A 115,343-nucleotide genomic window follows, 5' to 3' on the forward strand; every position below is an offset into this window, starting at 1 on the left:
AACTTTCGCGGTATCGGCCGCAGCCAGGGCGAATTCGATCACGGTTCAGGCGAATTGTCGGATGCTGCCGGGGCGCTCGACTGGGTACAGTCGCTCCATCCGGACTCGAAGACGTGCTGGGTTGCTGGCTATTCCTTCGGGGCGTGGATCGGTATGCAATTGCTCATGCGCCGCCCGGAGATCGAAGGCTTTATCTCCGTGGCACCACAGCCGAATACTTATGATTTTTCCTTCCTCGCCCCTTGCCCATCGTCCGGACTGATCCTTCACGGCGACCAGGACAAAGTTGCACCGCCCAAGGATGTGCAAGGTCTGGTCGACAAGCTGAAGACGCAGAAAGGCATCACCATCACGCAGAAGACGATGGTCGGCGCCAATCATTTCTTCTCCGGCATGACCGATGAGGTTATCGCAGAATGTTCGGACTATCTCGATCGCCGCTTGAATGGTGAACTGGTCGAGGCCAAACCGAAAAGATTGCGTTAAGGTCGGAGGATCAACACTGTGCGTGGTTCGACAAGCTCAGTGTTGATGCCAAACTGCTATTTGCTGGGCCTCACCATCACACCGCCGGACACCGCGAAACTGCACCCCGTTGTCGTTGGCCAAGTCAGCGGCAATCCGTCCAGCGATCTTACGGCGAGATAGGCCCAGGCTTCGGCCTCCATCGAATCTCCGTTGAGCGCCAGATCCTCCGCGACGACAATTCTTGCCCCTGAACTTGCAGCACCCTCGTTGAGATCGGCCATGATCGTCGCATTCTTGCGGCCGCCACCACAGATGATCCACAGCGACGGTTGTTCGGGAGAATATGCGCTCGCCTTGAGAATTGCCGCCGCGGTGATCTTCGCCAGCGTGCGTGCACCGTCTGCGAGTTCCACATCGCCCAGATCGCCGAGTTTGAAATCGTTGCGGTCCAGAGACTTGGGCGGAGCAAGGTCAAAAAACGGTTTCGTCAGATACCGTTCAACCGCTTCGCCTATGATATGGCCCTCACTCGCGATCGCTCCGCCCGCGTCGTAGGCAATGCCCGCCTTGTCGGAGACCCACTGATCGATCAGCGTATTACCGGGTCCGGTATCGAAGGCGATTGGATCGGACGCCCCGCAAACGATCGTGACGTTGGATATGCCGCCGATATTGACGAAAACGACTGGCTTTCCCCTGCTTGATTCGGGTCCTATCCGCGCAGCCAGCGCCTGGTGATAGGCAGGCACGAGCGGTGCACCCTGGCCGCCATGCACCATGTCATTGGCGCGCATGTCGTATACAACAGGAATACCCGTCATCTGCGCGAGCATTCTACCATCGCCGAGTTGGACCGTCAGAGCTTCCAAAGGTCTGTGGAGCACAGTTTGGCCGTGAAAGCCGATCACATCGATATCGGCCTTGTCGAGCTTGCCGCGCGACAGAAACTGCGCGACCGCATCGCAGTGCCGCCTTGTAAGCTCTCGTTCGATGGCGCTGAGTTCGCCCGGCCTCTCGCTTCTCGACTTGATCGATTTCGCATCGCCAAGTCCGGCTTCGATCTGGCGGCGGAAGGCGGTTTCGTAAGGCATGAAATCGGAGGGACCGCGCCGCACTTCGCTTCTGCCATCGGTCTCGATGAGCGCGATGTCGATACCATCCATGGAGGTCCCGCTCATCAGGCCGATTGCGCGCCGTATCGCTGCCAAGACAGTGCCTTTCTTGTGATTCGATAGAGAATGATGTTAAACGGCTGCGTCCTCCAAGGCACATCTTTTGTGCCCAGTTGATTCAATCAGGAAAACCCGAAATGTCTGCCTTCAAATCCGAATTTCTGCACACGCTTTCGACGCGCGGCTTCATCCATCAGACCTCCGACGATGCGGGTCTGGATGCGCTCTTCGCCAAGGAAACCGTGTCGGCATATATCGGCTTTGACCCGACGGCCTCCAGCCTCCACGCCGGCAGTCTCTTGCAGATCATGATGCTGCATTGGATGCAGAAGACCGGGCATCGCGCAGTAGCACTGATGGGCGGTGGAACAGGAATGGTCGGCGATCCATCTTTCAAGGATGAGGCGCGCAAGCTGATGACGCCCGAGATCATCCAGAGCAATATCGACAGCATCAAGAAGGTGTTTGCCAACTATCTTTCCTTTGGTGAAGGTCCAAAAGATGCGTTGATGGTCAACAATGCGGAGTGGCTGCTGCCACTCAACTATCTCGAATTCCTGCGCGATGTCGGCCAGCATTTTTCCGTCAATCGCATGTTGTCCTTCGATTCGGTAAAGCAGCGCCTTGATCGCGAGCAGTCGCTTTCCTTCCTTGAATTCAACTACATGATTCTGCAGGCCTATGATTTTGTGGAGCTGAACAAGCGCTACGGTCTGCGCCTGCAGATGGGCGGCTCCGATCAGTGGGGGAATATCGTCAATGGCATCGACCTCGGTCATCGCCTTGGCACGCCCCAGCTTTACGCGCTCACCTCGCCGCTGCTGACCACCTCGTCCGGCGCCAAGATGGGCAAGTCGATGAACGGCGCCGTATGGCTCAACGCAGACCTGCTCAGCCCCTACGATTTCTGGCAGTACTGGCGCAACACCGAAGATGCCGATGTCGAGCGGTTCTTGAAGCTCTACACTACCTTGCCGCTGGATGAGATCAGCCGCCTGGCCTCGCTGGGCGGAGCTGAAATCAACGAGACCAAGAAGATTCTTGCCACCGAGATCACAGCGCTTCTTCACGGCCGCCAGGCAGCCGACGAAGCTGCGGAAACGGCCCGCAAGACTTTCGAGGAAGGCGCTTTGGCAACCAATCTGCCGACCGTGGAAATTCCAGGCAGCGGCCTCGAAGCTGGAATTGGCATCTTGACCCTTCTCGTCAAGGCCGGCCTTGCCGGATCGAACGGTGAAGCGCGGCGCCATATACAAGGTGGTGCCGTGCGCGTGAATGACGTCAGTGTTTCGGATGAAAAGGCGCAAGTTGGAACGTCGGATGTAACCGCCGAAGGCGTCATCAAGCTTTCGCTCGGCAAGAAGAAGCATATTCTGGTCAGGCCGGTTTGAGAATAGCTGGCACTACCGCTGTGCGTGGGTTCGACGGGCTCACCATGAGGAGATCAGTGAACCGCAAGAATGGTCAGCAACGTTGGAGATAATGTCTCGCTGCAATCATCAACGTCCCTCATGGTGAGCCCCGTCGAACCGCGCACAGCGGTGTTGCTACCAGGCAAAGCCTCAAGCGTGTGCAAGGCTGGACCTACTGAAACTCGAAGATCGAGCGGAAAATACCTGGCGCGATGACCGAGATCGGATTGACGATGATCTGTGGTTGCTTCAACGGCCCGATCAGCTTGTAGGTGATACCGATCAATCCGCGATCCCGCCCGTTACCGAGGAACAGGCCGAGAATAGGCAGGTCGCCGAAGAGACGGTTGATGCCATAGGCCGGCATGAAAGTGCCGGTAAGCGCCATATTGCCCTGGGGATCGCTGAGCGTGCCCTGAAAGGTCGTGCCGATTGTCGGGCCGCGAATCACGCCATTGGCAAGGTTGATGTAGTTTTCACCCTTTTCGATCTGTGAAAAACCACGGTCGAAGACTACCCGCGACACGTCGATATTCTTCTTCACCGCCTCATTGAGGCTGGTACCGTTTGGCGAGGACGATACGAGTTTCGCCAGTCGCGGCTCATTGACAAGCGTGAAATCGCGCGCGTCGATCTGGCCGCGCAATGGTCCATCGCCCTTTGAATCGAGCGCCACGTTGATGCTGCCCCCGGACATCTTGTCATAGAAGCCGAAGAAGCGCAGCACGGCACCGGCATCTCGCGACTGGAGGCTGATTGAACGCGCCCCACTCTCGCTGCTGTCCGCGGCGATCACGTTCTGGCCACTCTTGGCTACGGCATTGAATGCAAGTCCTGAGACATTCGAGCCAACTCCTTCGTAAGAAAGCGAAACATTTCGAAAGTTCTCGGAGTGAAAGCCTGTTACCTCATCGATATCCGCATTGACCAGCACGCGGTTTTTGCTACCTGCGCCATTGTCGCCGGCGTTCTTTTTCTTGTCCGTTATCTGATTGAGCAAAGGTCTTGCATCGAAGGATTGGCCTTTGACCGCGACTCGGTAGCCATATTTGGTACGATCGACCTTTACCGCAATGGCGTCGGAACGATTGAGCCTGACGTTCTTGAAATCGGCGGAGGTCATGTCACCATCCACCACGTTCACGTCTCCTTGCAGACGGAACGTGTCGCCGGAAACATCGAGGTCACGAATGCTCGCATTGTCGCCATCTTGCTGCAGCGTGAACTTGGCCGTCGCCTTTACGCCTGCGCCCTTGGTCCAGCCCAGCTGCGCCAGCTTGATTTCTGCTTTTGTCAGGTCTGCGGAGGCTATGCGAGAGCCATCCTCGGCCTTTTCGATATCGACCGATATTGGTCCGGAGAGCAGCGGATCGAGGGCGGGAAACAGGGCGTTGCGCGTCTTGTCGTCGAGTTGCAGCGTCACATCCTGTTCGCGTTTGGCCGGGTTGTCGCCCAATGGTTCGAATAATGTGACATCGGCGGGAATGCCGTTGAGTTCCGCACTGGCCTTCACGCGCGCTGCATCCTGGTTGACTGACAGTTCGCCATCCGCGTCGGTAATTGTCTGCCCGTCGATCTTCTTGGCGATCGCAACATTCGAGAACTGCATGTCAGCCGACCAAGTCAGGCTGTCTTTGGGTGCGCGGCGTGTCACCGGAAACGCAACAATCACGTGCGACTTCACATTCCCTTGTATATCTTCCGGGGCGAAGGGAAGGTTCTTCAGACCGTTGATCGGCTTGAATCCGATGAATTCGGCAACGGCCGGCGCTTCGCCCGCAACGTTCAGGTCCAGCGTGGACACGACTGGCCGCTGTGGTCCCCAGGGAATGACAACGGTGCCATCGATAATGCGCACCTCGCGATTGCCTGGCGTAACTGACAAGCCGTCCTCAAGGGTGATTTGAGTGAAGGCGCCGCGAACACTCACCTTGCCTTCGGCATCCCGTACCGGCGGCAGATCGCCGACAATATCGAAGCGCGACTTGCTGACATTGAAATCAACCTGGACTTCATCAGCAGTCAAGGGCGGTGGCTTGCCCGGCCCATCGAACCGGCCGGCGGGGAATGCAACCTTGATTGTACTGTCCTTCGAATCTCCATCATGCATCTTGTCTATGAGCCAGCGTCGTGCTCCCGTGGCGACCCATATCGGCCATAGCTGCTTGACATCGGCGACTGGCATTTGCGGTATTTGCAAGGCGAGGTTCATTGCAGGCGAACCGCCGCCAAAAGTAACGCTCGCTTCCCCGGTCAGCCCGCTCTCGCCACTCGCGCGCACGGCAATGTCGGAAACGTCGAGCTGCTTTTGCGTCAGGTCGTAGCGGCCTGCGACGCGGGCGCTGATAGGCAGGGCCGGCTCCGGAGAATCAGCTGGGGCGGAGTTTGCCTTGTTTGTCAGAAGCTCGAACCGGTACCCTGGATTTACGTTCGATGCAGGATCCGCCGATACCGGATCTGGTCCTATTGCCCCCTCGACGATCCCTCTGAACCCGCCGAAGTGAATATCGGATGGCTTGATTTCAAGCTTCCGCGTGCCCGAAACATGTTCGAAATTTATCTTTGTTTCCACGGCCATGTCTTCGACGTTGCCGATTGTAACCGGTCCTTCGCCGATGTTCAGCGCTCCCCATATTCGTCCGGGCAGCGTTGCCGTCGCAGCAATACCGTCCAGCTTGATCTCAGCCTGATTGTTAAAGCTGAGATAGGCCCCATCCGGCTTGATACCGTCAATGTCGGGGATTGGAGCTGTGCCAAACCGGCCTTCCAGGGGAATCTTGCTGATTGCCAGCGAGAAAGCCTCGATCTTGGCCCCGATTGCGGAGCGTTTCGCGCGGGCAGATATCTCGACTTGTTTGCCTTGCCATTCTACGACGCCATTGATGGCAACCGGACCTCCGGTTTCCGAAAGGTCAAGATTGACGATGCGCAAGCGCTCTGGCGAACCCGCTATGGTGAAATTGAAAATCGTATTCGCGATGGAAATGTCGCGCGTTTCGCGCTGGTCAAGCAGCGATACCGCGCTTTCCAGGCCGGCAAAAATTGCTGTCGATGCAGCATCGAGGTTGACGAGCCCCCTTTCATCCTTCGGAACAAGCGCCATGAAATCGAACGGGACAACCGAAGTGACCTTGATTTGCGCCCCGTCCAGTTCCAGCCGCTCGACCCGCACCTTGCCCTGCAACAGGGGCAAAGTTGCAAGCCCGATGCGGACCGAGCGCACGTTATTGATCTCGATGCCACGCTTGGTATCGGCGATATTTACGTCTCTCGCTTCGAGCGCGATATGGCGGCGCTTGTCGAGAGATATTTGCGCTGACTGGATTGTAGCGTGGGCGTCCGGGCCAAGAACAGTCTTGAGAGCCGTTTGAGCCCGCTGCGTCAGAGCTTCGCCTCCAATGCCCACACGCAGGATGACGAAAGCTATACCGGCCAGAACAGCGATCAAGATAAGGAACGAACACGTGGCGCCGGCCGCAAAATGGAGATGAGAACGCCGCTTTCGGGGCGTCGTCACGGGTACCTCGCCTTGCTCGCAAGCGGAAGGGTATTGGTGCAGTTGTGTGAAGTCTCGCTTGGTAAAGCGGACTCTTTTCGGTTTCTCTGTCAAATTCCAAAGCCAATTGAGGAATCAATTGGGAAACCGTAGACGATTCCCGCACCTCGCTATAATTGCGTAAGTAACGCTCGCGTTCAATCAAGAAAGAAAGGCAATCCTATGGCGAAATTGGACATCGGCAGCACCCCGCACGACTTCACTCTGCCCAGTGATGGCGGCGGCACGATTACCCTGTCGGAGCTGCGCGGGCAGCCGGTCGTGCTCTATTTTTACCCCAAGGACGACACAAGCGGCTGCACTCAGGAAGCGATCGAATTTTCAGGTCTCAAGCCGCAATTCGACAAGCTCGGTGTGAAGGTCATCGGCATGTCGCCGGATCCGGTCAAGAAACACGACAAGTTCAAGAACAAGCATGGGCTCAAAGTCGATCTTGTTGCAGACGAAGACAAGGCGATTACCGAAGCCTACGGTCTTTGGGTTGAAAAGAGCATGTATGGCCGCAAATATATGGGCGTCGAGCGGACGACCTATCTCATCGATAAGGCGGGGAAGATCGCCAGAATCTGGAACAAGGTGAAAGTTCCGGGTCATGCGGCTGAAGTGTTGGAAGCAACCGCGGCACTTGGCGGATGATTTGTCCGCTTCACTACCGATTTGATTCAAATGCAGCGCATTTGTCAGAGTTTATTAACCCTAACAGAGTGTAATGTCTCATGGATTGAAGCTGCAAACCAACGAGCATGGCGGCGATGAAGAAGCCAAAAAATACCAGCATCTTCGGCAGCACGAACGAGCCGCACACGATAATCATCGCGAGTGGCGAAACGATCCGGCATTTCACCATGAAGCCATGGATGGCATATCTTGGCGGCACCCTCGCTCTTGGGCTCGCCGCCAGCTACCTGATTGCAACTTCTTATCTTATCTTCCGCGACGACCTCATAACGGGCAGTGTCGCCCGCCAGGCCCGCTTGCAACAGGCCTATGAAGACCGGATAGCCGCGCTGCGTATCCAGCTCGATCGCGTGACGAGCAGGCAATTGCTCGACCAGAAGCTGATGGACGGAAAGGTCAGCGAGCTCATCCAGCGGCAAAAGGCGCTCAGCGAGCGGACAGAGAAACTCGCGCCTGTGCTCGAGAATGCTGGGGAGGCAGGCACCCTCACTACAGGCACAAACGCCGTGGTGAACTCCGACGACGCAGAAGGCTTTTATGGTATCGACCCGATCATCACGGGTCCCGCCACGACGACGCGCAAGCCGGCGCCGCGCGATGACAAGGGTACAAGAAGTACCGACAAAGCAGAACTTCTGCTGAAATCCATAGATCGATCGCTGACCCGGATCGAATCACTACAGACCCGACAGATGATGGCGCTCTCCAACACCGCTTACGAGAACGCCGACAGGATCATCGATGCTTTGGCCGGGACTGGCGTGAAACCGGCTCCCGGAGATGCAGCAACGGGAACTGGTGGACCGTTGCTTTTGACCAGCGCCAGTCCGGTGTCAGGTTTCGACAGCCAATACACCGATCTCGATGAGGCGCTACATCGGCTCGAAATTGCCAGGAACCTGGCGAAATCCGTACCAATCGCCAATCCCGTTCCCGGTATGCCAGTCTCAAGTCCATTTGGCTCGCGCGCAGACCCGCTTCTCGGCATGATCGCGTTTCATTCCGGCATGGATTTCCGCGCCATTTCAGGCAGTTTGGTTCAGGCCACGGCGAGCGGGATCGTGACAGCAGCCGACTATAATGGCGGCTATGGCAACATGGTGGAGATCGATCACGGCAACGGGCTTGCTACACGCTACGGCCACTTGAGCCAGATCCTCGTCAGAGTCGGCCAGCGTATCAATCTTGGTGATGCGCTCGGCAAGGTCGGCAGCACCGGTCGCTCCACGGGCCCTCATCTGCACTACGAAGTGCGCAGAAACGGCGCTGCGGTCAATCCGGTGAGCTTTTTGGCCATCGGCCGTCAGTTGGCGGCGCAACTTTAATACTAGACATAAGATATCATATATTTAACCAGCCAGCCGTGAAAGGATGGCTGGCGTAGTCTGGCGGTTATCAACTTGACAGGGTGCGACGAGGCGAGAAGCCTGATGACTTCAAGGCGATGCCAACAATTGGTCAGGGTGTCGAGGAAATCAGGATCTGGGACCCAAATGGAACCTACAGATTACTCTATATCTCCAGATTCTCAGACGCAGTCTATGTCCTGCATGCGTTTCAGAAAAAACGCAAGCCACACCAGAGCAAGAGATGAACCTCGCAAGGGTGCGCTACAAACAGCTTAAGAGGCAAGTATATGGTGGAGATTGAAACGTTTGACAGTGTTTGGGATGCGATAGCCGATACGCCAGCAGAGGCTGCCAACCTGAGAGCCAGAGCAGAGCTGATGAGGCAGATATCCCAAATTATTGACGAGAATGGTTGGAAACAGACTGAGTCAGCTGTCCGCTGTGATGTGAGCCAGCCGCGCATAAACGATCTGTTGCGCGGGCGCGTTTCGCGATTCTCACTCGACGCATTGGTTAATATCGCGACGGCACTCGGCCGTCGCGTACATATCGAGTTGAAAGCCGCCTGATTCAGGCGATATCTTCGACTTCCACGTCTGTCCCATGCACGCGGTGGGCCAAGGCGGCCTCCATGAACATGTCGACTTCGCCGTCAAGCACGTCTTGCGGGCTTGTACTTTCGACGCCAGTCCGCAAATCCTTCACCAGCTGGTAGGGCTGCAGCACGTAGGAGCGGATCTGGTGGCCCCAGCCAATATCGGTCTTGGACGCCGAGATTGCATCGGCAGCCTGTTCGCGCTTTTCCAGTTCTGCCTCATAGAGACGGGCGCGGAGCATGGACCAGGCTGTTGCCCGGTTCTTGTGCTGCGAACGTTCCGCCTGGCATTGCACGACAATGCCGGTGGCAATGTGGGTGATGCGAACGGCCGAGTCGGTCGTGTTGACATGCTGTCCGCCGGCGCCGGATGCACGATACGTATCGATGCGCACATCGGCCTCGGTGACCGCGATATCGATGTTGTCATCGACGACCGGGTAAACCCAAACGCTCGAAAAGGATGTGTGCCGCCGCGCATTCGAATCGTACGGCGAGATGCGCACCAGCCGGTGCACACCTGACTCGGTCTTCAGAAGTCCATAGGCGTTGTGACCTTTGACCAGGATTGTCGCGGACTTGATACCTGCCTCTTCACCATAATGGACTTCGAGCAGTTCAACCTTCATGCCCTTGCGCTCGGCCCACCGCGTATACATGCGCAAGAGCATATTCGCCCAATCCTGGCTTTCCGTCCCGCCTGCACCCGAATGCACTTCGAGATATGTGTCATTGGCATCGGCTTCGCCCGACAGCAACGTATCGATCTGGCGGCGGTCGACTTCCTGCTTGATGGTGCGGATATTCTCCTCCGCCTCTGCAACGATCGACTTGTCACCCTCCTCTTCGCCCATGGCGATAAGTTCGATATTGTCCTCGAGAGACTGGGACAGACTTCGGATGGAATTGATGCCGTCTTCAAGATGCTGGCGCTCGCGCATCAGCTTCTGCGCTTCCTGGGCGTCATTCCAAAGCGAAGGATCCTCGGCAAGCTGGTTCAGATAGCCCAGACGTTTGATTGATGTATCCCAGTCAAAGATGCCTCCTCAGCAGGCTTATGGCCTGCTTGATTTCATCGACAAGGGTCTCGATCTCGGCGCGCATCGGCAATCCGTTCCTTCTTCGTGCTCGAATTTCGGCGGACCATATTGTCTGGCCCGTCCGATGTAAAGTGTTTCACAAACCGTCTTGGCATGAAGCCGGAGGCCACGCAGGGAGTATTAGGATTCAGGTCAGGAAGAGGCGAAACGGTGGGTTTCGAGCAACGGAGCGCAGTGTACATTTCGTACATGAGCACCGGAGCGCAGATAAACGCCGTTTGCAGACCGTTCTGGCATGAAGCAGAGCGCCACCCAGGGAATGTTGGGATTCAGGTCAGGACGAGGCGAAAACGACGGATTTCGAGCAACGGAGCGCAGTGTACATTTCGTACATGAGCACCGGAGCGCAGAAAAACGCCGTTTGCAGGCCGTTCTGGCATGAATAGCAATACTCCCTAGAAGAGACCGCCGCCGCCGCCCTGTATCACGCGATTAACGTTCGGAGATTGCACGCCGACGGGCGAGCCTTCCGAGAACGTGTCCATGCCGATGACGGAATAGCTGTCGGCTGGTCCCGTACCCGGCTTGAAGGCTTCCATGATGACGTTCGCTCCGCCGGGTGCTGCGCGCATACCCGTCTTGCGATCGATCGGCAGGACGCTCATGCCATCGGGTACGCGGAAATCGACCGAGCGCTGTCCCTGCAGGGCAGCTTCGGCGAAGTCCTTGAACACAGGCGCTGCAAGGCCGCTGCCAGTGAAGCCATGGCCCATCGGCGAAGGGTCATCGTAGCCGAGATAGACACCGAAGACGAGGTCCGGCGTAAATCCGATGAACCACGCGTCCTTCTCGTCATTGGTCGTTCCGGTCTTGCCCGCAATCGGGCGGTTGAGGCTCTTCAGGATCGTCGCGGTGCCCCGTTGAACCACCCCCTCCATCATGGACGTGATCTGGTAGGCCGTCATCGGATCGAGAACCTGGTCGCGATCATCGATCAATTCGGGCTCAGGCTGGTTCTTCCACTCGTCCGCAGAGCAATTGTCGCATTTGCGCTCGTCGTGCTTGAAGATCGTCTTGCCGTAGCGGTCCTGGATCCTGTCGATCATGGAGGGCGTTATTTTGCGCCCGCCATTGGCGATGATCGAATAGCCGGTGACCATCCGCAGAACCGTCGTTTCACCGGAGCCAAGCGACATCGCAAGCACCGGCAGCATCTTGTCGTAAATGCCGAACCGCTCGGCATATTCGGCGACCAGCTTCATGCCCATGTCCTGGGCAAGCCGCACGGTCATCAAATTGCGCGATTGTTCAATGCCGTAGCGCAATGTCGACGGCCCCGCGAATTTCCCGCCATAGTTCTTCGGTGCCCATATTCCGAGGCTCCCGCCCTGGTCGATAGAGATCGGCCCATCGAGAACCACGGATGCGGGCGTATAGCCATTGTCGAGTGCAGCTGAATAAACGAACGGCTTGAAGGATGAGCCCGGCTGCCGCATCGCCTGCGTCGCCCGGTTGAACTCGGATTCGGCGAAGGAGAAACCGCCGACCATTGCGAGTACGCGCCCCGTATGCGGGTCCATTGCTACCGCGCCGCCTTCGATCTTCGGAACCTGATGCAGGTCGAATTGCGTATCGCTGCCTTCCTTCTTTTGCACGAAGACCACGTCGCCGACGTTGAAGACATTCTCCAGCGACTTGACGGTGGTGCGCTTGTCCCCATTAAGCATCCGGAACGCCCATTTTACATCGTCAGCCGCTATGGTGCCCTGCTTGCGTTCGGGAACGAGCTTGTCGGATGCATCACGCTGAGGCTGCAGGCCGATCGTAGCCTGCTCCGGTGTCACCTCCAGGATGACGGCCAGCTGCCAATCGGGCACATCGGAGAACGCCTTGATTTCGGAAAGCGGAATTCCCCAGTCGCCGTTCGTTGAAATCGTCTTGTAGGCCCCGCGATAGCCGCGCGCTTCGTCATATTTGAACAGCCCGTGCTGCAACGCTGCGCGCGCCTGTACCTGCATCTTGGGATCGAGCGTCGTGCGGACGGACAAGCCGCCTTCGTAAAGCGCATTCTCGCCGTATCGGGCGATGATCTGACGCCTGACTTCCTCGGTGAAATATTCCGATGCGAACAGATAATTGCCCGTATGGCGCGGCGTGACACCGAGCGGCTCGGTCTTGGCGGCCTTTGCTTCCTCGGCGGTGACGTAGCCATTCTCTGCCATGCGGTCGATGACCCAGTTGCGGCGCTCGACTGCGCGATCCGGCTGGCGGAAGGGGTGATAATTCGAGGGGCCCTTGGGGAGAGCCGCGAGGTAAGCTGCTTCAGCTACCGTCAGTTCATTGACTGATTTGTTGTAGTAGGTAAGCGCAGCCCCAGCGATGCCATAGGAGTTCAGGCCAAAGAAAATTTCGTTCAAATAGAGCTCGAGAATACGATCCTTTGAGTAGGCCTGCTCGATTCGGAAGGAAAGAATTGCTTCCTTGACCTTGCGTCCGATGGTCTGGTCATTGCTCAGGAGAAAATTCTTCGCGACCTGTTGAGTGATCGTCGACGCGCCCACCGGACGGCGCGATCCCCAGTTCTGGATATTGGTGATGACAGCGCGGGTAAGACCAGCAATATCCACACCGGGGTGCTGGTAGAAATTCTTGTCTTCGGCCGAAATAAAGGCCGCCTTCACACGATCCGGAACAGCCTGGATTGGCAGATAGAGCCGGCGCTGGCGTGCAAACTCGGCCATCAATGATCCGTCGGATGAATGAACGCGGGTCATGACCGGAGGTTCATACTTCGCCAGCACCTCGTAGTCAGGCAGGTCCTTTGACATGTTGACAACGTAAAGTGCGACGGCTCCTGCCCCCAGAAGCGCCATGACAGTGCCGATTCCGAAAAAATATCCGATCAAGCGTATCATCTGTATCCGGAACCCATTTCATCTGTTGGCATGTGCGTTACCAATCGCATGCCCTGACATGCAGATCGCATCGTGGAGATACCACCCCCGAAGGTACTCCCGGTCCGGCAATCGGAATAGACTAATGCCGGTAGTTCGGGACGCAATTGAGCGACAAATGTGACAAAGGCAAGGACAACCAGCGCCTATCCGCAATATAAATACGAATTGTGGGGTTTCGGCAACGCACGGATAGGTGATTTTTCATGCACTATTTCGGACTGCTGCCGCTTGCGGTCCAGCTGCCTCGCTGTGATCCTGGAGTGGTGTCTGGTCGGCGCAGCCTAAGTCGTCGTGATCCCGATCTTGTTCTGGATTTGCTCGATTGTTTCCTTGACGAAGAACGTCAGGCCGGCAGTCGTCGTCACGATGTGAGTACCCGTTCCATACGGGTTGAAAGAGACGACGTGAGCGAAGTTGAGCGTGATGTGATCGCCGTTGACATCGGTCAGATTGATCCACATGGCCGTATCTCCCTTCTTGGCAACGAATACTTCTCAGGGAAGCAGGATTCTCCCGCCGAGGCAACGACTTACCAGAGATTTCTCCCATCCAGCGTTTCCACCGGCAGCGAACCTGTGTCGAAATTGTCGAAAAGACGAATGTTCACGCTTATTCGCGGCCGATCCGAATCGGGCTGGTAGTTCGTCCAGGTGGGAACCTCGGAAAATGTCCCGCACCCGCACACATTGCAGTGATGGTGCTTGTTCAGGCTATTGCGCGCATAAACCGCGTCAGCCCCGGGAGTGACTGCTAGCTTTATCTGATCCGGCCTGTAGTAGGCCCAGAGTGCGCCGCGCTTGGTGCAAAACGTGCATGTACATGCCGTTATCTGTGCTGGTGCTTCGAAGATTTCCATCTTGACTGCGCCGCAATGGCAGCTCGCCTGAATTGTCATATGCTCCTCCCAGAAGCCTGTTTTCACCCGGGAATTCTAAACAGCCTGCCCTGCGACCCAACCGGACGACCACGCCCATTGAAAATTATAGCCGCCGAGCCACCCGGTCACATCAACGACCTCGCCAATGAAATATAGGCCCCTTGTCGTTTTCGACTCCATTGTTTTCTGGTCGAGGCCGTCAGTGTCCACACCGCCCAATGTGACTTCGGCCGTGCGGTATCCTTCGGAACCCGCGGGTTTGATCTGCCACTCGTTGACGGATTTCTCCACCACGAGGAGTTGCTTGTCGGAAATATCCGCCAGGTGAGTCTCAATCCCGCTATTTTCGGCGATGAGTTGCGCCAGGCGCTTTGGCAGCAATTCGCCAAGTGCCGTCTGCAGCGCTTGGCGGCCATTGCGGGCGCGGGCGGCGCGTAATACGTCGAAAACCTTCACGTCGGGGAGCATGGCAACAGAAATCACATCGCCTTCCCGCCAGTACGACGAAATTTGCAGGATCGAGGGGCCGCTCAAGCCGCGGTGCGTGAACAGCATCGCTTCGCGAAATTTCGTCTTTTCGTGGCTGACCACTGCATCGACGGCGATACCCGACAATGGCTTGAGCGGCGCAAGCGTATTCTCGTCGAATGTCAGCGGCACCAGTGCTGGCCGTATCTCAGTGAGGGCAAGCCCGAACTTCCTGGCGATATCGTAGCCGAAGCCGCTCGCGCCCATTTTCGGAATGGACTTCCCGCCACTGGCTACGACCAGTGATGAACACCGTACGCGCTCACCCGAAAGCTCAAGTTCGAAGCCCTCGCCTTCTTTAGCGAGTGAATCGACCGTCGTGCCAAGTCGAAGCTCGACGCCTGCCCTGTTCATTTCCTTGAGCAGCATATCGATAATCTGCTTTGCGGAGCCGTCACAGAAGAGCTGCCCGAGGGTCTTTTCGTGCCAGGCGATGCCATGGCGATCGACGAGACCGATGAAATCGCGCTGGGTGTAACGTCGCAGCGCCGAGATACAGAAATGCGGATTCCTGCTGATGAAATTCTGCGGGGAAGCGTTGAGATTGGTGAAATTGCAGCGGCCGCCGCCGGATATCCGGATTTTTTCGCCAGGTGCAGCGGCATGGTCGGCAAGCAATACGGAACGCCCCCGATTGCCGGCCTCGACGGCACACATCATCCCTGCGGCGCCAGCGCCAATGATGACGACGTCGACTTGTCTCATGGCGCCGGCAAAAGCTCGCCCGTTCGCCCGGTCAGCCGGTACGCGACGAGACCGATCCATTCTCTAAGCGCTATCGACACATTTTGCAGCGAGTCCTGCGGATTGTCATGCGTCACGCCCACGCCTTCCTCTCCCGAGGTGCGATAATCCGACGGCCAGGGAACGACCGCGAAGCCCACCGTTCGGAAAATACCCATGGATCGGGGCATATGGAACGCCGAGGTAATCAATAACCACGTTTGTCCCGGCTGGGGCTTGACCATTTCCTTCGTGAGAACCGCGTTCTCGTAGGTGTTGCGCGATTGGCTCTCCATGATGAGCCGATCGGGGGCAACACCCAGCGCGGCCAGCAGACGCGGTGCCGTCGTTCCATCCCCCTCGCCCTTCAGAAGCAGATTGCCGGATCCACCAGTCACGACAACCTTTGCTCCGGGATAGCGGGCTGCGAGAATGGCCGCTTCGACAAACCGGTCGCCGCTGGAATTCACCTCGTAACCGCCGCGCACGAGATTGACGCCACCTTCAAAACCGCCGCCAAGCACGATGATCCCGTCAATCCTGTCCGGCAGCGAAGCTGGACGCGGAAACCGGTCCTCGAGCGGATGCATCATCAGCGCGCCGAGCGACGTCCAGGCGCCAATCGCGAGGATCAGGAAAGCGCATGCTGCTGCAGTCAGCGCAATGCGGCGACGGGCGATCAGTAGCGCAACAACCGCCAATCCAATCAGCAGGATCGAGAGATTCAACGGCTCTGCGAAGAACCAGAGGATTTTTGACAGCGTGAAGAACATTCTATTGCAGCTCCGCCAGCATCTTCACCTTGTCGATCTCGCGTTCGAGACTGGTGGACCACTCCAGCCCCTGTTCGATAACACGAAACCCCTCCCGCTCGTATAGCCGGATAGCTCCCACGTTGCGGGCATGCGTGCTGATGCGAGCCCTGAGGTAGCCGGCATCCGCGATATGCCTCTTCAAGGTCCGTAAAATTGCCGAGCCAATTCCTTGCCCTTGAACCGCCGGGTCGACCCATAGGTCGGAGATGTAGTCGTTGTTCTCGTCGCGCGCGCCCCATCCCAAGACATGTCCATCAACCGCTGCCACCAGGACATTGGCATGGGAAGCCTCTGCAAATGCCTGGAATGCTCTTTCCACATGAGAGCGCATGCCCGGCAACTCGGGCTCGAAGGAAAAAATGTTGGACGCCCAGGCGCGCGAGCCGACAGCAGCTATGGCTGCAATGTCGGCTTCTGTTGCGGGTTTAATGCGAAACGAGGACATGTCGGACTGTCATGCCTGAAAAAAGCTGGGTGCTTCGGGTTACCACCATTTGGCAGCGTTGAACTTGCCTGCCGCCTGTTCGATCACGTAAGCGGTCTGGAACAAGGTTTCCTCGTCGAACGGGCGACCGATCAGTTGCAGGCCGAGCGGCAAACCGCGCGCATCAAGACCAGCCGGTACTGCGATCCCTGGAAGACCTGCCATGTTCACGGTCACCGTGAAAATGTCATTCAGGTACATCTTGACCGGATCGGCCGCCATATCCTGATCGGCAATGCCAAACGCGGCAGAAGGCGTGGCCGGCGTGAGGATAGCATCGACTCCGGCGTGGAAAACGTCTTCGAAGTCCTTCTTTATGAGAGTACGCACCTTCTGTGCCTGAAGGTAGTAGGCGTCGTAGTACCCTGCCGAAAGCACATATGTGCCAATCATGATGCGACGCTTGACCTCTTCGCCAAAGCCTGTGGCTCGGGTCTTCTCGTACATTTCGACGATGTCCTTGCCTGGCACGCGCAAGCCATAGCGAACGCCATCATAGCGGGCGAGGTTAGACGATGCTTCCGCAGGCGCGACGATATAGTAGGCCGGCAGTGCGTATTTGGTGTGCGGCAAGGAGATATCGACGATGGAGGCACCTGCATCCTTCAGCCATTCGATGCCCTGCTGCCACAGCCTTTCGATTTCCTCCGGCATGCCGTCGACGCGGTATTCCTTCGGAATTCCGATCTTGAGTCCAGCGAGCGGCTTGCCAATGGCCGCCTCGTAGTCAGGGACGGCGACATCGACTGAGGTCGTGTCCTTCACGTCGACCGAAGCCATGGACTTCAGGAGGATCGCCGCATCCCGCACGTCGCGGGCTATGGGCCCGGCCTGATCGAGCGAAGACGCAAATGCGACAATGCCCCAGCGTGAGCAGCGGCCATAGGTCGGCTTGATGCCGACAGTGCCGGTGAAAGCCGCTGGCTGGCGGATCGAGCCGCCCGTATCCGTCGCTGTCGCACCCGCGCACAGCCGCGCGGCTACCGCAGCAGCCGAGCCGCCGGAAGAGCCGCCGGGTACGAGATCGGCGTTGGAGCCTCTGGCGCGCCAGGGGTTTTTGACGGCCCCATAGTAGGAAGTCTCATTGGACGAACCCATGGCAAACTCGTCCATGTTGAGCTTGCCCAGCATGACGGCGCCGTCCGCCCACAGATTGGCGGTAACGGTGGATTCATAGTTCGGCTTGAAGCCGTCAAGGATATGCGACGCAGCCTGCGTATGGATGCCTTCGGTACCGAAAAGGTCCTTGATGCCGAGCGGAATACCCTCCAGGGCCCCGGCATTGCCGGAAGCAAGGCGGGCGTCGGACGCCTTCGCCATGGCCAGCGCCTTTTCCGGCGTTGTAACGATATAAGCGTTCAGCGCTTCATTGGCGTTCTCGATCGCCTCTATGTAAGCGCCAGTCAGCTCGGCAGCGCTGATAGTCTTCGCTTTCAGCTGGTCGCGCGCCTCGGCAATAGTGAGAGCGGTCAGATCGGTCATATTCTTCTCTGGTCCTTATTGGGCTGGCGTCAGAGCCAGCCACTTTTCATAAAATGCACTATGTTCGGAGTCGGGGTAATCGAGCAGAACGCCACAGCGGGTAAAGCCGGAACGCTCGTAGAGCCGGTACGCGTCCGCGAAATCTCGTCCGGCACCTGTTTCAAGTACAAGCCGCGTGACACCCTTTTGCCTGGCGAGTTCCGTGATCGCCTCGAGTAAGGCCGACCCGACACGCTGTCCGCGGACTGCTGGTCGCGTGAACATGCGCTTCACTTCACCGACACCGCCGCCATGATCCTTCAGCGCGCCGCATCCGACCGCGACACCATTCTCGTCGCGCGCCACGAATACTGTCGTATCGGCACCGGCCATTTGCTCCACGGTCATCTTGAACTGGAACTCGATGGGCGACAGCGGCAAGAGGTGATCATTGAGTTCACTGACCAACAGCCTGACGTCATCCTGCAGCGGCGTTTCTACGGTAACGGAAATAGCCATCGTGATGCCTACTCGACGACTTTCGGAACGACGAAGAAGTTTTCCTCGTGGATCGGTGCATTGGCGACGATGTCGGCAGCCTTGCCTCCATCATTGACGATGTCGGAGCGCTTCTTCATCGCCATGGGCGTGACGGATGTCATGGGCTCGACGCCATCGACATTCACCTCGTTCAACTGTTCGACAAAGCCTAGAATGGCATTCAACTTACCGGTCATACGTGTGGCATCGTCTTCGCTGACGGCAATGCGGGCAAGATGCGCTACACGTTTGACGGTGGAGATATCGACGGACATTGGGGTTCCTGAAATTCAGATATTGGATCATGGAGCTATAGTGTCCGTTGCGGCCAAGCGCAACGGACAAGACGTCCTCGAATATACTACTGTGCTGGCGAAGTACCGGGACTATCTTCCTCGTCATCGGGTACGAGCACATTGTTATCCTGCGTCGGATCGCCCTCGAGTGTGCCGTCGCTTCCCGGCTCGACCATGGGGTCGGGGCCCTTCACGGGATTCCCGTTCACGCTCACCGAGCCGTCGGCTTTCTGATCGACGATCCATTGAATGTGTCCGTTGGGCAATTGTGTGCCAAAATCCTTGGCGAGCTTGGCGAAAACGATATAGTTCTTGATCTCGGGTTCCTGCTCGGACGCCTTGGTCAGACGGTTGACAAGTGCATCGAAATTGCTCATCTCCCATGTGGTTTGACTTGCAGGCTTCATCGCGGCGAACGAGACTTCGCCCTCGACCGATATCTCGCTGTCGGCCATCTTCACGAAGCTCTTGTCAATGACCACCTTTGGCGGACTGGCAAGGAAGGCGGCTGCGGTCTTCGCCTCGAATTCATCGGAGAACGGCTTTTCGCGCTTCAAGTCCATGTCCGCCACAGCGGCCCTGACAAGCGTGTCGAGATCGATGCCTTCCATACCGAAGCCGATTTCCATATCGGCGGGCAGAAACTGCACGCTCCATTCGGGTATCGGAAGTTCGGGATATTTCAGTCCACGAGTCCGCAACGTATAATGGTAGCCGCCACTCTTGCTGACGCCGTCAAGGTCCATCTCCTGAGATACGTTCCCGGCCGTAAATGGTCCAAGCGGAGTTTCGACCTTGAGATCGGAGAACTGATATGCGCCAGAAAGCTTGTCCCAGAAAGGCAGCGCAGCAAGGAGCTTCGTCTTGAGATCAGCCTGTTGCTGGTCGTTCAGCGTCGTCTCCTGCGCATGCGCAATCAAGAATTTCCATAAATCCAGAAACTCCAGGTTGCGGAAACCCTTGCCCTCGGCATTGACGTCGATCTGACGGCTACTCAGAACGATTTTCATCGGGCTTTGCGGCGCAGCGGCTGCGTCATCGGCAGCAGGCGGCGACTTGAGCGTCATGGTTTCTAGGAAATCCACCGCCGACTGGTTGCTGCTGAAATCGACGCCGCCTGATGCAGCAGCCGCTCCCTGCATTGCACCCTTGGCCGAGCCGGCGCTTACCTCGACGTCCTGGGTAGGACCGGTCGATTGCATTTTCATGGACCCGTAAGAAAACGAAGCCTCGGAGAAAGTCCCGATCTTCGGGTCGAAAGTTCCATTCATCTTGCCGTTGTCGACCGACCACTCGATTGCCTCTGGTCCCGTCGGTGCCGTTACCTCGACCGAGCCGCCGGGCACGGCTGTCGCCGAGATGGTCCAGGACCCATCGGCAAGCGGCCTTGCCAGCAGGCTGTATTGACCGAAGTCACCCTTGAAATAGTCCTGCTTGGGAAGAGATTCGAACAGTTTTGCCGTGCTGAAGGTGATGCGGTAACTGTCGCCATCAGGAACGACTGCGAATATATTCTTCTCGATCGCTTTCTTGCCGACATATTCGGACAATGTGGCAGCAAGTGCATTCGCACCATTCGCATCGACTGCCTGTGCAAACACAGGCGTCGTTGTCATCAACAGGCAGGATATCAGAAACAGGCCGCGCACATTGCTCTCCAGACTCGACGTTTGAAGAAGCTGCTTAACATCTCCCGTCAAACGGTAAAATGCTCATTCGTCCTGGCAACGATAACTTCGCTCGTTCCCCCTTCCATCCCGGCGACAAACTTGTCTGCCGTCTGGTCGATGATTGGAAACGATGCATAGTGACAGGGTATGACCTTGCTGAACTTGAAGTAGCGGCGGCTGGCCAGCGCAGCAACTGCCCCGCCCATGGTAAAGCGATCGCCAATCGGCACGATGCCGATTTCCGGCTGATGCAATTCGTTTATCAGCGCCATGTCGGAGAAAATGTCCGTATCGCCCATATGATAGAGTGTCGGCTCGTCGTCGAAATGCAGGACGACACCGTTGGCTGATCCGAGCGAATGGGAAACTCCGTCTTCCGTGAGTTGCGCGGATGAGTGCAGAGCATTGACATACGTCACGGTGAAACCGTCATACGCAACCGTCCCGCCAGTATTTGTCGGGTCGACACGCGCAACGCCGCGAGAACCGAGCCATGCTGCCAGATCCGCATTTGCGGTAACCAGTGCGCCCGTGTCCTTTGAAAGCTCGACCGTGTCACCGACATGATCTCCGTGCCCGTGCGTCAGGATGATGTGATGGACGCCTTTGGCGGCCTCCTTGACATCAACGCCCTTCGCACCCGGATTTCCAGTCAGGAACGGGTCTATGAGGATCGTGCTTTTTGCTGTTTCAATCCGAAAGGCCGATTGGCCGAGCCAGGTGATTTTCATGTGTCTATCCTTCCACTGTAAAGTGAGTGCTCGCAACATGGGTCCGATGAGGTTATGTGACAAGCTAGAGCAACAGCAGGAAGCGATCAAATTGACGGTACTGAAGATTGAAGAACTCGAGGACCATGTCGCCGATGGCAAGACCGTGGCTGGACTCGACCTCGGTACGAAGACGATCGGCATCGCCGTTTCGGATCGGGGATTTTCTTTCGCAAATCCGCGCCCGGTGCTCAGGCGCAGCAAGTTCACCCGCGACGCGCAGGACCTGTTGAAGGCTTTGGGCGCTGACAATGTCGGCGCGATTGTCATTGGGCTGCCGGTAAACATGGATGGTAGCGAGGGCCCGCGCGTGCAGGCGACCCGCGCCTTCGTCCGCAACATGGAAAAGCTGACCGAGCTTCCCTTCGTATATTGGGACGAGCGGTTGTCGACCGTGGCAGCGGAGCGCGCCTTGATCGGAATGGACGTATCGAGGCAGAAGCGCGCAGAACGGATCGACTCGGCAGCGGCGGCCTTCATCCTGCAGGGTGCGTTGGACCGGCTACAGAGCCTGCGTCAAGAAGCGGATGTGGACGGGAATTCCTCGATATAGGCAGCAGCTCGTGCTGCACGCCAGGCTTGCACCCAGGCGATAATCTGGCGACGGCGGCGGAACGCGATCAGACACAATACAAGCCCAGTATCGACAATGCAGGCACGTGCAACCAGTGGTGGAATGGTCTCCGGCGCGACGCCCAGTATGTTCCCGTAAATGCTGAAAACCTGATCGTGCATCTCGCGGCTGAAGAAAAACATGCCCATGCTCAGGTCATGGAGCGAGAGAAAATACCACCCCCACAGAAAGCCCAGAGGCCCAGCCCAGAAAATCAGGAAGCTGCGCATTCAGTTTCTCCTCGTGAGGGCTGGTCTAATCATTTTGCCTTAACCCTGCGTTTTTGCAGTGCATTTTCAGGTTGTAGTGATATCGTTTAAGAAGTTCACCGCAACGTAAACCTTTTGTTAAGGTTAATTTACAAAAATTTAATTCAAATTGAAGGCATTAGCGAGCCCCCTTTTTCGTCGCGGGCGCGATTTCTCGGTGAGCCAGACGGTTTTTTTTGACAAAACATGGCGGCACACGCAGTGCGTGCACTACGGGTCGGTCCAACCGGGTTGTGGTGAGTTGATCAGTTCAAAGTCGGATATAGCGAGCTGATAATGTTCTTGGCGTTATGGCGCGCGTCGAGCATGCCGTAGGTTGTGCGCCACTGACCTCCCAGACGCGTTTCGACGAATGCATCGGCAATGTCCTCCGATTGCAGATGACGCAGTTCCGCACCGGCGGCGGCCAAGGCGAGTTGCTCGGTCAATATACGCGCCGCGCCCTCGTCATTCTCGGCAACCCGCATTGCGGCGCGAAGGACTTCGACTGTTCCCTGCCCGCCGCGTCCAAGTTGCGCACCGATCCAGTTGAGAACCTCGTCGAAAAGCTGGGGTCCGCGCTTCAGGACGCGCAGTACATCGAGCGCCATGACATTGCCCGAACCCTCCCAGATCGCGTTGACGGGAGCCTCGCGATAGTAGCGCGCAAGATTGCCTTCCTCGATATAGCCATTGCCGCCGAGGCACTCCATCGTCTCGTAGAGCATCGCAGGTGCAATTTTTGCCACCCAATATTTGACGACCGGCGTCATCACGCGGGCGAAGGCTGCTTCGCCGCGGTCCTTGGCGGCATTGTCGAACGCCCGCGCCAGGCGAAGCGTTAGCGCCGTCGCCCCGGCGACGTCCAGAGCCATATCGGCCAGCACCCGCAGCATCAGCGGCTTGTCGATCAGCGGCCCCTCGAAAACAATGCGATGCCGCGCATGATGGACAGCCTCGGCCAGTCCTGCCCGCATCAAACCCGCTGAGGCGATGGCGCAGTCGAGACGCGTCAGCGTCACCATGTCGATGATCGTCTTGACCCCCTCGCCTGGGTTACCGAGCATCTGGCCGAGCGCATTGTCGAACTCGACCTCCGACGAGGCGTTCGAACGATTGCCGAGCTTGTCTTTCAGGCGCTGAAACCGGAAACCGTTGGACGAGCCATCGGGCAGGATGCGCGGCACAAGAAAACAGGAAAGGCCTTCACGAGCCTGCGCCAGGACCAGAAAAGCATCTGACATCGGCGCGGACATGAACCATTTGTGGCCGGTGAGCCGGTGGAAGCCGCTTCCGGCCGGCTCGGCCTTCGTCGTATTGGTGTGGACGTCGGTGCCGCCCTGCTTCTCGGTCATCCCCATGCCGAGCGTCAGGCCAGTCTTCTTGGCGGGCGATTTGTTGCTGGAATCATACTTGCGCGGCAGGATCAGCGGCGACCACTCACGATAGAGATTCGGGGCGGCCATCAGCGCGGCCAGGGATGCGCTGGTCATGGTCAGCGGGCACAGATGCCCGCATTCAAGCTGCGACGTCAGATAAAACCGCGCGGCACGAGACTGGTGCCGCAGCCCTGCCTCCGGTTTGGCGTCTTCCCATATCGATGAATGGAGGCCCTGGCTGACAGACCTTCGCATGAGCGCATGATAGGCCGGGTGATAGTCGACGACATCGATCCGGTGTCCTTGCCGGTCGTGAGTCCGCAGTTTTGGCACTTCGGTGTTTGCCAGCCTGGCCAGATCCTGCGCGTCGCCCGAAAGGACAAACTTGCCGTTCTGCTCCAATTCCGTACGCACGGCCTGCGGGAACCTCTTGGTTATCTGCAGCAATAGCGGATCGCCAAGATAGGCGTTGAGGCCGGTCATGGAAGGCGTCTGGTTGAGAACGTCGTGAGTTTTCAAAAAACTGTCCTGGTCATGTTTCGAAGTCGCTGGAACGCGCGCATTCCCTTATGGTAGCGAAGGTTCTGACAAGCGGTTAATGCACCTAATATATGAACTCTCGCGCTTGGGCCGTAAACTGATTAATCAAATGAAATGCCTGTCCCGCCTTTGCAGACCGGCGCCGCAGGCGATGAAATCCCGGTAGCATGGGATTGGTAGGCGAAGAGCCACTCACCCTCGCAAGATTCGACGGGGTGCCGAGTAGCTCTTAAGCCATACCGGCGTCAACAAAGGCTCGTGTCTCTTCCAGCACCTCATCCGATAGTGCCGGATCGTCGATTGCCCGTGCGAGGATCACTGCCCCCACCATCGCCGCCCAGCTTCCGATCGCCATGCGTCGCCTGTCTGCCGCATCCAACTGCGGCAGCGCCTTGCCGATACGGTCGATCTGCGAGCGAAGGCCTTCCGCCATGGCCGAACGTGCGGCGGGGGTCTGATGGCGGATGGCGGCGGCAAAGCCTGCCGTTGGGCAACCACCGGCGGCGTTGTCGCGATGGCCAGGCGAAAGGTACGAATTCACATAGGCGCGCAAATCTCCCCCTCCGCCTTCATCGGCAGCGAGGACGTGGGCAAGGCTCTGCGTGATCAAATCGTCCTTCGAACTGAAGTGGCCGTAGAACCCGCCGTGGGTGAGCCCTGCGGCCTTCATCACCTCCGCTACGCTGACCGCGTCAAAGCCCTTGTCGCGAAACAGCCGACTGGCGACTTCCAGAATCCGGCGGCGATTCTCCGCCATCTGCTCTCGACTGACTTTCATTTCAAGATTCTCCGCTCGCACCATTGACATTTACATGATGGCGATCATATTTAGATGCAATCATGATAACCATCATGAATATAGGTTTCATTAGAGAAAAGAGCAATGCCATGACCACCATTCCGTCAGTTCTAATCACCGGCGCTTCCACTGGCATCGGTGCTACCTATGCCGAGCGCTTTGCAAGCCGTGGGCACGATCTCGTGCTTGTCGCTCGCGACGTTGTACGAATGGAGGCTTTGGCTTCCCGTCTGCGTCAGGAAAATGGCGTCGCGGTCGACATTATCCAAGCTGATCTTACGCAGCCGTCCGACCTTGCGACCGTAGAGACGAGGCTGCGCGACGATGCCCGCATCGGGATTCTAGTCAACAATGCCGGGACTGCCATCGGAGGAAGCTTCATCGAGCAGAGCACCGATGTCGTCGCACGGCTCGTGGCGCTCAACACGACGGCACTTCTGCGGCTTGCCAGTGCCATCGCCCCGCGCCTTGCCAAGACCGGCGAAGGAGCGATTGTCAATATCGGCTCCGTGGTCGGCCTCGCGCCGGAGTTCGGCATGTCGGTCTATGGCGCAACCAAGGCGTTCGTGCTGTTTCTGTCGCAGGGGCTCAGCCTCGAGCTCGCGCCCAAGGGTGTCTACGTTCAGGCTGTGCTTCCCGCCACCACTCGGACCGAGATCTGGGAGCACGTCGGCGCCGACGTCAATACGCTCTCCAATGTGATGGAGGTGGACGATCTGGTTGATGCGGCGCTGGTTGGCTTCGACCGCCGCGAACCGGTGACCATTCCACCGCTTCCCGATGCTGGGCAATGGGATGCGCTTGAGGCGGCGCGGAAGGCCATGCTTCCGAACTATGGCAACCAGCATCCCGCCGAGCGATATCGCACGGCCGCCTGAACATCAACGAAGCGGTTTCGGTGATGGACTTGCCCCGGCCGGGACGAGTCCACGCTGTCCACGACGAACACAAGCTGTTTGAGCCCTTTCCCCTGCGGACAACGCCAATTGTAGTAAATATTGACTACCTTGCACGCCGGAACGGACTTGGCGGAGGAGTCGTTTGCCGCTGATGGAAGAAGGACCGTTCAAGGAGGTGCGTATCATGACGGGTCAGCCCGGACGGATGCGCGTGGTAACGTCCGCACTCCAGGCGGCGGAAATGATCCTCACCGACTGGCCGGCTGATGACAGTGAAGTCCTGTCGGCTACCAAACATGCCCTGCTGGCCTGCCTCGAAGGCGACCTCTCGCCCGGCGCAGCACGCTTTGCCTTCATCCAGGCAGCCAAGGAAGCAGGAAATTACGTGGATGAGCCGGAGCGCGGCCCGCCAATAGGCAAGCCGTTCCGGTGGCACAGGAGCAAATCGCGGCGTGGCGCATAGGTTCCCGCCTGCCCCTCCACCACCGACGGGAGAAATGCGCCCTCTGATTCTCCCTGCCCCCCAACAGCGGCAGGCGTTGAAATTCTTCTGCTGAAATCGCCCCGTACCGGCAGATGCGACGAGCAGTGGGCGACTAGCAATCTATGCGTCACTTGCAAGGCCATTCTGTCAATATGTTAGCCGACACACAACTTCCGATAGATTTTTGAGATGTCTACTCAACTACTTACGATGCATACTTCATGTTCTATCGTCGCATAACAAACTGTTTACGTCGCACTCGTTGTTCTTTCGTCAAATCCCCGGGAATAGGTTTGCGAGGCAATAGTATTCGAAAAGAACGAGGTTCGTGTATGTCTGTTGATCCAAAGCGCGCCCTGCAGCTTATGCAGCAGGCCTGGAAGATGATGTCCTTGGGAGAAATGAGTAATCAGCCAAGATCAGAGTTTGACAAATATAAGGAACGCTATCCCCATATTCTGCCAGCCGGCATAGGACTTGAGCAAAATAAGTTCGTTCTATCCGCCGACATGGTGGGCTGGAAGCAGATCGGTGGCAAGGACTTCTTCTTGTATTCTCCCCAGTCCGAAAGGGATCTGAAGGCCGACAAACTAGCCAAGCTTGCGGCGCTCGGCGTTACCGCTGCGGCGCTCGCTCAGTCCGGCAAATACTATGACGACGACGGCGCATTGATAACGGACAGGAACCTCGATCACGTCATCGATAGCCATGGCAATTTTCGCGGCTTCAATCCCCAATACGATACGGCGGGCAATGTCACCGGATATAGACTTTCTCCCGAAGGCGGCTCCCAGCTGCAGGTTCTGGCGAAATACGATAATGGCAGGATCGTCGATCTGAGCGTCGTTACGCTGGGGACAAACTCTACCGTTGATATTGCCGAGGCGGACACAACTTTACAGCTCAAGGGCGGCACTGCCTTCACCTATGTGCTGAACGCGTTGCGCGCAGTTGCACAGAAAAACGATATTCCGGCTGCGAAGATTATCTTTACAGGCTACAGCCTGGGGGGAAACGTCACCTCAAGCCTGCATGAAGGCCGAAAAGATGCGGCCGGCGGCTTCTTCAACGACTCGCAATATATTGCATTTGACTCTCCCTCACCCTCTTCGCAAGGCAATGATGGAAATTACTTTTACTTCGGCGCGGAAAATGATCTTGCTTATAAACTTTTTCCCGCTTTGACAGACGCAGTTCGAAAAATTCCCCATGGCACTTTGAAAAAATTTTTCGACGGCTATCTTTTTCCTGCATTGATTGCCAATTTGAAGACATTCACCCCAAAACAACTCGACAAACTTTACCCGGGCCGTGGTAACAAAACCGTAGAAGAACTTGTCAGGGATGGCGGGATAACCGGTACAGAAAACGCCCTCAATGCGGTGCTGGGCCATAATTTTTTACCTGTTTCCATACCAGCTGTATTGGACGACCTTTATGCTATTACCGTCTTTGCGGTATTAAAACTTTTTGGAGCTTCAAACAGCACGCTGTTGACATACCTTGCGCCACCAATCCTGAATATTTTGCCGCCTGTAAAGGATACGATTACAAAAACAGAAGTGCTCAAACTTGTGCACGACTTGGTGCCAATTACCGACAGCATCGCCCTGAACAGCTCGGTCACCAAACCCGATTCTTCATTCTCGTATAACAATTTGGTCTTGTTCGACGATCCATACAATCAATACGGAAGTCTCCGCCTCGACACACATGGAAATATGGTACTTAGCAATGCCCTTGACCGCTTGGTGCAATCCACATTTGTCGATGAATTTTCTCCTGATAGCGCCATTGTTCTTTCAGGTCTCGCCGAAACACCTCCTGACAATGCCGGATCGGTCAAGCAACCGATCTGGGTAGACGACAAAGAAGCCGATTCCAGCGATCATTTCAGACTACCGGCATTTATTCTTGGCAGACAGGGCAATGCCGACGATTACCTCTCAGATGGTTCGGGGGATGACGGCATTGAGGGCTATGGCGGCAATGATGCGGTCAAACTCAGCACCGGTAACGACACTGTCTTCGGCGGAGCCGGCAACGACCGGGTGGAGGTGAAGGGAAGCGTCAAGGATTATAAGATTTTGACGGATGATCAGGGAACACTTTATTTGCAAAGCTCAACGTACGGTCTGAAGGAACTGCACGATGTAGAGAAACTTCATTTTGACGGATACTCAGCGACTGATTTTGACGTGAATTCCGCATCCCGGACGATCAGCGGGACAACAACCAAACAAACTCTCCAGACATATCCCAACGGCAATAATCTCGTCGGAGACGCGCTCGACAACACTATCTCGGGCGGAAAAGGCGACGATCTCATTATCGGCGGGGGCGGAAATGACGTGTTAACAGGCGGCAGCGACAACGATACGATCTATGGGGGCATGGGAAACGACATGCTCAACGGCGGGACAGGCAATGACCTTTTATCCGGCGGCTACGGCCGAGACACGTTTATATTCGATCGTGTCGATTGGGGCCGGGACATTATCGAGGATTTCGGCTCCAATCAATTTGACGCAGATAGCCTGGAATTCTCGAAGAACGTTTTCGCCTCGATTGCCGACGTTCTGGGCCACGCACACGCAAGCGGACAGGCGACCGTCATTGACAACGGTCGCTCGACGCTGACACTGACAGGAGTAAGTTTGGCCGACTTCACGAAGTCAGCCAGCAGCCACGTCCTGATTGTCTGACAGTATCTGCCGTGGAAAATAGTCCTGGCGCAATTTTCCACGGCAACGCCTTGCGCGACACTTGCAGCCTTGCCTTATCGAGCCTATAGGGGGCACTTGATATGACATCAAAAGAGCCACCTCTTCTGTTTCCCCATCGCCACCTGCTTGGCATCAAGGGCCTTTCGCCTCAAGATATCGTCCAGTTGCTCGACCTTGCCGAAAGCGAGATTGCGGTTTCGCGCCAGTCCGAAAAGAAAAAGGCAACCTTGCGCGGACGCACGCAGATCAATCTGTTTTTCGAATCGTCCACGCGCACGCAATCGTCGTTCGAGCTTGCCGGCAAGCGCCTCGGCGCCGACGTGATGAACATGGCTGTCAGCAATTCCTCGGTCAAAAAAGGTGAAACGCTGATCGATACGGCGATGACCTTGAACGCGATGCGCCCGGATATCCTGATCATCCGCCATGGCTCGGCCGGTGCCGCTGCGCTTCTGGCACAAAAGGTCGGCTGTTCGGTGGTCAATGCCGGCGATGGCGCGCATGAGCATCCGACGCAGGCGCTGCTCGATGCCCTGACCATCCGCCGGGCCAAGGGCAGGATCGCGCGACTGACCGTGGCGATCTGCGGCGACGTGCTCCATTCGCGTGTCGCGCGGTCCAATATCATCCTCCTCAATGCCCTTGGTGCACGGGTTCGCGTGGTTGCTCCCTCCACCCTGCTTCCCTCAGGCATCGCGCACATGGGCGCCGAAGTGTTCCACAATATGGAAGACGGCCTGCAGGACGCCGACGTCGTCATGATGCTGCGCCTGCAGCGAGAGCGCATGACAGGCTCTTTCGTACCCTCGGTGCGCGAATATTTCCGCTATCACGGACTTGATCGCGAAAAGCTTCGGTATGCCAGGCCAGATGCGCTGGTCATGCACCCCGGGCCGATGAATCGCGGCGTCGAAATCGCTTCGGATGTCGCCGATGGTTCCCAGAGCGTCATTCAGGAGCAGGTCGAGATGGGCGTTGCCGTTCGCATGGCTGTCATGGAAGCACTGCTCGATCCCCGCCGAAACGCCGAAGGAGTGGCCGGATGAACGCCACCGTCCTTGAGAACGCGCGTATTGTCGATCCATCGCGCAGCCTCGATGAGGTCGGCACCATCATCGTCGAGAATGACAGGATTGTCGCGAGCGGCGCCGGCGCCCGCAATCAGGGGGTGCCGGAGGGTGCCTCACTCATCGATTGCAAAGGCAAGGCCGTGCTTCCCGGTCTCGTCGATGCGCGCGTCTTCATCGGCGAACCCGGTGCCGAACATCGCGAAACCATCGCCTCGGCGAGCCATGCGGCAGCGGCCGGCGGCGTCACCTCGATCATCATGATGCCGGACACTGATCCGGTCATCGACAATGTGGCCCTGGTCGAGTTCGTCATGCGCACGGCACGCGACACGGCCGTCATCAATGTCTACCCGGCGGCGGCAGTCACCAAAGGCCTGCACGGCGAGGAAATGACCGAAATCGGCCTGCTTCGCGAAGCTGGAGCCGTGGCGATCACCGAAGGTCGCAATTCGATCGCCAATAGCCAGCTCATGCGCCGCGCCCTCACCTACGCGCGTGATTTCGGCGTGGTCCTCGCTCACGAGGCTCGGGATCCTTATCTCGGGTCGAACGGCGTGATGAACGAGGGCCTCTTTGCAAGCTGGCTCGGACTTTCCGGCACGCCCCGGGAAGCCGAAGTCATCCCGCTCGAGCGCGACATGCGCCTCGCTGCCCTGACGCAGGGCGCCTATCACGCCGCCCAGATTTCAACTGCCATGTCGGCAGAGGTCATTTCGCGTGCCAAGGGCAACGGTCTGAACGTGACATCCGGCGTGTCGATCAATCATCTTTCGCTCAACGAAAACGATATCGGCGAATTTCGCACCTTCTTCCGGCTGCAGCCACCGTTGCGGCTTGAGGAAGATCGCCTGGCGATGGTTGAAGCGCTACGCGACGGAACCATCGATATCATCGTTTCCGCACATGATCCGCAGGACGTCGACACGAAGCGCCTGCCGTTCGCCGATGCGGCGGCGGGTGCAATCGGCCTTGAAACAATGCTCGGTGCCGCGCTCAGGCTCTATCACAATGGCGATGTTCCGCTCGTGCGCATCGTTGAAGCCATGTCGAGCGCGCCAGCCCGGATTTTTGGCCTGGATGCCGGTTCTCTGCGCCCTGGCTCGAAGGCGGATATGACCATAGTCGATCTTGACGAACCGTGGGTAGTGAAGGAAGAAGACTTGCGGTCGCGCTCCAAGAACTCCTGTTTCGAGGGCGCACGTTTTCAAGGCCGCGTCGTTCAGACATTCGTTTCGGGAAAATCGGTCTTCGAAATCTAAGAGCCAAGGGGACGATGCATGTCGGATTTCTTCAACGGTCAAGCCGGATTTCCGCTGCTGCTCTTTGCGCTTGTCTTCGGCTACCTGCTCGGGTCCATACCGTTCGGTTTGATCCTGACCCGCATGGCCGGACTGGGTGACGTACGCAGCATAGGGTCCGGAAATATCGGGGCCACCAATGTTCTGCGCACCGGCAACAAGAAACTGGCCGCCGCAACCTTGATTCTCGACATGCTCAAAGGAACCGCGGCTGTGCTGATCGCGGAGATCGCCAGCCCCGAAGCTGCGATCGCCGCCGGTCTTGGAGCATTCCTCGGCCATGTCTTTCCGGTATGGCTCAAATTCAGGGGCGGTAAAGGCGTCGCGACCTATCTCGGCGTGCTGCTTGGTTTGTTCTGGCAGGGTGCGCTCATCTTCGCCGCTGCATGGCTGATCGTGGCCTACACCACCCGCTATTCGTCTCTCGCCGCGCTCGTAGCCGCCGTCATCGTCCCGATCTCTCTTTATATACTGGGGCTGCACCAGATCGCGGCACTCTTCCTTGTTCTGACAATTATCGTCTTCATCAAGCACAAGACCAATATCCAGCGCCTCCTCTCAGGCACCGAAGGCAAGATCGGCGCCAAAGGATGAAGGAAGAAAAGAAGGGCATACGCCTTTCTGACAGCCAGCGGCTGAGTTGGCTCCGCTTGATCCGCAGCGAGAATGTCGGACCGGCGACGTTTCGCGACCTCATTATCCATTGCGGTTCAGCCACCGATGCCCTCGAAATGCTCCCGGAACTCGTCAGGCGCGGCGGAAGGGGACGCCCAATCCGGATTGCCAGTCTAAAGGATGCCGAGCGGGAAATGCAGATGGCGGCCCGTATGGGCGCTGTTTTCGTCGGCATCGGCGAACCGGACTATCCTCGCTATCTTCGCCAGTCCGACAATCCTCCTCCATTGGTCGCCATCAAGGGCAATCCTGAAGTGTTCAGGTTGCCTCCAGTTGCAATCGTCGGTGCTCGCAACGCATCTCTCGTTGGAATCAAATTCGCTCGGATGATCGCACGGGAACTGGGCGAAGCGGGCTATGCCATCATCTCCGGCTTGGCGCGAGGAATAGATACAGCGGCCCATGAGGCGAGCCTCGATCACGGAACAGTGGCAGTAATGGCGGGCGGACTGGACCTGCCCTATCCCCCGGAAAACCTCAATCTCTACAAAGCGATCATGGAGCGCAACGGGGCTGCGATCAGTGAAATGCCGTTTGGATGGGAGCCGCGTGCGAGGGACTTCCCCAGGCGAAACCGCATCATTGCAGCGCTGTCGCTGGGTCTCGTCGTCGTCGAGGCGGCAGAACGCTCCGGTTCGCTGATCAGCGCGCGACTTGCTGGAGAACTCGGCAGGCTTGTCTTCGCCGTCCCCGGCTCGCCTCTCGATCCCCGGGCAAAGGGCACCAATGGTTTACTGAAAAACGGAGCGATCGTGACGACCGGTACAGATGACATATTGAGTGCCCTTACACCTCTGATCGATCGTCCCCTCATCGACGACACAGCGTTTCTCGCCCCGGATATGGACTTCCCGACGATCAATCCGCCCGACGAAACCGAGCGAGACCGGTTCGTCAACCTGCTTGGGCCTGTTCCCGTCGATATCGATGACCTGATCCGCACAAGCGAACTGCACCCCTCCGTCGTGATGCTGATTCTGCTGGAGCTTGATCTTGCCGGACGTTTGCAGCGCCACTCAGGCGGATATGTTTCGCTTGTTTACCCGTGAAGCGTTTCCCAGTTCCTTCTGCAACTGATCGCTGCTCTCGATATATGCAATCTCAATAAGGTAGGCCAGCATCTCCAGACGGCTGGTCTTTGCCATTGCTCTTAATTCCCCGAGCATCTGTTGAATAAATCTGGCGTTTTCAATTTGATTAATATGGCTCTCGCCCATAATTTTATCCTCAAATATAAATTTATATTGAAAATATGCGCTATACTTTGGCTCGTAATCTCTTAATTATACCTATATAAGCTGCTGTTTTTTATACTTTATATATGCGGGTCGCCAAGTGGCTCACGGCGAATCCACCAAACGCTTGGACCTTGCGTCAAAATACCATTAATTGCATAAGCTAGGCGAGCAACCGCAGGTTGTAATTGACGATTTTTGATGTACAGACCTTGACGTAATGCCGAACCCTGTTCATCTCACAGGCCTATTCAGAACTAAAATCAGTGCTTTTGTAATCTGGCAAGGGCAGGAAAGCTCAACTCTCTAATGAATGTTGTCGTCGTCGAATCGCCTGCCAAGGCTAAAACAATCAATAAATATCTCGGCTCGGGTTACACGGTCCTGGCTTCGTTCGGCCATGTGCGCGATCTGCCCGCCAAAGATGGTTCTGTGCGGCCTGACGATGATTTTTCCATGTCGTGGGAAGTCGACTCGGCCTCCGCCAAGCGATTGAGCGATATTGTCAAAGCGTTGAAAGACAGCGACGGCCTTATTCTCGCAACCGATCCGGATCGTGAGGGCGAGGCAATCTCGTGGCATGTTCTCGAAGTATTGCAGCAAAAGAAAGCCATAGGAAAAAAGACCGTCAAGCGTGTCGTCTTCAATGCGATCACGAAAAACGCTGTTCTGGAGGCGATGGCCAGCCCCCGCGACATCGATATGCCGCTGGTGGACGCCTATCTGGCACGCCGGGCGCTGGACTATCTTTTTGGCTTCACGCTCTCCCCCGTGCTCTGGCGCAAGCTCCCGGGTGCCCGCTCCGCTGGCCGCGTCCAATCCGTGGCCTTGCGGCTCGTCGCGGATCGTGAGGCGGAAATCGAGCGCTTCGTGCGCGAAGAATACTGGAATATTGCAGCGCTGTTGAAAACTCCGCGCAATGACGGGTTCGAAGCACGGCTTGTGTCGGTTGACGGCAAGAAACTTGGCAAGCTCGACATCAAGAATGCTGAACAGGCCGGCGAAATCCGCGGTATGCTGGAAGGCGCTTCCTTCAAGGCCGCCTCTGTCGAGGCTAAGCCGATCAAAAGGAGCCCTGGCCCGCCCTTCACGACATCCAGTTTGCAGCAGGCCGCTTCCGGCCAGCTCGGATATTCCGCGTCACGCACCATGCAAATCGCGCAGAAGCTCTATGAAGGTATGGACCTCGGTACCGAAACGGCGGGCCTGATCACCTATATGAGAACCGACGGTGTGCAGATGGCGCCGGAAGCGGTACAGGCAGCGCGCCAGACGATCGGCAAGGTTTTCGGCGACAGGTACGTGCCGGAGAAGCCTCGCTTCTACGCGACCAAGGCCAAGAATGCCCAGGAAGCGCACGAAGCGATTCGTCCAACGGATTTCAACAGACATCCCAAGGACATGAAGAAGTTTCTTGATGCTGATCAGGCGCGGCTGTACGAGCTCATCTGGAAGCGTGCCATTGCCAGCCAGATGCAATCTGCGGACATAGAACGCACGACTGTTGAAATCGAAGCGCAGAATGGGCCGCGTTTCGGGCAACTGCGCGCGACGGGTTCAGTGATCCGGTTTGATGGGTTCCTTGGTGCCTACACCGATCACCGCGAGGAAGAAGATGTCGATGAGGACGGCGGACGTCTGCCGGAAATTCGCGCTGGCGAGGTACTTGCACGCGAAAAGATAAATGCGACGCAGCATTCGACCGAGCCGCCGCCACGCTATTCCGAGGCAACGCTCATCAAGAAGATGGAAGAGCTCGGCATCGGCCGCCCTTCCACCTATGCATCGACGCTCGCAACCCTTCGTGATCGCGAATATCTGACCATCGACAAACGCAAGCTCATTCCCGAAGCCAAGGGCAGGCTCGTCATCGCCTTCCTCGAAAGCTTCTTCAAGCGCTACGTAGAGTATGATTTCACTGCTGCACTTGAAGAGAAGCTTGATGAGATATCCGATGGAAAGTTGAAGTGGAAGGATGTTCTGCGGGCCTTCTGGACAGATTTCTTCGGCTCTGTCGATGGAATCAAGGAACTGCGTGTCACGAATGTGCTGGATGCGTTGAATGACCAGCTTGGGCCGCTCGTATTCCCTCCGCGCGAAGATGGCAGCGATCCCCGCATCTGCCAGCTTTGCGGCACGGGCAATCTCTCGCTCAAACTCGGCAAGTATGGCGCCTTCGTCGGCTGCTCGAACTATCCGGAATGCAAGTTCACGCGTCAGCTTGGCGGCAGTGAAGCCGCGAACGAAAACGGCAATGGCGGCGACGAGCCTAAACTGCTCGGCAAGGACCCTTATACGGACGAGGACATCACTGCGCGCAATGGCCGGTTTGGCCCCTATGTCCAGCGCGGCGATGGCAAGGAGGCCAAACGCGCCAGCCTGCCAAAGGGCTGGACGCTCGATTCCCTCGATCACGAAAAAGCGCTGGCTCTGCTTTCGCTGCCGCGCGACGTGGGCCAGCATCCCGAAACGGGCAAGATGATTTCCGCGGGTATTGGCCGCTATGGCCCTTACCTCACCCATGATGGCAGCTACGCCAATCTCGAAAGTGCCGATGAAGTGTTCACGATCGGCCTTAATCGCGCTGTGACCGTCATCGCCGAGAAGCAGGCGAAAGGACCAGGACGCGGTCGCGGGACACCCGCCGCGCTGAAGGACCTTGGCGAACATCCCGATGGCGGTGTGATCACGGTTCGCGATGGCAAGTATGGTCCTTACGTGAACTGGGGCAAGGTGAATGCGACCCTGCCCAAGGGCAAGGATCCTGCGGGCGTGACCGTTGAGGAAGCTCTTGCTATGATCGCTGAAAAGGCGGGCTCCAAGGGCACAAAAAAAGCGTCTCCTAAAAAGGCGGCAGCTGCCAAAAAACCTGCGGCGAAGAAAACGGCAGCAAAGAAGCCCGCTGCGAAGAAGACTGCGACCAAGATAGCAAGTTAGGACGAACCATTGGCACGCCGTATCTCTCCCCCCAACGGAAAAAAGCGGACTGCCAATTCCGAATCTTCCGGCCGCGAACCCCGCATGCCGAGCCGCGACGAAATTCTCCAGTTTATCAAGGAGAACCCGGACCTTGCGGGCAAGCGTGACATCGCCAAGGCGTTCAACCTCAAGGGTGACGCACGCATTGCCCTGAAGGACATGTTGCGTGATCTTGCGGGCGACGGCCTCGTCGAAAAGCGTGCCAAGCGGCTTGCTGTTCCCGGCAGTCTGCCAAGCGTGGCCGTGCTCGACATCACCGGGCGTGAAGGCGATGGCGGGTTGATCGCTAAACCGGCCGAATGGGATGCAAACCGTCACGACCGGCCGCCAGTGGTTTTTATTCGGGCTTCGCGCAGTCAGAAGGGCCCGACACCCGGTGTGGGCGACCGCGTCCTCGCGCGCATTTTTCAGGCTGCTGATCCGGCAGGTCCCACCTATACGGCCCGTGTCATCAAGAAAATCGAACATCGCAAGGACGCAGTGCTTGGCGTGTTGCGCCAGCTCGACAATGGCGAGTGGCGGCTTGAGCCGGTTGAACGGCGTCAGGTTGAGCTTGCGATTGATCCTGCCCAGCTGAACAATGCCAAAGCCAACGATCTCGTCGAGGTGGAGGTTTCCAAAATCAGCCGCTACGGGCTCGCACTCGGGCGTATCACGCAGGTCGTCGGCTCAGTTGCGAGCGAAAAAGCCCTGTCGATGATCGCTATCCACGAGCATGAGATTCCGCATGTCTTTCCCGATAGCGTCATTACAGAAGCCGAGAAGGCCAAGCCTGCGACCATGGCGCATCGCGAGGATTGGCGACAGGTTCCGCTGGTCACCATCGATCCTGCCGATGCAAAAGACCATGATGACGCGGTCTATGCGGAACCTGACCCCGACGAAAAAAATCCCGGCGGGTTCATTGCCACCGTTGCGATCGCCGATGTCGCGGCTTATGTCACGCCCGGTTCCCAGCTTGATCGCGAGGCTCTGAAGCGCGGCAATTCCGTTTATTTTCCCGATCGCGTCGTTCCGATGCTGCCGGAGCGGATTTCCAACGACCTCTGCTCGCTGAAGGAGCTGGTGGATCGCCCTGCCTTGGCTGTCCGGATGATCTTCAACGCTGAAGGCCGCAAGATTTCCCACACGTTCCACCGGATCATGATGCGCTCGCATGCGCGGCTTGCCTATCCGCAGGCGCAGGCAGCGATAGATGGCGCCACGGATGAGAAGACGGCGCCTATTCTCGACACAATCCTCAAGCCGCTCTGGGATGCTTATGCCGTACTCAAGCGCGGCCGGGACGCGCGCGAGCCGCTTGAGCTTGACCTTCCGGAGAAGAAGATACTGCTTACGCCCGAAGGCAAGGTCGACAAGGTCGTGATCCCGCCGCGGCTCGATGCGCACAAGCTTATCGAAGAATTCATGATACAGGCCAATGTCGCGGCGGCGGAAACTCTCGAGCGCAAGAAGCAGCCGCTGATCTTCCGCATCCATGACGCGCCGTCGCTGGCAAAGCAGGAAACCCTGCGCGAGTTCCTGCGGACAATGGATATCTCGCTGGCGCGCGGGGCCGAACTGCGGCCGAACCAGTTCAATCATATCCTGAAGCGCGTCGAAGGCAGCGAGCAGCAGGATCTGGTCAACCAGGTCGTGCTGCGTTCGCAGTCACAGGCGGAGTACAATCCGGCAAATATCGGCCATTTCGGCCTCAATCTTCATCGCTATGCTCATTTTACCTCGCCCATCCGCCGCTATGCCGATCTCATCGTCCACCGCGCGCTGATTTCGGCGCTTGGCCTTGGACCGGACGGCATTACGCCGGACGAAGAGGCCGCACTGCCCGAGATCGCCGCCCTCATCTCCACCTCGGAGCGCCGGGCCATGGCCGCCGAGCGCGACACCGTCGATCGGCTGATCGCGCACTATCTGGCGGATAAGGTCGGCGCCAGTTTCGAAGGCCGCGTTCAGGGCGTGACCAAGGCCGGCCTCTTCGTCTCGCTTGCGACATATGGCGCCGACGGCTTTATCCCCATTTCAACTTTGGGCGATGATTACTATCTTTACGACGAAACCAACCACGCCCTGTCCGGCGAACGGAGCGGCAAGGGATTCCGCCTCGGGGATGTCGTCGAGGTTCGTCTGGTCGAGGCCCTGCCGGTGGCGGGTGCATTGAGGTTCGAAATGCTGACCGAGCCGCATCCCGTTCCGAGCGGCGTGCGCTCGCACCACAAGGCAAAGCGCTTCGTGCGCGGCAATCAGAAACGCCCCTCCAGTGTATCGCGGGGAGGACGCAGAGGCAGATGATGGCAGAACAGGTCTTTGGCGCCGATAAGACGCCGGCAAGAGAGCGCCGCCCGATTGGACCGGCGATGTGGCGCGGCTTGCTCGGCCGCTGCCCGCACTGCGGCGAGGGCAAGCTGTTTCGTGCCTTCGTCAAACCGGTCGATCGATGCGCTGTTTGCGGTGAAGACTACACACACCAGCGCGCCGATGATTTTCCCGCCTATATCACCATTACGATCGTCGGCCATATTGTCCTCGGCGCGTTTCTCGCCGTCGAAACCCTGTTCATACTTTCCAACTGGGTGCATCTGGCGATCTGGGTGCCGATGACGATCATCATGTCGATAGCCTTGCTGCAGCCCATCAAGGGCGCGATCATCGGGCTGCAATGGGCCAATTACATGCATGGCTTCGGCGGCGAGTCCGACGACCAGGAGCCACCGGAACAGTGAATGGCCAAAGCGCAATCATACCGGCGGCTTCGCGCCCTGCTCTGATCCCTGTCCGGCCCCGCGATGCCGCTTCTCTCCTGCTGGTCGATCGCTCCGGCCGCGAACCGCGCATTCTCATGGGCAAGCGCCACATGCGCCATGTGTTCATGCCCGGCAAATTCGTTTTCCCGGGCGGGCGAACCGAAGCGGCGGACGGCCGCGTCCCCGCCTCTGCTGAACTCTCGCCGCAGGATCAGGCAAATCTCCTGACGGACATGGGCAGCCGTTCAAGCCTCCAACGTTGTCGAGCGCTTGCCCTGTCTGCAATCCGCGAGACCTATGAAGAGGCCGGGCTTTTCCTCGGGCGCCGTCATCTGGAGACGGTTTCATTATCGCACCCGGACTGGTCGGCCTTCGTCGAGCGCAAAATTCTTCCCGATCTTTCCGTCCTGCGCTATTTTGCCAGGGCCACAACGCCCCCCGGCGGTAGCAGGCGTTTCGATACGCGGTTCTTCCTCGCCTTTCGTGATGCAGTCGCCGATGCGCTCCCGGAAGCGACAGGCGGCCCCTCGCAAGAGCTTGAGGAACTATGCTGGCTGCCATTCCCAGAGGCTGCACGGCTCGACATACCCGAAATCACGCGGACGATAATAAGGGACGCCGAGGCAGTTCTTGCTGAAAATCCTGCTCTGGAACCGGGCAATTCCGTCGTTCGATACCGCAAGAAATATGGGCGATTCGTCCGAGAGGTTTTTTGATCGATGGATGCAGTGTCGAACTCTGACCAGATAGTGGTTCGGTCTTCCTGGCGCGCGCTGGTCGCGGCCATAGCGACTATCAGTGCGGTTGGCGTTGCGATCGGGCTCGGCATTCCGCTTTTGAGCGTCATTCTGGAAAGTCGCGGTCATTCGGCGACGATGATCGGCCTGAACGCCGCCGTGGCGGGAATCGCCTCCATCGTTGCTGCACCTTTCGCCGCTCCCATCGCGGCTCGCTTCGGTGTTGTGCCAACCTTGCTCTGCATGCTCCTGATTGGTGCCCTTTCCTTCGTCGGCTTTCATTTTTTTACCCACTTCTGGATGTGGGTCGTGCTCCGCATCTTCCTGCACTTCGCTTTGACCATGCTGTTCATTCTCTCCGAATACTGGATCAACACAGCGGCGCCGCCGGAAAAGCGCGGCCTCGTTCTGGGTGTCTACGCGACCGTATTGTCCCTGGGCTTTGCGCTCGGTCCGTGGCTGTTCTCGGTCATTGGCAGTGTCGGTATCAGACCGTTTGCCGTAGGCTTCGGTATCATCATCTTTGCCATGTTGCCTGTCCTTCTCGCCTGGAAGGAAAGCCCGGACTTCCATGAGGAGGAGCATGTCCCCTTCGCTCCCTTCATCTGGGCGGTTCCCACCGCCACAGCGGCGGTCTTCGTCTTCGGTGCAGTCGAAACCGGGGGTTTCGCGCTATTTCCAGTCTTCGGCGCGCGTATCGGATATAGCGAGGCCAATGCGGCACTGCTGCTCACCACCATCGGCCTCGGCAATGTGCTGTTGCAGATCCCGATCGGTCTGCTGAGCGACCACGTCGATGACCGGCGCAAGATCTTGCTCGCTTGCACGTTGATCGGGCTCGCCGGCATGTGCGTGCTGCCCTTCATCTATACGAACTGGTACCTCGTGGCCGGGCTTCTCTTTCTTTGGGGCGGCGTCGTTGCCGGTCTCTACACGGTGGGTCTTGCCCATTTGGGTTCGCAACTTACGGGGCGGGAGCTTGCCTCTGCCAACGCAGCTTTCGTCTTTTGCTATGCGGTCGGCATGCTTGTCGGTCCGCAGGCGGTCGGTATCGGAATGGATCTGATGGGCCCCGCTGGATTTGCAGTCGCACTGGCGGTGTTCTTCGGAGCCTACGCGCTTCTCGTAGGGTCGCGATTGATCAGTCGCCGCGGCTGATGCCGGTACAACTACAGCTTGCTTGGAATTATTCGCAACGGTGTTATATTGACCCCGGAGTGAGAGGCGAGCTTTCGCCCGCCTCTCTCTTCCTTATCTTTGAAAATGAACCCGGATTGCTATCGACCAGCTCGTCCGGGTTCTTTTCATGGTAAGGCTGACGCTAAACGGCAAATACCGCATAGTTTCATCTCCAAGGGTGAAGGCAAGGCTCTTGCCGCAGTCGGGGGAGCCTGTCTCCCCCGATACACCGGCTGGCACGGTGATGCTGCTTCTGCCTTCAATCTCGATGGTCAACTCATCGCGTGTTTCGACAGCCTCGGCAACGAACGCAGGGTTGAATCGAATCGCTGTGAAAGAGTTGAGAGGTTGTCTCCAGGCGGAATGGTCGATTATATTGGCATCGCAATCCGCTCAGGCTTGACATTTAACGCCGTTCGGTTAAGTGTCCGGCCGAATTTCCGCTTATGGCCACGTTGCTGGACTTGAATAGCGGTCCTCAATAATCAGAACAGGTAAACTGAAAATGGCTAAGGCTGCAAACATCAAGATCAAGCTTCTGTCGACCGCTGATACGGGTTTCTTCTACGTTACGAGCAAGAACAGCCGTACCAAGACGGAAAAGATGTCTTTCCGCAAGTACGACCCGGTTGCACGCAAGCACGTTGAATTCAAGGAAACCAAGATCAAGTAATCTTGACCTTCCGGAAACGAAAAAGCCGCCTTCGGGCGGCATTTTTGTTTGTGGTGTTATATGTCTCGGGAAAATCGCTGCTGCGGGCCAGCGGGCGCGGTATCTGAGAACCGGGGCGCCGCGCACGTTGGTTACGTGAGCACCGGAGCGTAGAAAATCGCGCTTGGTGCCGCCGCAGCAGGGTTTCTCCGTCAGGCCGCTGCGGCGGATACGACCCGGTTGCGCCCCGCCGCCTTCGCTCCATAGAGCGCGTCGTCGGCCCGCTTCAGAAGGCTCTGCACGCTGTCACCCTTGGCCGATACGCTGGCAATACCGATACTGATCGTGACGGGGACACTCGTTCCGCTTTGATTGACGATGAACGGTGTCGAAGCGACTTCTCTCCGGATGCGCTCGGCAACCACCGCCGCAAGCACCGGGTCGGTTTCCGGCATCACCACAAAAAACTCTTCCCCTCCGTAGCGACTGGCGAGGTCGCTACCGCGCACATTGCGGCGTAAGCGCCTTGCGAACTCACGCAGCACTTCATCGCCGCCATCGTGGCCATGCGTATCGTTGATAAGCTTGAATCGGTCGATATCGGTCATGAGTATGGATAAGGGGCGCCGGCGTTCCACGGCGCGCTTGAAAAGCGTCGCAAGATGCGTCTCGAGATAAAGACGGTTGTGAAGCCCCGTCAGGCTGTCGGTGACCGCCATCTCATATGTCTTGACCACGCTCGCGCGCAAGCCGTCGTGATATGCCTTGCGGCGAAGCTGGGTGCGCAGCCGCGCCAGCAATTCGTTCGGGTTCAGCGGTCTGACGACATAGTCGTTCACGCCAAGTTCCAGCGCACGGCGGATCAATGGTTCTTCACCCTGGTCTGCCACGAGGATGATCGGCAGCGAGCGGGTATTGTCGAGTGATCTCAGCTGGGCGCAGACGCGCAACGGATCGAAATCCTTAAATCGCGACGAAATGACCAAACAATCATGGTTGCCCTGTATCGCATCGAAAAATCCCGCCTGCGGGTCTGTCTGGACATCCACAGTCCCTTCGTCGGCCAATACGCGCTGAATCCGCTCGACGCTTTCCGGCCGTTCGTCGATGAGCAGGACACGGGCATTCTTCGCAAGCCCCTCGCCGCCAACTGGGAAACGCAGAATGGATTCAAGCCCGACATCTCGGGTCGTCGCCACGCGTAGCCGCAGCTCGTCGGTCAGGTTTTTCAACCGGACAAGGCTCTTCACGCGTGCAAGGAGTTGCAGGTCGTTCACGGGTTTAGTCAAGAAATCGTCAGCACCGAAGTTCAGGCCGGTGATCCGGTCCGTGTCCTGATCCAGCGCCGTGACCAGAATCACCGGTATGTGAGCCGTCGACGGTCTTGATTTCAGTCTGCGGCATACTTCAAACCCATCCATCCCCGGCATCATGACGTCAAGCAGGATCAAATCGACATTGCTGTTTTCACAAATGTCGAGAGCCTCATATCCGTCCGATGCAGTTACGACCTCATAATATTCGGCGCTAAGCCTGGCCTCGAGCAACTTCACATTCGCAGGAACGTCGTCAACAACTAGTATGCGGGCCGTCATTTTTCACTCCACTGACGGTCAAGCGTCGCCAAGATATGATTTGATGGTCTCGATGAACTTCGGCACAGAGATGGGTTTCGAAATATAGGCTTCGCAACCGCCCTGCCGGATTCGTTCCTCGTCGCCCTTCATGGCGAAGGCCGTGACGGCGATGATTGGTATGACGTGCAGATCGTCGTCCGCTTTGAGCCACTTCGTCACTTCCAGGCCCGACACCTCGGGCAACTGGATATCCATGAGAATCAGATCAGGCCGGTGTTCGCGCGCCAGATCGAGCGCTTCCAGACCATTGCGGGTCCGGATGGTTTCATAGCCGCTGGCTTCAATAAGATCGCGGAAGAGCTTCATGTTCAGCTCGTTGTCTTCGACGATCATGACTTTCTTAACCATTGGCAATTTCCTGTTGGTCATGAGAGAAAGACGCGCTGTCAGTTTGGTTCCGGCAACGAAGACAGACAGACCACACCCCTCATGGATGCATTAGATAACCCGTTATGATTGATGAAAAGGTAACTCTTCAGCTCGATTCAGGAATGCCGCTGATCATGTTTAACCAAGGCTTTATTCAACATCTTCTTTTGATCATATTCAACCGCCCATAGTTGTTTTTTGATCAAAAATGATTCTACGCTACAAACTCATTGAAGTAATTGACCGCCAAGTGTCGCCTGCAGCATCCATCGGATAAATCCCCAAGATGAAAAACAAGATGACCATCGATGACGCGCAGGCCCTGGCCATCAATTCTCTCGTCTTTCTGGCAGGAGATGATGAACTGCTTTCCCGTTTTCTTGCATTGACCGGGATTACCGCCGATCAGATACGCAGTGCTGCAAGTGAGCCGGGCTTTCTGGCCGGTGTTCTGCAGTTCTATCTGGCGCACGAACCCACGTTGATGCGCTATTGTGAAGCCACGGGAACGGATCCTGCCCTGTTCCAGGAAGCGCTTCGGCTACTGCCGGGTGGCCAAGATATCTAACGCGAGTTCGCAATGAGCGGTTCATAGACCAGCGACGCTTGTTGCGGCTGTCCCGTCCCTTCGCTAAGCTTGTCTTGTTCCTTTTCTGTTCCGGACATCATGGCGTATCTCAACGATCCACGATTTGGTTTCTGCCGCGACTGTCTGGCAACTCAGACGTCCGAAATCAAGCGATGCCAAGTCTGTGGCAGTCCCCGATTGCTGCGCCACCCGGAGCTCTACGGCCTCAGCATCGCCCATGTTGACTGCGACGCTTTTTATGCCTCGGTCGAGAAACGCGACAATCCCGAATTGCGCAATAAACCCGTCATCATTGGCGGCGGCAAACGTGGTGTTGTTTCAACAGCTTGCTATGTTGCGCGCATCCATGGTGTCAAGTCGGCAATGCCAATGTTCAAGGCGTTGGAGGCTTGTCCGCACGCCGTCGTCATCTCCCCCGATATGGAAAAATACGTCCGGGTGGGCCGCGAGATTCGTCAAATGATGCGCGACTTGACCCCGCTGGTGGAACCTCTTTCCATCGACGAAGCATTTCTTGATCTGTCGGGAACCGAGCGGCTGCATCATGATCCGCCTGCGCGGGTGATGGCGCAATTCGCGAATCGGGTCGAAAGGGAGATTGGCCTCTCTGTCTCGGTGGGAATTTCCTATTGCAAGTTCCTCGCGAAGATCGCCTCCGATTTCGAAAAGCCACGCGGCTTTTCGATTATCGGCAAAGAAGAAGCTGTCGCTTTCCTCTCGGATAAGCCTGTCACCATGATCTGGGGCGTGGGCAAAGCGTTCAACGCAACCTTGGAGCGTGATGGCATAAGAACCATCGGTCAGCTCCAGACGATGGAGCTCGGTGCCTTGATGGCCTCCTATGGATCGATGGGGCAAAGGCTCTATCGTTTGTCCCGAGGGCTCGATACGCGCCGGGTGGAGCCTGAGGGCGAGACCAAAAGCGTCTCGGCCGAAACGACTTTCAACGACGATATCGCATCACTCGATGAACTCGCACCGATATTGCGATCCCTGTCTGAGAAGGTCTCTCGCCGTTTGAAAGCGGCCGATATCGCCGGCCGGACCATCGTCCTGAAGCTGAAGTCACGTGACTTCAAACTAAGAACCAGAAATCGCCAGTTGGCGGACCCGACGCAACTGGCCGACCGGATTTTCCGAACAGGACTTTCTCTGCTCGAAAAGGAAATCGACGGCACGCGCTTTCGCCTGCTCGGGATCGGCGTCAGCGATCTCAGCGACGATAACCGCGCCGACCCTCTCGACCTCGTCGATGTTCAAGCAACTAAACGCGCAGTTGCAGAAACAGCCATCGACAAGCTCCGCGGGAAATTTGGCAACAATGCCGTCGAGACCGGATACACGTTCAGGAGGGTCAAACCCCGCAGCGAAATCTCGCGCGATGATACCGATCCTGGCGAGAACAGGTGAGTTTGGCACAGGAATTTCCAGTTGTGGCGCGAGAATCGACCATTTCGGCGTGGAAATTTCGACTTGAAATTGCAAATAGGTAGCAACCGGTTGAAATCTGCCTTTTAACCCATCTCAACTTCTACAATTCCGGGTATCGCCTTCATCGCGCTGGCGACCTGGGGGCCAACGCGGTAGCGGTTCGGCAATTCGATTTCCACCTCAGAGGCTCCATTTTCCTTGATCAGCACCAAGCTCACCACCTGACCATCGTTTTGGGGTGCCAGATACGGCGTAATCGCGTTCAAGGGCTCGCTCGAACGCATATAGAGTCGTAATGCCTTCTGCATCCGGGTCGCCTCGTCTTCAAGCGAATGCGCCGTCTGAATCCGCAGACTGATTCCCTCCGGACGGTCTTCTGCTCCGACTGTGATCACCACCGAACGGCCCGGCTCCAGCAAATCCCGATATTGAGATAGTGCTTCCGAAAACAGCACGGCTTCGAATTGTCCTGAAGAATCAGAGAATTGGATGATTCCCATCTTGTTGCCGGTCTTGGTTTTGCGCTCTTGCTTGGCGGTGATCGTACCCGCGAGGCGCCCGGCATTGGCACCGCGTTTGACCGCCGCGGAAAACTCGGACCAGGTCTGAACCCGCAGCTTCTCCAGCACTGTCCGGTACTCGTCGAGCGGATGGGCTGAAAGATAGAAACCTGCCGCTTCGAATTCACGCCGCAGCTTTTCCGCTGAAAGCCAGGGTGCCGCCGCAGGAAGTTGGATTGTCTGGGCACTTGCAGCCATTCCGCCGAATATGTCGGCTTGACCGCTTACACTGTCTTCCTGCGTCCGTTGTGCATGGCCGATAATACGATCCAACCCGGCGATCAACGCCGGCCGCTCCCGCCCGAAGCAGTCGAAAGCACCAGCATTTATAAGACTTTCGAAGACCCGCCGGTTGACGACACGCGGATCGATCCTTTCGCAGAAATCCTCCAGGCTTGCATAGGGAGTCGCGCCGCGCTTCTCGACAATATGATCGACCGCCGCCTCGCCGACGCCCTTGATTGCTGCTAGTGAATAGAAAATCCGGTTCTCGCCAACCTCGAACAAACGGTAAGAAGTGTTGACGGAAGGGGTGACAACCTCGATGCCGAGTCTCACTGCCTCGCGCCGGAAATCGTTCAGCTTGTCGGTGTTCGACATGTCGTATGTCATTGATGCCGCAAGGAATTCTACCGGATAGTGCGCCTTCATATAGGCTGTCTGAAACGACACGATCGCGTAAGCGGCGGCGTGCGACTTGTTGAAACCATAGTCGGCGAACTTGGCGAGAAGATCGAAGATGAAGTTCGCCTGTGGTTTGGTCACGCCTCGCTCAACCGCACCCTCGACAAAGCGAACGCGCTGCATATCCATCTCGGCCCGGATCTTTTTGCCCATGGCGCGGCGCAGAAGGTCGGCTTCGCCTAGCGTGTAGCCCGACATTTCCTGCGCAATCTGCATCACCTGTTCCTGATAGATGATGACGCCCTGGGTCTCCTTGACGAGATGATCGATTTTCGGATGGATCGACGCCATCTCTTCATCGCCGTTCTTGCGCGCATTATAGGTCGGGATGTTCTCCATCGGACCAGGCCGATAAAGCGCGACGAGCGCAATGATGTCTTCTATTCTATCGGGCCGCATGCCGATCAGCGCCTTGCGCATGCCGGTGCTTTCCACCTGGAACACGCCGACGGTCTCACCACGCGACAGCATCTCGTAAGTGGGCTTGTCGTCGAACGGCAGGTTCGACAGATCCACTGTTATCCCCCGCCGCTTGACAAGATTGACCGCGGTTTGCAGGACAGTCAGCGTTTTCAGGCCCAGAAAGTCGAATTTAACCAGCCCAGCCTCTTCGACCATCTTCATGTTGAACTGCGTGACGGGCATGTCCGAGCGCGGATCGCGATACATCGGAACCAGTTCCGACAAAGGCCTGTCACCGATAACGATACCCGCCGCATGGGTCGATGCGTGGCGGTAGAGCCCCTCCAACTTCAACGAAATATCCAGAAGCCGCTCAACGACCGGCTCCTTGTCGCGCTCCTCACGCAGGCGCGGCTCGTCCTCGATAGCCTTGGAGAGCGTGACCGGATTCGCAGGGTTGGCAGGCACCATCTTGGTCAGGCGATCAACCTGACCGTAGGGCATCTCAAGCACGCGCCCGACATCGCGCAAGACCGCTCGCGCCTGCAATGTACCAAACGTGATGATCTGCGCGACCTGATCGCGGCCGTATTTGCCCTGGACATAGCGGATAACCTCATCGCGCCGTTCCTGACAGAAATCGATGTCGAAATCCGGCATCGAAACGCGGTCCGGATTGAGGAAGCGCTCGAACAGCAGGGAGAATCGTAAAGGATCGACATCGGTGATCGTCAGGGCATAGGCAACCAGCGAGCCGGCACCGGAACCGCGCCCAGGACCAACGGGAATGTCATGGCCCTTCGCCCATTTGATGAAATCGGCGACGATGAGGAAGTAACCCGGATACTTCATGCGGGTTATGATGGATATCTCGTATTCCAGACGCCCGGCATATTCCTCAGGCGTGTGGCCATCGGCAAGGCCCAAAGTCTCGATGCGGGCCGCAAGCCCTTCGCGTGCCTGGCGCGCCAGTTCGTCCGCCTCGGCCTGCAGCGCGGCTTCTGGATCATCGCCTTCACCTGTAAAGCGCGGAAGGATAGGCGCGCGATTCTTCGGGTAGTAAGAGCAGCGCAACGCGATCTCGACCGTGTTCTCGACTGCTTCCGGCAAGTCGCTGAACAGCGCCACCATCTCATCTTCGCTCTTGAGATAGTGGTCAGGCGTCAAACGCCGGCGATCATCGATAGACAGGAGCGAGCCCGCCGCAATGGCCAACAGTGCGTCATGCGCTTCGTAGTCGGCGCTCTTTGAAAAGAAAACATCGTTCGTAGCGACGAGCGGTAGTTCCAATTCGTAAGCAAGTTCGATCTGGGCCGCCTCTAATGCGCGATCATATCCGCGGTGGCGCTGCAACTCCACGTAAAGACGGTCACCGAAGAGCGATCTCAGATGCACCAGTCGCTGCCGGGCCCGGTCCACCCGATCATCCTTGATCGCCTTCGCGATCGTACCTTCGGGGCCTCCCGACAAGGCGATAATCCCCTCGGACCAGCCGGATAGCCAGCTGGACGCGACATGAACAGGGTCGCCGGCGGGCGTTTCGAGATAGGCCCGGCTGATGAGCCGCACGAGGTTGGCATAGCCCTCCTCCGTAGCAGCCAGGAGAACAAGCGGCGCCAATCCTAGTGCTTCCCTACGATTGACGCTTCGGTTTTCTTCGGTCTGGTCATGAAAGGCTATGTCAAGCTGACACCCGATAATGGGCTGGAGTCCGGCCTTTGACCCCTTCTGGGCAAACTCCAGTGCACCGAACAGGTTATTGGTGTCAGTGATCGCGATAGCTGGCGCCTTGCTTTCCACAGCAAGGCCGATGACCTTGGGAATCTGCAACGCACCTTCCAACAAGGAATAGGCAGAATGTACTCTCAGGTGGACAAACCGCAATGCCTGCTTGCCTGCGACCTGTGCATCGAAACCGACCTGACCATCCGCCAATGTTGTAGTCTCCGAAATACTGAACGGAGAAGCTGATTCACCGCGCTCTATTGTCGGACATGCAAGATGAGGTGTCCACCGATATCGAGACTTGGAACGCTATCAACGGTGGACAAGAACGGGATGATGGAAGACGCGATTGCGGCGTGTATCAGCTCGATTCCTGTTCAGAGTACGCTGACCCAAAGTGCGAATGTCGCAATGAAAAGGCTTACTGTAACGAATGACATGACGTCCTGGAGAAGTTCGCTCATCGGAAAAACCCTTCTGCGTTTTGTCTATGTACGCAATATGTTCTCTTTATGTTCTAAAGTCAAGCGCCGAAGTACCGCCCATTCCCCTATGGTTTCCAAGCAATTAATGGGAAACGAAACCGACACCGGTTTCAAAGATCGGTGATTTTTCCGTCTTTGAGCGTCACGCGCCGGTCCATGCGCCGCGCCAATTCGAAGTTGTGAGTTGCGATCATGGCCGACAGGCCGGACTGACGTACCAAAGCTTCGAGGGCTTCGAACACGTACGATGACGTTACCGGATCAAGATTGCCGGTCGGCTCATCGGCAAGCAGCACCAGTGGTGCGTTTGCCACTGCCCTCGCGATTGCAACTCGTTGCTGTTCGCCCCCGGAAAGTTCGCTGGGACGATGCGAGGCTCTCGCGCCAACTTTCATGTAGTCAAGCAGCTGTTGGGCGCGTTCGGAAGCCACGCCCGGCTTCATTCCGCGAATGAGTTGCGGCATCATCACGTTCTCCAAGGCAGAGAACTCGGGCAGAAGATGATGGAACTGATAGACGAAGCCGATGTCGTTGCGTCTTATGGCTGTTCTTTCCTCATCGGAGAGCGATCCACAAGACCGGCCATCCAGAATGACATCGCCGCTATCTGGGCGTTCCAGCAATCCTGCAGTGTGCAACAGTGTCGACTTGCCTGCTCCGGAAGGAGCGACCAGCGCCACCATTTCACCTTTGCCTAGGGAAAAACTCGCCTCGTTGAGAATGACCAGTTCCCGCCCGATCTCATCGTAGCGGCGGCCGACATTTGTCAGCTCTAATATAGGCCCGTTCGCCATCTTATTCGTACCTCAGGGCTTCAACGGGATCGAGAGTTGCCGCGCGCCATGCTGGAAAAAGCGTCGCGAGAAACGACAGGACGAGCGCCATCAGAATGACTGAAAACGTCTCGTTGAAATCCATCTTCGCCGGCAATGTACTCAAGAAATAGAGCTCCGGATTGAACAGGGTCGTTCCCGAGAGCCATGAAAAGAACTCTCTGATTCGCTCGACATTCAGACAAACGACAATTCCGAGCACCACACCCGCTATCGTCCCGGTGACGCCGATTGCAGCACCGGTCATCAAAAAGATGCGAAGGATCGAGTTTCGTGTCGCGCCCATCGTTCTCAGGATCGCAATGTCATGGCCCTTGTCCTTGACCAGCATGATCAGGCCCGAGATGATATTCAGCGCGGCAACAAGCACGATCAGCGTCAATATCATGAACATGACGTTCCGCTCGACCTGCAGGGCCGAAAAGAACGTCTGATTGCGCTGGCGCCAGTCCGTCAACATGACCGACCGCTGAGCCGCATCTTCGATCGGCTTTTTCAAGGCGTCGACGTTGTCAGGATTGTCGACGAATATTTCGATAGATTGAACCTTGTTCTCCTGATTGAAGAAGAGCTGCGACTCATCGAGCGGCATAAGAACAATCGAGGCGTCGTATTCCGACATGCCGATCTCGAAGATCGCAGTCACGGGGTAGGATTTGACGCGGGGCGTCGTGCCAAACGCCGTGACATCCCCGTCGGGAGAAATCAAACTCAATCTGTCACCAAGCCCAAGGCCCATGTTCTCCGCCATTCGCGTGCCTATCGCGACTCCGCCGCCGGTGTTGAAACCCTCGAACGTGCCCTGCCGTACGTTCTTGGATACGAGCTGGAGCTTCGCGATATCTTCCTCGCGCAGGCCCCGCACCAGCGCACCGGCTCCTGCGGCGACATTCCCTTTGGCCAGGACCTGTCCTTCCACGACAGGAATGGCAAACGAGACACCCGATACTGCATCAATGCGCTTTATGACGACGTCGAAATCGTCAAGCGGCCTGTCCATCGGTTGCATGATGACATGGCCGTTGATACCGAGAATGCGCGTTAGAAGCTCCGCGCGGAAGCCGTTCATAACCGCCATGACAATGATAAGCGTGGCGACGCCGAGCATGATGCCGGTGAACGAGAACCCGGCAATGACGGATATGAAAGTTTCCTTACGCCGAGCACGCAAATAGCGCCAGGCGATCATCCGCTCATAGGCGGAGAACGGCTTGGAGCCGTTCGGCGCGGTGGCTGGCTTTTCGCTCATGAAATCCCTGCCTGAACGCCCGCCAGCATGTTGATTGCGGCCTCGGTACTCAGGGTTTGACGTTCACCCGTCGCCCGGTTCTTGACCTCTACCTCGCCGGCAAGCACGCCGCGAGGGCCGATAATTACCTGAATTGGCAGCCCGATCAGGTCCATCGTCGCGAACTTAGCACCGGGACGATCGTCGGTATCATCAAGCAAGGGTTCGAGGCCGGCATTGGTGAGTGCCTCATATACTTTCATCGATACGGCATCGCATCCCGCATCACCGGGCTTCATGTTGATGATGCCAGCACCGAAGGGTGCAACTGCCTTCGGCCAGATGATGCCGTTCTCATCGTGTGACGCTTCGATAATAGCAGCAATCACACGTGATGGGCCGATGCCATACGAACCCATCGAGACGGGGTGATCCTTACCGTCTGGCCCTGTGACCTTCGCGCCCATCGGTTCCGAATATTTGGTGCCGAAATGGAAAATGTGGCCCACCTCGATGCCGCGCGCAGCAAGTTGATCGGCCCCATTCAGCTTGCTCCACGCCGCCTCATCATGCATTTCGTCAGTTGCCGCGTAGGGCGTGGTCCACCGGGTAACGATATCCGCAATCTGCGCATCATCGTCAAAGTCGGTATCTGGCCCCGGGACAGGGAGCCCAAGATAGGCACGATCACAGAAAACCTGGCTTTCGCCGGTCTCTGCCAGGATAATGAACTCATGGCTAAGCTCACCGCCGATCGGGCCAGTGTCAGCGCGCATCGGGATCACCTTGATCCCAAGGCGCGAAAATGTCCGCAGATAGGCAACGAACATGCGGTTGTAAGCAGCCTTGGCGCCTTCAAAATCAAGATCGAACGAATAGGCATCCTTCATGAGGAATTCGCGCGAGCGCATCACGCCAAACCGCGGGCGGCGTTCGTCGCGGAACTTCCACTGAATGTGATAAAGATTGAGCGGCAAGTCCTTGTAAGATTTCACGTAGGCCCGGAAAATCTCCGTAATCATTTCCTCGTTTGTCGGCCCGTACAGCATGTCGCGATCGCCGCGGTCCTTTATACGCAACATCTCATCGCCATAGGCGTCGTAGCGCCCGCTTTCTCGCCACAGGTCGGCCGACTGGATTGTCGGCATCAGAAGCTCGATGGCACCCGAACGATTCTGCTCTTCGCGGATAATGGCGCTTACCTTGTTAAGAATGCGCAGACCCGCCGGCAACCAGGCGTAAATGCCTGCAGATTCCTGCCGGATCAGCCCTGCCCGCAGCATAAGACGGTGGGAGACGATCTCCGCCTCTTTAGGGTTTTCTTTGAGTATGGGTAAAAAGTAACGGGAAAGCCGCATAAAAGGTCACCAAATTGAACATTGCCTGAGTGCTTGAAGAATCAGGCAAAACCAAGTGCAAGTCGATGTTTCTTACCTACTTCACACCTGATTGGGAACCCGTATCGCCAAATGAAGCGGACCGGAATTTCCGTGGGGTTTACCACCCTGCCGGAATTGTAAGCAAAAAATGACGAGACCGAATATTTTTCGTGACATTCCGCAGGCACTCCGCTATTTTTTTAATCATAAGGAGAAAGTAAGAATATTTCTGCTTTCCTACGCGGTCAAAGTCTTGGGAGGATGTGACCTAGGCGCGGTTTTCCGCAGCCGCCACGCAAGTGGATCTGGTCAGACGCGATACTTAAAATGCAAGGTGAAAGCCTTGCATTTTTTTTGTCTTCGTTTATGTACCGAGTCATATTTTGTTGCGAGCAGAAGCTCTTTGTCTTTTTTGATTGCCAGAAACTAATTCGCGACCGCGTTTCGAACAGAATTCCAGGTACGCTCTGACAGGCTGCGCACTATTTAAGCATTAAACACACCATTTTATTCAATCTTGTTTTTCAAATTTTCAGGCTGATATTTCAATGACCGAACATTTGCGTACAATTTGCGTGGGAACAGTTACCCGCAATCGTCCCATCATGCTGCAGGCCCTCCTCGACTCATACGCTATGATGGCGATTCCAGCGAATGTTAAACTGGAATATGTCATTATAGAAAATAGCGCGACGGCGACGGTTCATGGCATCGTCGACCGGTTTCGAGCCAAGGTTCCGAACTCTGTCGTTCGCTACGAAACCGAATCCCGCCTCGGCATCTCGTTCGTCCGTAACCGCGTGCTCGACAATGCAATATCCACTGGCTGCGATCTGCTTACGTTTGCAGATGACGATGAAACGGTTGATCCAAACTGGCTGACCGAACTTCTGACGGAGCGGGACGCCCTTGATCTTGATATCGTAGGAGGCCCTGTGCGCCTCGCGCCGATGAACAACATCTCACGATGGAAACAACTGCTTTGGAACGGTTTGAACATCAAAGTGCAGAAGGATGAACGGAAGGCAGATTTCGTCAGAGACCAGGGTGGTGCCGGTGAGCTGCGCCTCGCAACCAACAATTGGATGGGTAATCTTTCGTTTTTCCGCTCGACCGGATTGCGGTTCGATGAAACGTTGGGTCTTAACGGCGGAGAGGATTGGCGGCTCTATCGCGAATCCAAAAAGTTGGTCGCGAAAACAGGGTGGGCCCCTAGAGCAGTTGTCTTTGACACGATCGCCACCGAGCGTCTAACATTATCTTATCACTTTAGACGCAGCCGCAATCATTGTGCGATTGAAGTGAAAACAAAATTGGTAAATCGCAAAAAAGCTACTCTTTTCCGACTTCCAGGCTCAATTGCTGCCCGCCTTCTCAAAGTGATAGTACAATTATTTAGAATGCCGGTAGCGCCAGGATTATCCTTGCTCACAATCGCGTGGAGTCTCGGAGGCATCATTGGGTTGATCCAGGGGCTGACCAATATTAGCACCCCTCATTATCAGACCACAACAGGCAAATAAGAGTCAGTCCAGCCTGGGATACAAGACCGGCAGATTGTTGACGCCGTACCCGAGTTTCTCGTTCACAATGTAAAACACCGCGAAAATAAGGGCTGAGATAATCGTTGTGACCAGGAAAACGCGGCCCATGCGGTGCTTGTGAGGCGCACTCGGAACTGTACCCAATGTGACATCGTCTTCGTCAGCCTGCGTGCGGAGACCGATCGGCAGCACCGTGAAGAGGGTGAGCCACCAAAAGATGAAATAGACCGCCATTCCGGTTGCGATGGGCATTCACTCCTGCTCCAGTTCGATCAACGTCCCGCTAAAATCCTTTGGATGAAGGAAGAGGACCGGTTTGCCATGTGCACCAATCTTCGGTTGACCATCACCAAGAATCCGTGCGCCCTGCTCTTTTAACCGATCGCGAGCGGCAAGAATATCGGGCACTTCGTAGCAGATGTGATGGATGCCGCCTGACGGGTTCTTTGCCAGGAATGCGTCAATCGGCGACTGAGCACCCAAAGGTTCCAACAATTCGATCTTGGTGTTGCCGACGTCGATGAATACGACGGTGACGCCGTGTTCAGGCAAACCTTGGGGCTGGGTCAATCTGGCGCCAAGTGTATCGCGATAGATCGCCGACGCTGCTTCCAGATCAGGCACGGCAATCGCCACATGGTTGAGACGACCCAACATCGTCAGGGCCTGGTCACGAAAACCGTGACGACCGGCTTCTTGCCCCAGACCTCATTGGCGGCGGCTCGCACCGCCCGACGGACAGCTTCACGCACCATGGTAATATCTCTACGTTTCTCGCGCGGGATGCTCTGCACTGCGCTCACGGCTGCATCGTACAGCAAATCCTCAAGCAGCTCGCCTTCCGCATCGCTCTCAGGAAGACCCATCGGAACCACCTCCGGATCTTCCATGATGTTGTACTTTTCGTCGAGCAGCATAGAGACGGCAACATGGCCGACGTAAGACAGCTTGCGGCGCTCGACAATGCCAACCTCCTCCTCATCGCCAATCAGCTTGCCATCTTTGAACAATCGCCCAAATGGCGCTTGGTCAATAATTTCGGCTCTGCCCGGCGCGAGCCGCAAGACGTCGCCATTGCGAACCTGCGGTACTTCGGGAATTCCCGCCATCGCGGCCAGCGAGCCCTGCCCGACCAGATGAGCCGCCTCACCATGGACCGGCACGAGGATACGCGGACGCACCCACTCATACATGCGTTTCAGTTCGTTTCGGCGTGGATGACCGGAGACATGTACCAATTGATCGCCATCGGAAATGATATGGATGCCCTGCTCGATCAATAAGTTCTTGGTGTCGATAATCGGCTTTTCGTTGCCGGGAATTGGGCGGGACGAGTAGATCACGGTGTCACCCGCCGACAATGCGACGTTGCGCATTTCATCGCGGGCTAGCTTGGCCAGCGCCGCTCGCGGTTCGCCCTGGCTGCCAGTCAGGATAATGACCATGTTTTCGCGAGGAATGTACCCGTAGTCGTCTTCAGAGAGAAATTCCGGGACGCCATCGAGATAACCAAGCTCGCTTGCTACATCGATCATCCGCTTCATGGACCGGCCGAGCACCAGCGTTTGCCTGCCTGCATCGCGTGCCGCAAGCGCTATTGAGCGAATACGCCCGACATTGGACGAGAATGTCGTTATCGCCACGCGACCGCGGGCATTTTCTATGATCTCACGCAAGCTCTCGCCAACCTCGCGTTCGGACGGCGATTCCCCTTCGCGCAGGGCGTTGGTTGAATCGCACATCATCGCGAGCACGCCCTCGTCGCCAAGCGCGCGAAACCGCGCTCCATTGATAAGTGGCCCAAGTGACGGCTCGGGGTCCATTTTCCAGTCGCCGGTGTGGATGACCGTTCCGAGTGGCGTCTTGATCGCGAGCGAGACCGGTTCGGGAATGGAATGCGTGACCGCAATGGCTTCGAACTCGAATGGCCCTACGTTGAATGTTTCGCCGGCACGATAGATCGTTACCGGTATGTTCGGGGCACCGGGTTCCGACTGGCGCTTGGCAGCGATCAAGCCTGCGGCGAAGGGGGTAGCATAGACGGGAACATTCAGCATCGGCCACAGGTCAAGCAGAGCACCGTAATGATCCTCATGCGCGTGGGTGATTACGATACCTTTCAGGTTGCGGCGTTCCGCTTGCAAGAAGCGAATATCAGGCAGAACAAGATCCGCACCAGGGAGATCAGGGCCAGCGAAGCTCACACCAATGTCCACCACAACCCATTCACGCTTATGCGCCGGACCATAGCCATACATGGCCAAGTTCATACCGATCTCGCCGACTCCACCTAATGGCAGGAAAACAAGTTCCACTTGATCGGAATTGGCCATTTATACTCCTAAACTAGAACTATTCAGCGCTCGCCGACGCCACTGCACCAAAATGAACGTCACCGGCAGCGATCCTTATGCGTTCACCTTCATTGTCGCGAATAACGAAGCGACAGTCTTCATCAATCGTCTCGAATATACCACGCAGCACCGTTCCGTCGACTCGCACCGCGACCTCACTACCGATCCCGGCAGCACGCGCGAGCCATCGCTTGCGTATTTCCGCCAAACCCCGGCCGCCGCCCCATATTCTGCTGTTTTCTTCCCAAGCGTCCGACAGCGCAAGAAAAAGGGTCTCAGCGTCACACTCTGCCCCGAGTTTCATCAGTGACGTGGCTGGATAAGGGACGTCGTCCGGATAGACGGCCACATTGACGCCAATGCCGACAACAATCGCCAAGCGATTGTCCGGGAGTTGCGTGGATTCAAGGAGAATACCAGCGAGCTTGGCTCCGTCTGCAAGAAGATCATTCGGCCATTTCAGTTCAACTCGCAGAGCAGATTTGCCCCCTTCGTATTTTTCCGCTCCGTCAAAACCGACTTTGAATCCTGTCGCCGGGCAGACGGCATCCAAGGCATCGGCCAGTGAAAGGCCGGCGACAAAGCCCAGCGTAGCTGCTGTTTTAAGTTCGAAGTGCCCGACCAGCAAAAGCGAGGCCGCGAGATTGCCATGCGACGTTGCCCAAGCACGGCCCCGCCGTCCACGACCACTCTCTTGCTGCTTGGAAACCACCCATAGCTTCCCCGCATCTCCCGCCTGCGCCCGCTCCAGAGCGACTGCGTTCGTCGAGCCAACCGTCTCGAATGCTTCCAGTCGAAAGCCGTTTTGCTGTGCTAGAGGAGAGAGTGAAAAGCCCATCTACGTTTAGAAAAAGGTCTTGGCGGCAGCTTCCGCAAACGTGCCGACAGGTCCGCCGATCAGGACATAGAACAGCACCAGCAACCCAGAGACGCCGAGCACGAGCCGCAGTTCACCAGCTACTGGAACGAACGCGCCCACCGGCTCATCGAACCACATGATCTTGATAATGCGCAGATAGTAAAACGCGCCGACAACCGAAGCCACGATACCGATGATAGCGAGGGCATAAAGATTGGCCTGCATGGCTGCAAGGAACGTATACCACTTGCCCCAGAAACCAGCGAGCGGTGGGATGCCGGCAAGAGAGAACATCAGAATTGTCAGGATAGTCGCCATGATGGGATTGGTCCGGGACAGTCCGGCAAGATCACCAATCTGCTCGACATTACCGTCCTTCCGGCGCATGGCGAGGATGAACGCAAATGTTCCCAGTGTCGTGACCAGATAGATCAACATATAGATCGCAACCCCGCGGACACCGACAAGCGTGCCAGCGGAAAGCCCGACCAAGGCATAGCCCATGTGGCTGATCGACGAATAGGCCATCAGACGTTTGATGTTGCTTTGACCGATAGCGGCAAAAGCGCCGAGAACCATAGATGCGATCGCAATGAAAACGATAATCTGCTGCCAGTCTTGGGTGATGGGCTGGAAGGTTTCCACGGCGACGCGCGTAAGCAGTGCCATAGCCGCCATCTTCGGTGCTGTCGCGAAGAATGCCGTCACCGGAGTTGGCGCACCTTCATATACATCAGGCGTCCACATGTGAAATGGCACTGCCGAAATCTTGAAAGCAAGGCCTGCAAAGATGAACACGAGGCCAAATACCACGCCTAGCTGCCGATCAGAGCTGCCGAGCGCCTGCGCAATCGCCTCGAACCCTGTATGTCCGGTAAATCCATAAACCAATGAGATGCCGTAAAGCAGCATTCCGGACGACAATGCGCCGAGCACGAAGTATTTAAGACCGGCTTCCGTTGATCTGACGCTGTCGCGATTGATGGCAGCCACCACGTAGAGCGCCAGCGATTGCAGTTCCAGACCTAGATACAGCGACAGCGTATCATTGGCCGATATCATCAACAGCATGCCGAGGGTCGCCAAGAGAGCCAGGATCGGGAACTCGAACTTGTCGAATTTCTCAGATTTCGCGAAGCCAACGGACATGACAAGCGTCACCACAGACCCGACCAAGGTCAAAACCTTCATAAAGCGGGAAAACGGATCCGTGACAAAAGCCCGCCCGAACACGTGCCCGTCCTGTGGAAAAAGCACGACCAATGCCAGAGCAACCAGCAAAATAGCAACCGTCAGGCCGTTGACCAGCGAATATGCCCTCTCACCGGAAAACGCTCCAATCATCAGAAGAGCCAATGCACCCGCTGTGATCAGCAGTTCAGGAGCCATAAGCGTCAAGTTGGCAATCATCTCGGTTGGCCTCTTCCTGCTATTTCAGCGCGAGCGTGGCGGCTGAGGACAGCGCATTGTTGTATTGGTTGATAAGGGCGTGAACCGAGCTCGCTGTCGCGTCCAGGATCGGCATGGGATAAACGCCATAGAAAATGGTGAGGATCACCAAGGGATAGATTACCGCCTTCTCACGCGGCGTCATGTCAAGAAGCGCTTTCAAGTTTTCCTTGTCCAGCGAGCCGAATATGACGCGGCGATAGAGCCAGAGCGCGTAAGCTGCGGAGAAGATGACGCCCGACGTCGCAAACAGAGCAACCCAGGTATTGACACGGAAAACGCCGAACAAGGTCAGGAACTCGCCGATAAACCCTGATGTGCCGGGCAGACCAACGTTGGCCATCGTGAAAATCATGAATACTACAGCATATTTCGGCATGTTGTTGACCAGCCCGCCATATGCCGAGATTTCGCGCGTATGGGTGCGGTCGTAGACAATGCCGACGCAGAGGAACAAGGCGCTGGACACCAGCCCGTGTGAGAGCATCTGGAAAATGGCGCCTTGGATGCCCTGCTCGTTCGCTGCAAATATACCCATGGTCACATAACCCATGTGAGCTACGGAGGAATAGGCGATCAGTTTCTTGATATCTTCCTGCATCAGCGCGACGAGCGACGTGTAAACGATCGCGACGACTGAAAGTGTGTAAATCAGCGGCGCGAAATCTGCTGACGCAATGGGAAACATCGGCAGCGAAAAGCGAATGAAGCCATAGCCGCCCAGTTTCAAGAGTATCCCGGCGAGGATGGCGGAAGCGGCTGTGGGCGCCTCCACGTGGGCGTCCGGCAGCCAGGTATGCACCGGCCACATCGGCATTTTGACAGCAAACGAGGCGAAGAAAGCCAACCAAAGCCACGTCTGCATCGAGACGGGGAACTTATGCGCCAGCAGAGTTGGAATGTCGGTCGTGCCGGCCTGCCAGTACATTGCCATGATGGCCAGCAGCATCAGCACCGAGCCAAGCAAGGTATAGAGGAAGAATTTGAAGCTGGCGTAAACGCGCCTCTTGCCGCCCCAAACGCCGATGATGATGAACATCGGAACGAGAACTGCCTCGAAGAACACGTAAAAGAGCACGATATCCAGAGCGCAGAAAACACCGATCATCAGCGTTTCGAGCACCAGAAACGCAATCATATATTCCTTGACGCGAGTCTGTATGGCTTCCCAACTTGCAAGAATGCACAAAGGCATCAGGAACGTGGTCAGTATGACGAATAGCATCGAGATGCCGTCGACGCCCATATGGTAGGAAATGCCGGAGTCGAGCCAGTCTGCTTTCTCGACGAATTGAAAACCTGCCTGGGCATTATCGAAGTAAAGCCAGATCGGCAGTGAGAGCAGGAATGTGATGATCGTGGTCCACAGCGTCACGTTGCGAATGTTGCGGCGTGCCGCATCGCTATCGTCCCGGATCAACAGAACAAGAAGGGCACCGACCAAGGGCAGGAAAGTGACAGTGGAAAGAATTGGCCAGTCGGTCATCAGAAATTGCTCCCGAGCATCATCCACGTGACGAGTGCGGCGACCCCGATGAGCATCGCGAACGCATAGTGATAGAGGTAACCGGACTGCAGGCGCACCACCCTGTTGGTGACGTCGACAACCCGGGCAGATATTCCGTCAGGGCCATGCCCGTCGATCAGCCAGCCATCGCCCCGCTTCCACAGGAACCGGCCGAGAGCCTTGGCCGGGCGCACGAACAGAAAGTCATATAGTTCGTCGAAATACCATTTGTTGAGCAGGAACTGATAGAGACCCGGATGCTGGGCTGCAAGCCGCTTTGGAGTTTCCGGCGAGCGTATGTAGAAATACCAGGCGACCACGAACCCAGCAGCCATTGCAAGGAATGGCGAAAGGGCAACGAGGAACGGAACGTGATGATGCTCTTCGAGGATCTCGTTTTCCGGCCCGGTGAAGATCGCGCCTTTCCAAAACTCGAGATATTCATGGCCGAAGAAATATTCGCGGAACATGACGCCGGCGAACAGGGCGCCCGCAGCGAGAATGAACAGCGGGACCAGCATCACATAGGGTGATTCGTGCACATGATGCATCACGTCGTGGCTGGCGCGCGGCTTTCCGTGGAAAGTCATGAAGATCAGACGCCATGAGTAAAAGCTGGTGAAAATCGCCGCTACGACGAGAAGGATGAAGGCATAGCTGGCCATGGGGCTGTGCGACGCAAAAGCCGATTCGATGATCATGTCCTTGGAGAAGAACCCGGCCGTACCGATGACTGTGCCGGGTATCCCGAGACCCGTCAGCGCAACAGTACCGACAATCATCATCCAGTACGTTTTTGGAATCAACGTGCGCAGGCCGCCCATGTGGCGCATGTCCTGCTCATCAGAGACAGCGTGAATGACGGAACCTGCACCAAGGAACAGCAGCGCCTTGAAGAAAGCGTGAGTGAACAGGTGGAAGATGCCAGCGCCATAAGCACCGAGCCCCAGGGCCACGAACATGTAACCAAGTTGCGAGCAGGTGGAATAAGCGATCACGCGCTTGATATCGTTCTGGACCAGACCAATCGTGGCCGCAAAGAATGCCGTGGTCGCGCCGATAAACGTCACGAAGATCAGGGCAGTGTGTGAAAGTTCGAAGATTGGCGACAGCCGCGCGACCATAAATACGCCGGCGGTGACCATGGTCGCCGCGTGGATCAACGCCGAGACGGGTGTGGGGCCTTCCATCGCGTCGGGAAGCCAGGTGTGCAAAAGGAACTGCGCGGACTTACCCATCGCACCCATGAAGAGCAACAGGCACGTGATGGTGATCGCGCCCTGCTTGTCGAGTGCATAACCAAGGAAGTTCAGTACGACCGAGCTCTCGGCGCCCTCTGCCGGAAGATACTCTCTTGCCGCCGCGAACAATGTGTCGAACTGCACCGTATCGAACAGAACGAAGAGTGCGAATATACCCAGCAGGAAACCAAAATCGCCGACGCGATTGACGATGAAAGCCTTCATCGCCGCTGCATTGGCCGATGGTTTCTTGAACCAAAATCCGATGAGTAGATAGGAGGCCAGACCGACCCCTTCCCAGCCGAAGAACATTTGGACGAGATTATCTCCGGTCACCAGCATCAGCATGGCGAAGGTGAAAAGCGAAAGATACGCGAAGAAACGGGGGCGGTTCGGGTCATGATGCATGTACCCGATTGAATAGGTGTGAACCAGCGCAGACACGGTATTGACGACGACCAGCATCACAGCCGTCAGGGTATCAATGCGCAGAGACCAGTCAAAGCTCAGCGAACCGGACTCCACCCAACGCATGACCGGAACTTTAAAAGCTTCGGCATGGCCGAGTGCCACAGTTCCAAACGCAATCCATGAAAGGACGGCGCAGATGATCAGCAGGCCGGTCGTTATATATTCGCTGGCCTTTGCGCCGATCGACGAGCCAAATAGACCCGCGATCAAGAACCCCAGCAGTGGAAGGAAGACAATCGCCAGATACAGCATGCCCCCGTCAACCTTTCATCATGTTGACGTCTTCCACGGCAATCGACCCACGATTGCGGTAGAAAACGACGAGAATAGCAAGACCAATCGCCGCTTCTGCGGCGGCGACGGTCAGAACAAACAGTGCAAAGATCTGGCCAACGAGATCGCCCAGCGCGGCAGAAAACGCCACGAAGTTCAGGTTGACTGCAAGCAGGATCAATTCAACGGACATCAGAATGACGATGACATTCTTCCTATTGAGGAAAATTCCGAAAATCCCGAGCGTAAACAGCAGGGCAGAAACCGTCAGAAAATGTGCGATACCGATTTCCATCATGATACCTCTGTTAGGCCCTTGCCTGTTTCAACCTGTTTGACCTCGATCGCAGTTGCAGGCGTGCGTGCGACCTGATCCGAAATGGATTGACGCTTGATGTTCGGCTTATGGCGAAGCGTCAGCACAATGGCACCGATCATCGCAACCAACAGGACCAGGCCGGCAATCTGGAAGAAATAAATGTAGTCAGTATAAAGGATATCGCCGAGCGCCGCCGTATTGGTGCGCGTTGCAATGTCGGGCGTTGGCTGGAAGGCCACTGTTCCGAGTTTCGGCGCAAAAACGGAACCACCCAGGACGATGATCAGTTCAGCTGCAAGGATAAGACCGACCAGTGCGCCTATCGGTGCATATTGAAGTGCGCCACTCTTAAGTTCAGCGAAATCAACATCCAGCATCATTACAACAAAGAGGAACAGGACCGCTACCGCTCCGACGTAGACAACCAAAAGGATCATCGCGAGGAACTCGGCGCCGGTCAAAAGAAACAAGCCTGCCGCATTGAAAAAAGCCAGAATCAAGAACAACACGGAGTGCACGGGATTACGTGCCGCAATCACCATGAATGCGCTGGCGACGGTTATAAAGGCGAAGAGATAGAAAAACGCCGCCGCGATACCTGTCAACATGGGTTCCCCCGATTTCCATTCCGGCAGGTCTTCCTGCCATTTCAAAACGATCCACGCGTTCCCGCGTTTTCGCAGCCTCTTAACGCATGTTACCCGCTGGTAGAAGCACCCCGAGCAAGACACAAGCGCGCAGTTGTTGTCTTAGCGGTATGGCGCGTCCAAAGCGATATTACGCGCCAGTTCACGTTCCCAGCGGTCGCCGTTTGCGAGCAGCCGCTCCTTATCATAGTAGAGTTCCTCACGAGTCTCCGTTGCAAACTCGAAATTAGGACCTTCCACAATTGCATCGACCGGGCACGCTTCCTGGCAAAACCCGCAATAAATGCATTTCACCATGTCGATATCGTAACGCACAGTGCGGCGCGTACCGTCATTGCGGCGTGGTCCGGCTTCAATAGTGATGGCCTGCGCCGGGCAGATCGCCTCGCAAAGTTTGCATGCAATGCAGCGTTCTTCCCCATTGGGATAACGCCTCAAGGCATGCTCACCGCGAAACCTCGGGCTCAGCGGTCCCTTTTCATAGGGATAGTTCAATGTTGCCTTCGGCGCAAAGAACTGCCGCATGGACAAGAAGAAGGCGCCGACAAACTCCATAAGCAGGAGCGACTTGGCAGCTTGTGCGAGAGAACTCATGGCGTAAGCCCCGTAATCTTAAGGAAGGCGGCTGTTGCGATGACCATGAAGAGCGAGATTGGAAGAAACACCTTCCATCCAAGGCGCATCAACTGGTCGTAGCGGTAGCGAGGAACGAACGCCTTCACCATGGCAAACATGAAGAAACAGAAGAACAGCTTGAGCAGGAACCAGATGACGCCCGGCACCCAGTTAAGGAACCACACATCAACTGGTGGCAGCCACCCGCCGAGGAAGAGAATGGTTGTCAACGCGCACATCAGCGTAATAGCCACATACTCTCCGAGGAAGAAGAGAAGGAAAGCGGTCGACGAATATTCGATCATGTGCCCGGCAACCAGTTCCGATTCCGCCTCTACGAGATCGAACGGCGGCCGGTTGGTTTCAGCAAGCGCCGAAATGAAGAAGATGATGAACATCGGGAACAGACCGAGCCAGTGCCAGTCAAGAAACGAGTTTGGCAGGCCCACGATCGTTCCCAAGCCATCCCTCTGAGAGTTTACGATGTCCGTCAGGTTCAACGAACCTACGCACAGCAACACGGTCACGATCACGAAACCGATAGAGACTTCGTACGACACCATCTGCGCCGCGGAGCGAAGCGCGCCAAGGAACGGATATTTCGAATTGGATGCCCAACCGGCCATGATCACGCCGTAGACCTCCAGCGAGGAAATGGCGAGAACATAGAGGATACCAACATTGACATTGGCGACCGCCCAACCTTCGTTGACCGGAATGACCGCCCATGCTGCCATGGCAAGAACAGAGGAAACCAGCGGTGCAAGCAGGAAAATGCCCTTGTTGGCGCCCGACGGGATGATCGGCTCCTTGACGACGAATTTCAATAGGTCGGCGAACGACTGCAGCAAACCGAACGGACCAACGACGTTAGGCCCGCGACGCAACTGAACCGCGGCCCAGATCTTGCGATCCGCATAAAGCAGATAGGCGATGATCAACAGCATCACCACCAGCATCAACACTGACTTCCCCAGAATGATCAGGAGCGGCAGGACGTAGATTGCAAAAAGTTGTTCCATATCGATGTCTTTCCGGCCTATTCGGCCGCCTGCTTGAAGCCGTCCTTTGCCAACGCGGAACATTCGGCCATGACGGCTGATGCGCGGGCAATCGGATTGGTCAAGTAGAAATCCTTCACAGGCGATTCGAAGGCTGCCCGTTCGAAGATCCCCGATCCATTGCCCAGCCTCGCGATATCGGCAGGATCGCCAGCCTCGATCTGGTCGACAGCCGCGAGATGCGGATATTCCCCGTACAGGACAGAACGCAGGGCCGCGAGCGAGTCGAAAGGCAGTTTCTTGCCCAGAACATCGGACAAGGCGCGGAGGATTGCCCAATCTTCCTTGGCATTACCCGGAGCAAATCCAGCTCGACTCGTCATCTGCACACGGCCTTCCGTGTTGACGTATGTGCCAGACTTTTCGGTATATGCCGCACCTGGAAGAATCACGTCAGCGTTGTGTGCGCCCTGGTCGCCATGCGTGCCGATGTAAACCGCGAACGCCTTGCTTTTTTTCTCCCAGTTCAATTCGTCAGCACCGAGCAGGAACAGCACGTCCAGCGCACTCCTCATCTCGGCAACGGTTTTCCCGCCCTCGCCTGGCACAAAGCCGATGTCGAGCGCGCCGACGCGGCTCGCCGCCGTATGGACAACACCGAAGCCGTTCCATTCAGCACTCAGTGCCCCGCTGTCGGCTGCAATCTTGGCGGCAAGACCGAGCACCGCGTCACCATCAGCGCGGGCAAGTGCGCCCTGGCCAATGATAACCATCGGGTTCTGGGCCTTCTTCAGCACCGACAGGAATTTCAGAGAGCCGCTGGCCAGGTCCGCGAGGGTCTCGGGACCGCTTCCAAGATATTCATATTTATAACGCAGATCAGCTTGTTCTCCGATCACAGCGATTGGCGTGCCTGCTGCCCGCCACCGTTTGCGGATACGGGCATTGAGCAGCGACGCCTCAAACCGCGGATTGGAGCCGATGATGAGTATCGCATCAGCAAGTTCGATACCGTCGATTGCCGGGTTGAAGATATAGGTAGCGCGCCCGTTGGCGGTGCTGAGTACCGAACCATCCTGCCGCGCATCGATACTGGCAGATCCGAGCGACTGCATCAGCAGCTTGAGCGCGTACATTTCTTCGACAGTTGCAAGATCACCGGCAATTGCGCCGATCTTGCTACCCTTTGTCTTCGACACGGCTGCCTTGATTGCATCGAATGCCTCCGGCCAGCTTGCCGCAACCAGGCGGCCGTCCCTGCGGATATAGGGCCTGTCGAGGCGCTGCGTGCGCAGGCCGTCCCAGATGAAGCGGGTCTTGTCGGAAATCCACTCCTCATTCACCTGCTCATTCACCCGAGGAAGAATTCGCATCACTTCACGGCCCCGCGTATCGACACGAATAGCCGATCCAACCGCGTCCATGACGTCGATGGACTCGGTCTTGCTCAATTCCCAGGGACGCGCTTGAAACGCGTAGGGCTTCGAAGTCAGTGCGCCGACCGGGCAAAGGTCGATCACATTTCCCTGTAGCTCCGATGTCATCGCATGTTCGAGATAGGTGGTGATCTCCGCATCTTCACCGCGACCGATAAGGCCCAGCTCGGAAATACCGGCAACTTCCGTGGTAAACCTAACGCAACGCGTGCAGTGAATGCAACGCGTCATGATAGTCTTGACGAGTGGCCCGATATATTTGTCTTCGACGGCGCGTTTGTTTTCCCTATAGCGGGATGAATCGACACCGAAAGCCATCGCCTGGTCCTGAAGATCGCACTCTCCGCCCTGATCACAGATCGGACAATCCAGCGGGTGGTTGATCAAAAGGAATTCCATCACACCTTCGCGGGCCTTCTTGACCATGGGTGTGTTGGTGAAAATCTCCGGTGTTTCGCCATTCGGGCCCGGTCGCAGATCGCGCACGCCCATGGCGCAAGACGCGGCCGGCTTCGGCGGTCCGCCTTTGACTTCGATCAGGCACATGCGGCAATTGCCGGCGATCGACAAACGCTCATGGAAACAGAAACGCGGCACTTCCGCACCTGCCGTTTCTGCTGCCTGCAGAAGCGTATAGTGATCGGGTACCTCGATTTCCCTACCGTCGACTTTGATCTTCGCCATCGTCTGTCCAACCTCGCGGAACATTCCGCATTTTCTAACCGATATTCCTGCTTGGCAGCCGAAATATCCATTTCATTCCAGCATTCGCTGGACCAACTATTGTTGACCTGCAGCGCACAGCTTACGCGCCTGCCCGACCCAATCGTCTCGCGAAACCCGCCCGTTGAGCTTTAACTGATCGTCGATCCTGGCCAAATCGTCAGACGACCACGCGGCAATGTGGGCATATGTCAGGATACCCAGGCCGTTCAAGACTTTTTCCAGCTTCGGACCGATGCCGGAAATCTGCTTGAGATCGTCTGCAGCAACCGCCACTTCACGCCTGGGATGCGGTGTTGTTGCGTCGACATCCGTTGGAGGGTTCGATCGAGCCGCGGCCGGGGTATCGGTTGACGCAATTTCCTCGGCACCCGTACCGACCTTCTCGCGGATAATGTTTTTCAGCGCATCGACATCGGGCGAATGCGGCAACGCGCCGGATATATCCTTTGTTTCACGCTTGAAACTGGAATTCATATCGAACGCACTAACCATCATACCTGCCCAAAGACCCAGCATGTGACTGGCAACACCAAAACCCAGCGCCGATACGGCGGCGGCAGCACCAACAGGATGCGACATGAGATTCGCAGCCGGAATCATCTGTTTCGGCATTAACGCCGCCCAATCCGCGCCAGTGGGTTTGTTCAGGTTGTCTGGCATTGACCTTCCTATTCCGCGGCTTCAAGCACAGGGCTTGCGGCTGCGTTGCGAGAAAACTCATCAATACGACGTTCGATTTCTGGACGAAAATTGCGAATCAAACCTTGAACCGGCCAAGCAGCAGCGTCACCCAGTGCGCATATCGTATGGCCCTCGATCTGCTTCGTGACGTCGAGCAACATCTCGATTTCGCGCTTCTGCGCATTGCCAGTCACCATGCGCTCCAAGACGCGCCACATCCAGCCCGTACCTTCACGGCATGGCGTACATTGACCGCAGCTCTCGTGCTTGAAGAAGTAGGAGATTCGCGCGATTGCCCGGACGATATCCGTCGACTTGTCCATGACGATCGCGGCTGCGGTGCCGAAGGACGACTTCACGGCTCGCAGCCCGTCAAAGTCCATGGGGCAGTCTATGATGTCGGCCGCAGGCACGACTGGACATGAAGCACCGCCCGGGATTACGGCAAGCAGATTGTCCCAACCGCCCCTCACACCACCAGCATGCTTCTCGACCAACTCGCGAAACGTTATGCCCATCGCTTCTTCGACCGTGCACGGACGGTTGACATGGCCCGAAATCATGAACAGCTTGGTGCCAACATTGTTCGGTCGGCCAATGCTGGAAAACCAACCTGCCCCGCGACGCAGGATTGTCGGCGCAACTGCGATCGACTCAACATTGTTGACGGTCGTCGGGCATCCATACAGGCCCATATTCGCCGGAAAAGGTGGCTTCAGCCGGGGCTGACCCTTCTTGCCTTCAAGGCTTTCAAGCAGCGCTGTTTCTTCACCGCAGATATATGCTCCGGCACCATGATGTACGAATATGTCGTAGTCCCAGCCGTTCTTGTTGTTCTTGCCGATGAGACCGGCGTCGTAGCACTCGTCGATTGCGATCTGAAGTGCTTCGCGCTCGCGGATATACTCGCCTCGGACATAAATGTAGCAGGTATGGGCACCCATGGCGAAACCAGCGATCAAACACCCCTCGATCAGCGTATGGGGATCGTGGCGCAGAATGTCGCGGTCTTTGCAGGTCCCTGGTTCGGATTCATCAGCGTTCACGACAAGGTAGTGCGGTCTGCCGTCGCTTTCCTTCGGCATGAACGACCATTTGAGACCAGTCGGGAACCCCGCGCCGCCGCGTCCCCGCAGACCCGAAGCTTTCATCTCGTCGATGATCCAGTCTCGTCCCTTGGCAATGATCCCCGCGGTGCCATCCCAGTGGCCGCGCGACATCACGCCCTTCAACGACTTGTCGTGAATGCCGTAGATATTGTTGAAGATGCGGTCCTTGTCAGCAAGCATTTCGCACCAATCCTACTCTTCGTCCATTCGTGCGGAACATGAAAATCCGCTAAACTGTATTATTCCGGCTTTTCGCCGAAAACCCTGATGTATTCCGCTTCGCCGCCCTTGGCTAAGGCTTTGGCTTGTTTGACCCAATCTTCACGTCCAACAACACCCTTGAGCTCAAGATGGGTATCGATCCAATCACGCTCGGCTTTTTTCCAAGCGGCGACCTGCGCGAAGGTGTAGATGCCAAGATCGTGGAGGTTGGTTTCGATCTTATGATCGACACCAGAGATGAGCTTGAGATCATCCGTTATCGCAGGCTTCTCAATCGCGGGCGGCCGGCCCTTGGCAGCGAGCGAACCTGATGCGGCTTTAACCGGCTGCACCTCTGGCTTATCGGAAAGCGATCCCTCCACGGTCGGCGGATTCTTGATTGTCCTGGCCCTCGCCGGCTCCCTGGCTGGCTTGGATGTCGTGGCTTCGGCCGCCTTTGTCGTTTTCGCCGGCGACGGAGACCTTATAGCGGCATTGGTCGCCTCATCGTGCGTGACAGGCTTTGCAGCGTTTGATGGTGGAATATCAACTGCTTCCGGCGCGGCTTTAGAGCTGGATCCGGGTTGTGCAGTGCCATTTGAGGTCAGTGACGTGAGCGGCCCCTGGGGCGCTGAAAAGGTACGTTCAATTTGCGGTCCTACCGGCACGGAAGCACCGTTGCCCGCTTCGAATGCGTCGATGATTTCTTCCAACCGTTCCGGCGTCAAATCTTCGTATGTGTCTTTGAACACCATGATCATTGGTGCGTTGACACAGGCACCGAGACACTCAACCTCTTCCCAGGAGAGTGTTCCAGTCTCGTTGGTGTGAAACTGCTCGTGGTGAATCTTGCGCTGGCAGACCTTCTTCAGGTCCTCCGACCCGCGCAGCATGCAGGGCGTGGTACCGCATACCTGGATGTGAGCCCTGGTGCCGACTGGCTTGAGCTGGAACTGTGTATAGAATGTCGCGACTTCAAGAACGCGGATCAGGGGCATGTCGAGCATGGTAGCGACGTGCTCTATAGCCGCCTTGGTGACCCAGCCATCTTGTTCCTGCGCACGCATCAATAGCGGAATGACGGCCGACTGCTCGCGACCTTTGGGATATTTCTTGATGGCATGCTTCGCCCATGCGCTATTTTCGCGATTAAACGCGAAGGCTTGTGGCTGGACGGCATCTTCTGCGAGACGGCGGACGGACATTAACGATCAACCTCACCAAATACGATATCGAGCGAGCCGAGGACTGCGGAGACGTCGGCAAGCATGTGGCCGCGGCACATGAAGTCCATGGCTTGAAGGTGGGCGAAACCGGGCGCGCGCAGTTTCACCCGGTAAGGCTTGTTCGAACCATCCGCGACGAGGAACACGCCAAACTCGCCCTTGGGCGCTTCTACCGCCGCATAGACCTCGCCAGCCGGCACATGGTAACCTTCTGTATAAAGCTTGAAATGGTGGATTAGCGCTTCCATGGAACGCTTCATCTCGCCACGCTTCGGCGGAACGATCTTCGCCGACGTGCTTGATACTGGCCCTACCCGCTCCTTGCCAAGCAACTGATCCACACACTGCCGCATTATGCGAACTGATTGGCGCATTTCCTCCATGCGGATCAGATAACGATCATAGCAATCGCCGTTCTTGCCTATCGGGATGTCGAAATCCATTTCCGAATAGCATTCATAAGGTTGGGATTTGCGCAAATCCCATGCGGCACCAGAACCGCGGACCATGACGCCCGAGAATCCCCATGCCCAAGCGTCATCCAGCTTTACCACGCCGATATCGACATTACGCTGTTTGAAAATGCGATTGGGGGTGATCAGATCGTCAAGGTTTTTGACAGTTTGCAGGAATGGATCGCACCATTTGCCGATGTCTTCCACCAACTGATCCGGCAAATCCTGGTGAACGCCACCCGGACGGAAATACGCAGCATGCATGCGAGCACCGGAAGCGCGTTCATAAAACACCATCAGCTTTTCGCGCTCTTCAAAACCCCAAAGAGGCGGCGTCAATGCACCGACATCCATCGCCTGCGTGGTCACATTCAACAGATGCGACAGAATGCGGCCAATTTCAGAAAACAGGACACGAATAAGCTGCCCACGCTTCGGCACCTCGATTTCGAGCAGCCGCTCGATTGCAAGGGCGTAAGCGTGCTCCTGATTCATTGGCGCCACGTAGTCGAGGCGATCAAGATATGGCACAGCCTGCAAATAGGTCTTGGCTTCCATCAGCTTCTCGGTGCCTCGGTGCAAGAGGCCGATGTGCGGATCAACACGTTCGACCACCTCGCCATCCAGTTCCAGCACAAGACGCAGGACCCCGTGCGCTGCCGGATGCTGCGGGCCGAAGTTGATGTTGAAGTTGCGGACGCTATGTTCAGTCATTATTCGTTTCCTGGCTTGATGCCGCTCGTGACATCAAGGCTCAATTCACCTTTGCCTTCTCATCTCCAGGCAGCACATAATCGGTGCCTTCCCAGGGAGACTGGAAGTCGAAATTGCGGAACTCCTGTCGAAGCTCGACGGGCTCATAGACAACCCGCTTGACCTCATCATCGTAACGGACCTCGACGAAGCCGGTGAGCGGAAAGTCCTTGCGGAGCGGATGACCTTCGAAACCGTAATCCGTAAGAATCCGGCGAAGGTCCGGATGGCCTGAGAACAGTACTCCGTAAAGATCGTATGTCTCTCTTTCATACCAATCCGCCCCGGGATATACTGGGGTCGCCGATGGAACCGGCGTGTCCTCATCGGTGGCAACTTTGATGCGTATCCGTAAGTTCTGGCGCGGCGACAGAAGATGATAGACGACATCAAAACGATAGGGCCGCGACGGGTAGTCGACGCCACAAATATCGATCAGCGCAATGAACTGGCAGCGCAGGTCGTCGCGCAGGAACGTGAGCGTCTCAAGTAGCGCGAAGGCTTCAACCCCGACCGTCAACTCACCACGGGCAATATCGACAGATTTCAAAGCCAGACTCGTATTGTCCTGCAGGTGGCGGGCTAGCTCGTTCAATGCTTCTTCAGACATTGCCGCTCCTATCGTTCTATCGTGCCGGTGCGGCGAATTTTTTTCTGGAGCATCAGCACGCCGTATAGAAGGGCCTCCGCGGTCGGCGGGCAGCCCGGCACGTAGATGTCAACAGGAACCACCCGGTCGCAACCACGCACAACCGAGTAGGAATAGTGATAGTAACCGCCGCCATTGGCACATGAGCCCATGGAGATCACATAACGCGGTTCCGGCATCTGGTCGTAAACCTTGCGCAGCGCCGGAGCCATTTTATTCGTCAACGTGCCAGCGACGATCATGACGTCCGACTGGCGGGGTGACGCGCGTGGTGCAAAGCCGAAACGTTCACCGTCATAGCGAGGCATGGACGTGTGCATCATTTCAACGGCACAGCATGCGAGGCCGAATGTCATCCACATCAGCGATCCGGTACGTGCCCAGGTGACGAGCGCATCTGCCGAAGTGACTAGGAAGCCCTTGTCGGCGAGTTCATTGTTGATCTCGCCAAAAAACTGGTCGTCTGCGCCGATGGGCTTGCCAGTACTGGGATCAAGAATACCCTTGGGTCGCGGGGCAACGAGGGTATCGGTGCTGTTGGTCAGTCCCATTCCAGCGCTCCCTTTTTCCACTCATAGATGAAGCCGATTGTCAGCACGCCGAGAAATGCCATCATCGACCAAAAGCCGAACCATCCAATTTGGCCGAAGGAAATCGCCCACGGAAACAGAAAGGCCACCTCAAGATCGAAGATTATGAACAAGATCGACACGAGATAGAACCGCACATCAAACTTCATGCGCGCATCGTCGAATGCGTTGAATCCGCACTCATATGCCGACAATTTCTCCGGGTCTGGCGCACTGTATGCAACCAGGAACGGCGCAACCAGCAGGGCTAAACCAATTACCAGCGCCACCCCGATAAAGATAACGATGGGCAGGTAGGAAGTTAACAACTCGTTCATGATCCGTCTTTTTCCGCCTTGTGATCTCAGGCTGACAAGAATGCCATGTTGTGCACATGACTGCCACAAATACGCGACAGATCGCACCATCCCGAAAGATGGCCCGATGGGCCGAGGGTTAGCGCGTTAGCGTCATGCGCGCAAGTGCAACAATGCCCATAGAATGGGGAGTGTTCAGCGTTCATTCAATTGCTGTTCTGCTTCTAGAGTGTCGAATTTGATCCTTTTTGGCCCATTTGGTGTCAAAACAGCCCTGATTTTCTTTTTAGAATGATATTAATGTGGGGTGGGCTTCCATGCAGCGCACAGTGCTATTCCCAACTGCGACATTCAGTCCTACAAACCATTTGAGCGACATTACGATGAGTCGTACGTAGCGGCGAAATCCGTGAAAATCACCTGCCCGCGAGCGACTCATATTCAAGCCCTGTCCCTCTCCCGGCACCACGCCGCCATGACGTGCTTTTCGGTCAATCCTGAGAGAATAGATGGCGACGAGAAGACCTGCCGCGGCAAGAAATGACCCGACAAATGGCAGGTGCTGGTAGGACACGCCCAAGGTCAGCGCCGCTCCGCCAATCCAAGCGCCTGCGGCGTTACCCACATTGAAAGCTCCCTGATTGAGCGTAGCCGCCAGATTGGGCGCGTCTTCGGCCGTTTCCACCACTCGCATCTGCAGGGGCGGAACAATCACAAAGGTCAGCACGCCCCACAAGAATACCGTCGCTACCGCAGCAGTCGCCATGCCGCTGACTTCCGCCAGAAGGATGTGGGTCAGTACAACAGCGGCAAGTGTCCCGATGACCGTGGGCATAAGCTTCCAGTCGGCGAGCTTGCCGCCTATCACGTTGCCGACCGTCATACCCGCCCCAAACAGCAGCAGCACCCAGGTAACCGAGGTGGTCGAGATGCCAGAAACATCCGTCAGGATAGGTTTGATATACGTAAACACCGCGAACAGACTCCCGGACGCCAGTGCAGAGATAAGCATGGCCAGCCAAACCTGCAATTTACCGAGGACCTTGACTTCACTTAGGATGCCAACTCCCTTCTGCTCGCCCGTTGCTGGCGGAACAAGGAAGACGATTGCCGCGACCGCCGCAATTCCGATTGCCACGACTGCAACGAACGTAGCGCGCCAGCCGTAGATTTCTCCGAGAGCCGTTCCGGCGGGAACACCGAGAATATTGGCAAGCGTCAAACCCGCAAACATCAATGCTATCGCGCTGGCGCGTTTGTGGCGCGGAACCAGACTTGCAGCGACCACTGATCCGATGCCGAAGAATGCGCCGTGACCGAGAGCGGTTATGACCCGCGCGATCATCAACATCCAGTAGTTAGGCGCTATGGCGCAAAAGAAATTGCCGACGACGAATAGCATCGCCAATCCGATCAAGACTGGTTTCCGACGCAGTGGCGATAGCGATGACTGGCGCACCGATGACAACGCCAAGCGCATATCCCGTTACCAGAAGCCCTGCACTCGGAATGGACACGCCCAGGTCTGTAGCCACTTCGGGTAGCAGCCCCATAATGACGAACTCGGTTGTACCGATGCAAAATGAAGCGATGGCAAGGGCGAGAATCGGTAAGGGCATGGGAGGACCAGAGCTAAAGGAAGAAGGATGCTGCAAAAAGTCGAAACTGTTCACAAACGTTATTTGTGCAATGCAGCAATGCATTTACGGTTGTTCTGGCCAGCACTCGTGCAAATTTGAACTCAGGTTTTAGCGAAATCCTCATTCTTCAGGAGGACACTATCCTTCAGCTCAATATTGGTGGATTTCCATGCTCAGTTATTTGGTGCCGTGTCTTGTATCGTTCTGTCTCACATACACTCTGCTCTATCTCATGAGCGTATACGGCAATTCTCCGTCCACTCAGACCAAGCCCCAAAAGGACAAATAAGACAGTTGCGGCCATCAAGGCGCACGGCGCCTGCCCCGCGGGGCGGGATCGATCTTGCTTGTTTTGGTTGGGAAAAGTGGCGCGAGTGACGGGGCTCGAACCCGCGACCTCCGGCGTGACAGGCCGGCACTCTAACCAACTGAGCTACACCCGCGCACTTTCGTACCGCACTATTTGTACGGCGTGAGCGGTCGTTTAAGGGGTTCGCAGAGGTGTGTCAAGCACAACTGGAGATGAAAATCGCGATTGTGAAAAACTACTCCGACAAATCATAAAACTGTCGCATCCCCTCTTGCCAATAACGCTGTAAACGCCTAAACGCTCCGGAACGCACCCTTTGCGAAGGGCGATTAGCTCAGTTGGTAGAGCGCTTCGTTTACACCGAAGATGTCGGGAGTTCGAGTCTCTCATCGCCCACCATTCCCTTTCCCATACATCTTCGATAGTCATGTACGCGCCGCATGCGCCGCCTCGGTGTGGATTTGTTTATTCCGTCCCAAGAATCAAAAAGCCGGGCGATTTCTCGCCCGGCTTTCTCTGTTTGTCACTGTTAGTGAGCGATTTGAGCCGCTGACTCATCCTCGACCACCGGAGATGGCACGTGGGCCGGTTCGGTCCACTCGATCGGCTCCGGCTGGCGTACCAGGGCGTGCTTGAGCACCTCGTTGGCGTGGCTTACCGGAATGATCTCAAGGCCGTTCTTAACATTATCCGGAATCTCCACCAGATCCTTGGCATTTTCTTCCGGTATGAGAACGGTCTTGATGCCACCGCGCAACGCGGCAAGCAGCTTTTCCTTCAGACCTCCGATAGGCAGCACTCTGCCGCGCAGGGTAATCTCGCCAGTCATGGCAATATCCTTGCGGACCGGAATGCCCGTCAGGATCGAGACAATAGCCGTAACCATAGCTACGCCCGCCGATGGACCATCCTTTGGCGTCGCACCTTCCGGCACATGCACGTGAATGTCCCGACGATCGAACAACGGTGGTTCGACGCCGAAGTCGATTGCCCGAGAACGGACATAAGATGCCGCCGCCGAAATCGATTCCTTCATCACATCGCGAAGGTTGCCGGTAACTGTCATGCGACCCTTGCCAGGCATCATGACGCCTTCAATGGTCAGCAGTTCGCCGCCCACTTCCGTCCAGGCAAGGCCGGTTACGACACCAACCTGATCCTCACCATCAATCTGGCCGAAGCGGAACTTTTCCACACCCAGATAATCATCGATGTTGGCGTCCGTCACCTTCACCGACTTCTTCTGTGTCTTCAGGATCTCGGTGACCGCCTTGCGAGCCAGCTTCATCAGTTCCCGTTCAAGATTACGGACGCCAGCCTCCCGCGTATAATTGCGGATGATTGCCCGTATGGCATCTTCGGTAACCGAGAACTCTTTCGGCTGCAGCGCATGATCGCGAATTGCCTTCGGCAACAGGTGCCGCTTGGCAATTTCCAACTTTTCATCTTCGGTGTAACCGGCGATACGAATGATTTCCATACGGTCCATCAACGGACCTGGGATATTCAACGTATTCGCAGTCGTCACGAACATCACGTTCGAAAGGTCATACTCAACCTCAAGATAGTGATCCATGAACGTGGAGTTCTGCTCCGGATCAAGCACCTCCAATAGCGCTGATGAAGGATCGCCGCGGAAATCCTGGCCCATCTTGTCGATTTCATCGAGCAGGAAAAGCGGGTTGGATTTCTTTGCCTTCTTCATCGACTGAATGACCTTGCCGGGCATCGAACCGATATACGTACGGCGATGGCCCCGGATCTCGGCCTCGTCGCGTACGCCGCCGAGTGACATACGAATATATTCGCGGCCGGTAGCCTTGGCGATCGAACGGGCAAGCGAGGTCTTGCCCACGCCGGGAGGACCGACAAGGCACAAAATCGGGCCCTTGATCTTGGTCGAGCGTGCCTGTACCGCCAGATACTCGACAATACGGTCCTTAACCTTGTCCAAGCCGTAATGTTCGGTGTCCAGCACTTCGTCAGCGAGATTCAAGTCGTTCTTTATCTTCGACTTTTTGCCCCACGGAATGGACAGCAGCCAGTCGAGATAATTGCGAACAACTGTAGCCTCCGCAGACATCGGGCTCATCTGGCGCAGCTTCTTCAGCTCGGCGTGAGCTTTCTCGCGCGCTTCCTTCGAAAGCTTTGTCTTCTTGATGCGGTCTTCCAGTTCGGCGGACTCGTCACGGCCATCTTCACCATCGCCAAGTTCCTTCTGGATCGCCTTCATCTGCTCGTTCAGATAGTATTCGCGCTGGGTCTTCTCCATCTGGCGCTTTACGCGCGAACGGATCCGCTTTTCCACCTGAAGAACGGAGATCTCCGACTCCATGAATGACATTGCCTTTTCCAACCGTGCGCGCACGGATAGGATAGACAGCATGTCCTGCTTTTCAGGGATCTTGATCGCTAGATGCGATGCAACAGTATCGGCCAGCTTCGAATAATCTTCGATCTGTCCGGCTGCACCGACAACTTCCGGCGAAATCTTCTTGTTCAGTTTTACGTAATTCTCGAAATCGGAGACGACAGAGCGCGCAAGCGCTTCGATTTCGACGGGATCTTCTTCAGGTTCTATCAGCGTTACCGCCGACGCTTCGTGATAGTCTTCACGCTCGCTGAAGCTGGTGATCTCGGCGCGCGCAATACCTTCCACGAGCACTTTGACAGTGCCGTCGGGCAATTTCAGCAATTGCAGGACGTTGGCTATGGTGCCAACCGTATAGATCGCATCGGCCTGGGGATCGTCGTCTGCGGCATTCTTCTGTGTGGCAAGCAGGATCTGCTTGTCGACGCCCATAACTTCCTCCAGCGCGCGAATTGATTTTTCGCGGCCAACGAAGAGTGGAACGATCATGTGCGGGAAGACAACGATATCACGCAACGGCAGAACGGCATAAAGCCCGCTCTCGCCACCCGCCAGTGTCTTCTTGGTTGCAATCGTCATTTCATGTCCTTTCTCAGGCCATTCGGCCAGATCGCCACGTCCGGGTACCCTTTGACGTTAAATGCCTGATCCAAATCGTAACCGTTTTGGGGCATTAGTTGAGCGGCGTACAACCGGTTATGCAGCTTAGTGCTTACTTGGAGTGGAGGCACGCTTGTTTCAAGCACCTACCTCCCAAGCCTATTCACAGAATCGTAATCTATCCTGCGCTCACCAAAGTCCGAGCGCAATATTTCGTAATGCCGTGCACAGGTTTTGGTTCAAACTGAAAACAGAAAAGCTCCGCGAGACGCGGAGCCTTGCCGTTACCTTGCGATATGTCCGACACGTCAAGCGGAGACATTGCCTTTTTCTTCCTTGCGTTCAGCATAGATATAGAGCGGTCTTGAATTGCCCTCCACTACGTCACCCGAGATTACGACCTCCTGGACGCCGTCGAGTGTGGGCAGCTCGTACATCGTATCCAAAAGGATCTTCTCCATGATCGAGCGCAGACCCCGTGCACCGGTCTTTCGGGCAATTGCCCGCTTGGCGATGGCCTTCAGCGCATCCTCATGGAACGTCAACTCGACGTTTTCCATATCGAACAGTCGCTGGTATTGCTTGACCAAGGCATTCTTGGGCTCTGACAATATCTGTACCAATGCGACTTCGTCGAGGTCTTCAAGTGTTGCGATCACAGGCAGACGACCAACGAATTCAGGAATGAGGCCGAATTTCAACAGGTCTTCCGGTTCGAGTTCGCGAAAGATCGCCCCAACCCGGCGATCGTCCGGCGCTTTGACCGCTGCGCTGAAGCCGATAGAGGTTTTTTCCCCACGGGCTGAAATGATCTTGTCGAGACCGGCGAAAGCGCCCCCGCAGATGAACAGGATGTTGGTCGTGTCCACTTGCAGGAATTCTTGCTGCGGATGCTTGCGGCCACCCTGCGGCGGAACGGAAGCAACGGTACCCTCCATGATCTTCAGCAGTGCCTGCTGCACGCCCTCGCCCGACACGTCGCGAGTAATCGACGGATTGTCCGACTTGCGACTGATCTTATCGACCTCATCGATGTAGACGATGCCACGCTGCGCCCGCTCGACATTGTAATCGGCGGATTGCAGAAGCTTCAGGATGATATTTTCGACATCCTCACCCACATAACCGGCTTCCGTCAGCGTCGTAGCGTCCGCCATGGTAAAGGGGACGTCGATGATGCGCGCCAGCGATTGTGCCAGATAAGTCTTGCCGCAACCGGTCGGGCCAACAAGAAGAATGTTGGACTTCGCCAGTTCGACCTCGTTGTTCTTCGATGCGTGGGCCAACCGCTTGTAGTGGTTGTGAACCGCGACAGAGAGAACACGCTTGGCATGGTTCTGACCGATGACGTAATCATCAAGAACAGCCATGATTTCCTGCGGCGTCGGTACGCCTTCACGGGATTTAACCATCGAGGATTTGTTTTCCTCGCGGATGATGTCCATGCACAATTCGACGCATTCATCACAGATGAACACAGTCGGCCCCGCAATCAACTTGCGAACTTCGTGCTGGCTCTTCCCGCAAAACGAGCAATATAGCGTATTCTTTGAATCGCCGCCGCCGTTGCTGACTTTGCTCATTGCAGTTTTCCTTTCAGTATCGGTCCCGCTCTCCCGGAGCCGCCACTCCCCTTAAGTGGAAGTGAATAGTCATTCGTAGAATAGGCTTTTCCAGCTAACCATCAGCTTAACGTAACGTCTGCTCCGCTCTATGCAAGCTGCATGTGTGGCAGAAAGTCCGCATCGGGGTCAAAAAAACTTCATTTTGGGCCCCGATGGGCGGTTTAGCCGGTCACCTTCCGTCGCCTTCGAGAATAGCGCGGGACTCAAGCACCTTGTCGACCAAGCCGAATTCGAGTGATTCTTGCGCAGTCATAAAGTGGTCGCGGTCAAGAGTGCGTTCTATCAACTCGTAGTCCCTGCCTGTGTGCTTGACGTAAATCTCGTTCAAACGGCGCTTCATCTTGATGATGTCCTGAGCGTGGCGCTCGATATCTGACGCCTGTCCCTGGAAGCCGCCGGAAGGCTGGTGGACCATTATTCGAGCATTCGGAAGAACAAAGCGCATGTCCTTTTCGCCGGCGGTCAACAGCAGCGATCCCATCGACGCAGCCTGGCCGAAGCAAAGCGTCGACACGGCAGGACGGATGAACTGCATCGTATCGTAAATCGCCATGCCCGAGGTGACGACGCCACCCGGCGAGTTGATGTACATGTTGATTTCTTTTTTCGGATTTTCCGACTCCAGGAAAAGCAGCTGTGCGCAAACGAGCGTCGCCATGCCGTCCTCGATCGGACCGGTGATAAAGATAATACGCTCCTTCAGCAGGCGGGAAAAGATATCATAGGCCCGCTCGCCCCGGTTCGTCTGTTCGACGACCATAGGAACGAGATTCATAGCTGTTTCGATTGGGTCTCTCATCGGTGGGCCTCAGCGTTTGGTGAATATGGGGTTCGAAATAACCCCAGATTCGTGGATTACACTTTCGATACATAGTGCGTAGCCACCCGTTTCCGCAAGGTGTTCCAAAACCCGCGTTTGTCTGAAGTGAACAGACGTTGGCGCGAAGTTCCGGCTTTTGGACAAGAAAGGACCAGTTCGGCAGGATACCGGGAGCAAACGCCCGTAACGAAGCCATGACGCTTTGCGCTCCTCCTATTGAAGCAATCTTCCAGCCTTTTCCATACTGTCCAACGGGATTGGACACTTACCTGTCCCAGCTTGTATGACAGGTCGCCGATCAAAGCCTGATCACATACTCCTTGCGCGTTGTTTCCAGCACCTCCCACGTACCGCGAAAACCCGGCCGCAACACGAAACTGTCGCCCTCGCCCAGACTGTGCTCCTCGCCTCCTTCTTCGGTAATGATCGACCGTCCGGACAGGATATGGCAGAATTCCCACTCATCATAGACAACACGCCACTTACCCGGCGTGGCCTCCCAAATTCCCGCGTAAAGCCCGCCTTCGGCCTCCTCTTGGTTCCATGTGCGGAACTGTGGATTACCGTGGATGATACGCTCCGGCTCGGGTGCGCTGTGTTCCACCTTCGTGCCAGCAGCGTCGATTTTGATGAATTGTTTCATATATTTAACCGGCCTTTGCCAGCGCCTGATCAAGATCGGCGATAATATCCGCAACGCTCTCGATACCGATTGAAAGCCGTACCACATCCGGACCGGCGCCGGCTGCAATCTTCTGCTCGTCGCTAAGTTGCCTATGCGTGGTCGAAGCCGGATGGATGATCAGGGAACGCGTATCGCCGAGATTGGCAAGGTGCGAAAACAGTTGGAGATGTTCGACAAGCTTGACGCCGGCATCATAGCCGCCCTTTAGCCCGAACGTGAAAACCGAGCCGGCACCCTTGGGTGAATACCGCTGTTGGAGCGTCTGGTAGGGATCGCCGTCGAGGCCGGCATAACTGACCCAACTCACTTTTTCGTTTTGTTTCAGCCATTTGGCAACCTCAATGGCGTTGTCGCAATGACGTTGCATGCGCAAAGGCAGCGTCTCGATGCCGGTCAGGATCTGGAATGCATTGAAAGGCGACAATGCAGGTCCGAGATCACGCAGACCAAGCACGCGACAGGCTATTGCAAAAGCGAAATTGCCGAACGTTTCGTGCAGCACAATGCCGTTATATTCGGGACGGGGCTGCGACAGCAGCGGGTAGTTTCCGGATTTTGACCAGTCGAAAGTTCCGCAATCCACGATGATGCCGCCCATGGAATTGCCATGGCCACCGAGAAACTTTGTGGCGGAATGTACAATGATATCAGCACCATAGTCGACTGGGCGAATAAGATATGGTGAGGCGAGTGTGTTATCTACGATGAGCGGGAGACCATGCCGATGGGCGATTTCGGCGATCGCGGAGAGGTCGGTGACGATGCCGCCGGGGTTGGCGATACTCTCGACGAATATGGCGCGGGTCCGGTCATCGATCTGATCGGCGAACGCTGCCGGATCGGTTCCATCTGCCCAGCGCACGTGCCAATCGAATGATTTGAATGACTGTCCGAACTGGTTGATCGAACCGCCGTAAAGCTTGTTGGAAGAGACGAAGTTATCCCCAGGCTGCATCAGCGCATGGAATATCAGAAATTGCGCCGCATGACCTGACGCAACCGCAAGTGCTGCCGTCCCGCCTTCAAGCGCTGCAACACGTTCTTCCAGTACAGCATTGGTTGGATTGGTGATTCGGCTGTAGATATTGCCGAAAGCCTTGAGACCAAACAGGGATGCCGCATGGTCGGAATCTTCGAAGACGAACGCTGTCGTTTGATAAATCGGCGTCACGCGAGCGCCCGTCACGGGATCAGGTTTTGCGCCTGCATGCACCGCCAATGTTTCGAATCCGGGAACTCGGTGCGCCATGATTATCCTCCTGTTTCAGCCTCGTCATGGAGGCTAGGAAATTGCACGCTGAAGCCAAGGTCGCAGTTTAGCAACCCCGCGCAATCTAAATGCACCCCAGAATTGAGATTCCCATGCCAAATTTTGCACTTTTGAATCCAAACCGGGTATTTCTTGTATGAGAAACAAAATCCCTCATCACAACAGCGTGCGAAATGACAAGGTCTCGCCTTGAAGTTGGCCGAGAGCGCGAACGGCTCCTATGAGCGAAACCCCAGTCGCGGAATCTCAATGGCGGGGCAGCGATTCATAACGACCTCGATCCCGGCTCTCTCCGCCTTCCTGGCTGCCGTTTCGTCCCATACGCCAAGCTGTGTCCAGATGACGCGCGGCAGCGGTCGCAGCGCCAGGGCTTCCTCGACCACGCCGGCGACGGCGGACGAATTGCGGAAGACATCCACCATGTCGATGCGCTCGGGAATTTCGGCAAGCTTGGCGTAGACTTTCTGACCGAGAATGGTTCGCCCCACCTGCCCCGGATTGACCGGGATGACATGGTAGCCGCGAGCCAGCAAAAATTGCATCACCGTATAGCTTGGCCGCACCTCCTTGGGTGAGGCGCCGGTCAGGGCAATGGTTTTCACCGAGAGAAGAATATCGCGGATATAATCATCGGAATAGTAATCGTGATCCTGCATGAAACCTCTGTCCGCCTGTTATCCCGCCGGCGCCGACCAAAGTTCATAGAACGGCTTTAGCGTACGCAAGTGACGCTGGACGATTGCCATGTTCTCCGGCGTGGGTCTGGCATTCTCAACTCTGGCGAGCCCCGCTCTCAATCCTGCGATCATATCCGATTTTTCCTGTTCCGAAAGATTTGGCATGGCGGGAATCTCGGCGATGGCCTTTTCCACTTCGGCACGGGGATTGGGATTGATCGCCCAATGGTAGGTCACCATGATCGTGTTGGTCGTATCCACCCAATCGGCGAAACTGGCGAAACCATATTCAGCGGCCTTCACATCAAGGACCGCCGTACGTTCCGCAAGCTCGCCCCTGCCGTCAAGTTCCCGCACAGTCGCAGCAACGGGTGCAAAACCGAAGAGGAAGCGTTTTATCGTATCCTCGGTCAGGGCGACCGGCCGCTCGGGCAGGCTGAATGTTTGCACGGTCTGCGTCGGTGGCGGCGTGGTCTGGGTGGCGATGGTTCCGGCATAGGCAAGTGCGAACACACAGCACGCCGCGATCAATCCAGGCGGTTTCATAAAATGCCTCCGTCTTGAAAAGACGATCCAGAAGTACGAGCCTGTGAGAATAGCAGCCAAAACGTAAAGAAAACAGCAAAGGGTGGATTTATGACGATGGCAATGGATGTGAAGGCCCTGGCTTCTTTTCTGGAGCGCGAATTCCCCCAGGTGAATTCGGAGGGAATTGCATTCACGGTGACCGGCGCAGGCGAAGGTTTCGCGTCCATGCGGCTCGATCCGTCAGACAGGCACTTGCGGCCCGGCGGAACAGTCTCCGGTCCGAGCCTCTTCGCGCTCGCAGACGTCACCGCCTATCTGGCGATCCTTGCGCAGATTGGGCCGGTCGCACTCGCGGTGACAACGAACCTCAACATCAACTTTCTGCGCAAGCCACCATCTGGTCCTGTAAATGCGAAAGCCGCGATCCTCAAACTGGGCAAGCGACTGGCTGTCGTCGAGATTTCGATGACAAGCGACCTCGGGCTGGTCGCTCACGCAACGGCGACCTACTCAATTCCGCCGAGAGCCTAACCACGCCATCACTCAACAACCTGAACGGCTTTTTCCGCACGCTTATTCTTGGCTGGTGAGCGAGCCTCCAAAAAGGCCGAAATCTCGGCCAAAGTCGCATAGCCATCGGCATTCCTGTCAATCTCCGCAAAATGCGAGGAAACAAATCCCCAGCTTGCTGCTTCAGCCGTTTTTGCAGTCAGGAGATGGTTGGAACGCGCTGTTGCCGCATCAAACCGTGCCTGCAGTCTTGCATCGATCGTATCTTGTACCGGCGGCTGTGCGACCTGCTTCTGCACAGGAAACCTCGGACCGTCCCCTATCCGCACGACGTTTTGCTGTCGCGGCATCGTACCTTGCATGGGAGCCGGTCTGACCGGAAGGGCATGCGCGGATATTACAGGTGCGAACACAACGAAAGTGCTGACAATAAATCCAAATGATCGATGATAATTTTTTTTCATTTTCGAATCCGTTTCTGAGGCTGGCCTGATCAATTCGTCGCCGGGGTTCCTGGAGTATTCCGATAAAATTCATCGAAAACTTTTTTCACCGGTTTGCGAGATGCCTCGACGTAATAGGTCATTTGGCCCCCATCGAACACGTGAACGGGGATACGCTTGTCCAATCCCGCCTGCTGCAACTGTTTCTCGGTCTCAAAGAAAGTTGTCACGGTGTCGTAATACCCATGCAGCGCCATGATTTTCAGACGCGGATCGAAGGCAAGTGCCAATGTCAGATCGGCAACACCGCCAAGGCCGTCCGCGGATACGTCTTGGCCTGTGACTGCGTAGTCATCATTCCTAAGAACGTCATTTCCATGCCAATCTTTTACCGCTTTAACGCCGGAGGAGTAATAATTTAGAAACGCTGGGAGGAGATCTTTTACTCCATTTCCAAGAATGGTGTCGTCAAACCAATCAGTCTGGTAGTCATCGGCGGCCATCCGGGCATCGTAATCACCCAGGCTCTTCGCCGCTGGCCGGTTGGTCAGGATATTGCCGGAAGCGAAATCGTCCCACGATAAACTATGGTTCCCCGCAATATTGCGAAATTCCTGCAAAATCGGCTCTAATTTTGCCAAGGTGGCGGGCTCCACCTGCACATCATCGTCGTCCGTCGTCTCTGCGGAAAACGCTTCTCCTTCAACGCTGACTCCCATTCCACCCTTAAATTTGGCGGATATTTCATTCTTTGCCTCGACGAGGATCGCCTCCTTTGCTGCTGTGGCAGCAGTGAATGCAGCATTGTATGTCTCGAGTGCAGGAAAATACCTCTGCATGGCAAATTGCCTTATATAGTCCGCATATTGATCGAGGGTGCGCGCACCCCGCCAGCTTGTTTCCGGTTTCTGAAAATATTCCGCAGCCATTGCAAGCGTTGGCAGACCGGTGTTGCAAGCGCAGGAATCTCCCGACAGATAAGGAGACTGAAGCACGACACCCGAAAGCACTTTTACCGGCTGTCCGGACGGGTCCGGATCGTAATTGCTTGTGCCTGCCTCCTCAAGCATCGAGGCCGCAAGCGAAACACGGGCACTGCCCCATGATTCGCCCAGAAGATATTTGGGCGAACTTTGCCGGTTGTTTTTGTTGCTATAGCTGGTGACGAAATCCCGCACGATTTCGGCATCCGTCGTCGCATTGGAGAAATGGTGGTTTCGGTGCGGGGCGATCGCGGTGGAAAAGCCTTCGCTGACCGGATCGACGAAGACAAGATCGCTGTTATCGAGCAGTGTCTCTTCATTATCTATGAGCTTAAACGGATTATCCGCCAGTTTTCGCGCCATATAGGGAGCGTTGATGACGATGCGCTTTGGCCCATAAGCCGCCATGTGCAGGAAGATGGACGCATAGCCCGGACCGCCATTGAAGAAGAATGTTACGGGGCGATTTTCGCGCGGCAGGTCGTCGCGGGTATAGGACATGTAGAAAATTGCTGCCTTTGCGTCTTTCTTGCCGGTCAGCTGGTCCTTTTGACCATAAGCAATGAGGTGGCCGGCCTTGGCGGTAAACCAGGTTTTCTTACCATTGAGCACCATGGAATGGCGCATGACAGATGGAGTTTCGCTTACTTGAGGAGTTGAGGGATCAGGATGATCCTTTGCCAGGAACTTGTAGTCGGCGGGGGCAAAGATCGCATAGGCCTCTTCATCTAGTCCAACGGTTCGTAGCCTGTCCGCCGCGTCGAATAACTTCCCCTTGGCCTTGAGCTCGACCGCTTCCTTTCGCGCACTCTCCAACTTATCCGTTAAGGCTGGCTCGCCAAGCTTAACTGACTCCTGTACCGATTCGGGGAATGTGCGGTCCGCAACCTCAACTTTGGTGTCATTACAAGCGGCCAGCCCCAAAAGGGCGAGTAGAAAAAAGACTCTAAAAATCATCAACGCCTCTCAAAATCAGCAAAATTCGATTTATGTGAGTTTCAGAAGGACGGGGCAATTGAACGAAAGTCGCTAGTAATTGTGAATACAGCATCAGCTCCGGGCCACAGCCGTCATGGGGAAGCGGGTGGGCGATATGGTTGCCCCAAGGCCCGGCGATGATCGGGTACTGCGGAGCCGTCCCGGCATTACAAACAGGCTGCTTACATAAAACTCGAACCTTTAAGCCAATTCTATGTGGTAATATAATACCGCGACGACAAGCCATTGTATCTACTTGAGTATTTTTTATACGGCTCAGACGTTGTCACTTGACGTTCAACGCCCCAGCCTTTATTGAGACCGATGACTGCGGTGGGGCTTCCCGCCGTTTTTCATTGTTGTGCGTGTTTCATGAATGCGCACAACCCAAGCAACAAGAAAAGCCTTCCTATGTGAAGGATGATCTCAAGGACAACACAAATGGCTACCTTCTCCCAGAAGCCGGCGGATGTGACGAAAAAGTGGATCCTGATTGACGCCGAAGGTCTCGTCGTCGGCCGTCTCGCTTCCATCGTCGCCAATATCCTGCGCGGCAAGCACAAAGCAACCTTCACCCCGCACGTGGACGATGGCGACAATGTCATCATCATCAACGCCGACAAGGTTGCGCTGACCGGCAAGAAGTTTACCGACAAGGTTTACTACTGGCACACCGGACATCCCGGCGGCATCAAGGAACGCACGGCGCGTCAGCTGCTCGAAGGCCGTTTTCCGGAGCGCGTCGTTGAAAAGGCTGTGGAGCGCATGGTTCCACGCGGCCCGCTCGGACGTCGCCAGATGAAGAACCTGCGCGTTTACGCAGGTTCCAACCACCCACATGAAGCTCAGGCACCTGAAGTCCTCGACGTCGGCGCGCTGAATTCCAAGAACAAAAGGAGCGCATAAGAATGGCTGAGCTCAACTCGCTCGCAGAACTCGGTACGTCTGCCGTCGCCCCGGCGCAGGCTGCTGCACCGGTTCATGTCCAGAAGCTCGACGCCAAGGGCCGTGCCTATGCAACCGGCAAGCGCAAGGATGCGGTCGCCCGCGTCTGGATCAAGCCAGGTTCCGGCAAGATCGTCATCAACGAAAAGGAATACGGCAAGTATTTCGCTCGTCCGGTTCTGCAGATGATCCTGCAGCAGCCGATCGTTGCTGCCAATCGCGCCGGCCAATATGACATCATCGCCACCGTTGCCGGTGGCGGTTTGTCCGGCCAGGCAGGCGCCGTTCGTCACGGCATTTCCAAGGCTCTCACCTATTTCGAACCGGCGCTGCGCGGCGTTTTGAAAAAGGGCGGCTTCCTGACACGCGACAGCCGCGTCGTCGAACGCAAGAAGTACGGCAAGGCGAAAGCCCGCCGCTCGTTCCAGTTCTCGAAGCGTTAATCGCTTTATACGGACACGAACAGAAAGCGGGCCTTCGGGTCCGCTTTTTTGTTGCGCCGTATCCCGTTTTAGTTAGCTTCGCCGCCGTGCGTGGTTCGACAAGCTCACCATGAGGGAGGTGGGTTGATTGCAACGATAGTCGCCAACGTTGCATCTTTGCTTACTGCAACCAATGATGTCCCTCATGGTGAGCTTGTCGAACCACGCACAGATGCAGATGCAGGAATCCCCGGAGTTTAAAATCCCAATGCCATCGAAGTCCATCGATCACGCCTTTACGGCGCGCAACCTGACCGGCGCGGCAACTGATCCAACCCATGCGGGCGCCCTCTCCTTCATGCGCAGGCGCTATTCCAAAAACCTTGCTGGCGCGGAAGTCGTGATCTGGGGGATCCCGTTCGACTCGGCAGTCTCCAACAGGCCAGGCGCGCGGTTTGGCCCACAGGCGATGCGGCGGGCGTCGGCCATCTTCGACAATGATCCGCAATATCCGTTCCAGCGCGATCTTTTCGCCGACCTGGCTGTGATCGATTACGGCGACTGTCTGCTCGACTACGGCAACCACCAGAAGACTCCGGCGACGATCGAGCGTGAAGCTGCAAGGATAATCAAGTCCGGCGCGTTCCTGCTTTCGCTCGGCGGCGATCACTTCGTCACCTGGCCAATCCTGAAAGCCCATGCGGCCAAGCACGGTCCTGTAGCGCTGGTGCAGTTCGATGCGCATCAGGATACATGGTACGATGACGGCAAACGCATCGACCACGGCTCATTCGTCGGGCGCGCCGCACGCGACGGGGTAATCGATCCGGCGCATTCGATCCAGATCGGCATCCGCACCCATGCGCCGGAAGATTGCGGCCTGAAAATCGTCTATGGCTATGAGGTCGAAGAAATGCCGGCGGCGGAGATCGCCAGCCAGATCGTCGCGCGGACCGCGGGCAAGCCGGTTTACCTGACCTTCGATATCGATTGCCTGGATCCAGCTTTTGCGCCGGGCACGGGAACGCCGGTTGCCGGCGGGCCGTCCTCGGCGAAAATACTTTCGGTGCTGCGGCATCTGACGGAGCTCAACATCATCGGTGCCGACGTGGTGGAGGTTGCGCCGGCCTATGATCATGCTGACGTAACGGCCATCGCCGGCGCCACAATCGCGATGTATTATCTGGGTATTCTTGCAGAGCAAAAGGCCAAGCTAAAACGATGATGATCTTGGCAGTGCTGCTGTACAGCCAAGGCCAATAGAAAACTGAGCCAGGTATCCGAATTTCAAGCTTCCAAGGGCATTCCCATGAAACCGAAAATCTTCATCGACGGCGAACACGGCACAACGGGTTTGCAGATCCGGACGCGTCTGGCGGGCCGGAGCGATCTCGAAGTGCTCTCCATTCCCGAAGCCGAGCGGCGCAACAAGGAGTTGCGGGCACAGTTTCTGAAGGATGCCGATGTTGCCATTCTCTGCCTGCCGGACGATGCGTCGAAAGAGGCGGTTTCAATCCTCGAAGGGCATAATTCGACGAAGATAATCGACACCTCGACCGCGCACCGCGTGCATCCCGATTGGGCCTATGGCTTCGCCGAACTCGACCGTAGCCAGCGGCAGAAAATCGCGGATGCGCGGCTCGTTGCCAATCCCGGTTGTTATCCCACCGGGGCGATCTCGCTGGTGCGGCCGTTGCGCGACGCCGGGATTTTACCCGGGGACTATCCAATCACCGTCAATGCGGTCTCCGGCTATACCGGCGGCGGCAAGCAGATGATTGCGCAGATGGAGAATCCGGATGCGCCTGATCATATTGCAGCCAATCATTTCCTTTACGCGATGCCGCTCAAGCACAAGCACGTGCCGGAACTGCAGGTGCATGGGCATCTCGATCGCAAGCCGATCTTTTCGCCAAGTGTCGGGCGATTTGCACAAGGCATGATCGTGCAGGTGCCGCTCTTTACCGGCGACCTCGACGGCAATCCGTCAATGGCCGATATCCATGCAGCACTGAGAGCGCATTACGAGGGTCAGAGCATCGTTCAGGTGGTGCCGCTGGAACAGAGCACCGCCTTGCCGCGGCTCGATCCGGAGGAACTGCGCGATACGGACATCATGAAGCTCTATGTCTTCGGAACCGAGGGCGGTGGCCAGGTCAACCTCGTTGCGCTCCTCGACAATCTCGGCAAGGGCGCTTCGGGCGCTGCGGTTCAGAATCTGGACCTGATGCTCGTAAATGCTTGATGCGATAGCGGAGACTTTCCCAGCGGAGTGGAAAGTCTCCTCCCCCGAACTCGTCGCCGAGACCGCCACCAGCCGGATCGTCAAGGTGCGGCTGGAAGACGGCGCGCCCGCAATCGTCAAACATCTGACACCGCTCGGAATGCGAGAAGAACTCGGAGGCACGCGCTATCTGGAATGGCACGACGGCAAGGGCTGTATTCGTTTGCTGGCGCAGCGGGGTAATAACCTTCTGCTGGAATATGCGGGCGCACGTACGCTGCTCGATCATCTCAACGAGCATGGCGACGACGCAGCGACGCAAGTCTTTGTCGAAATGTTCCTGGAACTGTCGCAGACCAAACAGACGGGCCGACCAGCGCCGCAGGATCTCATCCCGTTGCGCACGATGTTTTCAGGCCTTTTCACCAAAGCCGAAGGAGACCGGAAGCGTGGGGTTCGGAGCCAGTTCGTCGAAGCGGCGGAACTTGCCGACAGGCTCCTGAACGATCAGCGGGACGTTCAACCGCTGCATGGAGACTTGCACCACGAGAACATACTATACGGCGAGCGCGGCTGGCTCGTCATCGATCCCAAGGGACTGATGGGAGACCCGATGTATGATGCCGCCAATATGTTCTACAATCCCCTGGACCGTGACGACCTGCGATCCAGCGAGAGCCGCGCCTTTTCAATGGCACAGACATTTTCGCATGCATTCAATCGCGATATCACAACCATACTTGGCTTCGGCATGGTCCATGCGTGCCTCTCGGCGTCGTGGCACGACGAGGACGGCAATCTCGACGAGTCGAAGCGCAGCATTGGCGTGGCAGAGGCTATAAAGCGCGTGCTCCAGACGATTTGAACTTGCATTGACCAAGTTAACCAGGTGCGGGCCGATGGTATCTTTGGTCTACTTGGTCAAGGAGCGTCTTTCAGGCGCTTCAGGGTTCGGTCGCGACTTCCGTCTCGCGCGGATAAGCGCCCTTGGTCGCGCGCCAATGGGCGACGGCAAATCCCAGGATAACAATGGCGAAGAATTGATGCAGCAGCCCGAGCGCTATCGGCACCTGCATGACGAGGGTGGTGATGCCAATCGCCGCCTGCAGCGCAACCAGGGCCGCCAAAAGTATGGCGCGCCGTGCATGGGTGGTTCCGGGTAAATGACGGATCGTCGAGATGGCCTGCCAGATCGCCACGGCGAAAACAAAATAGGCAAAGCAGCGATGCACGAATTGCACCATTTTGGGATTCTCGAAAAAGTTGTGCCAGATCGGCTGGATGGCAAAGAGACCACCGGGGATGATAGACCCGTCCATCAGCGGCCATGTATTGTAGCTCAGGCCTGCATCGAGGCCGGCGACCAGGGCACCGAGGTAAATCTGGATAAACACCAATAGCACGAACCAACCGGCGAAGCGCTGGATCCGGCGATTGGCGGGTGCTTCGGAATAGACCGCGAGGCCACGCGCCACATACATCACAGCCGCAAAGATGATGCAGGCGAGCGTGAGATGGGTGGCGAGGCGGTATTGGCTGACATCGACCCGGTCGACAAGCCCGGATGCGACCATCCACCAGCCGACCGCACCCTGCAAGGCGCCCAGCGCCAGAATGAAGATCATGCGCGGCTTCAGGCGCTGCTCCAGCCTGCCGGTGAGCCAGAAGAACGCGAGCGGCACGGCGACGAGAAACCCGACCCCGCGTGCGAGAAAACGATGCGCCCATTCCCACCAGAATATCTGCTGGAATTCGCCGAGGCTCATGCCTTTGTTCAGCTGCTGATATTGCGGGATTTGCCTGTATTTATCGAACTCCTCAATCCACTGATCATGATTGAGCGGCGGGATAATGCCGTGGATGGGCTTCCATTCGGTGATGGAGAGGCCGGAGCCGGTCATGCGCGTTGCGCCGCCTACAAGCACGATGGATGCCAACACGATCAACACGAGATAAAGCCAGATACGGATATAGTGGCGATTTCGCGCTTCGCGGTCGCGGGCCGAGGCGATGACGCCTTGGGTGAGTGTGTTGGCAGCCATGAAGAACGCTCCTTGATTGCGCAGATAGGTGCAGCATAAGCTCATCCGATACAAGAATGCACCACGCGACACGCCGTCGCGTTTATGGCGCAAGCAGGCTCTTTTCGCTTTGCCTAGAGGGGTTAAGCGGATAGAGGATGGCTCGAAGCTGGAAATTGGATCACGCCATGCCTGTAAGGCTGAAGAAACTCATTGGAACATTTCTGCTCGTGACGCTCGTATGCATTTACGCGATCGTTGCGACGATCTTTGCCGTTGCGCTGCTTGGCAATTCCGGTCCGTGGATTCACCTGCTCTACTTCTTCGGGACTGGATTCCTTTGGGTCGTACCGGCGATGTTCATCATCAGCTGGATGGAAAAGGCGCCGAAGAAGAATTCACCCTGATGGGCATCTGATGCGACTTTCTGCGCTTTCGGTGCTCATGGACTAGAATGTCCACTGCGCTCCGGTTCTCGAAAGCCGCACCAGCTACCTCATCATGCTGAATTCATGAGATCTTTTTAGGCCTGGACTACCCGCCTGCCCGCATTGGCGATTGGCGTCGTCACGCCGCTCATCATGGTTCTCGCATAGACGAGCTTTTGAAAACGGCCATTGATGGAGATGCGCGGCAGGGCCCACATATTGGCCCGGTGTTCGCCGTGGATTGTCCCGTGGCGCGTCGTGACCGCCGAAACGAAGCCTTCCGCGGCGGCTATATCGGCTTCGCGCCTACCGGCAGCTCTCGCCGATCCGTAGGGATAGGCAAAATGCATGGGCCGCTTACCGAGCCTGTCCTCAAGCATATCGGCAGACAACCGCATTTCCCACGCAACCATATCAGGGCTCAGCTTCTTCAGGTTATAATGATGAACCGTATGGGCGCCAATCGTGCACAGCGGATCGGCGGCAATCTGGCGTAGCTCTTTCCAGTTCATCACGTCCTGATCGGACGGAACGCCGCACATCATGCCCTGTTGCGCGCACATTTCGCGAAGGACGGGCAATTGTTCCAGCTCGGTCAGGTTGATCGAGAAGTAACGCATGAGCGAATGAAAGGCCGCGCGCTTCTGATGAAGCGTTCCGCAGCGCCATTCGGGCCCTCCCGGGATACTCAGGATACCCGCCTTGGCGATGAGCTTCTCGGCGATCTCCCACCAAAGCACTGCGGCTCCTTCAATGAGACCCGGCGCTGCATAGATCGTGAACGGCACATTGTGTTTCTGGAAAACCGGATAGGCGTGAGTTAAATTGTCGTTGTAGCCGTCGTCCAGCGTGATGGCCACGAAACGCCGTTTGCCAGCCAAACCCGACTTGACCCGCTCCGCCATCTCATCCATGGAGACGACCTCCGTGCCCTCGGATTTGAGCGATACGATGATCTGTTCGAGAAAGGCTGGCGTGATTGCCAGTGAGCGGTTGACCCCAAGCGGGCTTATACAATCAGGACGGACCCGGTGCAACATAACGATTGAGCCCAGCCCGCCGAAACGATCCCGCGCGCCCGACGCGAACCCACTGTGCCAAGCTAGTCTCATCACAGCTTTTCGTACCAAGTCGGCCGCGTGGACCATTCCTTCACCAATTCGCGCTATTTCAAAATATTCGGAGGAATCTGTTCATCAAGTCATGCGACTTAAACGTTTATATATCGTTGATCAACAAGACCTCGCCGCCTTTCGCACCTCCTCCCTGGAACGCACGAATGTCCATTACTTCACAACGACCAAAGATAATTGCAGACCCGCTTGAGGCCGAAGCAAAGTGGCGCGAGCTCGGTGAAGATTTTCTTGCCAGTCCCGCGCAAACCGCAAACTGGTTTTCCTATTGGCAGTCATGCGTCAACGCCGACTGCATAGTCGCAGCGATCCATGAAGAAGACAGGCCTGTTTTTCTGCTGCCACTGGAGATTGTCAGGAAAGGGCTTTTCAAGGTTGCCGTGTTTCCCGGCGGGCCGCACGCCAATTGCAACTTTCCGGCCATATCCTTTAATGCACAGGTCAAGGCGGCTGAACTTCGTGCGGTTTTCGACGCATTGCATGAAGCGCGACCCGATATCGATCTCGTGTCGCTGGCCCGGCAGCTTGGCGATCTCGATGGCAAAGCCAATCCCATGATGCAGCTTCCGAGCCGCGAGAACGCCAATGTCAGCCTTGGCATCACGCTTGAAGACAGTTTCGACAACATACTCGGCCGCAGCAACTCGAAGCGGAAAAAGAAGAAGCACCGGCAGAATACAAGGCGATTCGAAGAAGCCGGAGGATACCGTATCGTCACCGCGACCACGCAGGCGCAGACCAGCGCCATGCTCGAGAAATACTTCGAGTGCAAGGCAATGCGGCTTGCGAAGGCCGGTATCAAGAACACTTATGAACCAGCCGGTACCATGGAGTTTTTCAAGCAATTGTTTGCACGCGAAGCCCAGTCCGCAGCCCCGCGTTTTCAGCTGAAGGCGCTTGAAGTCGCCGGACAATATCGGGCAATACTCGGGAAATCCTACGCGAAAACCCAAACCTTCATCGATTTCATAGGCATTACGGAGGATGAGCTCGTCAGTGCCAGCCCCGGCGAGTTCCTGTTCTTCGAAGACATTCAGGATAGTTGCAAAAGCGGGCTTGCGGTCTACAGCTTCGGCATCGGTGATGAGCCCTACAAACGCAGCTGGGCCGACCTCGAGGTGCCCAGCTACGATACGGATGTCGCTCTGACGGCCAAGGGACGCCTGCTGTCAGCCTATCTCGGCGCGCGCGGCAGTCTCGTCCGTAGCATCAAGAAGAACGAGAAGGTCTGGGCAACGGTAAAGAAGGCCCGTTCGCGTCTTTTCGGAAAACGCTAGGCAGACCGGACAATCCTGCCGGAATCGAGGCGCAGCTCTCCATTGTCGAAAGGCGTCAGCAATTCGGGCTGGAGCAGCTTCGCGTCGTAGACCGCTTTCGCAGTCGCCGCCACATCAGGATCATCGGGATCGACAAGGCCCAGGATAAGCTCTGTCCCATCCGCCAGCAGGTGCTTCAGTTCAACGACGGTCGCGGGTCCCGCATCGACAACGACAAGATCGTAGGCCGACTGCAAGGCATTGAGAATCATCGGAAGACGGCCCACCGACTGCATTGCCTTGGCCGGATCGTGGTTGCCGAGGGGGATGAGTTCAGCCTGCGAATAATGATCGGGGTGAATGACATCGCTGAAGTGCTTTTCGGATACGAGAAGATCGGTGATGCCGGGCAGGTTCTTGTCTTCGAGCATGGAACGTCCGATCTCGCCCGAACCTGTCATGTCGACGAGAATGACGCGGACACCGCGGTCGGCCAGTTCGCGCACGAGCAGGATTGTCAGCGCGGAGGCTTCATCGCCCTCGGGCGAGACAACAACCGCGCGCGCGGCACCGCTCGCCATCAAGCGCGCCGCGACATTGGCTATGCCGGAATGATCGGCAACGGGAGCGTCCGTGGCTGGTAAATCAGCGGCTGGCGCAGCGAATTGCGCCGATGGCACTTTGTCCTTTGAGAGGATTTCTTCTTCGAATGCTGCAGGGATAGAGGCGGCAAGCGATGGGGTGTTCTCGGTCTCTGTCCTTGCCGGCTCGGCGGCAGGGTCAACCGGTGCGGGGGCTGCGGCTCCTTCAGATAGCAGCACTTCCGTGGCCGGCTGCGGATAGGCCGGTCGCAGCGCCTGACCACTGAACAGGGCGCGCAGCAGCGTCACAATGCTGAGCAGCAGCAGCGACGCAACGAAGGCCGCGACAGTCATCGGTATCTTTTTTGGAAAATATGGCTCGATTGGCCGGTCGGCGCGGGAAAAGATACGCGCATCGGCCGGCAAATAGCCACGGTCGGTGCGGGAAGACGCTTCGCGATAGCGCGTCAGATAGGATTCGAGCAATTGCCGTTGCGCGGTGGCCTCACGCTCCAGCGCGCGCAGCTCGACCTCCTCCTCACCTGCCTTGGAAGCCTGCGCCTTCAATTCATTGAGGGAACTGGTCAATTGGCTTTCGCGCAAGCGCGCGGTTTCCGCCTCGTTTTCAAGGCTTCCCAGCACTTTTCGTGCTTCAAGCCTTATCTGGTTGTTGAGATCGGCGAGTTGCGAACGCAACGCCCGGATGCGGGGATGGCCGCTAAGCAAGGATGCCGACAGGTCGGCAATATCATTATTGAGCTGGACCTGGCGTTCGCGCAGGCGTTGGATCAGCGGAGAGGCCATGACAGCCGGGAGCGTTTCCACAGGCGCGCCTTTTGCCAAGGCGGCGCGAACACTCTCCGCGCTCGCCTCGCTTGCCGCCCTGTTGGCCCGTACACGCGACAGTTCGGAGGAAAGCTCCGACAGCTGCTGCGTGGCGAGCACGGCATTGTTCTGCCCGATCAGGAGGTCTGACGAACTGCGATATGCCGCCACCTTCGCCTCGGCTTCCTTGACACGCTTGCTGAGGTCCGCGATCTCGGGCTGCAGCCAGCCCGCGGCATCGGTGTTGGACCTGGATTTCGCCAGTTGCTGCGTTGCGACATATTCGTCAGCGATGGCATTGGCTATCGAGGCGCTGAGCGCCGCATCCTTCGACGAGAACTGAATGACGATGACGCGCGAAGCCGCAACGTTGTATACAAGCAGGCGGTCGCGGACTGACTGGAGGATATAGTCGTCGCGCGCATCTTCGTCCGGGTTCTTGCCAATACCCACCGCGCCGAACAGGCGCGACAAAACGGACGGTTCAGCACCGGCGGAAAGCTCCGGGTTTTTGGCAAGGTCAAGCCTGGCTATGACCCGCTTCAGAAGATCGGAGGACCCGATGAGTTCGACCTGGCTCTTTATCCCCTCCTGATCGAGCACGGGCCGATCATCCGCCTGCTGGTTTGCAGGGCGGGTAAACACGGATTCGCCAGTTTCTATGAGGATGCGGGTCTCGGCGCGATATTTCGGGGCAACCAGCGACAGGAGGAGGAACGCCAGCGCGGTCAGAAGCAGCGAGCCGACAAGTATGCGCAGCTTGTTGCGCCACAGGCTGGCAAACAACGCGCCTATATCAATGTCAACATCGTTTCCGACAGAACTCGCGGGCATTCCAGAACACTCCACTACGAATGGTATAATGGTAAAGACCTATGGTAACCACCGGGTTAAGAGGTTGTAGTACTCAACCGCCGCGTGTAATGACGCCGGCGTCCGATGTGAACTTTACCAGCCATTAACCTTAATGAACCGATAATCCGCCAAAGAATCGGGAAACTCCTCCGCAACATTTGTTAGGGTTCGTGACGTGTTCAGCAAGCAGATATTTCTGGTGGCAATCGGCGTTGTTTCCGTGACGCTGGGTGGATGCGCCAGTTACCGGCCGGCTCCGCCTGCATTCAACGAAGCGATCAACAAGCCCTATATGCTGGATGCGGGCGACCGCATCCGCCTGACGGTGTTCGAACAGGAGGGCATCACCAACACATATAGCGTCGATCAGGCGGGCTATATCTCAATCCCACTCATCGGCAGCGTCCCTGCCCGCGGCAAGACAATCCAGCAGATCGAGAAGGAAGTGGCGGCGAAGCTGCGCAAGGGTTACCTGCGCGATCCGGACGTGGCGGTTGAAATCGATCGCTATCGTCCGGTCTTCATCATGGGCGAAGTCGGGGCGGCCGGGCAATATTCCTACGTTCCCGGCATGACCGCGCAAAAAGCCATCGCGGCGGCGGGCGGGTTTACGCCGCGGGCCCAACAGAGCGACGTGGATATCACACGGCAGTTCAACGGCGAAAGCCTGACCGGCCGCGTTACCATTTCCGATCAGGTTCTGCCCGGCGACACGATTTATGTGCGCGAGCGCTTTTTCTGATAGCGGGAAATGGAGGACAAGCGCTCCCTTCGCATCGTTCACTGTTTTCGCGCGCCGGTCGGAGGTATCTTTCGCCATGTGCGCGATCTGATCGATGCCCAGATCAAAGCCGGCCACAAGGTGGGCGTGATCTGCGACTCGTCCACCGGAGGCGAATTTGCGGAAGCGCTGCTCGCCGATCTTCGCGGCAAGCTGCAACTCGGTCTCGAGCGTATCGCCATGCAGCGGCAGATCGGCCCGGGCGACGTGCTGGCTGCCATTCGCACCTACAACATCATAAGGAAACAGCAACCGGACATCCTGCATGGTCACGGTGCCAAGGGTGGCACCTATGCGCGCGTTTTCGGATCGTGGCTACGGTTATCCGGTTTTCGCGTCGCCCGCTTTTACTCTCCGCATGGCGGCAGCCTTCACTACGATCCCGCAAGCCTGGAGGGGCGTGTGATCTTCCGGGTCGAACGCACAATGGAGAAGATGACGGACAGGATCATCTTCGTCTCCGGCTTCGAACAAAATGTCTACGCCAAAAAGGTCGGTGTGCCGCGCTGTGGATTTGCGCTGATTTATAACGGACTGGCGGACAGCGAGTTTGACCCTGCGATAACCCGGGGTGACGCTGCCGACTTCCTTTTCATCGGGGAGATGCGGGTGTTGAAAGGTCCCGATATCTTTATCGCCGCGCTGGAAAAGGCCTCCGCCATCACCGGCCGGAAGCTTACCGCCGTCATGGTCGGAGACGGCAAGGACCGGCCGGCGCTTACCAGACAGGCGGACTCGGGCACGCGCTTTCTCATGCCGATGAAGGCCCATGAGGCATTCCGGCTCGCGAGGGTCGTCGTCATCCCCTCCCGCGCAGAAGCCCTGCCCTATATCGTTATCGAAGCGCTTGCGGCCGGCATGCCGATCATCGCCAGCCGCGTTGGCGGCATACCGGAAATATTGGGCGATGCATCGCCGGCCCTGGTAATGCCCGAAGCCAATGATCTCGCCAGCAAAATGGCAGCGGTCATCGACGATATCGCAGCATTCAAGCAAACACTTCCGACACTCGAAGTACTCAAGCTGAAGTTCAGTGTCGAGGCCATGGCTGCACAACTGGAGGCCGAGTATTTCGCGGCGCTTGACTCCTAGATCCCTAAGCCTTTCTTAGCTCATAAGTGTTATCGTCGGCCGTTCGGGAAAATCGGGTGCAGCATGACAGACAGAAAAGCGGAATCGAAGCTTTCGCGTGAGGTTGTTCGCAACCTTGCGCCCGACATGGCGAAATCCGATGGCAAGAAGCCTACGCTGAGCCCGGTCGCTTATCAGATCGCCTCGCAATATGCCAAGGACACCAATTCGCCTGTCATGATCAGCGGCATCATGCGGATCATCGAGTTTCTGATCATCCTGGTTGCCGGCATCGCCGTGTTCATCATTTATGTCGGCGCCTCCGCATCCACCTTCGCTCATTATTCGCTGGCTATCCTCGCGACGGCGGTGGTGACAATCATGCTTCTTGAGCTCACGGACAGTTATCAGCTTGCCGTCATGCGCGATCCATTCAGCAAATTCGGCAAACTTGTACTCGTCTGGTCCGGCGCGTTCGCGCTCATGTCGCTCGCGGCATTTTTTCTCAAGATATCGGAAGATTATTCGCGCGTCTGGTTTGGCGCCTGGTACGCGTCCGGACTGGTCGCATTCGTTGTCTTCCGCGTGGTGATGTCGCGCCTGATACGGCGCTGGGCTCGCAATGGCAAGATGGAACGGCGTGCAGTGATCGTCGGCGGCGGCAAGCCGGCTGAAGACCTTATCCGGTCGATCGAACAGCAGCCCTATAATGATATCCGCATTTGCGGCGTCTTCGACGACCGCGATGCCAAGCGATCGCCGCCAGTCGTTGCCGGTTATCCCAAGCTCGGCAACATCTCCGAACTGATTGAATTTGCTCGCATCGCGCAAATCGACATGCTGATCGTCGCCCTGCCGATCACCGCGGAAGAGCGGGTGCTGTCGCTGTTGAAGAAGCTTTGGGTACTGCCAGTCGATATCCGCTTGTCGGCGCACAACAACCATTTGCAGTTCCGCCCGCGCGCCTATTCCTATATCGGCTCGATCGCGATGATCGACCTGTTCGACAAGCCGATCAACGATTGGGATTCAGTGGCGAAGCGGGCCTTCGACATTTTTTTCAGCGTGTTCGGCCTCGTGGTTTTCAGCCCCGTCATCATCGCCACCGCCATCGCCATCAAGCTGGAGAGCAAGGGTCCGGTAATCTTCAAGCAGCTTCGGCACGGCTTCAACAATGAGGTCATCGAAGTGTGGAAATTCCGCTCGATGTTTACCGAAATGTGCGACCCGACGGCACGCAACGCGGTGGTGAAGAACGACCCTCGCGTCACCCGCGTCGGGCGGTTCATCCGCAAGACATCGATCGACGAACTGCCGCAGTTCTTCAATTCGCTGATGGGGACGCTGTCGCTCGTCGGGCCGCGGCCGCACGCGATCGCTGCGCATACGCACAATCTGCTCTACAATGAGGTTGTAGACGGGTATTTCGCGCGGCATAGAGTGAAACCCGGCGTTACCGGCTGGGCGCAGATCAATGGCTGGCGCGGCGAAGTCGATACGGACGAAAAGATCCGGATGCGCACGGAATTCGATCTTTACTACATCGAGAACTGGTCGCTGTGGTTCGACTTGAAGATCCTGTTCCTGACGCCGGTGCGCCTCCTCAACACGGATAACGCCTATTGAGCGCCGCGACTTATCAGGCACGGCGGGCAAGCGTCGATCACGCCGCGAAAAACCGTGCACTGATCCGGTTGATTTCGACTTTTGCCGTGGGGCTCGGCGTGTTCCTGAGCGGTTTTGTCATCGATGAGCCCGCCCCTTATGAACTTTATATGGCAGGACTCATCGGCGTGTGGGCGCTGTTCGGATTGCGGTTGTCGGCTGCTGTTGCGGCCCTCCTTGCCATTCTGGTGATCTTCAATATTGGCGGTCTCGTCTCCATGGCGCAAATGCCCGATCTGAAGACAGCGCCGATGTATATCGCCGTTTCGCTCTTCCTCGGCTTCACAGCCGTGTTCTTCGCGGCCATCATCGACGCCGATCACCGCATCCTCCCGGTCATGTTCAAGGCCTACATACTGGGCGCCGTCGCAACCTCGCTGCTGGGCATCCTGGGGTATTTCGATGCTTTCCCCGGCGCCGGGCTTTTCACGCGCTACGGCCGCGCGATGGGTGCTTTTCAGGACCCAAACGTGTTCGGTCCCTTCCTCATGCTCCCCCTCGCATGGCTGGTCCATGGGGTACTCGTCGGCAATATTCGCGCGCTACCGCTGCGGCTGATCCCGATACTCATATTGACGCTCGGGATCTTTCTGTCATTCTCCCGCGCGGCATGGGGCATGGCTGCCCTGATCATTGCCGGGCTTGCACTGCTGCTCTTCATCCGCAATCCGGATCCGGTGTTCCGGGCGAGGATCATCCTCATGGCTGGCCTCGCCTTTGTTTTCGTACTCCTCGCGGTGGTCGTTGCCCTGCAAATCCCAAGCGTCGCCGACCTTTTCACGGCGCGCGCGCAACTCGTGCAGGACTATGACAACGCCCAATTCGGGCGTTTCGCCCGGCACTGGTACGGCATGCTCATGTCGATCGATCATCCGCTCGGTATCGGTCCTCTGGAATTCGGACCCGTTTTCGGCGAGGACACGCATAATATCTGGTTGAAGGCCGCCCTCGATTATGGCTGGATCGGCTTTGTCAGCTATCTGACATTGACCATGCTGACGCTGGGCCTCGGCTTGCGCATTCTCTTTCGCGACCGCCCCTGGCAACCCTTCCTGCTCTGCGCCTATCTTGCCTATGTGGCACATGTCGCCATCGGCAATGTCATCGACACGGACCACTGGCGCCACTTCTGGCTTATCGTTGGTATTATCTGGGGCTGCGTTGCGCTGGAAATGCGATACCAGCGAACAGCGATGGGATCGTTGCTGCACAGCTCAAATGCCGCTGAAAAGCCAGGCCGAGACTAGTTCTCCTGCAATTTTGCCGCCTCGGCAGCCTTTTTCCGTGCCATCGCATCATTCGTGGCTGCAGCCGCGGCGCTTGCCGCGTGATCCTCATTGCCGGCAACCTGGACGGTCGGGGAAGCAAAGCCGATGCCATTGGCTCCAAAGGACTCCCGAATCATCGCATAGGCACGCCGCCTGATCGTCGATTGATGGCCGGGCTTCGTCATCATGGCGAAGCTCAAATTGATACCATAGTCGCCAAAGGCCTCCACACCCTTCATCTTGACGGTCTCGATGATGTGAGGTCCGAGTTCCTCATCTGCGAGCAGTTCTGCACCGACCACCTTGACCAGTTTTTTGACCTTGGCGATATCAGTGTCGTAGTTGACTGAAATCAGGAACTTGTCGATGACCCAGTCGCGGCTCATGTTCTGCACGGCGCCGAGCGAGCCGAATGGAACCGTGAAAATCGGTCCGCGATGATGGCGCAATTTCACCGACCGGATGCTGAACGATTCGACCGTGCCCTTGTAGCTGCCGCTCTGGATATATTCGCCAACGCGGAAAGCATCGTCCATCATGTAGAAGATGCCGCTGATGACATCCTTCACCAGCGTCTGCGAGCCGAAGCCGATGGCCACACCAAAAATACCGGCGCCCGCGATGAGCGGCCCGATTTCAACACCCAGTCCTGACAGAAACATCATGATCGCAATAGCGCCAATGAGGGCGGCGAGGAAATTCCTCAGGATGGGCAGCAGAGTTTGCAGCCGTCCGCTGCGGGCAAGCTCCGCCTCGTCACCCGCCGTAAGACGGGCACGCTCGATACGCCGGTTGATGTAGCTTTTGATCATGTGCCAGATCAGATCGGCACCGAGCAGGATGACGATGCCGCCAAGCACCCCGCGGATGATGCGATTGACGTTCTCGTCGCCCATCATCATGCTCGAATGATAGTGGAAGACGACGGCGAGCCACGTTACGGCAAGCGCGATGATGATCGCACGCACGCCACGCTCGACAAGAACCTCGTAGACGACGTTTCGAGCCTTGTCCGCGCTCTCGGAGCCGGCGAAGGACGATTTCATGATCGTGCTTGTCGTTCTCAGGACGGGCGGAATCACCAAGGCATAGATGCCGATCCACAGGAGCAACGGGGTACCGGCAACCCAAAGCAGCCACAACAGGCAAAGGTAGAATGTAAGCATCCATTCCTTCGCCTGGTGTATCCGGGCAGTGGCTGGCGACGCCGGACGATTCCACACGGTTTCAATGGCCACGGCCAACAATCCAAGGCCAATAATATAGACAAGCAGGCTTCTGACATTGGGCGTAAAGTTCAGCGCCGTCATCAATCCCGCTGCCGCCCAGCCAATAAAGAATATGGCAGAGAACAGGGCGACGCGCCGATGCCAGAACACGGCATTGGCATCATCCATCGGGATCAGCCGCATTCTATCCGGTTCGTTTGCGCTTTTGGCGCGCTGACCCGTGCCAAGTACGACAGCGGCACAACGCATGATCACGCGCCATGCAATCAGAGCCACGAGCATTGGAAGCACCAATCGCGCCAGGAGCGGCGGCCAGGTGAAGGAAAGAAAGATCCCGAGACTGGCTACGGCAAACACCACCAGCGGCGCAACGCCAAGGAATATCGATCTGCCTACGACGTGATGCCGCGCAGGCAAGGCCTGGTTATCCGCCGCTGCGCGCACGGCATTGCGCCGCCCTGTCCGGCTGACCAGGGTGCGGAAGATGAATTCAGCACCAAAACCGAGCGCCGCCAAGGCAATGAACAGGAGGAGAACCGCTCCCGGCCGATGCCCGTTGATTTCGGTCATGATGGTGTCGCGAGCGCCTTTCATCTCCACCGGCACGGCGGGCACGGCTTGCCGCAAGCCGCGCAGATGCCCCCGTACGGCCTCGGACCAGCGCATGAAGTCGTTCGCCGACGCTCCCATCTGCATTTCCGGTTGTGGTGCGTTCTTCTTTGCGATCCACGCTTTGACTTCGGGATCGTCGAGAAGTTTCAAGAGCTGCTCGACTTTTTGCGGTGGTGCCTCGGTGGACGGGGTCTGTGCAAACGACACGGCTGCAAGAGCAAGGAACGCGAGGGCACTCACCGCGAGAAAGACACGCAGGTTTGCGGCCACTGCCCGAAACACGATAGAACTCATGCGTTTGCCCCCTGACAGACTTTCGCACGGATTATGCCTGCAAAATACTGCCCTGTCTCAGGAATAGCACAGCATCACGGGAGCCGAAACAAGATGTCCGCCGCGTTTACCAGTTCCCCCAAAATATGTGCCGCAGCGGCTCGCGGCCCTATTGCTGCCAATCGTCTGGAGCTACATATAAGTTCTGCAATATGAGGGAGGAACCGCCATGACCCGGATCGAATACAGATTGCACGCCTTTGATCTCGCGAGTCCATTCGGCTTTGCCGACGGCAATATGTTCGGGCATCTTCTGCGGGAGAAACTCGGCAATATCGCACCCGACAAACGCGCTGTTCTGATCGAATGCGTCAAGCGCTTTCTTCTCCCAGCGCTGCCACGCCGAATAAAGACCATCGTTGTCGGTTCGCACAATCCCATACGTATTCCCGATGGCGAGACAATCGACGATATCGAAGATTTTACGGTCGGCGTCAGGGAAGATCAGGTATTGGAAGTCGCCGCGGAACTCGCTTCAAGGAGCAAGTGACCCGGGGAGGTCGTACTTGGCAGTATCAAAGCGATTTTTGCACGCCGGATTATGCAAGAGCTGGTCCACCCGGGGTTAATCTACAATTGCGTGCTCGTCACGGTTGTACACCGTCCCTTTTTCTTGTATCGACCGTCGCAACCAGAACCGTGAGCGAATGGCGCACAGTCTCGCTACTTCGGCTTGGAGCGAGTCAGCAATTTGCAAAAACTTATCATTCAGATTCCTTGCCTTAACGAAGAAGAAACGCTGCCCATCACCCTGGCGGATCTTCCACGGGAAGTGGAAGGTTTCGAAACCGTCGAATGGATGGTCATCGATGACGGTTCCACCGACCGCACGGTAGCCGTCGCCAAAGAGTGCGGTGTGGATCACATTATTTCGCTTCCACACAACCAGGGTCTCGCGAAAGCGTTCATGGCAGGAATAGAGCATGCGTTGAGGCTGGGTGCCGACGTCATCGTCAATACGGATGCCGACAATCAGTACGACGCAACCTGCATTCCGGATTTGGTCCGTCCCATTCTGGCAAAGCAGGCCCTGATTACCATAGGCGCGCGGCCGATCGACACGATCGAGCATTTTTCACCCATGAAGAAGTTCCTGCAAAAATTCGGAAGCTGGGTGGTGAAATTCGCAAGCGACACGCAGGTCGCCGATGCACCAAGTGGTTTCAGGGCTTTTCACCGCGACGCGGCGATCCGGCTGAACGTTTTCAATGCCTATACCTACACGCTCGAAACGATCATCCAGGCAGGACGCAAGAACATCCCGATCGTGTCGGTTCCAATCAGAGTGAACGGGGATCTTCGGCCGTCGAGGCTGGTGAAGAGCATTCCCAGCTACGTGCGCCGTTCACTCATCACCGTGATCAGGATTTTCATTGTCTATTGTCCGCTGCGAATCTTTGCGACAAGTGCTTTGATTGCCGCTCTGCCCGGACTGATCATGACGCTTCGCTTCCTTTACCACTACTTCAATGGCGAAGGGAGCGGGCATATCCAGTCGCTGGTTCTATCGGGCGCACTATTCGCGATTGCAGGTGTGCTGGCTATCGGCGGCATTCTCGCCGATCTTATCGCGACCAACAGGCAGATGCTCGAAGATATAAAACTGAACCAGCTCAGGGACAGTCTGGAGCGGTTGCAGACGACCGCTCGAGCCGACAACTGAAACGGAAACGCGAGAAGATGGCATCTGAAAACGACCTTGTTGCTTACGACAACGTTCCCGGCAACTATTATGACAAATACAACACGAAGAATCCCGTTGCACGCTATCTGATGCAAGGTTTCCTGTCGGCATTCGATGAACTGACAGCAAGCATCGACGTCAAAAGATCCTATGAAGTCGGTTGCGGTGAAGGGCATTTGTCCATGCGGCTGCATGATCGTGGTTGGGATGTCCGCGGTAGCGATCTTGAAGCAATAAGCGTTGCGGAAGCAAACACACAATGCGCACAACGCAACGTTGAACCAAAATTTGAAGCCGTTTCGCTTTTTGACCTCAAGCCCCAGTTTGCGGCCGAACAATTGGTCATCTGCTGCGAAGTGCTGGAGCATGTGCCCGATACGGAACGGGCTTTAGCAGTTCTCAAGAGTCTTGCGTCGCCCTACCTGCTGGTCAGCGTTCCGCGAGAACCCATCTGGCGCATTCTCAATGTCGCCCGCGGAAAATACATCAGCGAACTCGGCAATACGCCAGGGCACATCCAGCACTGGTCGTCGGCCGAGTTTGTTTCGATGCTTTCGAAGACCATGGAAGTTGTGGCGGTGAGAAGGCCATTGCCGTGGACGATGGTTCTTTGCCGCTGCAATTGAGACTGGCGAGCCAGCGTCGGGATCACGCCCCTCTCCTTCTGTCAAAATGAGTTCGAAAGAGCCGAATGCACTATAGAAGCAACCTGCGGTCTGTTCTGGTGGTGGTGCTGATAGCGCTATGCGCACTTTATGTTTCGCTGCTCTGGAACACAGTGCCTTATTATCAAAGCAGCGGCGGAATAGCCTTGTGGCACAGCGGCTTCGCCGAATCACTCGCAAGGAGCGGGCCGTTTGCGTACCCTCCCCATCTTGCCTTCCCCCAGGGCGCTCCTATCGCTCTGGGCGCCAGTCTATCGTACCTGCAGTACATCCTGATGGCGCTGTTTGGAATGGGCGGCCTGGACAGTTACTCGGTTGCCGGCTTTCTCTTTGCAGTCGCAGCAGTAACTGGCTGCTATTTTTTTGCAAGAGGGCTTGGCGTCAGCAGGCCACTGTCGATCGCTTTGGCCGTGCTGTTTCTCTCGCAAGCGTTCTTTTCACTTCACGTAATCGGTTACGGGGCGGTCGGTTTCGGTTTCGGCTTTTTGCCGGCGTTTTGTGCGGTGTTCCGATACGTTTGCAACAATCATGAGGGCGCACGATCGACCATAATATTGAACGGTGTCCTGTTGACGTTCACGATGATTTTCTTCGCGTTCCTGGACGGCTATTCGTTTGTAATGGCAGTGGCGATCGGCGTCGCATTATTGGTCAGCCAGTCACTATTTGAGAGAGGCACATGGAGGATCCACTTATGGAATCTCGCGCTTCTCACCTTCGCCAGCGGGATCGCCTTCCTGCTTTATAATGCCTATGTGCCTGCCGTTGGCTTGCCTGGCTACCCATTGAACATATTCGCATTTCTTTCCGTTCATATTCCAAGCCTGTTCCGACCAACAGCAGGATATAGCATCTTGTACGATTTCCTGGACCTCTCCAAGGTTCGTCTGGCCACAGAATATGTCGGCGCTGGCCTCGGAAATCACGAATCGGCATTTCTCTCGATTACAGCGCTGATAATCCTGGTTGCATCGTTCTTCATCAGAATCGCCAAAGTCTGGAGAATTGCCGCTCTACTCCTGATAGTTGGTGGGGGATTGATGGCGATTGGCCCGGTGCTTCCCGAAAGCAACGGTGAGTTCCAGGGTTCAAAACTGGTGTCTGCGGAGCGGGCGCCGCTGATAACGATGCCCACATATCCCCTCTACACTTCGGTGCCAGGTCTCGACCAAATGCGGGCGACGTACCGCTGGCTAGCCGTCGTAAAGCTGGGATTCTGGATTTTAGTCTGCCTGTTCTGTGGATACCTGGCTTCGAGGTTCCGACATGGTCAGGCGATCGCGTTTGCGATGATTGTCCTGATGACCCTCGAGACCTCGCGTCCGCCACTGGGGCAATGGCTCGCCGGAAAAAAACAGTATGACATGGCCAACAGCCTGCAACGCGACCTTACGGCGGATATCGAAACGTTCGTGCCGCCGGGGTCCAAATTGCTCGTATTGCCAATCACCAACGATTTCGTCGTCCACGCCGTCGCTGCGAAGGCCGGAGTCTACACTTATAACGTCGCCGGTGACAAAAACCTTTTGATCGCTGCATCCGAACGACCGGCGGAAATAACGGGAATTTCCGAGGCAGGTGCCTGTCTCCTGAACCAATTATTCGTAGCAGCCGAGCGGGGCCAAATCGATTTTCTTGCATTCAGAATGTTCGATAGTCACCGCGGTCTTCGCGGCTGGATCTGGCCGCCGTCGAAGGCCGAGATCGAAGAGAACGCAAGTGTGGCATTACAACTCTCGAAGGATGTGCCGCCTGCTTTAGTGTCGAAGGGAAAATTTTTCTGGTTCGTCGATGCACATAAGGTCGATCGATCGATGACCAAGAGTGGATGTCCTCAAAGCTGACCGCCGCTTTATCTCCGGGGACCAGATCGCCATCTAACGACGGAGTCGATGACCGCAACGAGGGCGTCGCCCCCAATGGTGGAAAGCCTATGGCCGATAGCCACCGCGGCGGCGGTAGATACGGGCAAGCCGATCGCGGTCATCCCGGCTATGAGGATTGCTTCTCGCGCTCCAAGTCCCCCGGGCGCGCCTGGGATAACAAATCCCAACAGCCATGCCGCAGAGGCTATTCCTATGATCGGCGCTATCGAACCCGAATAATCGTGACTGGTCGCCAGGAGAGCAACCACCATGACGCCGTTCAGCAGGAAGAAAAGCACGTAAAGAATGAACACATGAACTGCGGCCAGCACATTCGACTTCTTGTTCAATGCCGATCGAAACCTGGAAGAAGCCGCGACCGCAACTACCAGCGCGGTGATTGTCGCGCATAGAAAGAAAATAATGCTTGTCTTGCCCAGATGAGCATGGAGGGTAGAAGTCGATAACAACGCAGCCACCAGAAGCGCTGCCACCGAAATCACCGCGATTTCTCCAATCTGGGAGAATGCCAGAGCGCCATGAGTGACCCCGGCGGCTTTTGCAAGGGCGTATCGTCCGACCATGTGGAACACATTACCGGGGATGTATTTGTAAACCTGCGAACGGTTGAATATCGACAGTGCCGCCGGTTTCGAGATCGAGTCGGGTTCGACGGCGACAATCATCCGGTACCAAGCCAAACCGACCAATTGCAGCGCGGCGGCATACAAAAGTGTCAGCGCTCCTACTACGCATATGAAATTGAAGGAGAGAACATCATCGGTCACCTGCCCGAAGGAGGTGTAGATCGATGAGAATACGAAAATGAAGGATGCAATTGTGACAAGAATGCCTGTGAGGCGAAGTGCAAGCCTCATGGGTCAGTGCCGGCTAGGCGCGTTCAACACCAGGAGTTGGTTAGCCCATGCGAGGAAACGCTCATAATGCACCACACTGAGACCAGATTGCTGTGCCAGCCTGTGAAGCCCGCGCCGATCGAACATTTCCTCGTGTTCATCTGCTGCGCCACTACTGAACAATCCGATTTTTGCTCCCAGATCGTGGGCAATGCGGAACGCCTTATGCGGTGTCGTCAGAACGATGTTTCCGCCTGGCGCCAGTTTTTCTGCCCATTTTTCCAATTCTTTTTGCGGATCCGACAAGTGCTCGAGCAATGCTAGCGCGACGACCGTATCATATTGTGCGTTGTCCGGGAGCGAGGTGCAAAAACCATGCGCCGGGAAGTCCCGCCTCGCCACTTCGATTGATTGATGGTCCTGATCAAACCCGGTGTACTTGTCCTTGTCGACAAAGGCGGCTAGGGCTCCGCTACCGCATCCAACGTCGAGGACTGTTCCCTTGAGCCATGGACGGGCTGCATTCAGTCGCGCCGAACGCAGGACCGGGGAAAAAAATCCTTGGGATGCTTGATCTGCCACTTCTCTGTCTCCACTAGAATTCGATGACCCTTATACAGAGGCAGGGATGCAATCAAGCCTAGTGAACGGCAGCCGAGTAACAGCGAATCCAAGCCATTGATCAACGATTGCTTACCTGGTTTGTCACCCTGAACAGCCTGGGGGACCGAAAGGGAAGGACGCAAATCGCCTGAGTCTTCGAATTCCTGGTCGGAGTGGCCGGATTCGAACCGACGACCCCTTGACCCCCAGTCAAGTGCGCTACCGGGCTGCGCTACACTCCGAACCGCTGGAAGCCCTAGATTACCGGGCCTTTTAACGCAAGGGGTGAAAATAATAAAAAGAACAAACTGCACATAAATGCCTGTCGCGGGACACGTGGCTATTCAACAATCCGCTCATACAATTCCACGGCGTCGCCCTTATAGGTCGCGGTGCGCAAAATCTTGTAACCGAGCCGCGCTGCAACATGTTTCGATGGATCGTTCCACGTGTTGATCATACAGACTGTGCGCGATGAGATTCGCCTTGAATCGAACCAGTCCAGCGTCGCCAGCATCGATTCTGTGGCCACGCCTTGCCTGTGCCACCCATGCTCGACACGCCACATCGCTTCCGGCACACCGTCGTAAAAGGCGCCATGACCTCGGCGAAAGTGAGCAAGCCCAACCTCCCCTATTATGGTGCCCGATGCGCGATCAACAACTGTGAATGGACCGAAATCGTATATTGCCCAATGCCCGATCCACCGCAACAGGCGGTTCCAGATGTCTTCCTCGCTTAATTGCGGCTGGCCGACAGGCTGATCCGGATCGTTCACCCAAACAGACCTGTAGGCATCAAAGTCACTGACGCGCAGCGGGCGGAGAAGCAGTCTGTCTGTTTCGATCATGAATTACATCATTCGACGTGCGGCACTCCGGACTTGATACAAGTTTTCCGTAGCAAGTCCAACATCAATGCTTCTCTTGAAAACACCGAGACATGGGTATCCTGCCGATCTGAGTACGCGTATGTTGCTGCCCAACCGGTTCAAGATTTGACGTGCCTGACGAGAGAGATGTGCAATGGAACGACCCGAACCCAACAGTGTGGATGAGGATGCAAACTGGGAGGCGCTGGCCAATTTCGTGGAATATTCGGGCATCAACAAGGACCGCGGCGAACGATGCCGGTTAGAGGCCGACGTCTCATTTCGAAGCGATCGCAACGCCGATGAACGTACGCGGGTTCACATCAGTTTTCGCGACGATGAAGTTTCCCCTGTTCGATTTACCGAGAAAGGGGATCTTAATCCCGTCAATGTCCATACGGAATTCAGGCTGACATCGTCCATTTTCACGTACGAGGACGGAGAACTGCATATTGCCGGGTCTTCGCCGAAGCTGGGCGATTATAGAGTCCGCATCACGCCAGTCTAAGACAGATCTACCAAAGCTGGAGGATTGGCGATGGCCTCATCATTTGCCGAGAAAAAGACGCTCCTGTTCCGCCGGCTGAAATATATGCTTCGCCGGCCCAAGCCGCCGATGCTGGCGGCACCATTCAATGGGCCTGTTGTCGTCGTCGGCTCGGCGCCTGTCTCGCACATTCCAGTGGATTTCGACCGGACTTTCCGGGTCATCACGATCAATGGCTCGCAGGCGGTGACCAGAAAGTGGGGCATCGCGGTGCCCGACATCACATTCATGCAATATAGGCAACTCGACGGCCTGAATACGAATGCGCTCGAAGTTCGGCGCGTGCTGAGGGGCGAGCGCACCGGGATGCTGTATGTCCTCCTGTGGCGCAAGGGGATGAAAAGCCTCAACGAGCATCTGAAAGCATTCGACTTCAGCTATGACCGCGTTCAGATCGTCAATCGCTACGAGCGCATTGCACTGGTCGAAAAAGTTTGCGGGCTGCAAGTGTTCGAACTGGATGCCATGTCCAAATGTTCGAACGGTGTGATTGCAGTACTCTTCGCGCTGCTGAATGGCGCAACCGACGTTATCATCAGCGGCATAAATCCGAATTCGACGGGCCATGTCTACAACCAGGAGAACCTGTCGCGGCTGCACGTGCAGATGGACAGCGAGATGTTGCTGGCGCTGGTGCGTCAAGGATATCCCGTATACACGGCCGATCCGGAAGTTGCGCAATCGGTCGGACTGCCTCTCTGGAAAGGCAAGGCCACCGCCACAAACCTCACCGCGTCGACCGGAGCCGCGGAACATATGCGGTGAAGGCCCGTTATAGCTCCCAGCAAGAACAGGAGCTTGAGATGGCAATCTTTTCCAGGAATACCGACGATATCCAGGACGACGTAGAGGCGCAGATTGCCGCCTTGCGCAGAGAAATCTCCAAGTTATCGGCCAGCCTCTCGGACCTGAGCTCGGAACGATTTGACGATATCAAGCGGACTGCCTCAAGACAGGCTCGCTACGCCGCCGACACAGCAAAAGAAAATCCCGTTGCGACGGTAGCGCTCGTTGCCGCCGCCGCCCTGCTGATAGGGCTCTTTTCACGCCGTTAACAAGGACGCTCCCGATGGATGAAATCACCGAAGGAATGCAAGGCGACACGGACAAGTCAGCCGCAAGTGACGCGGACAGGGAGGCGCTGAAGCGCCAGATCGCCGACCTGAAGCGCGATCTGGCGGCAGTAGCCAGGACCCTGTCGGATCGTGGGATCGATTTTATCGACAATCTTTCAGATGACGATCGTGAAAGTTCGCGTTTCAGCGAGTTCAGGCATCGAGGCGCCCGTGCAGCCAGCGCCTTTGGGCATGGCGCTAGGAAAATCGCCGACACGCCAACCCAGAACTCGATTTCAACCCTGATGATCATCGCCGGTCTGGGCGTGGTGATCGGCATGCTGGCACGCTAAAAAAATTTTGGTTCGGACGGAACTCACGCAACGTTTCCGCGTTTGAGGTGAACTGGTCCCCCAACCAGCTAGGCTGCAACCCCACAGCCAACCCCGAGTCCCAGCTCTCACTCAGTGGGAGCTGGGCTTTTTTTGTGGTTCAACGAACCTGGTCGAGCAGGCGCTTGCATTCGAGCAGGTCAAACAGAGTTTCCTGAAGAAGCGTACGATTGTCCTTGGAAAGCCGCTTTCCATCGGCGGCAACCGGACCTTCGTCATCGCTCCTGATCAGACCGAACAAGCGCCTGCCCTGTGGCGCGGACTTGGAGGTGCCCATTACGGCGGCCTCTTCATCCGCGTCGACGCGATCCTGCTCGGCTGCAAGGGCTTCCTCCTGCCGGGCTGATGCCTGCTTCTGCTGGCTGATCGCCTCGGCCGCCGCGGTATCGCCGCTGCCAAGCGCAATGATGAACTGCGTGCCATTTTCGCGCAGGAGTCGCTGGACACCCTTGATCGTATAGCCCTGATCATAGAGGAGGTGACGGATGCCTTTCAGCAGATCAACGTCCAGGGGCCGGTAGTACCGCCGTCCGCCGCCACGTTTCATTGGTTTTATATGCGTGAAACGCGTTTCCCAGAACCGCAGCACATGCTGGGGCAGATCGAGATCTTCGGCTACTTCGCTGATGGTTCTAAATGCGTCGGGACTCTTGTCCATGATTTCACCCTCTCAGGAGAAATTCTGATTCGACCTCTATATCAGCGATTTACTGACCATTTTTCAAGCGCCACGCCAGATTATACCACGTTAATGTGGGATAAGGAGCGGAAAACGTCCAAATGGAATGCTCTGCCGGCGGTAATTCGCGCGCAAGGAAGATTGGCTCTCGCAGGGTCCATGCTTCCGGCCGATAGATGGCGAAACCAGTGGAACCGGCACGAAATTACCCGGCCCACTGGTCGAAATGCGAAAAGTCCGACCAGCGGGTGCGGGCTTGTTGGATCAGGCTGTCTTTTTCTTGCGCGTCTGGTGCGAGCGCAGGATTCGCTGCTTCAGCACGTTCGACGCTTTGAAAGTCATGACCCGCCGCGGCAGGATCGGAACCTCTTCCCCCGTCTTGGGATTGCGCCCAATCCGCTCATTCTTGTCTCTTACCTGGAACGTGGCGAAAGAAGACAGTTTCACTGTCTCGCCACGCACGATTGCGTCACATACTTCGTCGAGAATTGTCTCGACGAGCGAAGCTGATTCAGTCCGCGAAAGCCCTACCTTGCGATAGACTGCTTCAGCCAGATCAGCGCGCGTAATGGTCTTACCCCCCATACGATCTCAAAGCTCTCGTTTGTTGCAAAACTAGCTGGTGACAGCGGAAGTTACAGAATGAAAACCGATCGGGCAAGCAGCTTGGAGAAGTTCCTGAACGAATTCAATGCCCAACCCCGATTACTACCACCGTAGCAGAACTGCACCCCACGTAAACCCCCCACCCATGGCTTCGAGGAGGACCAGATCGCCTTGCTTGATGCGGCCGTCGCCGACGGCGGTTGCGAGAGCTAAGGGTACTGAAGCGGCTGAAGTATTTCCATGTTGGTCGACAGTGATGACGACCTTCTCCGAAGGGAGTTCAAGCTTCTTCGCAGTAGCATCGATAATGCGCTTGTTGGCCTGATGCGGCACGAACCAATCGATGTCGGCGGCGGTAATTCCGGCCTCGGAAAATGCCGCTTCGATGACGTCCGTCACCATGCCTACTGCATGTTTGAAAACTTCCCTTCCTTCCATACGAAGGTACCCGACCGTTTGGGTCGAGGAGGGTCCGCCGTCTACATATAGTTTCTGCTTGTGCGATCCATCCGAGCGCAGATTGGCGGTGAGAACGCCGCGATCCGAGGTCAGCCCCCGGCCCTCGCCTGCCTCGAGCACGACGGCGCCGGCACCATCACCAAAGAGGACGCATGTCGTGCGATCTTTCCAGTCGAGGATTCGCGAAAAAGTCTCCGAACCTATGACGAGAACGCGCTTGGCCATGCCGCCGCGGATATAAAGATCGGCGGTCGTGATCGCATAGACAAAGCCGGAGCACACGGCCTGCATGTCGAAGGCAAAGCCATGCGTCATGCCAAGGCGGGCCTGGATATCGACCGCCGATGCCGGAAACGTATTGTCCGGCGTCGATGTCGCGACGATGATCAAATCGATATCGTCCGGCGTCAGACCGGCATTGTCCAGAGCCGCACGCGCTGCGGCCTCGCCGAGGGAGGCTGTCGTCTCGCCCTCGCCGGCAATGTAACGCTGGCGGATGCCAGTGCGCTGGACAATCCATTCATCGCTCGTTTCAACGATGCCTTCCAGATCAGCGTTCTTGACCAGGCGCTCCGGTTTGGCCGCCCCTATACCTTTGATTA

The 115,343-nt window shown here is 56.6% G+C and carries 104 protein-coding genes, 3 tRNA genes and 2 pseudogenes (2 of these 109 only partly in view); 44 read left to right on the forward strand and 65 right to left on the reverse strand.

The genetic code is table 11. The features are described 5' to 3' along the window. A protein-coding gene (locus CU100_RS12455; protein ID WP_027231414.1) for an alpha/beta hydrolase crosses the window boundary here: on the forward strand, nucleotides 1-486 show its 3' portion. 189 nt of this gene lie to the left of the window's left edge; 486 of the gene's 675 nt are visible here — the last part of the coding sequence; its start codon lies beyond the left edge, outside the window; the stop codon is at nucleotides 484-486. 56 nt (nucleotides 487-542) lie between these two features. On the opposite strand, the gene CU100_RS12460 is transcribed toward CU100_RS12455, so the two are convergent. After that, the gene (locus tag CU100_RS12460) at nucleotides 543-1,676 is read right to left on the reverse strand and encodes an anhydro-N-acetylmuramic acid kinase (RefSeq protein ID WP_106716860.1); all 1,134 of its coding nucleotides are present in this window, start codon (nucleotides 1,674-1,676) and stop codon (nucleotides 543-545) included. 101 nt (nucleotides 1,677-1,777) lie between these two features. Between CU100_RS12460 and tyrS the strand changes: the two genes are divergently transcribed. Further along, nucleotides 1,778-3,031 (forward strand): tyrosine--tRNA ligase, encoded by a 1,254-nt coding sequence (gene tyrS / locus CU100_RS12465; protein ID WP_106716861.1) that lies wholly within the window; start codon nucleotides 1,778-1,780, stop codon nucleotides 3,029-3,031. Between the two features lie 193 nt (nucleotides 3,032-3,224). Here the strand turns inward: tyrS and CU100_RS12470 are convergent, their stop codons facing one another. Then, complete coding sequence (locus tag CU100_RS12470) at nucleotides 3,225-6,569, reverse strand: YhdP family protein (protein WP_245418995.1); 3,345 nt, start codon at nucleotides 6,567-6,569, stop codon at nucleotides 3,225-3,227. 201 nt (nucleotides 6,570-6,770) lie between these two features. On the opposite strand from CU100_RS12470, the gene CU100_RS12475 reads away from it, so the two are divergent. From CU100_RS12475 to CU100_RS12490, 4 genes and pseudogenes are all read left to right on the forward strand, one after another. Continuing rightward, nucleotides 6,771-7,244, forward strand: a complete 474-nt coding sequence (locus CU100_RS12475) for a peroxiredoxin (RefSeq protein ID WP_106716863.1) — start codon at nucleotides 6,771-6,773, stop codon at nucleotides 7,242-7,244. A 116-nt stretch (nucleotides 7,245-7,360) separates the two neighbouring features. After that, nucleotides 7,361-8,611, forward strand: coding sequence for a M23 family metallopeptidase (locus CU100_RS12480; RefSeq protein WP_106717255.1), 1,251 nt, complete (start codon nucleotides 7,361-7,363; stop codon nucleotides 8,609-8,611). A 77-nt stretch (nucleotides 8,612-8,688) separates the two neighbouring features. Continuing rightward, nucleotides 8,689-8,880: pseudogene (locus CU100_RS27650) on the forward strand (type II toxin-antitoxin system RelE/ParE family toxin); the annotation flags it as partial. 42 nt (nucleotides 8,881-8,922) lie between these two features. Then, on the forward strand, nucleotides 8,923-9,204 hold the full coding sequence (locus CU100_RS12490; RefSeq protein WP_106716864.1) for a helix-turn-helix domain-containing protein: 282 nt from the start codon (nucleotides 8,923-8,925) through the stop codon (nucleotides 9,202-9,204). Between the two features lies 1 nt (nucleotide 9,205). Here the strand turns inward: CU100_RS12490 and prfB are convergent. The 12 genes from prfB to CU100_RS12550 form a co-directional block, all read right to left on the reverse strand. Beyond that, nucleotides 9,206-10,334, reverse strand: a protein-coding gene (gene prfB / locus CU100_RS12495) for a peptide chain release factor 2 (RefSeq protein WP_106716865.1) whose coding sequence is annotated in 2 segments (ribosomal slippage) — nucleotides 9,206-10,264 and nucleotides 10,266-10,334 — 1,128 coding nt in all. Because the reading frame shifts where the segments join, the coding sequence is not laid out codon by codon here. A gap of 391 nt (nucleotides 10,335-10,725) precedes the next feature. Further along, complete coding sequence (locus CU100_RS12500; RefSeq protein ID WP_106716866.1) at nucleotides 10,726-13,185, reverse strand: penicillin-binding protein 1A; 2,460 nt, start codon at nucleotides 13,183-13,185, stop codon at nucleotides 10,726-10,728. Between the two features lie 323 nt (nucleotides 13,186-13,508). Continuing rightward, on the reverse strand, nucleotides 13,509-13,688 hold the full coding sequence (locus tag CU100_RS12505; RefSeq protein WP_106716867.1) for a hypothetical protein: 180 nt from the start codon (nucleotides 13,686-13,688) through the stop codon (nucleotides 13,509-13,511). A 68-nt stretch (nucleotides 13,689-13,756) separates the two neighbouring features. Then, entirely contained in the window at nucleotides 13,757-14,122 is a 366-nt protein-coding gene (locus tag CU100_RS12510) for a GFA family protein (RefSeq protein ID WP_106716868.1), read from the reverse strand. A 36-nt stretch (nucleotides 14,123-14,158) separates the two neighbouring features. Beyond that, entirely contained in the window at nucleotides 14,159-15,337 is a 1,179-nt protein-coding gene (locus CU100_RS12515) for a BaiN/RdsA family NAD(P)/FAD-dependent oxidoreductase (RefSeq protein WP_106716869.1), read from the reverse strand. Beyond that, nucleotides 15,334-16,128, reverse strand: coding sequence for a YdcF family protein (locus tag CU100_RS12520; RefSeq protein ID WP_106716870.1), 795 nt, complete (start codon nucleotides 16,126-16,128; stop codon nucleotides 15,334-15,336). Before CU100_RS12520 ends, CU100_RS12515 begins: the two co-directional genes overlap by 4 nt. 1 nt (nucleotide 16,129) lies before the next feature. Continuing rightward, nucleotides 16,130-16,615, reverse strand: coding sequence for a GNAT family N-acetyltransferase (locus CU100_RS12525; protein WP_106716871.1), 486 nt, complete (start codon nucleotides 16,613-16,615; stop codon nucleotides 16,130-16,132). Nucleotides 16,616-16,654: 39 nt separating this feature from the next. Then, a complete protein-coding gene (gene gatA, locus CU100_RS12530) occupies nucleotides 16,655-18,136 on the reverse strand; it encodes an Asp-tRNA(Asn)/Glu-tRNA(Gln) amidotransferase subunit GatA (protein ID WP_106716872.1) in 1,482 nt (493 codons plus the stop codon). 15 nt (nucleotides 18,137-18,151) lie between these two features. Then, nucleotides 18,152-18,634, reverse strand: coding sequence for a GNAT family N-acetyltransferase (locus CU100_RS12535; RefSeq protein WP_106716873.1), 483 nt, complete (start codon nucleotides 18,632-18,634; stop codon nucleotides 18,152-18,154). An 8-nt stretch (nucleotides 18,635-18,642) separates the two neighbouring features. Then, a complete protein-coding gene (gene gatC, locus CU100_RS12540; protein ID WP_106716874.1) occupies nucleotides 18,643-18,930 on the reverse strand; it encodes an Asp-tRNA(Asn)/Glu-tRNA(Gln) amidotransferase subunit GatC in 288 nt (95 codons plus the stop codon). 86 nt (nucleotides 18,931-19,016) lie between these two features. After that, complete coding sequence (locus CU100_RS12545) at nucleotides 19,017-20,600, reverse strand: hypothetical protein (RefSeq protein WP_106716875.1); 1,584 nt, start codon at nucleotides 20,598-20,600, stop codon at nucleotides 19,017-19,019. Between the two features lie 47 nt (nucleotides 20,601-20,647). Further along, the gene (locus tag CU100_RS12550) at nucleotides 20,648-21,352 is read right to left on the reverse strand and encodes a metal-dependent hydrolase (RefSeq protein WP_106716876.1); all 705 of its coding nucleotides are present in this window, start codon (nucleotides 21,350-21,352) and stop codon (nucleotides 20,648-20,650) included. A gap of 91 nt (nucleotides 21,353-21,443) precedes the next feature. On the opposite strand from CU100_RS12550, the gene ruvX reads away from it, so the two are divergent. Next, the gene (gene ruvX / locus CU100_RS12555; RefSeq protein ID WP_106717256.1) at nucleotides 21,444-21,944 is read left to right on the forward strand and encodes a Holliday junction resolvase RuvX; all 501 of its coding nucleotides are present in this window, start codon (nucleotides 21,444-21,446) and stop codon (nucleotides 21,942-21,944) included. On the opposite strand, the gene CU100_RS12560 is transcribed toward ruvX, so the two are convergent. From CU100_RS12560 to CU100_RS12570, 3 genes are all read right to left on the reverse strand, one after another. Continuing rightward, nucleotides 21,908-22,234, reverse strand: coding sequence for a DUF6105 family protein (locus tag CU100_RS12560; RefSeq protein ID WP_106716877.1), 327 nt, complete (start codon nucleotides 22,232-22,234; stop codon nucleotides 21,908-21,910). The two genes, ruvX and CU100_RS12560, sit on opposite strands and share 37 nt — an antisense overlap. Nucleotides 22,235-22,518: 284 nt before the next feature. Then, complete coding sequence (locus CU100_RS12565) at nucleotides 22,519-24,150, reverse strand: acyl-CoA dehydrogenase family protein (RefSeq protein ID WP_106716878.1); 1,632 nt, start codon at nucleotides 24,148-24,150, stop codon at nucleotides 22,519-22,521. A 250-nt stretch (nucleotides 24,151-24,400) separates the two neighbouring features. Next, nucleotides 24,401-24,949: a TetR/AcrR family transcriptional regulator gene (locus tag CU100_RS12570; protein WP_106716879.1), complete on the reverse strand. Its 549-nt coding sequence runs from the start codon at nucleotides 24,947-24,949 to the stop codon at nucleotides 24,401-24,403. 110 nt (nucleotides 24,950-25,059) lie between these two features. Here CU100_RS12570 and CU100_RS12575 point away from each other — a divergent pair, with 110 nt between their 5' ends. From CU100_RS12575 to dprA, 7 genes are all read left to right on the forward strand, one after another. Beyond that, nucleotides 25,060-25,848 (forward strand): SDR family NAD(P)-dependent oxidoreductase, encoded by a 789-nt coding sequence (locus CU100_RS12575; RefSeq protein WP_106717257.1) that lies wholly within the window; start codon nucleotides 25,060-25,062, stop codon nucleotides 25,846-25,848. 172 nt (nucleotides 25,849-26,020) lie between these two features. Beyond that, complete coding sequence (locus CU100_RS12580; RefSeq protein WP_106716880.1) at nucleotides 26,021-26,332, forward strand: DUF982 domain-containing protein; 312 nt, start codon at nucleotides 26,021-26,023, stop codon at nucleotides 26,330-26,332. A gap of 353 nt (nucleotides 26,333-26,685) precedes the next feature. Beyond that, nucleotides 26,686-29,058 (forward strand): calcium-binding protein, encoded by a 2,373-nt coding sequence (locus tag CU100_RS12585; RefSeq protein ID WP_106716881.1) that lies wholly within the window; start codon nucleotides 26,686-26,688, stop codon nucleotides 29,056-29,058. 101 nt (nucleotides 29,059-29,159) lie between these two features. Then, on the forward strand, nucleotides 29,160-30,125 hold the full coding sequence (locus tag CU100_RS12590; protein ID WP_106716882.1) for an aspartate carbamoyltransferase catalytic subunit: 966 nt from the start codon (nucleotides 29,160-29,162) through the stop codon (nucleotides 30,123-30,125). Further along, nucleotides 30,122-31,408, forward strand: coding sequence for a dihydroorotase (locus CU100_RS12595; protein WP_106716883.1), 1,287 nt, complete (start codon nucleotides 30,122-30,124; stop codon nucleotides 31,406-31,408). The genes CU100_RS12590 and CU100_RS12595 overlap by 4 nt, the downstream gene beginning before the upstream one ends. An 18-nt stretch (nucleotides 31,409-31,426) precedes the next feature. Next, nucleotides 31,427-32,041, forward strand: a complete 615-nt coding sequence (gene plsY / locus CU100_RS12600) for a glycerol-3-phosphate 1-O-acyltransferase PlsY (protein ID WP_106716884.1) — start codon at nucleotides 31,427-31,429, stop codon at nucleotides 32,039-32,041. Then, a complete protein-coding gene (gene dprA / locus CU100_RS12605; protein WP_106716885.1) occupies nucleotides 32,038-33,171 on the forward strand; it encodes a DNA-processing protein DprA in 1,134 nt (377 codons plus the stop codon). The genes plsY and dprA overlap by 4 nt, the downstream gene beginning before the upstream one ends. Here the strand turns inward: dprA and CU100_RS12610 are convergent. Then, nucleotides 33,139-33,339 carry a hypothetical protein gene (locus CU100_RS12610; protein ID WP_106716886.1) on the reverse strand — a complete coding sequence of 67 codons (201 nt, stop codon included), beginning with the start codon at nucleotides 33,337-33,339 and terminating at the stop codon, nucleotides 33,139-33,141. The genes dprA and CU100_RS12610 overlap by 33 nt on opposite strands. 327 nt (nucleotides 33,340-33,666) lie before the next feature. Here CU100_RS12610 and topA point away from each other — a divergent pair, with 327 nt between their 5' ends. The 6 genes from topA to rpmG all read left to right on the forward strand — a co-directional run bounded on the left by topA (nucleotide 33,667) and on the right by rpmG (nucleotide 41,666). Next, nucleotides 33,667-36,294 (forward strand): type I DNA topoisomerase, encoded by a 2,628-nt coding sequence (gene topA / locus CU100_RS12615; RefSeq protein ID WP_106716887.1) that lies wholly within the window; start codon nucleotides 33,667-33,669, stop codon nucleotides 36,292-36,294. Between the two features lie 84 nt (nucleotides 36,295-36,378). After that, nucleotides 36,379-38,625 carry a ribonuclease R gene (gene rnr / locus CU100_RS12620; protein WP_245418996.1) on the forward strand — a complete coding sequence of 749 codons (2,247 nt, stop codon included), beginning with the start codon at nucleotides 36,379-36,381 and terminating at the stop codon, nucleotides 38,623-38,625. Further along, a complete protein-coding gene (locus CU100_RS12625) occupies nucleotides 38,625-39,056 on the forward strand; it encodes a DUF983 domain-containing protein (protein ID WP_106717258.1) in 432 nt (143 codons plus the stop codon). Before rnr ends, CU100_RS12625 begins: the two co-directional genes overlap by 1 nt. Continuing rightward, a complete protein-coding gene (locus tag CU100_RS12630) occupies nucleotides 39,053-39,793 on the forward strand; it encodes an NUDIX hydrolase (RefSeq protein WP_106716889.1) in 741 nt (246 codons plus the stop codon). Before CU100_RS12625 ends, CU100_RS12630 begins: the two co-directional genes overlap by 4 nt. A gap of 12 nt (nucleotides 39,794-39,805) precedes the next feature. After that, nucleotides 39,806-40,972 carry an MFS transporter gene (locus tag CU100_RS12635; RefSeq protein WP_407070321.1) on the forward strand — a complete coding sequence of 389 codons (1,167 nt, stop codon included), beginning with the start codon at nucleotides 39,806-39,808 and terminating at the stop codon, nucleotides 40,970-40,972. Between the two features lie 526 nt (nucleotides 40,973-41,498). Further along, complete coding sequence (gene rpmG, locus CU100_RS12640) at nucleotides 41,499-41,666, forward strand: 50S ribosomal protein L33 (protein ID WP_008122896.1); 168 nt, start codon at nucleotides 41,499-41,501, stop codon at nucleotides 41,664-41,666. A 191-nt stretch (nucleotides 41,667-41,857) separates the two neighbouring features. Here rpmG and CU100_RS12645 read toward each other — a convergent pair whose 3' ends face one another. Together CU100_RS12645 and CU100_RS12650 are read right to left on the reverse strand one after the other, a co-directional pair. After that, a complete protein-coding gene (locus CU100_RS12645) occupies nucleotides 41,858-43,240 on the reverse strand; it encodes a PleD family two-component system response regulator (protein ID WP_106716891.1) in 1,383 nt (460 codons plus the stop codon). A gap of 18 nt (nucleotides 43,241-43,258) precedes the next feature. Further along, nucleotides 43,259-43,630 carry a response regulator gene (locus CU100_RS12650; RefSeq protein ID WP_008122893.1) on the reverse strand — a complete coding sequence of 124 codons (372 nt, stop codon included), beginning with the start codon at nucleotides 43,628-43,630 and terminating at the stop codon, nucleotides 43,259-43,261. A gap of 307 nt (nucleotides 43,631-43,937) precedes the next feature. On the opposite strand from CU100_RS12650, the gene CU100_RS12655 reads away from it, so the two are divergent. After that, nucleotides 43,938-44,219: a DUF3572 domain-containing protein gene (locus CU100_RS12655; RefSeq protein WP_106716892.1), complete on the forward strand. Its 282-nt coding sequence runs from the start codon at nucleotides 43,938-43,940 to the stop codon at nucleotides 44,217-44,219. 99 nt (nucleotides 44,220-44,318) lie between these two features. Next, nucleotides 44,319-45,650: a DNA polymerase IV gene (locus CU100_RS12660; protein ID WP_106716893.1), complete on the forward strand. Its 1,332-nt coding sequence runs from the start codon at nucleotides 44,319-44,321 to the stop codon at nucleotides 45,648-45,650. Nucleotides 45,651-45,754: 104 nt separating this feature from the next. Here the strand turns inward: CU100_RS12660 and dnaE are convergent, their stop codons facing one another. From dnaE to proS, 4 genes are all read right to left on the reverse strand, one after another. After that, nucleotides 45,755-49,252 carry a DNA polymerase III subunit alpha gene (dnaE, locus tag CU100_RS12665; RefSeq protein WP_245418997.1) on the reverse strand — a complete coding sequence of 1,166 codons (3,498 nt, stop codon included), beginning with the start codon at nucleotides 49,250-49,252 and terminating at the stop codon, nucleotides 45,755-45,757. Nucleotides 49,253-49,637: 385 nt separating this feature from the next. Continuing rightward, nucleotides 49,638-50,321 (reverse strand): ABC transporter ATP-binding protein, encoded by a 684-nt coding sequence (locus CU100_RS12670; protein ID WP_106716894.1) that lies wholly within the window; start codon nucleotides 50,319-50,321, stop codon nucleotides 49,638-49,640. A gap of 1 nt (nucleotide 50,322) precedes the next feature. Next, complete coding sequence (locus CU100_RS12675; protein ID WP_106716895.1) at nucleotides 50,323-51,609, reverse strand: lipoprotein-releasing ABC transporter permease subunit; 1,287 nt, start codon at nucleotides 51,607-51,609, stop codon at nucleotides 50,323-50,325. Next, entirely contained in the window at nucleotides 51,606-52,946 is a 1,341-nt protein-coding gene (proS, locus tag CU100_RS12680) for a proline--tRNA ligase (protein ID WP_106716896.1), read from the reverse strand. Before proS ends, CU100_RS12675 begins: the two co-directional genes overlap by 4 nt. Nucleotides 52,947-53,515: 569 nt before the next feature. On the opposite strand from proS, the gene CU100_RS12685 reads away from it, so the two are divergent. Further along, on the forward strand, nucleotides 53,516-54,490 hold the full coding sequence (locus tag CU100_RS12685; protein WP_106716897.1) for a glycosyltransferase family A protein: 975 nt from the start codon (nucleotides 53,516-53,518) through the stop codon (nucleotides 54,488-54,490). A 3-nt stretch (nucleotides 54,491-54,493) separates the two neighbouring features. On the opposite strand, the gene CU100_RS12690 is transcribed toward CU100_RS12685, so the two are convergent. The 21 genes and pseudogenes from CU100_RS12690 to CU100_RS12790 all read right to left on the reverse strand — a co-directional run bounded on the left by CU100_RS12690 (nucleotide 54,494) and on the right by CU100_RS12790 (nucleotide 75,452). Then, nucleotides 54,494-54,763, reverse strand: coding sequence for a DUF1467 family protein (locus CU100_RS12690; protein ID WP_106716898.1), 270 nt, complete (start codon nucleotides 54,761-54,763; stop codon nucleotides 54,494-54,496). Next, complete coding sequence (mce, locus tag CU100_RS12695; protein ID WP_106716899.1) at nucleotides 54,764-55,168, reverse strand: methylmalonyl-CoA epimerase; 405 nt, start codon at nucleotides 55,166-55,168, stop codon at nucleotides 54,764-54,766. It abuts the gene before it with no gap. Nucleotides 55,169-55,170: 2 nt separating this feature from the next. Continuing rightward, nucleotides 55,171-56,844 (reverse strand): ribonuclease J, encoded by a 1,674-nt coding sequence (locus CU100_RS12700; RefSeq protein ID WP_106716900.1) that lies wholly within the window; start codon nucleotides 56,842-56,844, stop codon nucleotides 55,171-55,173. 19 nt (nucleotides 56,845-56,863) lie between these two features. Next, complete coding sequence (locus CU100_RS12705; protein WP_106716901.1) at nucleotides 56,864-57,703, reverse strand: biotin--[acetyl-CoA-carboxylase] ligase; 840 nt, start codon at nucleotides 57,701-57,703, stop codon at nucleotides 56,864-56,866. A gap of 6 nt (nucleotides 57,704-57,709) precedes the next feature. Next, entirely contained in the window at nucleotides 57,710-59,134 is a 1,425-nt protein-coding gene (gene nuoN, locus CU100_RS12710; protein ID WP_106716902.1) for an NADH-quinone oxidoreductase subunit NuoN, read from the reverse strand. Nucleotides 59,135-59,153: 19 nt separating this feature from the next. After that, complete coding sequence (locus CU100_RS12715) at nucleotides 59,154-60,659, reverse strand: NADH-quinone oxidoreductase subunit M (RefSeq protein ID WP_106716903.1); 1,506 nt, start codon at nucleotides 60,657-60,659, stop codon at nucleotides 59,154-59,156. Beyond that, complete coding sequence (nuoL, locus tag CU100_RS12720; RefSeq protein WP_106716904.1) at nucleotides 60,659-62,644, reverse strand: NADH-quinone oxidoreductase subunit L; 1,986 nt, start codon at nucleotides 62,642-62,644, stop codon at nucleotides 60,659-60,661. Before nuoL ends, CU100_RS12715 begins: the two co-directional genes overlap by 1 nt. A 7-nt stretch (nucleotides 62,645-62,651) precedes the next feature. Beyond that, nucleotides 62,652-62,960: an NADH-quinone oxidoreductase subunit NuoK gene (gene nuoK, locus CU100_RS12725; protein WP_106716905.1), complete on the reverse strand. Its 309-nt coding sequence runs from the start codon at nucleotides 62,958-62,960 to the stop codon at nucleotides 62,652-62,654. After that, on the reverse strand, nucleotides 62,960-63,592 hold the full coding sequence (locus tag CU100_RS12730; RefSeq protein WP_106716906.1) for an NADH-quinone oxidoreductase subunit J: 633 nt from the start codon (nucleotides 63,590-63,592) through the stop codon (nucleotides 62,960-62,962). Before CU100_RS12730 ends, nuoK begins: the two co-directional genes overlap by 1 nt. 141 nt (nucleotides 63,593-63,733) lie before the next feature. Continuing rightward, nucleotides 63,734-64,225, reverse strand: coding sequence for an NADH-quinone oxidoreductase subunit NuoI (nuoI, locus tag CU100_RS12735; RefSeq protein ID WP_106716907.1), 492 nt, complete (start codon nucleotides 64,223-64,225; stop codon nucleotides 63,734-63,736). Continuing rightward, nucleotides 64,222-65,268, reverse strand: a complete 1,047-nt coding sequence (nuoH, locus tag CU100_RS12740) for an NADH-quinone oxidoreductase subunit NuoH (protein WP_106716908.1) — start codon at nucleotides 65,266-65,268, stop codon at nucleotides 64,222-64,224. Before nuoH ends, nuoI begins: the two co-directional genes overlap by 4 nt. Before the next feature lie 17 nt (nucleotides 65,269-65,285). Beyond that, a complete protein-coding gene (gene nuoG, locus CU100_RS12745) occupies nucleotides 65,286-67,367 on the reverse strand; it encodes an NADH-quinone oxidoreductase subunit NuoG (RefSeq protein WP_106717260.1) in 2,082 nt (693 codons plus the stop codon). A gap of 96 nt (nucleotides 67,368-67,463) precedes the next feature. Continuing rightward, nucleotides 67,464-68,069, reverse strand: a complete 606-nt coding sequence (locus tag CU100_RS12750) for a hypothetical protein (RefSeq protein WP_106716909.1) — start codon at nucleotides 68,067-68,069, stop codon at nucleotides 67,464-67,466. Nucleotides 68,070-68,077: 8 nt separating this feature from the next. After that, nucleotides 68,078-69,379, reverse strand: coding sequence for an NADH-quinone oxidoreductase subunit NuoF (nuoF, locus tag CU100_RS12755; RefSeq protein WP_106716910.1), 1,302 nt, complete (start codon nucleotides 69,377-69,379; stop codon nucleotides 68,078-68,080). Between the two features lie 59 nt (nucleotides 69,380-69,438). Then, nucleotides 69,439-70,605: an NADH-quinone oxidoreductase subunit E gene (locus CU100_RS12760; RefSeq protein ID WP_106716911.1), complete on the reverse strand. Its 1,167-nt coding sequence runs from the start codon at nucleotides 70,603-70,605 to the stop codon at nucleotides 69,439-69,441. Further along, entirely contained in the window at nucleotides 70,605-71,795 is a 1,191-nt protein-coding gene (locus tag CU100_RS12765; protein WP_106716912.1) for an NADH-quinone oxidoreductase subunit D, read from the reverse strand. The genes CU100_RS12760 and CU100_RS12765 overlap by 1 nt, the downstream gene beginning before the upstream one ends. 40 nt (nucleotides 71,796-71,835) lie before the next feature. After that, nucleotides 71,836-72,444: an NADH-quinone oxidoreductase subunit C gene (locus CU100_RS12770; protein ID WP_106716913.1), complete on the reverse strand. Its 609-nt coding sequence runs from the start codon at nucleotides 72,442-72,444 to the stop codon at nucleotides 71,836-71,838. 8 nt (nucleotides 72,445-72,452) lie between these two features. Continuing rightward, nucleotides 72,453-73,034, reverse strand: coding sequence for a NuoB/complex I 20 kDa subunit family protein (locus tag CU100_RS12775; RefSeq protein WP_106716914.1), 582 nt, complete (start codon nucleotides 73,032-73,034; stop codon nucleotides 72,453-72,455). Then, nucleotides 73,025-73,390, reverse strand: a complete 366-nt coding sequence (locus tag CU100_RS12780) for an NADH-quinone oxidoreductase subunit A (protein WP_106716915.1) — start codon at nucleotides 73,388-73,390, stop codon at nucleotides 73,025-73,027. The genes CU100_RS12775 and CU100_RS12780 overlap by 10 nt, the downstream gene beginning before the upstream one ends. A 460-nt stretch (nucleotides 73,391-73,850) precedes the next feature. Then, nucleotides 73,851-74,988 (reverse strand): annotated as a pseudogene (locus tag CU100_RS12785) (MFS transporter); the annotation flags it as partial. 387 nt (nucleotides 74,989-75,375) lie between these two features. After that, nucleotides 75,376-75,452, reverse strand: a tRNA-Asp gene (locus CU100_RS12790). Between the two features lie 190 nt (nucleotides 75,453-75,642). Here CU100_RS12790 and CU100_RS12795 point away from each other — a divergent pair. Continuing rightward, a tRNA-Val gene (locus CU100_RS12795) sits at nucleotides 75,643-75,718 on the forward strand. Between the two features lie 130 nt (nucleotides 75,719-75,848). Here CU100_RS12795 and lon read toward each other — a convergent pair. From lon to CU100_RS12830, 7 genes are all read right to left on the reverse strand, one after another. Beyond that, nucleotides 75,849-78,269 carry an endopeptidase La gene (gene lon, locus CU100_RS12800; protein WP_106716916.1) on the reverse strand — a complete coding sequence of 807 codons (2,421 nt, stop codon included), beginning with the start codon at nucleotides 78,267-78,269 and terminating at the stop codon, nucleotides 75,849-75,851. Between the two features lie 329 nt (nucleotides 78,270-78,598). Next, the gene (gene clpX / locus CU100_RS12805) at nucleotides 78,599-79,873 is read right to left on the reverse strand and encodes an ATP-dependent Clp protease ATP-binding subunit ClpX (protein WP_008120789.1); all 1,275 of its coding nucleotides are present in this window, start codon (nucleotides 79,871-79,873) and stop codon (nucleotides 78,599-78,601) included. A 211-nt stretch (nucleotides 79,874-80,084) separates the two neighbouring features. Next, nucleotides 80,085-80,714 carry an ATP-dependent Clp protease proteolytic subunit gene (locus CU100_RS12810; protein WP_106716917.1) on the reverse strand — a complete coding sequence of 210 codons (630 nt, stop codon included), beginning with the start codon at nucleotides 80,712-80,714 and terminating at the stop codon, nucleotides 80,085-80,087. Nucleotides 80,715-81,033: 319 nt separating this feature from the next. Beyond that, the gene (locus CU100_RS12815; RefSeq protein WP_106716918.1) at nucleotides 81,034-81,378 is read right to left on the reverse strand and encodes a cupin domain-containing protein; all 345 of its coding nucleotides are present in this window, start codon (nucleotides 81,376-81,378) and stop codon (nucleotides 81,034-81,036) included. A gap of 4 nt (nucleotides 81,379-81,382) precedes the next feature. After that, on the reverse strand, nucleotides 81,383-82,669 hold the full coding sequence (locus CU100_RS12820; RefSeq protein ID WP_106716919.1) for an O-acetylhomoserine aminocarboxypropyltransferase: 1,287 nt from the start codon (nucleotides 82,667-82,669) through the stop codon (nucleotides 81,383-81,385). A gap of 239 nt (nucleotides 82,670-82,908) precedes the next feature. Next, the gene (locus CU100_RS12825; RefSeq protein ID WP_106716920.1) at nucleotides 82,909-83,346 is read right to left on the reverse strand and encodes a CoA-binding protein; all 438 of its coding nucleotides are present in this window, start codon (nucleotides 83,344-83,346) and stop codon (nucleotides 82,909-82,911) included. 18 nt (nucleotides 83,347-83,364) lie between these two features. Continuing rightward, the gene (locus CU100_RS12830) at nucleotides 83,365-83,913 is read right to left on the reverse strand and encodes a hypothetical protein (protein WP_106716921.1); all 549 of its coding nucleotides are present in this window, start codon (nucleotides 83,911-83,913) and stop codon (nucleotides 83,365-83,367) included. Nucleotides 83,914-84,003: 90 nt separating this feature from the next. On the opposite strand from CU100_RS12830, the gene CU100_RS12835 reads away from it, so the two are divergent. Continuing rightward, nucleotides 84,004-84,426: a PaaI family thioesterase gene (locus CU100_RS12835; protein ID WP_106716922.1), complete on the forward strand. Its 423-nt coding sequence runs from the start codon at nucleotides 84,004-84,006 to the stop codon at nucleotides 84,424-84,426. Nucleotides 84,427-84,434: 8 nt separating this feature from the next. Here CU100_RS12835 and CU100_RS12840 read toward each other — a convergent pair whose 3' ends face one another. Then, nucleotides 84,435-84,869, reverse strand: a complete 435-nt coding sequence (locus tag CU100_RS12840; RefSeq protein WP_146141842.1) for a hypothetical protein — start codon at nucleotides 84,867-84,869, stop codon at nucleotides 84,435-84,437. 29 nt (nucleotides 84,870-84,898) lie between these two features. Beyond that, nucleotides 84,899-86,788, reverse strand: a complete 1,890-nt coding sequence (locus tag CU100_RS12845) for a S10 family serine carboxypeptidase-like protein (protein WP_106716924.1) — start codon at nucleotides 86,786-86,788, stop codon at nucleotides 84,899-84,901. A gap of 462 nt (nucleotides 86,789-87,250) precedes the next feature. On the opposite strand from CU100_RS12845, the gene rplM reads away from it, so the two are divergent. The 5 genes from rplM (at nucleotide 87,251) to CU100_RS12870 (ending at nucleotide 91,265) form a co-directional block, all read left to right on the forward strand. Further along, nucleotides 87,251-87,715 carry a 50S ribosomal protein L13 gene (gene rplM, locus CU100_RS12850; RefSeq protein ID WP_106716925.1) on the forward strand — a complete coding sequence of 155 codons (465 nt, stop codon included), beginning with the start codon at nucleotides 87,251-87,253 and terminating at the stop codon, nucleotides 87,713-87,715. Between the two features lie 2 nt (nucleotides 87,716-87,717). Next, entirely contained in the window at nucleotides 87,718-88,197 is a 480-nt protein-coding gene (gene rpsI, locus CU100_RS12855; RefSeq protein WP_106716926.1) for a 30S ribosomal protein S9, read from the forward strand. A 247-nt stretch (nucleotides 88,198-88,444) separates the two neighbouring features. Further along, the gene (speB, locus tag CU100_RS12860; RefSeq protein ID WP_106716927.1) at nucleotides 88,445-89,401 is read left to right on the forward strand and encodes an agmatinase; all 957 of its coding nucleotides are present in this window, start codon (nucleotides 88,445-88,447) and stop codon (nucleotides 89,399-89,401) included. 84 nt (nucleotides 89,402-89,485) lie between these two features. Then, on the forward strand, nucleotides 89,486-90,421 hold the full coding sequence (gene argC / locus CU100_RS12865; RefSeq protein ID WP_106716928.1) for an N-acetyl-gamma-glutamyl-phosphate reductase: 936 nt from the start codon (nucleotides 89,486-89,488) through the stop codon (nucleotides 90,419-90,421). Then, nucleotides 90,414-91,265 (forward strand): aminoglycoside phosphotransferase family protein, encoded by an 852-nt coding sequence (locus CU100_RS12870; protein WP_106716929.1) that lies wholly within the window; start codon nucleotides 90,414-90,416, stop codon nucleotides 91,263-91,265. The genes argC and CU100_RS12870 overlap by 8 nt, the downstream gene beginning before the upstream one ends. 79 nt (nucleotides 91,266-91,344) lie before the next feature. Here the strand turns inward: CU100_RS12870 and CU100_RS12875 are convergent, their stop codons facing one another. Continuing rightward, a complete protein-coding gene (locus CU100_RS12875) occupies nucleotides 91,345-92,442 on the reverse strand; it encodes a COX15/CtaA family protein (RefSeq protein WP_106716930.1) in 1,098 nt (365 codons plus the stop codon). Between the two features lie 167 nt (nucleotides 92,443-92,609). Here CU100_RS12875 and CU100_RS12880 point away from each other — a divergent pair, with 167 nt between their 5' ends. Next, nucleotides 92,610-92,828: a DUF2842 domain-containing protein gene (locus CU100_RS12880; protein ID WP_106716931.1), complete on the forward strand. Its 219-nt coding sequence runs from the start codon at nucleotides 92,610-92,612 to the stop codon at nucleotides 92,826-92,828. Nucleotides 92,829-92,944: 116 nt separating this feature from the next. On the opposite strand, the gene CU100_RS12885 is transcribed toward CU100_RS12880, so the two are convergent. Next, nucleotides 92,945-93,961: a polysaccharide deacetylase family protein gene (locus CU100_RS12885; protein ID WP_170113810.1), complete on the reverse strand. Its 1,017-nt coding sequence runs from the start codon at nucleotides 93,959-93,961 to the stop codon at nucleotides 92,945-92,947. Between the two features lie 167 nt (nucleotides 93,962-94,128). On the opposite strand from CU100_RS12885, the gene CU100_RS12890 reads away from it, so the two are divergent. Further along, nucleotides 94,129-95,259 carry a GNAT family N-acetyltransferase gene (locus CU100_RS12890; protein ID WP_106716933.1) on the forward strand — a complete coding sequence of 377 codons (1,131 nt, stop codon included), beginning with the start codon at nucleotides 94,129-94,131 and terminating at the stop codon, nucleotides 95,257-95,259. On the opposite strand, the gene CU100_RS12895 is transcribed toward CU100_RS12890, so the two are convergent. Next, entirely contained in the window at nucleotides 95,256-97,478 is a 2,223-nt protein-coding gene (locus tag CU100_RS12895; RefSeq protein ID WP_106716934.1) for a GumC family protein, read from the reverse strand. The genes CU100_RS12890 and CU100_RS12895 overlap by 4 nt on opposite strands. A 196-nt stretch (nucleotides 97,479-97,674) precedes the next feature. Between CU100_RS12895 and CU100_RS12900 the strand changes: the two genes are divergently transcribed. The 4 genes from CU100_RS12900 to CU100_RS12915 all read left to right on the forward strand — a co-directional run bounded on the left by CU100_RS12900 (nucleotide 97,675) and on the right by CU100_RS12915 (nucleotide 102,263). Further along, nucleotides 97,675-98,241 carry a polysaccharide biosynthesis/export family protein gene (locus CU100_RS12900; RefSeq protein ID WP_106716935.1) on the forward strand — a complete coding sequence of 189 codons (567 nt, stop codon included), beginning with the start codon at nucleotides 97,675-97,677 and terminating at the stop codon, nucleotides 98,239-98,241. 9 nt (nucleotides 98,242-98,250) lie between these two features. Then, nucleotides 98,251-99,372, forward strand: a complete 1,122-nt coding sequence (locus CU100_RS12905) for a glycosyltransferase family 4 protein (RefSeq protein ID WP_106716936.1) — start codon at nucleotides 98,251-98,253, stop codon at nucleotides 99,370-99,372. Between the two features lie 63 nt (nucleotides 99,373-99,435). Further along, on the forward strand, nucleotides 99,436-100,977 hold the full coding sequence (locus tag CU100_RS12910; protein ID WP_106716937.1) for an undecaprenyl-phosphate glucose phosphotransferase: 1,542 nt from the start codon (nucleotides 99,436-99,438) through the stop codon (nucleotides 100,975-100,977). Next, a complete protein-coding gene (locus CU100_RS12915; RefSeq protein WP_106716938.1) occupies nucleotides 100,974-102,263 on the forward strand; it encodes an O-antigen ligase family protein in 1,290 nt (429 codons plus the stop codon). Before CU100_RS12910 ends, CU100_RS12915 begins: the two co-directional genes overlap by 4 nt. On the opposite strand, the gene CU100_RS12920 is transcribed toward CU100_RS12915, so the two are convergent. Beyond that, nucleotides 102,260-104,419, reverse strand: coding sequence for a mechanosensitive ion channel family protein (locus tag CU100_RS12920; protein WP_106716939.1), 2,160 nt, complete (start codon nucleotides 104,417-104,419; stop codon nucleotides 102,260-102,262). The genes CU100_RS12915 and CU100_RS12920 overlap by 4 nt on opposite strands. A gap of 208 nt (nucleotides 104,420-104,627) precedes the next feature. On the opposite strand from CU100_RS12920, the gene CU100_RS12925 reads away from it, so the two are divergent. The 4 genes from CU100_RS12925 to CU100_RS12940 all read left to right on the forward strand — a co-directional run bounded on the left by CU100_RS12925 (nucleotide 104,628) and on the right by CU100_RS12940 (nucleotide 108,651). Then, the gene (locus tag CU100_RS12925; protein ID WP_106716940.1) at nucleotides 104,628-104,948 is read left to right on the forward strand and encodes a hypothetical protein; all 321 of its coding nucleotides are present in this window, start codon (nucleotides 104,628-104,630) and stop codon (nucleotides 104,946-104,948) included. A 201-nt stretch (nucleotides 104,949-105,149) separates the two neighbouring features. Then, entirely contained in the window at nucleotides 105,150-106,121 is a 972-nt protein-coding gene (locus tag CU100_RS12930) for a glycosyltransferase family 2 protein (protein WP_106716941.1), read from the forward strand. Between the two features lie 17 nt (nucleotides 106,122-106,138). Then, a complete protein-coding gene (locus tag CU100_RS12935) occupies nucleotides 106,139-106,768 on the forward strand; it encodes a class I SAM-dependent methyltransferase (protein WP_106716942.1) in 630 nt (209 codons plus the stop codon). Nucleotides 106,769-106,833: 65 nt separating this feature from the next. After that, entirely contained in the window at nucleotides 106,834-108,651 is a 1,818-nt protein-coding gene (locus CU100_RS12940; protein ID WP_106716943.1) for a hypothetical protein, read from the forward strand. An 8-nt stretch (nucleotides 108,652-108,659) separates the two neighbouring features. On the opposite strand, the gene CU100_RS12945 is transcribed toward CU100_RS12940, so the two are convergent. From CU100_RS12945 to CU100_RS12960, 4 genes are all read right to left on the reverse strand, one after another. After that, nucleotides 108,660-109,550 carry a lysylphosphatidylglycerol synthase domain-containing protein gene (locus CU100_RS12945; RefSeq protein WP_106716944.1) on the reverse strand — a complete coding sequence of 297 codons (891 nt, stop codon included), beginning with the start codon at nucleotides 109,548-109,550 and terminating at the stop codon, nucleotides 108,660-108,662. Between the two features lie 3 nt (nucleotides 109,551-109,553). Further along, nucleotides 109,554-110,111 carry a class I SAM-dependent methyltransferase gene (locus CU100_RS12950; RefSeq protein ID WP_106716945.1) on the reverse strand — a complete coding sequence of 186 codons (558 nt, stop codon included), beginning with the start codon at nucleotides 110,109-110,111 and terminating at the stop codon, nucleotides 109,554-109,556. A gap of 186 nt (nucleotides 110,112-110,297) precedes the next feature. After that, nucleotides 110,298-110,374, reverse strand: a tRNA-Pro gene (locus CU100_RS12955). A gap of 98 nt (nucleotides 110,375-110,472) precedes the next feature. Continuing rightward, nucleotides 110,473-110,982 (reverse strand): GNAT family N-acetyltransferase, encoded by a 510-nt coding sequence (locus tag CU100_RS12960; RefSeq protein WP_106716946.1) that lies wholly within the window; start codon nucleotides 110,980-110,982, stop codon nucleotides 110,473-110,475. 175 nt (nucleotides 110,983-111,157) lie between these two features. On the opposite strand from CU100_RS12960, the gene CU100_RS12965 reads away from it, so the two are divergent. Genes CU100_RS12965 through CU100_RS12980 form a run of 4 tightly spaced genes read left to right on the forward strand, consistent with a single transcriptional unit; the run spans nucleotide 111,158 to nucleotide 112,958 of the window. Further along, nucleotides 111,158-111,511: a hypothetical protein gene (locus CU100_RS12965; RefSeq protein ID WP_106716947.1), complete on the forward strand. Its 354-nt coding sequence runs from the start codon at nucleotides 111,158-111,160 to the stop codon at nucleotides 111,509-111,511. 30 nt (nucleotides 111,512-111,541) lie between these two features. Further along, on the forward strand, nucleotides 111,542-112,315 hold the full coding sequence (locus tag CU100_RS12970) for a membrane-anchored protein (RefSeq protein ID WP_106716948.1): 774 nt from the start codon (nucleotides 111,542-111,544) through the stop codon (nucleotides 112,313-112,315). A gap of 38 nt (nucleotides 112,316-112,353) precedes the next feature. After that, nucleotides 112,354-112,605: a hypothetical protein gene (locus CU100_RS12975; protein ID WP_146141843.1), complete on the forward strand. Its 252-nt coding sequence runs from the start codon at nucleotides 112,354-112,356 to the stop codon at nucleotides 112,603-112,605. A 14-nt stretch (nucleotides 112,606-112,619) separates the two neighbouring features. Next, a complete protein-coding gene (locus tag CU100_RS12980; protein ID WP_106716950.1) occupies nucleotides 112,620-112,958 on the forward strand; it encodes a hypothetical protein in 339 nt (112 codons plus the stop codon). Between the two features lie 139 nt (nucleotides 112,959-113,097). Here the strand turns inward: CU100_RS12980 and CU100_RS12985 are convergent, their stop codons facing one another. The 3 genes from CU100_RS12985 to CU100_RS12995 form a co-directional block, all read right to left on the reverse strand. Continuing rightward, nucleotides 113,098-113,655 carry a MerR family transcriptional regulator gene (locus CU100_RS12985; protein WP_106716951.1) on the reverse strand — a complete coding sequence of 186 codons (558 nt, stop codon included), beginning with the start codon at nucleotides 113,653-113,655 and terminating at the stop codon, nucleotides 113,098-113,100. A gap of 285 nt (nucleotides 113,656-113,940) precedes the next feature. Continuing rightward, a complete protein-coding gene (locus CU100_RS12990; protein ID WP_106716952.1) occupies nucleotides 113,941-114,261 on the reverse strand; it encodes an integration host factor subunit alpha in 321 nt (106 codons plus the stop codon). 123 nt (nucleotides 114,262-114,384) lie between these two features. Next, nucleotides 114,385-115,343 carry the 3' portion of a beta-ketoacyl-ACP synthase III gene (locus CU100_RS12995; RefSeq protein ID WP_106716953.1) on the reverse strand. Its footprint extends 13 nt past the window's final position, so the window shows 959 of its 972 coding nt (coding positions 14-972); its start codon lies beyond the right edge, outside the window; it ends in the stop codon at nucleotides 114,385-114,387.

The sequence above is a fragment of the Phyllobacterium endophyticum genome (genome assembly GCF_003010935.1).
GTDB lineage: Bacteria > Pseudomonadota > Alphaproteobacteria > Rhizobiales > Rhizobiaceae > Phyllobacterium > Phyllobacterium endophyticum.

Bases quoted from the DNA above. Each gene is read 5' to 3' on its own strand.
- tyrS (WP_106716861.1), top strand. From the start codon at position 1,778: ATGTCTGCCTTCAAATCCGAATTTCTGCACACGCTTTCGACGCGCGGC.
- CU100_RS12475 (WP_106716863.1), top strand. From the start codon at position 6,771: ATGGCGAAATTGGACATCGGCAGCACCCCGCACGACTTCACTCTGCCC.
- CU100_RS12480 (WP_106717255.1), top strand. From the start codon at position 7,361: ATGAAGAAGCCAAAAAATACCAGCATCTTCGGCAGCACGAACGAGCCG.
- CU100_RS12490 (WP_106716864.1), top strand. From the start codon at position 8,923: ATGGTGGAGATTGAAACGTTTGACAGTGTTTGGGATGCGATAGCCGAT.
- CU100_RS12500 (WP_106716866.1), bottom strand. From the start codon at position 13,185: ATGATACGCTTGATCGGATATTTTTTCGGAATCGGCACTGTCATGGCG.
- CU100_RS12505 (WP_106716867.1), bottom strand. From the start codon at position 13,688: ATGTGGATCAATCTGACCGATGTCAACGGCGATCACATCACGCTCAAC.
- CU100_RS12510 (WP_106716868.1), bottom strand. From the start codon at position 14,122: ATGACAATTCAGGCGAGCTGCCATTGCGGCGCAGTCAAGATGGAAATC.
- CU100_RS12515 (WP_106716869.1), bottom strand. From the start codon at position 15,337: ATGAGACAAGTCGACGTCGTCATCATTGGCGCTGGCGCCGCAGGGATG.
- CU100_RS12520 (WP_106716870.1), bottom strand. From the start codon at position 16,128: ATGTTCTTCACGCTGTCAAAAATCCTCTGGTTCTTCGCAGAGCCGTTG.
- CU100_RS12525 (WP_106716871.1), bottom strand. From the start codon at position 16,615: ATGTCCTCGTTTCGCATTAAACCCGCAACAGAAGCCGACATTGCAGCC.
- gatA (WP_106716872.1), bottom strand. From the start codon at position 18,136: ATGACCGATCTGACCGCTCTCACTATTGCCGAGGCGCGCGACCAGCTG.
- CU100_RS12535 (WP_106716873.1), bottom strand. From the start codon at position 18,634: ATGGCTATTTCCGTTACCGTAGAAACGCCGCTGCAGGATGACGTCAGG.
- gatC (WP_106716874.1), bottom strand. From the start codon at position 18,930: ATGTCCGTCGATATCTCCACCGTCAAACGTGTAGCGCATCTTGCCCGC.
- CU100_RS12550 (WP_106716876.1), bottom strand. From the start codon at position 21,352: ATGAAAATCACCTGGCTCGGCCAATCGGCCTTTCGGATTGAAACAGCA.
- CU100_RS12560 (WP_106716877.1), bottom strand. From the start codon at position 22,234: ATGCGCAGCTTCCTGATTTTCTGGGCTGGGCCTCTGGGCTTTCTGTGG.
- CU100_RS12570 (WP_106716879.1), bottom strand. From the start codon at position 24,949: ATGAAAGTCAGTCGAGAGCAGATGGCGGAGAATCGCCGCCGGATTCTG.
- CU100_RS12575 (WP_106717257.1), top strand. From the start codon at position 25,060: ATGACCACCATTCCGTCAGTTCTAATCACCGGCGCTTCCACTGGCATC.
- CU100_RS12580 (WP_106716880.1), top strand. From the start codon at position 26,021: ATGGAAGAAGGACCGTTCAAGGAGGTGCGTATCATGACGGGTCAGCCC.
- CU100_RS12585 (WP_106716881.1), top strand. From the start codon at position 26,686: ATGTCTGTTGATCCAAAGCGCGCCCTGCAGCTTATGCAGCAGGCCTGG.
- CU100_RS12590 (WP_106716882.1), top strand. From the start codon at position 29,160: ATGACATCAAAAGAGCCACCTCTTCTGTTTCCCCATCGCCACCTGCTT.
- CU100_RS12595 (WP_106716883.1), top strand. From the start codon at position 30,122: ATGAACGCCACCGTCCTTGAGAACGCGCGTATTGTCGATCCATCGCGC.
- plsY (WP_106716884.1), top strand. From the start codon at position 31,427: ATGTCGGATTTCTTCAACGGTCAAGCCGGATTTCCGCTGCTGCTCTTT.
- dprA (WP_106716885.1), top strand. From the start codon at position 32,038: ATGAAGGAAGAAAAGAAGGGCATACGCCTTTCTGACAGCCAGCGGCTG.
- CU100_RS12610 (WP_106716886.1), bottom strand. From the start codon at position 33,339: ATGGGCGAGAGCCATATTAATCAAATTGAAAACGCCAGATTTATTCAA.
- topA (WP_106716887.1), top strand. From the start codon at position 33,667: ATGAATGTTGTCGTCGTCGAATCGCCTGCCAAGGCTAAAACAATCAAT.
- rnr (WP_245418996.1), top strand. From the start codon at position 36,379: ATGCCGAGCCGCGACGAAATTCTCCAGTTTATCAAGGAGAACCCGGAC.
- CU100_RS12625 (WP_106717258.1), top strand. From the start codon at position 38,625: ATGGCAGAACAGGTCTTTGGCGCCGATAAGACGCCGGCAAGAGAGCGC.
- rpmG (WP_008122896.1), top strand. From the start codon at position 41,499: ATGGCTAAGGCTGCAAACATCAAGATCAAGCTTCTGTCGACCGCTGAT.
- CU100_RS12645 (WP_106716891.1), bottom strand. From the start codon at position 43,240: ATGACGGCCCGCATACTAGTTGTTGACGACGTTCCTGCGAATGTGAAG.
- CU100_RS12650 (WP_008122893.1), bottom strand. From the start codon at position 43,630: ATGGTTAAGAAAGTCATGATCGTCGAAGACAACGAGCTGAACATGAAG.
- CU100_RS12655 (WP_106716892.1), top strand. From the start codon at position 43,938: ATGAAAAACAAGATGACCATCGATGACGCGCAGGCCCTGGCCATCAAT.
- CU100_RS12660 (WP_106716893.1), top strand. From the start codon at position 44,319: ATGGCGTATCTCAACGATCCACGATTTGGTTTCTGCCGCGACTGTCTG.
- CU100_RS12670 (WP_106716894.1), bottom strand. From the start codon at position 50,321: ATGGCGAACGGGCCTATATTAGAGCTGACAAATGTCGGCCGCCGCTAC.
- CU100_RS12675 (WP_106716895.1), bottom strand. From the start codon at position 51,609: ATGAGCGAAAAGCCAGCCACCGCGCCGAACGGCTCCAAGCCGTTCTCC.
- proS (WP_106716896.1), bottom strand. From the start codon at position 52,946: ATGCGGCTTTCCCGTTACTTTTTACCCATACTCAAAGAAAACCCTAAA.
- CU100_RS12685 (WP_106716897.1), top strand. From the start codon at position 53,516: ATGACCGAACATTTGCGTACAATTTGCGTGGGAACAGTTACCCGCAAT.
- CU100_RS12690 (WP_106716898.1), bottom strand. From the start codon at position 54,763: ATGCCCATCGCAACCGGAATGGCGGTCTATTTCATCTTTTGGTGGCTC.
- mce (WP_106716899.1), bottom strand. From the start codon at position 55,168: ATGTTGGGTCGTCTCAACCATGTGGCGATTGCCGTGCCTGATCTGGAA.
- CU100_RS12700 (WP_106716900.1), bottom strand. From the start codon at position 56,844: ATGGCCAATTCCGATCAAGTGGAACTTGTTTTCCTGCCATTAGGTGGA.
- CU100_RS12705 (WP_106716901.1), bottom strand. From the start codon at position 57,703: ATGGGCTTTTCACTCTCTCCTCTAGCACAGCAAAACGGCTTTCGACTG.
- nuoN (WP_106716902.1), bottom strand. From the start codon at position 59,134: ATGATTGCCAACTTGACGCTTATGGCTCCTGAACTGCTGATCACAGCG.
- CU100_RS12715 (WP_106716903.1), bottom strand. From the start codon at position 60,659: ATGACCGACTGGCCAATTCTTTCCACTGTCACTTTCCTGCCCTTGGTC.
- nuoL (WP_106716904.1), bottom strand. From the start codon at position 62,644: ATGCTGTATCTGGCGATTGTCTTCCTTCCACTGCTGGGGTTCTTGATC.
- nuoK (WP_106716905.1), bottom strand. From the start codon at position 62,960: ATGGAAATCGGTATCGCACATTTTCTGACGGTTTCTGCCCTGCTGTTT.
- CU100_RS12730 (WP_106716906.1), bottom strand. From the start codon at position 63,592: ATGTTGACAGGTATCGCGGCGGCGTTTTTCTATCTCTTCGCCTTTATA.
- nuoI (WP_106716907.1), bottom strand. From the start codon at position 64,225: ATGAGTTCTCTCGCACAAGCTGCCAAGTCGCTCCTGCTTATGGAGTTT.
- nuoH (WP_106716908.1), bottom strand. From the start codon at position 65,268: ATGGAACAACTTTTTGCAATCTACGTCCTGCCGCTCCTGATCATTCTG.
- nuoG (WP_106717260.1), bottom strand. From the start codon at position 67,367: ATGGCGAAGATCAAAGTCGACGGTAGGGAAATCGAGGTACCCGATCAC.
- CU100_RS12750 (WP_106716909.1), bottom strand. From the start codon at position 68,069: ATGCCAGACAACCTGAACAAACCCACTGGCGCGGATTGGGCGGCGTTA.
- nuoF (WP_106716910.1), bottom strand. From the start codon at position 69,379: ATGCTTGCTGACAAGGACCGCATCTTCAACAATATCTACGGCATTCAC.
- CU100_RS12760 (WP_106716911.1), bottom strand. From the start codon at position 70,605: ATGTCCGTCCGCCGTCTCGCAGAAGATGCCGTCCAGCCACAAGCCTTC.
- CU100_RS12765 (WP_106716912.1), bottom strand. From the start codon at position 71,795: ATGACTGAACATAGCGTCCGCAACTTCAACATCAACTTCGGCCCGCAG.
- CU100_RS12770 (WP_106716913.1), bottom strand. From the start codon at position 72,444: ATGTCTGAAGAAGCATTGAACGAGCTAGCCCGCCACCTGCAGGACAAT.
- CU100_RS12775 (WP_106716914.1), bottom strand. From the start codon at position 73,034: ATGGGACTGACCAACAGCACCGATACCCTCGTTGCCCCGCGACCCAAG.
- CU100_RS12780 (WP_106716915.1), bottom strand. From the start codon at position 73,390: ATGAACGAGTTGTTAACTTCCTACCTGCCCATCGTTATCTTTATCGGG.
- lon (WP_106716916.1), bottom strand. From the start codon at position 78,269: ATGACGATTGCAACCAAGAAGACACTGGCGGGTGGCGAGAGCGGGCTT.
- clpX (WP_008120789.1), bottom strand. From the start codon at position 79,873: ATGAGCAAAGTCAGCAACGGCGGCGGCGATTCAAAGAATACGCTATAT.
- CU100_RS12810 (WP_106716917.1), bottom strand. From the start codon at position 80,714: ATGAGAGACCCAATCGAAACAGCTATGAATCTCGTTCCTATGGTCGTC.
- CU100_RS12815 (WP_106716918.1), bottom strand. From the start codon at position 81,378: ATGAAACAATTCATCAAAATCGACGCTGCTGGCACGAAGGTGGAACAC.
- CU100_RS12820 (WP_106716919.1), bottom strand. From the start codon at position 82,669: ATGGCGCACCGAGTTCCCGGATTCGAAACATTGGCGGTGCATGCAGGC.
- CU100_RS12825 (WP_106716920.1), bottom strand. From the start codon at position 83,346: ATGCAGGATCACGATTACTATTCCGATGATTATATCCGCGATATTCTT.
- CU100_RS12830 (WP_106716921.1), bottom strand. From the start codon at position 83,913: ATGAAACCGCCTGGATTGATCGCGGCGTGCTGTGTGTTCGCACTTGCC.
- CU100_RS12835 (WP_106716922.1), top strand. From the start codon at position 84,004: ATGACGATGGCAATGGATGTGAAGGCCCTGGCTTCTTTTCTGGAGCGC.
- CU100_RS12840 (WP_146141842.1), bottom strand. From the start codon at position 84,869: ATGAAAAAAAATTATCATCGATCATTTGGATTTATTGTCAGCACTTTC.
- CU100_RS12845 (WP_106716924.1), bottom strand. From the start codon at position 86,788: ATGATTTTTAGAGTCTTTTTTCTACTCGCCCTTTTGGGGCTGGCCGCT.
- rplM (WP_106716925.1), top strand. From the start codon at position 87,251: ATGGCTACCTTCTCCCAGAAGCCGGCGGATGTGACGAAAAAGTGGATC.
- rpsI (WP_106716926.1), top strand. From the start codon at position 87,718: ATGGCTGAGCTCAACTCGCTCGCAGAACTCGGTACGTCTGCCGTCGCC.
- speB (WP_106716927.1), top strand. From the start codon at position 88,445: ATGCCATCGAAGTCCATCGATCACGCCTTTACGGCGCGCAACCTGACC.
- argC (WP_106716928.1), top strand. From the start codon at position 89,486: ATGAAACCGAAAATCTTCATCGACGGCGAACACGGCACAACGGGTTTG.
- CU100_RS12870 (WP_106716929.1), top strand. From the start codon at position 90,414: ATGCTTGATGCGATAGCGGAGACTTTCCCAGCGGAGTGGAAAGTCTCC.
- CU100_RS12875 (WP_106716930.1), bottom strand. From the start codon at position 92,442: ATGGCTGCCAACACACTCACCCAAGGCGTCATCGCCTCGGCCCGCGAC.
- CU100_RS12880 (WP_106716931.1), top strand. From the start codon at position 92,610: ATGCCTGTAAGGCTGAAGAAACTCATTGGAACATTTCTGCTCGTGACG.
- CU100_RS12885 (WP_170113810.1), bottom strand. From the start codon at position 93,961: ATGAGACTAGCTTGGCACAGTGGGTTCGCGTCGGGCGCGCGGGATCGT.
- CU100_RS12890 (WP_106716933.1), top strand. From the start codon at position 94,129: ATGTCCATTACTTCACAACGACCAAAGATAATTGCAGACCCGCTTGAG.
- CU100_RS12895 (WP_106716934.1), bottom strand. From the start codon at position 97,478: ATGCCCGCGAGTTCTGTCGGAAACGATGTTGACATTGATATAGGCGCG.
- CU100_RS12905 (WP_106716936.1), top strand. From the start codon at position 98,251: ATGGAGGACAAGCGCTCCCTTCGCATCGTTCACTGTTTTCGCGCGCCG.
- CU100_RS12910 (WP_106716937.1), top strand. From the start codon at position 99,436: ATGACAGACAGAAAAGCGGAATCGAAGCTTTCGCGTGAGGTTGTTCGC.
- CU100_RS12920 (WP_106716939.1), bottom strand. From the start codon at position 104,419: ATGAGTTCTATCGTGTTTCGGGCAGTGGCCGCAAACCTGCGTGTCTTT.
- CU100_RS12925 (WP_106716940.1), top strand. From the start codon at position 104,628: ATGACCCGGATCGAATACAGATTGCACGCCTTTGATCTCGCGAGTCCA.
- CU100_RS12935 (WP_106716942.1), top strand. From the start codon at position 106,139: ATGGCATCTGAAAACGACCTTGTTGCTTACGACAACGTTCCCGGCAAC.
- CU100_RS12940 (WP_106716943.1), top strand. From the start codon at position 106,834: ATGCACTATAGAAGCAACCTGCGGTCTGTTCTGGTGGTGGTGCTGATA.
- CU100_RS12945 (WP_106716944.1), bottom strand. From the start codon at position 109,550: ATGAGGCTTGCACTTCGCCTCACAGGCATTCTTGTCACAATTGCATCC.
- CU100_RS12960 (WP_106716946.1), bottom strand. From the start codon at position 110,982: ATGATCGAAACAGACAGACTGCTTCTCCGCCCGCTGCGCGTCAGTGAC.
- CU100_RS12965 (WP_106716947.1), top strand. From the start codon at position 111,158: ATGGAACGACCCGAACCCAACAGTGTGGATGAGGATGCAAACTGGGAG.
- CU100_RS12970 (WP_106716948.1), top strand. From the start codon at position 111,542: ATGGCCTCATCATTTGCCGAGAAAAAGACGCTCCTGTTCCGCCGGCTG.
- CU100_RS12975 (WP_146141843.1), top strand. From the start codon at position 112,354: ATGGCAATCTTTTCCAGGAATACCGACGATATCCAGGACGACGTAGAG.
- CU100_RS12980 (WP_106716950.1), top strand. From the start codon at position 112,620: ATGGATGAAATCACCGAAGGAATGCAAGGCGACACGGACAAGTCAGCC.
- CU100_RS12985 (WP_106716951.1), bottom strand. From the start codon at position 113,655: ATGGACAAGAGTCCCGACGCATTTAGAACCATCAGCGAAGTAGCCGAA.
- CU100_RS12990 (WP_106716952.1), bottom strand. From the start codon at position 114,261: ATGGGGGGTAAGACCATTACGCGCGCTGATCTGGCTGAAGCAGTCTAT.